86 protein-coding genes and 1 tRNA gene are annotated in these 100,396 nt (G+C 28.0%); 30 read left to right on the top strand and 57 right to left on the bottom strand.

The genetic code is table 11. From position 1 onward, the window contains the following. Positions 1-936: 936 nt before the first annotated feature. The 8 genes from C4S76_RS05075 to C4S76_RS05040 form a co-directional block, all read right to left on the bottom strand. The gene (locus tag C4S76_RS05075) at positions 937-2,460 is read right to left on the bottom strand and encodes an OprD family outer membrane porin (protein WP_105193297.1); all 1,524 of its coding nucleotides are present in this window, start codon (positions 2,458-2,460) and stop codon (positions 937-939) included. A 387-nt stretch (positions 2,461-2,847) separates the two neighbouring features. After that, positions 2,848-3,696: an ROK family protein gene (locus tag C4S76_RS05070; RefSeq protein WP_105193295.1), complete on the bottom strand. Its 849-nt coding sequence runs from the start codon at positions 3,694-3,696 to the stop codon at positions 2,848-2,850. A 317-nt stretch (positions 3,697-4,013) separates the two neighbouring features. Further along, positions 4,014-5,189, bottom strand: a complete 1,176-nt coding sequence (locus tag C4S76_RS05065; RefSeq protein ID WP_245915796.1) for a C1 family peptidase — start codon at positions 5,187-5,189, stop codon at positions 4,014-4,016. Positions 5,190-5,201: 12 nt separating this feature from the next. Then, positions 5,202-6,812 carry a signal peptidase I gene (lepB, locus tag C4S76_RS05060; RefSeq protein ID WP_105193291.1) on the bottom strand — a complete coding sequence of 537 codons (1,611 nt, stop codon included), beginning with the start codon at positions 6,810-6,812 and terminating at the stop codon, positions 5,202-5,204. A gap of 60 nt (positions 6,813-6,872) precedes the next feature. Next, positions 6,873-7,577, bottom strand: a complete 705-nt coding sequence (gene dapB / locus C4S76_RS05055; protein ID WP_105193289.1) for a 4-hydroxy-tetrahydrodipicolinate reductase — start codon at positions 7,575-7,577, stop codon at positions 6,873-6,875. Positions 7,578-7,601: 24 nt separating this feature from the next. Beyond that, positions 7,602-8,201 (bottom strand): DUF5683 domain-containing protein, encoded by a 600-nt coding sequence (locus C4S76_RS05050; RefSeq protein ID WP_105193287.1) that lies wholly within the window; start codon positions 8,199-8,201, stop codon positions 7,602-7,604. Next, positions 8,198-9,082: a ParB/RepB/Spo0J family partition protein gene (locus C4S76_RS05045; RefSeq protein ID WP_105193285.1), complete on the bottom strand. Its 885-nt coding sequence runs from the start codon at positions 9,080-9,082 to the stop codon at positions 8,198-8,200. The genes C4S76_RS05050 and C4S76_RS05045 overlap by 4 nt, the downstream gene beginning before the upstream one ends. Before the next feature lie 3 nt (positions 9,083-9,085). Beyond that, the gene (locus C4S76_RS05040; protein ID WP_105193283.1) at positions 9,086-9,862 is read right to left on the bottom strand and encodes a ParA family protein; all 777 of its coding nucleotides are present in this window, start codon (positions 9,860-9,862) and stop codon (positions 9,086-9,088) included. 131 nt (positions 9,863-9,993) lie between these two features. Here C4S76_RS05040 and C4S76_RS05035 point away from each other — a divergent pair, with 131 nt between their 5' ends. The 3 genes from C4S76_RS05035 to C4S76_RS05025 all read left to right on the top strand — a co-directional run bounded on the left by C4S76_RS05035 (position 9,994) and on the right by C4S76_RS05025 (position 12,731). Next, the gene (locus C4S76_RS05035) at positions 9,994-11,553 is read left to right on the top strand and encodes a sodium:solute symporter (RefSeq protein ID WP_105193281.1); all 1,560 of its coding nucleotides are present in this window, start codon (positions 9,994-9,996) and stop codon (positions 11,551-11,553) included. A 58-nt stretch (positions 11,554-11,611) separates the two neighbouring features. Continuing rightward, the gene (locus C4S76_RS05030; RefSeq protein ID WP_105193279.1) at positions 11,612-12,259 is read left to right on the top strand and encodes a YiiX/YebB-like N1pC/P60 family cysteine hydrolase; all 648 of its coding nucleotides are present in this window, start codon (positions 11,612-11,614) and stop codon (positions 12,257-12,259) included. A 70-nt stretch (positions 12,260-12,329) separates the two neighbouring features. After that, entirely contained in the window at positions 12,330-12,731 is a 402-nt protein-coding gene (locus C4S76_RS05025) for a hypothetical protein (protein WP_105193277.1), read from the top strand. 76 nt (positions 12,732-12,807) lie between these two features. Here the strand turns inward: C4S76_RS05025 and C4S76_RS05020 are convergent, their stop codons facing one another. Next, positions 12,808-14,649 carry an ABC transporter ATP-binding protein gene (locus tag C4S76_RS05020; protein ID WP_105193276.1) on the bottom strand — a complete coding sequence of 614 codons (1,842 nt, stop codon included), beginning with the start codon at positions 14,647-14,649 and terminating at the stop codon, positions 12,808-12,810. Positions 14,650-14,781: 132 nt separating this feature from the next. Beyond that, the gene (locus C4S76_RS05015; protein ID WP_181044063.1) at positions 14,782-15,369 is read right to left on the bottom strand and encodes a DUF4294 domain-containing protein; all 588 of its coding nucleotides are present in this window, start codon (positions 15,367-15,369) and stop codon (positions 14,782-14,784) included. Between the two features lie 154 nt (positions 15,370-15,523). Between C4S76_RS05015 and C4S76_RS05010 the strand changes: the two genes are divergently transcribed. Beyond that, positions 15,524-16,612 (top strand): M42 family metallopeptidase, encoded by a 1,089-nt coding sequence (locus C4S76_RS05010; protein WP_105193272.1) that lies wholly within the window; start codon positions 15,524-15,526, stop codon positions 16,610-16,612. A 40-nt stretch (positions 16,613-16,652) separates the two neighbouring features. Here the strand turns inward: C4S76_RS05010 and C4S76_RS05005 are convergent, their stop codons facing one another. Next, complete coding sequence (locus tag C4S76_RS05005) at positions 16,653-17,759, bottom strand: DNA/RNA non-specific endonuclease (protein ID WP_105193270.1); 1,107 nt, start codon at positions 17,757-17,759, stop codon at positions 16,653-16,655. A gap of 365 nt (positions 17,760-18,124) precedes the next feature. Continuing rightward, positions 18,125-18,676, bottom strand: a complete 552-nt coding sequence (locus C4S76_RS05000) for a YqgE/AlgH family protein (protein WP_105193268.1) — start codon at positions 18,674-18,676, stop codon at positions 18,125-18,127. A 50-nt stretch (positions 18,677-18,726) separates the two neighbouring features. Between C4S76_RS05000 and pdxH the strand changes: the two genes are divergently transcribed. From pdxH to C4S76_RS04985, 3 genes are read left to right on the top strand one after another with little or no spacing between them, the layout of a single operon-like run. Next, entirely contained in the window at positions 18,727-19,374 is a 648-nt protein-coding gene (gene pdxH / locus C4S76_RS04995; RefSeq protein WP_105193266.1) for a pyridoxamine 5'-phosphate oxidase, read from the top strand. A 20-nt stretch (positions 19,375-19,394) separates the two neighbouring features. Then, entirely contained in the window at positions 19,395-20,387 is a 993-nt protein-coding gene (locus tag C4S76_RS04990) for a hypothetical protein (RefSeq protein WP_105193264.1), read from the top strand. After that, positions 20,384-22,879, top strand: coding sequence for a hypothetical protein (locus C4S76_RS04985; protein ID WP_105193262.1), 2,496 nt, complete (start codon positions 20,384-20,386; stop codon positions 22,877-22,879). Before C4S76_RS04990 ends, C4S76_RS04985 begins: the two co-directional genes overlap by 4 nt. A 340-nt stretch (positions 22,880-23,219) precedes the next feature. On the opposite strand, the gene C4S76_RS04980 is transcribed toward C4S76_RS04985, so the two are convergent. The 12 genes from C4S76_RS04980 to priA all read right to left on the bottom strand — a co-directional run bounded on the left by C4S76_RS04980 (position 23,220) and on the right by priA (position 31,643). Continuing rightward, positions 23,220-23,948: a hypothetical protein gene (locus C4S76_RS04980; protein WP_146105686.1), complete on the bottom strand. Its 729-nt coding sequence runs from the start codon at positions 23,946-23,948 to the stop codon at positions 23,220-23,222. Continuing rightward, on the bottom strand, positions 23,932-24,243 hold the full coding sequence (locus C4S76_RS04975) for a hypothetical protein (RefSeq protein WP_105193259.1): 312 nt from the start codon (positions 24,241-24,243) through the stop codon (positions 23,932-23,934). The genes C4S76_RS04980 and C4S76_RS04975 overlap by 17 nt, the downstream gene beginning before the upstream one ends. Before the next feature lie 28 nt (positions 24,244-24,271). Beyond that, positions 24,272-24,982: a hypothetical protein gene (locus C4S76_RS04970; RefSeq protein WP_105193257.1), complete on the bottom strand. Its 711-nt coding sequence runs from the start codon at positions 24,980-24,982 to the stop codon at positions 24,272-24,274. Continuing rightward, positions 24,979-25,170 (bottom strand): hypothetical protein, encoded by a 192-nt coding sequence (locus tag C4S76_RS04965; protein WP_105193256.1) that lies wholly within the window; start codon positions 25,168-25,170, stop codon positions 24,979-24,981. The genes C4S76_RS04970 and C4S76_RS04965 overlap by 4 nt, the downstream gene beginning before the upstream one ends. A 5-nt stretch (positions 25,171-25,175) precedes the next feature. Continuing rightward, positions 25,176-25,910, bottom strand: coding sequence for a hypothetical protein (locus C4S76_RS04960; protein ID WP_105193255.1), 735 nt, complete (start codon positions 25,908-25,910; stop codon positions 25,176-25,178). Beyond that, positions 25,885-26,115, bottom strand: coding sequence for a hypothetical protein (locus tag C4S76_RS04955; RefSeq protein WP_105193254.1), 231 nt, complete (start codon positions 26,113-26,115; stop codon positions 25,885-25,887). The genes C4S76_RS04960 and C4S76_RS04955 overlap by 26 nt, the downstream gene beginning before the upstream one ends. 251 nt (positions 26,116-26,366) lie before the next feature. Further along, positions 26,367-26,519, bottom strand: coding sequence for a hypothetical protein (locus C4S76_RS11755; protein ID WP_181044062.1), 153 nt, complete (start codon positions 26,517-26,519; stop codon positions 26,367-26,369). Next, complete coding sequence (locus C4S76_RS04950) at positions 26,506-27,054, bottom strand: hypothetical protein (RefSeq protein ID WP_105193253.1); 549 nt, start codon at positions 27,052-27,054, stop codon at positions 26,506-26,508. Before C4S76_RS04950 ends, C4S76_RS11755 begins: the two co-directional genes overlap by 14 nt. Next, on the bottom strand, positions 27,047-27,217 hold the full coding sequence (locus C4S76_RS11750) for a hypothetical protein (protein WP_181044061.1): 171 nt from the start codon (positions 27,215-27,217) through the stop codon (positions 27,047-27,049). Before C4S76_RS11750 ends, C4S76_RS04950 begins: the two co-directional genes overlap by 8 nt. A gap of 56 nt (positions 27,218-27,273) precedes the next feature. Next, positions 27,274-27,936, bottom strand: coding sequence for a hypothetical protein (locus C4S76_RS04945; RefSeq protein WP_146105685.1), 663 nt, complete (start codon positions 27,934-27,936; stop codon positions 27,274-27,276). Further along, positions 27,929-29,107 (bottom strand): M91 family zinc metallopeptidase, encoded by a 1,179-nt coding sequence (locus C4S76_RS04940; protein ID WP_105193251.1) that lies wholly within the window; start codon positions 29,105-29,107, stop codon positions 27,929-27,931. Before C4S76_RS04940 ends, C4S76_RS04945 begins: the two co-directional genes overlap by 8 nt. A gap of 112 nt (positions 29,108-29,219) precedes the next feature. Further along, the gene (gene priA, locus C4S76_RS04935) at positions 29,220-31,643 is read right to left on the bottom strand and encodes a replication restart helicase PriA (RefSeq protein WP_105193250.1); all 2,424 of its coding nucleotides are present in this window, start codon (positions 31,641-31,643) and stop codon (positions 29,220-29,222) included. 150 nt (positions 31,644-31,793) lie between these two features. On the opposite strand from priA, the gene C4S76_RS04930 reads away from it, so the two are divergent. After that, positions 31,794-32,150: a hypothetical protein gene (locus tag C4S76_RS04930; RefSeq protein ID WP_146105684.1), complete on the top strand. Its 357-nt coding sequence runs from the start codon at positions 31,794-31,796 to the stop codon at positions 32,148-32,150. A 226-nt stretch (positions 32,151-32,376) separates the two neighbouring features. On the opposite strand, the gene queG is transcribed toward C4S76_RS04930, so the two are convergent. Next, positions 32,377-33,294, bottom strand: coding sequence for a tRNA epoxyqueuosine(34) reductase QueG (gene queG / locus C4S76_RS04925; RefSeq protein ID WP_105193247.1), 918 nt, complete (start codon positions 33,292-33,294; stop codon positions 32,377-32,379). A 103-nt stretch (positions 33,295-33,397) separates the two neighbouring features. Then, complete coding sequence (locus C4S76_RS04920; protein WP_105193245.1) at positions 33,398-39,283, bottom strand: alpha-2-macroglobulin family protein; 5,886 nt, start codon at positions 39,281-39,283, stop codon at positions 33,398-33,400. A gap of 467 nt (positions 39,284-39,750) precedes the next feature. Between C4S76_RS04920 and C4S76_RS04915 the strand changes: the two genes are divergently transcribed. Beyond that, on the top strand, positions 39,751-42,369 hold the full coding sequence (locus C4S76_RS04915) for a valine--tRNA ligase (RefSeq protein WP_105193243.1): 2,619 nt from the start codon (positions 39,751-39,753) through the stop codon (positions 42,367-42,369). A gap of 346 nt (positions 42,370-42,715) precedes the next feature. Beyond that, on the top strand, positions 42,716-43,627 hold the full coding sequence (locus tag C4S76_RS04910; RefSeq protein WP_105193241.1) for a hypothetical protein: 912 nt from the start codon (positions 42,716-42,718) through the stop codon (positions 43,625-43,627). 29 nt (positions 43,628-43,656) lie between these two features. On the opposite strand, the gene C4S76_RS04905 is transcribed toward C4S76_RS04910, so the two are convergent. The 12 genes from C4S76_RS04905 to C4S76_RS04850 all read right to left on the bottom strand — a co-directional run bounded on the left by C4S76_RS04905 (position 43,657) and on the right by C4S76_RS04850 (position 57,284). After that, complete coding sequence (locus C4S76_RS04905; protein WP_105193239.1) at positions 43,657-44,595, bottom strand: lipid A deacylase LpxR family protein; 939 nt, start codon at positions 44,593-44,595, stop codon at positions 43,657-43,659. A gap of 12 nt (positions 44,596-44,607) precedes the next feature. Further along, positions 44,608-45,477, bottom strand: a complete 870-nt coding sequence (prmC, locus tag C4S76_RS04900) for a peptide chain release factor N(5)-glutamine methyltransferase (RefSeq protein ID WP_105193237.1) — start codon at positions 45,475-45,477, stop codon at positions 44,608-44,610. An 85-nt stretch (positions 45,478-45,562) separates the two neighbouring features. Beyond that, positions 45,563-48,886 carry a preprotein translocase subunit SecA gene (gene secA / locus C4S76_RS04895; protein ID WP_105193235.1) on the bottom strand — a complete coding sequence of 1,108 codons (3,324 nt, stop codon included), beginning with the start codon at positions 48,884-48,886 and terminating at the stop codon, positions 45,563-45,565. 117 nt (positions 48,887-49,003) lie between these two features. After that, positions 49,004-49,225 (bottom strand): DUF2795 domain-containing protein, encoded by a 222-nt coding sequence (locus C4S76_RS04890; protein ID WP_105193301.1) that lies wholly within the window; start codon positions 49,223-49,225, stop codon positions 49,004-49,006. A 496-nt stretch (positions 49,226-49,721) separates the two neighbouring features. After that, positions 49,722-50,303: a porin family protein gene (locus C4S76_RS04885; RefSeq protein WP_105193233.1), complete on the bottom strand. Its 582-nt coding sequence runs from the start codon at positions 50,301-50,303 to the stop codon at positions 49,722-49,724. Between the two features lie 20 nt (positions 50,304-50,323). Further along, the gene (gene sucD / locus C4S76_RS04880; RefSeq protein WP_105193231.1) at positions 50,324-51,196 is read right to left on the bottom strand and encodes a succinate--CoA ligase subunit alpha; all 873 of its coding nucleotides are present in this window, start codon (positions 51,194-51,196) and stop codon (positions 50,324-50,326) included. A gap of 51 nt (positions 51,197-51,247) precedes the next feature. Continuing rightward, complete coding sequence (locus C4S76_RS04875) at positions 51,248-52,159, bottom strand: UDP-3-O-(3-hydroxymyristoyl)glucosamine N-acyltransferase (protein WP_105193229.1); 912 nt, start codon at positions 52,157-52,159, stop codon at positions 51,248-51,250. 31 nt (positions 52,160-52,190) lie between these two features. Continuing rightward, positions 52,191-52,754 carry an elongation factor P gene (gene efp / locus C4S76_RS04870; RefSeq protein WP_105193227.1) on the bottom strand — a complete coding sequence of 188 codons (564 nt, stop codon included), beginning with the start codon at positions 52,752-52,754 and terminating at the stop codon, positions 52,191-52,193. A gap of 20 nt (positions 52,755-52,774) precedes the next feature. Then, positions 52,775-53,563, bottom strand: a complete 789-nt coding sequence (lpxA, locus tag C4S76_RS04865) for an acyl-ACP--UDP-N-acetylglucosamine O-acyltransferase (RefSeq protein ID WP_105193225.1) — start codon at positions 53,561-53,563, stop codon at positions 52,775-52,777. Between the two features lie 3 nt (positions 53,564-53,566). Then, positions 53,567-54,961: a bifunctional UDP-3-O-[3-hydroxymyristoyl] N-acetylglucosamine deacetylase/3-hydroxyacyl-ACP dehydratase gene (locus tag C4S76_RS04860; protein WP_105193223.1), complete on the bottom strand. Its 1,395-nt coding sequence runs from the start codon at positions 54,959-54,961 to the stop codon at positions 53,567-53,569. Then, positions 54,961-55,995, bottom strand: a complete 1,035-nt coding sequence (lpxD, locus tag C4S76_RS04855) for a UDP-3-O-(3-hydroxymyristoyl)glucosamine N-acyltransferase (RefSeq protein WP_105193221.1) — start codon at positions 55,993-55,995, stop codon at positions 54,961-54,963. Before lpxD ends, C4S76_RS04860 begins: the two co-directional genes overlap by 1 nt. A gap of 29 nt (positions 55,996-56,024) precedes the next feature. Then, on the bottom strand, positions 56,025-57,284 hold the full coding sequence (locus tag C4S76_RS04850; RefSeq protein ID WP_105193299.1) for an HD domain-containing protein: 1,260 nt from the start codon (positions 57,282-57,284) through the stop codon (positions 56,025-56,027). Positions 57,285-57,330: 46 nt separating this feature from the next. Here C4S76_RS04850 and porX point away from each other — a divergent pair, with 46 nt between their 5' ends. The 3 genes from porX to C4S76_RS04835 all read left to right on the top strand — a co-directional run bounded on the left by porX (position 57,331) and on the right by C4S76_RS04835 (position 60,378). Next, complete coding sequence (porX, locus tag C4S76_RS04845) at positions 57,331-58,872, top strand: T9SS response regulator signal transducer PorX (protein WP_105193219.1); 1,542 nt, start codon at positions 57,331-57,333, stop codon at positions 58,870-58,872. Positions 58,873-59,154: 282 nt separating this feature from the next. Beyond that, positions 59,155-59,679 carry a thioredoxin family protein gene (locus tag C4S76_RS04840; RefSeq protein ID WP_105193217.1) on the top strand — a complete coding sequence of 175 codons (525 nt, stop codon included), beginning with the start codon at positions 59,155-59,157 and terminating at the stop codon, positions 59,677-59,679. Between the two features lie 81 nt (positions 59,680-59,760). Further along, complete coding sequence (locus tag C4S76_RS04835; RefSeq protein WP_105193215.1) at positions 59,761-60,378, top strand: DUF4230 domain-containing protein; 618 nt, start codon at positions 59,761-59,763, stop codon at positions 60,376-60,378. 26 nt (positions 60,379-60,404) lie between these two features. On the opposite strand, the gene C4S76_RS04830 is transcribed toward C4S76_RS04835, so the two are convergent. From C4S76_RS04830 to C4S76_RS04815, 4 genes are read right to left on the bottom strand one after another with little or no spacing between them, the layout of a single operon-like run. Next, positions 60,405-61,655 (bottom strand): DUF1015 domain-containing protein, encoded by a 1,251-nt coding sequence (locus C4S76_RS04830; protein ID WP_105193213.1) that lies wholly within the window; start codon positions 61,653-61,655, stop codon positions 60,405-60,407. A gap of 9 nt (positions 61,656-61,664) precedes the next feature. Then, positions 61,665-62,639: a D-2-hydroxyacid dehydrogenase gene (locus C4S76_RS04825; protein WP_105193211.1), complete on the bottom strand. Its 975-nt coding sequence runs from the start codon at positions 62,637-62,639 to the stop codon at positions 61,665-61,667. 24 nt (positions 62,640-62,663) lie between these two features. Further along, on the bottom strand, positions 62,664-63,734 hold the full coding sequence (gene serC, locus C4S76_RS04820; protein ID WP_105193209.1) for a 3-phosphoserine/phosphohydroxythreonine transaminase: 1,071 nt from the start codon (positions 63,732-63,734) through the stop codon (positions 62,664-62,666). Positions 63,735-63,773: 39 nt separating this feature from the next. After that, entirely contained in the window at positions 63,774-64,127 is a 354-nt protein-coding gene (locus C4S76_RS04815) for a 4Fe-4S dicluster domain-containing protein (protein WP_105193207.1), read from the bottom strand. 66 nt (positions 64,128-64,193) lie between these two features. On the opposite strand from C4S76_RS04815, the gene C4S76_RS04810 reads away from it, so the two are divergent. The 7 genes from C4S76_RS04810 (at position 64,194) to recN (ending at position 71,352) form a co-directional block, all read left to right on the top strand. After that, the gene (locus C4S76_RS04810; RefSeq protein WP_105193205.1) at positions 64,194-65,237 is read left to right on the top strand and encodes an acyl-CoA reductase; all 1,044 of its coding nucleotides are present in this window, start codon (positions 64,194-64,196) and stop codon (positions 65,235-65,237) included. Between the two features lie 83 nt (positions 65,238-65,320). Next, positions 65,321-66,205, top strand: coding sequence for a 4-hydroxy-tetrahydrodipicolinate synthase (gene dapA, locus C4S76_RS04805; protein ID WP_105193203.1), 885 nt, complete (start codon positions 65,321-65,323; stop codon positions 66,203-66,205). A gap of 105 nt (positions 66,206-66,310) precedes the next feature. Next, on the top strand, positions 66,311-67,189 hold the full coding sequence (locus C4S76_RS04800) for an outer membrane protein assembly factor BamD (protein ID WP_105193201.1): 879 nt from the start codon (positions 66,311-66,313) through the stop codon (positions 67,187-67,189). A gap of 37 nt (positions 67,190-67,226) precedes the next feature. Continuing rightward, positions 67,227-67,553: a DNA-directed RNA polymerase subunit omega gene (locus C4S76_RS04795; protein ID WP_105193199.1), complete on the top strand. Its 327-nt coding sequence runs from the start codon at positions 67,227-67,229 to the stop codon at positions 67,551-67,553. 9 nt (positions 67,554-67,562) lie between these two features. Next, positions 67,563-68,777: a bifunctional phosphopantothenoylcysteine decarboxylase/phosphopantothenate--cysteine ligase CoaBC gene (gene coaBC, locus C4S76_RS04790; RefSeq protein ID WP_105193197.1), complete on the top strand. Its 1,215-nt coding sequence runs from the start codon at positions 67,563-67,565 to the stop codon at positions 68,775-68,777. Between the two features lie 11 nt (positions 68,778-68,788). After that, positions 68,789-69,694: a type IX secretion system protein PorD gene (gene porD, locus C4S76_RS04785; RefSeq protein WP_105193195.1), complete on the top strand. Its 906-nt coding sequence runs from the start codon at positions 68,789-68,791 to the stop codon at positions 69,692-69,694. Between the two features lie 5 nt (positions 69,695-69,699). Next, positions 69,700-71,352: a DNA repair protein RecN gene (gene recN / locus C4S76_RS04780; RefSeq protein WP_105193193.1), complete on the top strand. Its 1,653-nt coding sequence runs from the start codon at positions 69,700-69,702 to the stop codon at positions 71,350-71,352. Between the two features lie 60 nt (positions 71,353-71,412). Here the strand turns inward: recN and C4S76_RS04775 are convergent, their stop codons facing one another. Continuing rightward, positions 71,413-72,699 carry an adenylosuccinate synthase gene (locus C4S76_RS04775; protein ID WP_105193191.1) on the bottom strand — a complete coding sequence of 429 codons (1,287 nt, stop codon included), beginning with the start codon at positions 72,697-72,699 and terminating at the stop codon, positions 71,413-71,415. Positions 72,700-73,433: 734 nt separating this feature from the next. Beyond that, positions 73,434-74,894 (bottom strand): aminoacyl-histidine dipeptidase, encoded by a 1,461-nt coding sequence (locus C4S76_RS04770; RefSeq protein ID WP_105193189.1) that lies wholly within the window; start codon positions 74,892-74,894, stop codon positions 73,434-73,436. 156 nt (positions 74,895-75,050) lie between these two features. Here C4S76_RS04770 and C4S76_RS04765 point away from each other — a divergent pair, with 156 nt between their 5' ends. After that, positions 75,051-75,512, top strand: a complete 462-nt coding sequence (locus C4S76_RS04765) for a hypothetical protein (protein WP_105193187.1) — start codon at positions 75,051-75,053, stop codon at positions 75,510-75,512. An 80-nt stretch (positions 75,513-75,592) separates the two neighbouring features. Here C4S76_RS04765 and C4S76_RS04760 read toward each other — a convergent pair whose 3' ends face one another. Next, complete coding sequence (locus tag C4S76_RS04760; protein ID WP_105193185.1) at positions 75,593-76,459, bottom strand: BadF/BadG/BcrA/BcrD ATPase family protein; 867 nt, start codon at positions 76,457-76,459, stop codon at positions 75,593-75,595. Between the two features lie 264 nt (positions 76,460-76,723). Here C4S76_RS04760 and C4S76_RS04755 point away from each other — a divergent pair, with 264 nt between their 5' ends. From C4S76_RS04755 to C4S76_RS04745, 3 genes are all read left to right on the top strand, one after another. Next, on the top strand, positions 76,724-78,031 hold the full coding sequence (locus C4S76_RS04755) for an aminopeptidase P family protein (protein WP_105193183.1): 1,308 nt from the start codon (positions 76,724-76,726) through the stop codon (positions 78,029-78,031). A gap of 28 nt (positions 78,032-78,059) precedes the next feature. Next, positions 78,060-78,926 (top strand): cupin-like domain-containing protein, encoded by an 867-nt coding sequence (locus C4S76_RS04750; RefSeq protein ID WP_105193181.1) that lies wholly within the window; start codon positions 78,060-78,062, stop codon positions 78,924-78,926. A gap of 353 nt (positions 78,927-79,279) precedes the next feature. Further along, on the top strand, positions 79,280-79,522 hold the full coding sequence (locus C4S76_RS04745; RefSeq protein WP_105247141.1) for a hypothetical protein: 243 nt from the start codon (positions 79,280-79,282) through the stop codon (positions 79,520-79,522). A 107-nt stretch (positions 79,523-79,629) separates the two neighbouring features. Here the strand turns inward: C4S76_RS04745 and C4S76_RS04740 are convergent, their stop codons facing one another. Together C4S76_RS04740 and ahcY are read right to left on the bottom strand one after the other, a co-directional pair. Next, positions 79,630-80,838, bottom strand: coding sequence for an acetate/propionate family kinase (locus C4S76_RS04740; RefSeq protein WP_105193177.1), 1,209 nt, complete (start codon positions 80,836-80,838; stop codon positions 79,630-79,632). A gap of 209 nt (positions 80,839-81,047) precedes the next feature. Continuing rightward, entirely contained in the window at positions 81,048-82,361 is a 1,314-nt protein-coding gene (ahcY, locus tag C4S76_RS04735; RefSeq protein WP_105193175.1) for an adenosylhomocysteinase, read from the bottom strand. 250 nt (positions 82,362-82,611) lie between these two features. On the opposite strand from ahcY, the gene C4S76_RS04730 reads away from it, so the two are divergent. Then, complete coding sequence (locus C4S76_RS04730) at positions 82,612-83,640, top strand: LLM class flavin-dependent oxidoreductase (protein ID WP_105193174.1); 1,029 nt, start codon at positions 82,612-82,614, stop codon at positions 83,638-83,640. 2 nt (positions 83,641-83,642) lie between these two features. Further along, positions 83,643-84,422, top strand: a complete 780-nt coding sequence (locus tag C4S76_RS04725; RefSeq protein ID WP_105193172.1) for a nitrilase-related carbon-nitrogen hydrolase — start codon at positions 83,643-83,645, stop codon at positions 84,420-84,422. A 17-nt stretch (positions 84,423-84,439) separates the two neighbouring features. On the opposite strand, the gene pdxY is transcribed toward C4S76_RS04725, so the two are convergent. Beyond that, complete coding sequence (pdxY, locus tag C4S76_RS04720) at positions 84,440-85,300, bottom strand: pyridoxal kinase PdxY (protein ID WP_105193170.1); 861 nt, start codon at positions 85,298-85,300, stop codon at positions 84,440-84,442. A 231-nt stretch (positions 85,301-85,531) separates the two neighbouring features. Here pdxY and C4S76_RS04715 point away from each other — a divergent pair, with 231 nt between their 5' ends. After that, complete coding sequence (locus tag C4S76_RS04715; protein ID WP_105193168.1) at positions 85,532-87,076, top strand: Do family serine endopeptidase; 1,545 nt, start codon at positions 85,532-85,534, stop codon at positions 87,074-87,076. Positions 87,077-87,348: 272 nt separating this feature from the next. Here C4S76_RS04715 and obgE read toward each other — a convergent pair whose 3' ends face one another. From obgE to C4S76_RS04695, 4 genes are all read right to left on the bottom strand, one after another. Continuing rightward, positions 87,349-88,332, bottom strand: a complete 984-nt coding sequence (gene obgE / locus C4S76_RS04710; protein WP_105193166.1) for a GTPase ObgE — start codon at positions 88,330-88,332, stop codon at positions 87,349-87,351. A 114-nt stretch (positions 88,333-88,446) separates the two neighbouring features. Further along, positions 88,447-89,037: an adenylate kinase gene (locus tag C4S76_RS04705; RefSeq protein WP_105193164.1), complete on the bottom strand. Its 591-nt coding sequence runs from the start codon at positions 89,035-89,037 to the stop codon at positions 88,447-88,449. A 19-nt stretch (positions 89,038-89,056) separates the two neighbouring features. Then, positions 89,057-89,596, bottom strand: a complete 540-nt coding sequence (gene hpt / locus C4S76_RS04700; protein ID WP_105193162.1) for a hypoxanthine phosphoribosyltransferase — start codon at positions 89,594-89,596, stop codon at positions 89,057-89,059. Between the two features lie 82 nt (positions 89,597-89,678). Next, positions 89,679-90,131 carry a universal stress protein gene (locus tag C4S76_RS04695; protein WP_105193160.1) on the bottom strand — a complete coding sequence of 151 codons (453 nt, stop codon included), beginning with the start codon at positions 90,129-90,131 and terminating at the stop codon, positions 89,679-89,681. Between the two features lie 124 nt (positions 90,132-90,255). Between C4S76_RS04695 and rseP the strand changes: the two genes are divergently transcribed. From rseP to C4S76_RS04680, 3 genes are all read left to right on the top strand, one after another. After that, positions 90,256-91,587, top strand: a complete 1,332-nt coding sequence (gene rseP, locus C4S76_RS04690; RefSeq protein ID WP_105193158.1) for an RIP metalloprotease RseP — start codon at positions 90,256-90,258, stop codon at positions 91,585-91,587. A gap of 56 nt (positions 91,588-91,643) precedes the next feature. Further along, positions 91,644-91,717, top strand: a tRNA-Asn gene (locus C4S76_RS04685). Between the two features lie 494 nt (positions 91,718-92,211). Next, positions 92,212-93,942 (top strand): S41 family peptidase, encoded by a 1,731-nt coding sequence (locus C4S76_RS04680; RefSeq protein WP_105193156.1) that lies wholly within the window; start codon positions 92,212-92,214, stop codon positions 93,940-93,942. Between the two features lie 320 nt (positions 93,943-94,262). Here the strand turns inward: C4S76_RS04680 and C4S76_RS04675 are convergent, their stop codons facing one another. The 5 genes from C4S76_RS04675 to C4S76_RS04655 form a co-directional block, all read right to left on the bottom strand. After that, positions 94,263-94,616 carry a DUF4280 domain-containing protein gene (locus C4S76_RS04675; RefSeq protein WP_105193154.1) on the bottom strand — a complete coding sequence of 118 codons (354 nt, stop codon included), beginning with the start codon at positions 94,614-94,616 and terminating at the stop codon, positions 94,263-94,265. A 22-nt stretch (positions 94,617-94,638) separates the two neighbouring features. Continuing rightward, positions 94,639-95,493, bottom strand: a complete 855-nt coding sequence (locus C4S76_RS04670) for a hypothetical protein (RefSeq protein ID WP_181044060.1) — start codon at positions 95,491-95,493, stop codon at positions 94,639-94,641. Between the two features lie 57 nt (positions 95,494-95,550). Next, on the bottom strand, positions 95,551-96,396 hold the full coding sequence (locus tag C4S76_RS04665; protein WP_146105683.1) for a hypothetical protein: 846 nt from the start codon (positions 96,394-96,396) through the stop codon (positions 95,551-95,553). Positions 96,397-96,445: 49 nt separating this feature from the next. Further along, the gene (locus tag C4S76_RS04660) at positions 96,446-97,303 is read right to left on the bottom strand and encodes a hypothetical protein (RefSeq protein ID WP_105193148.1); all 858 of its coding nucleotides are present in this window, start codon (positions 97,301-97,303) and stop codon (positions 96,446-96,448) included. 3 nt (positions 97,304-97,306) lie between these two features. Continuing rightward, a partial coding sequence (locus C4S76_RS04655; protein ID WP_105193146.1) for a type VI secretion system Vgr family protein occupies positions 97,307-100,396 on the bottom strand: 3,090 nt, incomplete at its 5' end.

The raw sequence follows: 100,396 nt of genomic DNA, 5'->3' as shown, positions 1-100,396 counted from the left end.
TATTTTTTTTGAACTAAATGTACTGGAGTCTATTCTTAAATGAAAGTAAAATATTATGTGCAAAATTTTAGTTCTAAATAAAATAGAAATTATGACAAAAATAGTTATATATAAATAAATATATATTTCATAATTTATATTTGAGTGATATAATATAGAATAAGCAGTGGATATAATTGTTGGTATAACATTACAGATGCCAAAATATAGAAATAAGGAAAATTGAAATCCCATTATTATAGGAACGAAAATCTCCCATAAATTAAATGATAAATCCATTGGATATTTAATTATTCTATATATTTTACTAAAAATCTTGTTATTATATTTGTAGTTTATTTCTTCTAATATTAAAAAAATAATGAAGTAAGAAAAGTAAAATATAGCAGTATAAATAATTATATTCAATAATTTATTTTCTGGTATTATACTCAATAAAAAAATAATTAAAAATAAAGGTAAATTTATAATAAACAATAAGATTAAAATAAATATATATTTTTTTTTTAACATATCTAAACCCTTGATTAGATGCATTACAAATTTATTTATATTATCTGAATGAATAAAAAATAATTGCAGATTAAGCATAGTTTTATGATTTACAAATAAGATTTGGATGATAAATATTATGTTAAATAGAAAAGAGAAAAAAATTATTGAGAAAAGTAAAGAAGTTTTTAATATTCTTTTGTCTTGAAACAAAAGAAACAAAAATTCAAGAAAAATAAAAACTCGCTATCGCTCAAACATTTATTTTTCATCATGTTTACAAATACTCAAAGCCATTAAAACATAAAAATATACAAATGGTAAATTTATATGAAAATGTGTAAATATTGCCTTAATTTTGAAATGAATTATTTTCCTATAATTTATATTATGTTAAATAGAATAATTCAAACATTACATCCCTGTATAATTTCGCAAATGCAGTTACTTTTTTGGAGTTAATAGATTAAATGGAAATGTAACCGTAATTTTAAGATCATGTTCGTCTTGGAAAATATTTGCATATCCTCCTGACCAAGTTTTATGTTTAGAATTATTATTATAGCTGGTATAATGTAACTGAAATAATGTTCCTTTAAAATATCCTTTGGATACCGAGTAACTAAAATCTAAATTCCATGATCTTTCCCATATTTTCTGACTTTGATCATATATAGGATCACTACTAGGTTTTGCATCCCATCCATAAGCATAGGAAGTGGCAATTACAAATCCTTTCAGAAATGCAGCTATATCTTTTAATTGATAACTGATTTCGGCAAAAATAGCTTTTTCATCACGTGCATTAAAATCTGATCGTGAATTCCAAGAAATATCTAATCTGCCTTGTGTTGAGGCATAAGCAGAAGTCATTCTTTGTAAGAAATATCCCTGTTTACCGTTTGCTTTAACAGCCGTTCCTTCTAATCTTATACCCACTGGTCCTATGGGATAATTGAAAGTTATTCCTTGTAAGAAAGCAAGTCCGTCATAAACTTTAATTCCGGAATTTCCCTGATTTTGAGAGCCATAGAATTGATAGCTCATACTAAGTGGTGAGTTAAAAAGATTAATTTTATATGAAATTTTACTGAAATATTGGTTTAAATAATGTTCACTTTGTCCAAATGCAGCTTCTAATACCAAGTTATTTTTCATATCATATTTTAAGCCTAAAGAATGTAAGTAATGTACTCTTTTTGAATCTGGCCCCATTCTATAAAACTTATCCAATTTTCTATACCAAGGAGTTTTATAACGGTCTGTCCACATATAGGATGCCGATAATATTCCGGATTTACCAAAATCTAATACAGTACCCACTTCAATTCCTTCGTATGTACCAGGGAGCATACTCCAATGAGTAGCTAATAAAGTTTGCCCCGAAGGTTGTAAGTAACCTATTTTGGCCCAAAGATAGTTTTTAAATTTAAAATCCATCAAGGCTTTATAAAAACTAAATCCTCCTGTATCATCATCCCAGGTTTCTCTCCATCTTGATTTATGTTTACTGAAAGCCATTTCACTGGGGTGATTATTTCCTCGGCTATTGGGTTGCCAAATACCATATCCTCCTAATTCGAGAGAAAACATTTGGGCTATATATGCCGATTTAAAATTTAATTCTGCAAAAAAAGTGGTTTGTATAATGTCGTTTACATATTGTTGGGTAATTCTGTTTTTGCGTTCCCGATTCCGATCCCAGAAATATAAAGTACCCCCTAAAGTTGATTTTTTAAAAAAATTTTTAATACACGTAGATTTTTTTGCAGTGTCTTCTGAAGATAAATTTAAAGATAAAGAGTCCGGAGGTAAATTTTGAGATTGTTTTAATTTTGTACTATCGGGTTCATTTTTTAACTGATCAATTAAAAAATTACCTGATAATTTTTTGAAAGATTGGTTCGTTTTGGCTGAATAAAAAATAGAAAATAATAAAATGAATATTAAACTTAGTTTTTTTCTCATATTTTATGCGATTATTTTTATATAATATTAATTTCATTTTATTTATTTCTACATTAAATAATTTAATATATAAATAATTAAAATAATAATATGTTGCTATTATATCTTTTTGGTATAAATTTAGTAAAAATAATATTAGTTCATATTATTATTATTATTATTTCTTTTTAATTAAAAATTGCTTGGAGATTTAAAAGAACAAGATGATTAGATGAGATTACTGAAAAAATGAACTTTATTCCCCTATCCTACACCTAGTTAACTAATAAATAAATATAGATTTATTTTTTAAGATATTACTTATTCATAATTTTGGCAATTATCTTAAGAAATAGTTTTATAAATTATTATATTTATAAAAGTTCATCCATTCTCTTTTCTTATAAATTATTTATTTTTTACTAATGAAGAAGCTCCTAAAACGCTTATATTTTTTATTTCAGATAATTGAATAACTAATTTTTCAATATTTTTAGGAAATAAAAAATTTTTTAAGTATCTATTCATTGCCGGAGAAAATAACTTAAATGATTTGGATACACTTCCTCCAAAAATAATTATTTGAGGATCATAGGTAAATAATACAAATGATAGTAAAGCTCCTACATGCTTTCCAAAATCATCCCAAATGTTTAAGGCTTCTTTATCATTATTTTGAGCTTTGTTAAATAGCTCAAGGCTGGTAGTATTTTTATGAAAACGTTTAAAATAATGACTACTGCAGTATCCTTCATATGTAGAATCTAAATATGGTACACAGCCTATTTCTCCCGCACATGTATTAGCCCCCATATATAGTTCATTATTTAAAATAAGTCCTGCGCCTAAACCAGTTCCCATTGCTATACAAACACTATTACTGTAAGATTTAGCCATTCCATAATATTTATGTCCCAGAGCAAAACAATTGGCATCGTTATTTATATAGGTGGGTAATGAGAATTCTTTTTCTAATTTTTCTTTAAGATGAACTTCTTTCCAAGAAGGTATATTATTTAAATTATAAACGATTCCTTTCTCAATATCTACTGCAGAAGGTACTCCTATTCCTATGCCAACCACCTCAGGAGTAATAATTTCTTTAATCATACTTTTAATATGATCAATTACTACGTTTTCAGGTTGATCGGCTTTGCAAGGTTCTTTTAAAATCTTAAGTATTCCTGTTTCGTCAACTAAAGCAACACGCACATTTGTACCACCAATATCTATTCCTATTTTTACAGAATTGTTCATAAGTTAATTAATTATTAATAAATATTTATATATAAAAACAGCTATAAATATAAATCAGATACTTTAAAACCACACAAATTTATAAATAAAACTTATAATTTCTATGAAATATAAATATTTATCATAAAAAATTATATAATTGTATTATTGTAATATGTAAATACCAAAAATAAAATAAATTTATAATATTGGGTTTCAATATTAAATACTAATTTTTATTGAATTTTTTTTAATGAAAATATTAAATAAAATAATAAAGATAATACTTGTAGTGTTAAATATAAATTATAAATACACTACAAGTATATTTAATAAGTTTAAAGAGAAAGTTTTTTTCTTATATTTTTAGGAAGTGCTTTTTTATTGACTAATAAAGCGGTAGTTTTATATTGAACATAGGGTTTAGTGACATATAAATATCCTTGAAAATCATTAGATATTCCCCAAGAATTTTTTACAATATAATATTCTTTTCCAGTTTGATCTTTAGCTAAACCCACAATATGCATTCCGTGATCATCAGTAGTCGTTAAGTTATTTAATGCATCTTGACGCATTTGTTCTGTAATTTTTTTATCTGCTTTTGGTTCTGTAAATAATTGGGCTTTTTGTTCTGCTGTTAAATTATAAAGATCCAGATCGGGTACATAAGCTATTCCGTTTTTCCAACTAAAATAAGGTTCGCTGACATCTGTAGCCCAACCTACGGTATATCCATTTTTTAAAGCATTATCTATTACTTCGGTTAGTTCTGCCATTGGTATATTATAAGATGAATCTGAACTCCAATTATCAGGAATAGGAACAACAAACGGTTGATAATATGGATAATCTTTATAAGAAGATATCTCTATATAATCTGTGGGATCTAATTTTACTATTTCTTTGGCAAAGGTTTCTGGCGTGTAAGTTTTATTTTCATACACAAAAGTTTTAGGAACCTCTCCTAAATATTTATCTAAGATTTGTGAAAACTTTATATGCCAATTTAAGTCTATTGGAGCTTTTTGCGAATTTATATTTTCCAGATATGATTTTAATTCGTCCTGCATCATATTAAAATTATTACGATCTGCTCCGTTTATTAACCCTGTATAGGCTTCTTGAGGTACAATACCATATTTTTTATAGATATTTATAACATCATGAAGTTCTCCCCCATCTCCATAGTTAACATAGCCCCCCATTAGGATATATTTTTTTGCTTTATCTTCATAGGTTTTACGAGCTGTATATATTTCTGCTATATCTATGGCTTTTTTGTGTTTTTTATACACTTCGGATTCTATAAATGAATTTCCTGAATAGCTCCAACAAGTACCGGAAGAGCCCTGATTTTTTATAGATGTGTTATCTAATTGCTTAATTACCGTAAATTGAAAGTTAGTTTTTTCTGATTTATTATCTTTTATTTTGTTAATTAAATCATCTTGAGCAAAAATTCCTGAGGTTATACAACATAACATTATGGCTGATAAAACAATTCTTTTCATGAGTCTCTTAATTTATTTATTTACATCTTTCTTCTTTTTCTTTGTTCTATAATAATCATACACAAAATATCCTCCTAACAAGATTATAAAATAAGGTAAGTAATTTGTCTTTTTTTCTAAAGGAATATCTGTATTAGGAATTTTAAACATTCGATCCCATCTTATTTTAAATTTTGCTGGATGACCAAATTGATCATTTTCAAAAAGCCCTTGAATACTAAGCCATGTAAAAATTGGTGTTCCTATAATGTGATCTTCAGGTACATATCCAAAATATCTGCTGTCTAAGGAATTATCTCTATTATCCCCCATCATCCAATAATAATTTTGTTGAATCGTATAGGTATTGGTTTTTCTTCCATTAATATAAAAAAGACCATTTTCTTCTTTTAATTCATTGTGCTCATAGTTTTTTATAATCCTTCTATATTGATCGATGTTGTTTTTAGTAAGTGTTATAATATCTCCTTTTTTAGGTATGAGTAAAGGTCCGTATTGCGATCCATTCCAACCTGAGTGTAAAGGAAATATTGAGTTAGTTGTATCTATTTTTGTTTTATTGATATCTTTATAAAAAATGCCATCTTCTCCTTTTTTCTGATAAACTATTGAAATAGAATCAACAGTATCTAATCCTTTTAACTTTTCTGCATTTGTATTTGTTAAGCCTCTGAAAAAATATATCTTTTTTCCTGTTTCATCTTGTATTTCCTGATAGTTTGCATATCCTAAAATCTCTTCTATTTTTCTAGAGCTAATTCCTGCTTCAGTGGCGTATATATAATAATTCCTCTGTTGTTCTTCGTCTTTTTTAATTAACTCCGGTTTTCCATTAATAAAAAGATTATCATTTATTAATTGTATTTTATCACCTGGTAAGCCTACACATCGTTTTACGTAAGGATCTTTTCTATCTATAGCTGTGTGAAGAGAGTCTGTAGGATAATTAAATACAACAATATCATAGCGTTTTACCTCTGTCCATCCTGGTATTCTCATATAGGGTAATCGAATTTGATCTACATACGAATTTATTTGTTTTTGAGGTTGTTGGTTGTCTCCTAAAGGAATTTTATTTTGTAAAAAAGGTAACGCTACCGGTGTCATAGGAATACGTATTCCATAATTCATTTTACTTACAAATAGAAAATCTCCTACCAATAAAGTTCTCTCCATAGATGCTGTAGGAATAGTAAAAGGTTGTAAAATAAAAGAATGAATAATTGTGGCAAATATTACAGCAAATAAAATAGCTGATATAAAAGTTTCTTTTCTTTCTTGTTTTCCTGTATACTGTGTTTGAGGTGAATAGTTTAGGTATGCTAAAAATATAAATGAAAGAAATATGACTAATAGTGCATCGATCAAAGATCTATGATTAAAATGACGAATAAAATCTACCAATATTATTATTCCCATTATCGGACCAACGATAGGAATAAATATAATAAGTATCCACCACCAAGGTCTGTGGATTATTTTTAATGTAATTAAGATATTATAAAAAGGAATTAAAGATTCCCAAGGTTTTCTTCCTGCTTTTCTAAATAATTTCCAAGTGGTAATAAAATATAATATATTTGAAACTATTGCAAACAGTAAATAATATTGTAATATATGCATTTGAAGTTCTTTCTTTAATTATTTTAATAGGTAATAATAATATCTTGATTGTTACATAATTTATTTAAAACCTAATACATCTTTCATCGTGAACACCCCTTTTTTACCAATTAACCACTGCGCAGCTATTAATGCACCAGAGGCAAATCCTTTACGAGAATGTGCTATATGTTTTATTTCTATTTTATCTACATCCGAGTCATAAGAAACTTTATGGGTTCCGGGAACATTGGGAACTCGTTTTGCTTCTATTCCTAACTTGTTATTTTCTGTTTTATATGATAATTTCCAACCATCAAATTTATAAATAGGAATTATTTCTTCTGCTAAAGTAATTGCCGTACCACTAGGAGCATCTTTTTTTTCAGTATGATGTATTTCTTCCATATGGATTAAATATTCAGGATATTTTTGCATAATTTCAGCAACTCTTTTATTTATTTCAAAAAATAAGTTTACCCCTAAACTATAATTTGATGCATAAATAAAAGCACCATTTTCTTTTTTACATAATTTTTTTATGTCTTCTAACTTATCTAGCCAGGCTGTGGTACCACAAACCACAGGAATGCCAATTTCAATACATGCTTTAACATTTTCATATGCTGAATTTGGGGTTGAAAATTCAATGGCAACTTCTGCATCTTTAATATTTTCTTTGGTGGGCTTTTCTTCTAATTTAGCTACAATATTATGTCCTTGAGAGATAGCTATTCCTTCAATCTCCTTCCCCATTTTCCCATAACCTACTAATGCTATTTTCATGATAGATATTTTTATTTTTTTATTTTAAAATGTTAAACTGAATGAGAGACCTAATTTTTGATTGGATACTACAGAATTAAGGTCTTCTATAATAACAGGTTTAACAGCTAAGTCTTTATCCTTGTCAAATATAGATAAATGTGCATCTACTGTTGCGTCGACAATGTTTAAAAGATAAGCTAGTGCGGTTAGCACAATAGCATAGTCTCTATTACGCCTTTCAGAATCTTCGGCATTTGCTAAAACTTTAGGGGTCATACCTGAAATTCCTGAAAATTCATGAGGTTGTCCACTTAATTCTGCTAAATAAGCCTTATGATAACGATTATATCTATTATCATAATATTTTATAAATCCAATACCTGTACCTATGACAGCTAAAACAATAGGGGCTTTTATGTATTTTCTGTTGTATAATTGACCCAGACCGGGTAATATAGCAGAGTAAAGCGATGCTTTTAATGGACTTCGTAAATAGTTTTTTGAAATAGTATCAATTTTCCTGTTATTAACCATAACCAATTCATTATAAGCACTTAATGTACTATCTGTTTTACTGTTTTGGGCAGAAAGAGAATAATTGATAAAGATTGTGAAGATAATGAGTACTAATTTTTTTATCATTCTAATAATTTCTGAATTCTTTCAAACTCTTCCGAGGATTCAAAATTAAGAATTATTTTTCCTTTTCCCTTACCATTTGTTTTAATTTCTACTGCTGTTTCAAAATAATCTTCAAAACTTTTTAATCCTTTTTTTATATAGTTAGGAAGTTCTCTTTCTTTTTTTTCCTTTTTTTCTTTTGGATTTTTAATAGTACGAATAATTTCTTCTGTTTGTCTTACAGATAATTTTTCTTTTATAATTTTTTCGTAAATTGCTAATTGTTGTTGGGAATCTTCTAAAGAAATAAGTGCTCTCCCGTGCCCCATAGTAATTATATTATCTCGAATACCAGTTTGAATAATGGGAGATAGTTTTAATAATCGTAGATAGTTAGTAATAGTACTACGGTCTTTTCCTACTCTATTACTTAAATTTTCTTGAGTTATATGAATTTCTTCAATTAATTTTTCAAAAGATAAAGCAATCTCAATAGGGTCTAAATCTCTTCTTTGAATATTTTCAACCAGAGCCATTTCCAATAATTCCTGATCATTAGCTAACCGTACAAAAGCAGGCAATTTTTTTAATCCTGCAAGTTTAGAAGCTCTAAATCTTCTTTCTCCAGAAATGAGGTCATATTTTTCACCGTTTTTTCTTACAGTTATGGGTTGTATTAACCCTAACTGCTTAATTGAAACAGAAAGTTCTTCAAGAGCTTTTGAATCAAAATTTGTTCTGGGCTGATTGGGATTAGTAATAATATCATCTAAAGAGATTTCAATAATATTTCCTACCAATTCTTCTGCTCCTTTTTCTTGGGCAGAATTAATATTTTTGGAACTTTCACTTAATATTGCTGAAAGTCCTCTTCCCATTGCTCGTTTTTTATCTAAAGCCATAATTTATTTAACTGATACTTTATTCTTTTTTAATACTTCTTCCGCTAATAAAATATAATTTATTGCTCCTTTACTTTCTGCATCATATTTTAAAATAGACTCTCCAAAGCTTGGAGCTTCGCTTAACCTGATGTTTCTTTGTATCAAAGTATCAAAAACCATATCCGGAAAATGAGTCCGCACCTCTTCTACCACCTGGTTAGATAACCTTAATCTTGAATCATACATAGTAAGCAATAACCCTTCAATGGATAAATTAGGATTATGGAGTTTTTGTACACTTTGTATAGTATTAAGTAATTTACCTAAACCTTCAAGAGCAAAATATTCGCATTGGATAGGGATAATAACTGAATCGGCAGCTGTAAGTGCATTTAAAGTAATTAAACCTAAAGAAGGAGCACAGTCTATAATAATAAAATCATACTCATCTTTAATTTCTGCCAATGCTTTTTTTAGCATTTGTTCTCTTTCATCTTTATCTACTAATTCAATTTCAGCAGCTACCAAATCAATATGTGCAGGAATAAGGCTTACGTTAGGGGACGTAGTAGGTTGAATGGTCTCTTTAGCTATTTTACTATGTTCTAAAACCTCATAAGTACCGGCTTCAATATTTTCTATGTCAACCCCTAAACCAGAACTTGCATTGGCTTGAGGATCTGCATCAATTATTAATACCTTTTTCTCTAATACACCAATGGCTGCAGCTAAGTTTACTGCTGTAGTAGTTTTTCCTACTCCCCCTTTTTGATTAGCAATTGCAATAATTTTTCCCATTAATACCTAAAATTTCAAGTTGTAAAAATACGATTTAAATATTTTATATGGATAAAAAATTATTAACAAAGGTAGATTAAGACATTTATAAGCTTCTATTTTTATTACATTTGAACAAATTTATTTTCTGTATGAATATTACTGTTCTATTAAGTATTATTTTTATCTATTTTTTTATTCTTTTAGGAGTAGCATTTTACACATCTAAAAACTCTGATAATCAATCTTTTTTTATAGGCAACAGAAAAAGTAAATGGTGGTTAGTTGCTTTTGGAATGATAGGCACAAGTCTAAGTGGTGTAACATTTATCTCTGTCCCGGGAACTGTTGGAGCTACAGGTGGTTCTTATCTTTTTGGAGGATTTGAATATTTTCAGTTTATAATTGGAAATTTTATTGGCTATTTTATTATAGCTTTTTTATTACTTCCTCTGTATTATAAAATGAATTTAACTTCTATTTATACCTATTTAAATAAAAGATTTAATACTGAAGCTCATAAAACAGGTTCTACATTTTTTATAATTTCCAGAGCAATCGGAGCCACAGCAAGATTATATCTTGTTATTAATGTATTGGATATATTTCTATTAAATAAGTTAGGTGTTCCTTTCTGGTTAACAACCCTAGTTATACTACTGATGATTTTGCTATATACTTTTGAAGGTGGAGTAAAAACTATAGTATTTACAGATACGTTGCAAACCTCATTTATGCTTATTAGTATGATAGCTTGCATCTTATTCATCATGAAAAATTTAAATTTAAATATAAGAGAATCCATTGATACTTTAAATATAAATGGGTATTTACATATCTTTAATTGTGACCCACACTCAAAAACTTTCTTTTTGAAACATATCTTGGGTGGAATGTTTATTACTATTGCTATGACCGGATTAGATCAAGAAATGATGCAAAAAAATATTTCGGTTAAAAATCTTAAAGATAGTAAAAAAAATATGCTGACTTTTGCGACAATTTTAATTCTGGTTAATTTGTTATTTTTATTTATGGGTGGACTTTTGTATTTATATGCAATAAATCATGGTGCCGAATATCAATCTGTGTCTCATATGATAAATCACAGTCAAATAACACAAAATATATTTGGATTTAAAGATACTTCGGGAAAAATACAAAATATCATGGGAGATAATTTATTCCCTACTTTATCTTTAGCTGGTTATTTCCCACAGTATTTGGCTATTATTTTTATTATAGGTTTGGTTTCAGCTTTATTTCCTTCTGCTGATGGGGCTCTTACTTCATTAACATCTTCTTTTTGTGTAGATATTTTAGGACTGCCTCAAAAAAACAATTTAACTGAAAAACAAAAAAAGTCTTTAAGAGTTAAAATACATTTAACATTTACTTTTATTTTTTTAGTTTTAATTTTAATTTTTAAAAAAATAAATAATGATTCGATTGTCTATACCATAATGGATCTGGCTGGATTTACTTATGGACCTCTTTTGGGACTATTTTCTTTTGGCATTTTTACCAAGAGAATTCTCCCTCAAAATGGTAAGATTTTTATAATTTGTATTATCGCTCCTATATTAAGTTATTTATTTAGAATTTTAGTTTTAAAATTAGGTTATGGTATAGGCTTAGAATTGATTATAATTAACAGCGGAATTACATTTTTAGGATTATTATTAATATCAAAAAAATTTGATTTACAATAATTTATTTAATTAACTTAAATAATTACTTTAAATATATTAAAGATTAACATTTATTACTATGTCAGTATTTTTTATTTTTCTTTTGTCTCTAATTAATCCATTATCAGTTTCTAAGGAAGACCCCAAAATAAAAAATGGAGATTTAATCTTTCAAGAATCCTGTTCAGGAGAATTTGGAAATGCTGTTAAAGAAGTTACTTATAGCGCAAAAGGTTATAATTTCACTCATGTAGGCATTGTTTGGATTAATCCCGATAATGATAGTATATATGTAATAGAAGCAACTCATCCGAAAGTATGTATTACTCCTTTGAAAAAATTTTTAATTCCTGATGGCGGAAAATGTAAGCCTACATCAGTTTTAGGGAGAGTTAAAGAAAAATATCATCCATTAATATTACCTGCAATAGAAGAAGCAAAAAAGTTAGTGGGTTATGAATATGACGATGCCTTTGATATCTGTAATAATAAATATTATTGTTCAGAACTGATTTATAATATTTTTTTAAAAGCAAATCATAATACACCTGTATTTGAATTAAATACTATGACATTTAAAAGAAAAGGGACAAATAAATATTTCCAAAATTGGATTGAACACTTTCGTAAATTAAACATTCCTATTCCTGAGGGTGAATTAGGGATAAATCCCGGGGCTATGTCTAAACAAAAAAATGTGATAGATATACTATACGAAATTCCTTAGTTTTAGAAAATTTTTTTTATTTTTTAAACTTTTTTATAATTACTCTGTCAAATAATAAAAGAGAGAAAATATGAAAAAAGTATTAATTATAAGCGTATTAGTTTTATGTTCCGGTTTAGCTTTTTCACAAGATAAAAATAAAGATTCTTTACTTTCTGACTCATCAAAAAATGAATCATTTAAAGAAAATAAAGAAAAGACAAAATGTATGAAAGATAAGATGGTCAAAGAACTTAATCTTAATGAAAACCAAATTAAACAAATTAATGCAATTGATGATAAATATAAAGCTCAAGAAGAATCTTTACGAAAACAAGCTGAGGCGATTAAAGAGCAAAAACATCAATTAAAGGAAAAGAAAAGAACCGAAGTGGAAAAGGTTTTAAACGATGATCAAAAACAAAAGCTAGAAGAAATGAAAAATCAGTTTCATGATAAAAAGAAAAACGATTTTTATAAAAAGAAAAAATAGTTTGTTTTTTTCTCTTTAATTTAAAAAAGGATCTTTCAATTTTGGAAGATCCTTTTTTAAATTAAATATATATACTTTAAGCAAACTTTTGCATATCAATTAATTTTTTGTACATCCCGTTTTTTTCAATCAATTCTGTATGGTTTCCTTGTTCTATAACTTTACCCTTATCCATTACAATAATCATATCTGCATTAACAATTGTTGATAATCTGTGTGCAATTACTAAAGAAGTCCGGTTAGACATTAAGTTATCTAAAGCTTCTTGTACTAATCTTTCACTTTGAGTGTCCAGAGCTGAAGTAGCTTCATCTAAAATCATTACAGGAGGATTTTTTAAAATAGCCCTAGCAATAGCTATTCTCTGTTTTTGCCCTCCGGAAAGTTTTCCTCCTCCTTCTCCAATAATTGTATTAAAACCTTCAGGAAGCTGTTCTATAAACTCTAATGCATTTGCTACTTTTGCAGCGTTTACAATTTCATCCATAGAAGCATTAGGGTTACTTAATTTTATATTATTAGCTACCGTGTCATTAAATAAAATAGATTCCTGCGTAACCATTCCTAATAATTTTCTATAGCTTTTAATATTTAAGTCTCTAAGATCATGTCCATCCACTAAAATTTCTCCTCCATCAATATCATAAAAACGTGCAAGCAAATTAGCTAGGGTAGTTTTCCCACTACCGCTTTGACCTACAATAGCTATAGTTTTGCCTTTAGGTATATTAATAGTTACATTTTGTAATATGGGATGTCCTTCTTCATACTGAAAATCTATATTTTTAAATTGAAAACCTATTTTCAATTCATTTAAAACTAAAGCATTTTCTGATTCATAAATTTGAATATTACTTTCTAAGGTTTCTATAATTCTATCTGTAGAAGCAGTTCCTTTATGCAAATTGGTTAATGATGTAGATAACGTTTTAGCAGGTTCAAGTAATTGAAAAAACAAAGCTATGTAAATTAAAAAAGATGAAAGATCTAAACCTTTTCCATCTAAAATGAGTGAACCTCCATACCAAGTAATAAAAATCATGGCCACTGAGCCCAAAAATTCAGAAGAAGGCGAGGCTAACTCATATTTTTTCATCATATTAATAGATAATTTCCGTAAATATAAAACACTGGTAATAAACCTGTTTTTCATGGTTTCTTCCGCATTAAATATTTTAATTACTTTTGCTCCATTTAAAGTTTCATCAATTATAGATAATACGTTTCCAGACTCAATAAGTCCTCTGCGTGCATCTTTCTTAAGACTTTTTCCTATAGAAGATATAATCCAAGCCATAAACGGGAGAACTACCAATGCTATTAAAGTTAAAGATGGACTTATTAAAAGTAAAGATACTAATGTAAAAATAATTGAGAATGGAGTACGCCAAAGTTCTAAAATAGCGTTTAATAGATTTCCTTCTACTTCACCTACATCTCCGGATAATCTTATCATAATATCTCCTTTTTTTCTTTCAGTAAAATAAGATACAGGGAGAGAGATGATTTTATTATACATAGCCAAACGAAGGTCTTTAGAAACCCCACTTCTCAATAATACTATAAAATACTGGGCTAAATACCTAAAAATATTTCGTAATAAAAAAAGAATAATAACAGTGAAGCATAGATAAGCTAAGAATTTTTTAGCACCTATATCTATTATATTTTCTTGTAAAAAAAGATAAAATTTATATTTTATTTCTGAAAAAAAACCCTCTGAAGCTTTTTCTTGTACATGTTTTAGGGTTTCTTGTTGTTTTACACTTCCTCCTAACAGCATATCTAAAATAGGCATGATAGATAACACCGAAACAATAGAAAATAAGGAATATAAAACATTGAAAAAAATTCCTAAGAAAAATTCTTTTTTATAAGGATAAGCGAATTGTTTAAGTACCTTTTTTAATGAATTCATACATATTTTATAAGGTTACAAAGATAATACTTTTCCCATTATTAATGAGTAAAGGAAAATAATGATAATTTGACAATTTATTTAAAATCGTAAAATTTGAGAGTTGGAACAATAATATTTTACATTCTAAAATTAATTATTGTTAGCATCAAATCTGGGAATAGGTTGTAAATCTCCAAATTCATATGCCTGCATGAGAATATTTTCTACGTAAGAATCATCTCTTATATTATAAGGATCATAAGGTTCTTTTAAATCTATATCAAAAGCTTTGGCTTTAGTATTCCACCAAAAAGCAGACCAGCCGCTTCTTAATTCTTTTATAATATCAAATACGGTTTTCCCCGTAGCTCTATACATTAACTTTGAAAAAATCTTTCCTTCTGTTTTAGTAAGTGCTTTTAGTTTTTTTTCGTATTCGGCAGAAAGTTGTTTTTGCCTGTTTTGAATATACTTTTTAAAGTGACTATCGTTTTTATTTATCTCTAATGAATCATGAATGTTATTATATTGCTTTACAGCAATTAATAAATAGGGATATAATCTATAAACTTTAGTTTTCAGCCAAAAGTATTGATACTTATCTAAATCATTATTAAATTTAGGAAGACCATATATATTTACATGTTTCAGGTCAACAATAATACTATCTTCATCATTTATAACAAAATCTGCTTCATTTCTAATAATAGAATCAGAATTAAAAAATGTATTTTTCATATTTTTATTATCATTCTCAGGTTCTTGAGCGCTATAATAATAAAATATAAAAAATGACAGCAATATATAGATTTTCTTAGTTTTCATTTATCCTAAAATATCAAAAACTATTCCTAAAATTTTTATATTTGTATAAATTATTGCAATTCTTAAAATGAAACCTAGTATTAATAAAAGCTCTATGAAATTTTTAGAAAAGTATTTAAATACTCCTTCTCCTACAGGTGCAGAAATTAATGGGCAAAAAGTTTGGATAGATTATATTAATTCCTTTGTTGATAAAATACATATTGATAACTATGGAACAGCTTATGCTATTATAAATCCTTCTGCTAAATACAAAGTAGTTATTGAAGCACATGCAGATGAAATTTCATGGTTTGTAAATTATATAACCGAGGATGGTTTATTATATGTAATAAGAAATGGAGGTTCGGATCATATGATTGCCCCCTCTAAAAAAGTTCATATACATACAAAAAAAGGAGTGGTTAGTGGAGTATTCGGTTGGCCGGCAATTCATACGAGAAATTATACGGGAGCTGAAGAAGCTCCTAAAGTCGAAACTATTTGGGTTGATTGTGGAGCACAATCTAAAGAAGAGGTAGAAAAATTAGGGATTCATGTAGGTTGTATAATTACTTATCCGGATGAGTTTTTTATATTGAATGACACCTATTTTGTATGTAGGGCTTTAGATAATCGTATTGGAGGATTTATGATTGCAGAAGTAGCCCGTCTCTTAAAAGAAAATAATGATACATTTGATTTTGGATTATATATAACTAATTCTGTACAAGAGGAAGTAGGACTAAGAGGGGCAGAAATGATTACTGATACTATAAAACCAGATGTAGCTATAGTTACAGATGTTACCCATGATACTACAACTCCTATGATCGATATGAAAAAACATGGGGAAATAAAATGCGGTAAAGGGCCGGTGATTACTTATGCTCCGGCAGTTCAAAACAATTTAAGAGAACTCATTATAAATGCTTCTGAAGAAAATAAAATTCCGTTTCAAAGACATGCTTCAAGTCGGGTAACAGGTACAGATACAGATGCTTTTGCCTATTCAAACGGTGGTGTACCTTCTGCTCTTATTTCATTACCCTTAAAATATATGCATACAACAGTAGAAATGGTTCACATAAAAGATGTAGAAAATACGATAAAGATGATTTATCATAGTTTAAAATCAATTAAAAACAACCAGGATTTTAAATATTTGAAAGTATAAATAAAAAAGGGACTGTTTTAATCAGTCCCTTTTTATTATTTTACTTCCATTGAGAAGGATTTATTTCATTTTTTATAGCTTCGGAAATTTTTGGAAAAAAAGTAAACCCTGTTTCTTTTTCCAATTCACTTACTGTCATTTTATATAAATCAATATTTGTATTTGTTACCGGTTTTTCATTGTTCATCTTATAAGCTATAGAATAAAAAGAATTCTTATTTCTTTTTAATAATGCTTTGTAATAATATTTAGGTACTGCAATTTTATTTTTATTGTTATCATATGCATAATTAATAGTAGGATCTGTAGCTGTTGTAATTATAGCACCGGTAACCACATATAATGTATCACATTGATAAGACCAGGTTCTAACTTTTTTTTCTAAATTAGCCCATAAATTTTGATTTAATATGCTATTTTGCGGAGTCATATTAGAAAAATAAAAAGTAGTTTTATTATTGTTTTTAGAGTTGGTTCTATCTGCGCTAGGTATTTGGTGTCCTCTATCAAATCCAGGAATTCCTTTAAATAAAGAAGATTGTTTCTCTTGAAGAATTTGTGGATCAAAATTCCAAGCATCAGTCCTACCGGATTTACCTATATAATACTTGTGTAGTGGGTAAGCTACCCAATAGGCGATTTTATTTTGCGTATCATATAACATAGAGTAATTTCTCTGCGAAGGATTATCTGGTAATTTATGCGAAATAAAAAGTGTGTTTTGCATATTTTTTTGTTTAGGTAATTCTAACCAACCTAATTTACCAAGTGGTACACCTTCTTTAAATCCTTCTTGTATTAATCTTACAGTCTTAATTTCTAATCCGTTAGAAACAGATATATCAACTATACGTGTTTTTTCATTTTTATTGGGTTCTATTATTATTGAAACAGTAGAAGAGGATACTCCTTCGTTAGATGAAAAAGAAACCCAGGATTTGTTTTTATCTTCAATAGATATAGTCCATTTTCTTGTAGTCGTTATTTTAAGTTCAGAAGTAGTAGTTTCTGCCGATATCTTTTCCGGTGAAAGATTTATTATAAAATTATCTTCTTCATATTCATTATCATTATCACTACTACAATTCATATTAAACAAAAATGTACTAAATAATAATGAAATTAATAAAAAAGAAAGTTTTTTCATAAGATTTTTTTTTAATTATTTAATAAAATTAATTTTTATTTGCTAAATTATTAAATAATTAATAAACAAAATAGAAGTATAATTTATTGAATATTATAAATTATAATATATATATATTATATAGGTAAAATTATAAAATAGTATGTCAAAAATTGACATATATTACAAAATAAATAACAAATAATAGAGAATAATATATTTTATATGATATATGGTGAGAATTATGTATTATTAGTTTGTGTAAATAAGTTCAATTTTAACTACAGGCAGAAAAGATCACTACCCTTCATATCTTAGAAACAGCATTAAACCCAATATTCGACAATAAACTGAAAATAGTTTATAAATACATTATCAACTATTATTCAATTAAGTTGTGGATTACTTGGAGAATTAACCCAAATTATATTTGTTTTATCCATCTTTATCAGCTCATTTTTCCATAAATTTTTATCCCATTCTAATATATTAAGTTGAGGGTCATCATATATAAGCCAATCTTCTCTTTTCATTTCATTTTCTAGCTGCCCTTCTCTCCAACCTGAATAACCAATAAAAAATCTAATTTCATTTTTTCCAATTAAATTTTTATTTATAGATAATTTTATTTGATCATAATCTCCAGACCAAAAATAATTATCAGAGATCTTAACACCTCCTTTTATTATGTCTGGACGTGAATGAATAACGAATAAATGATCTTGGTTTACTGGTCCCCCCATATACACAGCAGTATCGGCTTCTATTCCTGGCATAAGGTCTGATAATTTTTTAGTGTATATTTTATTTAATATAAAACCTACAGTTCCTTTTTCTTTATTATAATCTGTAATATAAATTACACTTTTAGAAAAAAAGGGATCTTCAAGAATAGGTTTTGTAATTAATAATTTACCTTTGTAATCCATATCATTCATATACCTAACATTATTCTTTACTAAAATATAAAATTACACATTTTTTTATTATGGAAGATTTATCTGATAAGAGAAAAGTATATAATTCAGGTTATTTAATTGAATCTGAATTAAAAGATAATCCTATGGAATTATTCAGAGATTGGTATATATTTGCAGAGCAAAGCAATTTAATTGTTGAAACCAATGCCATGTCAATTTCAACAATAGAAGATGACAAAATTCCCAGAACACGCATAGTACTATTAAAGCAATATACTTGGGAAGGCTTTATTTTCTATACTAATTATGAAGGCAGGAAAGGTCAAGCAATTGCAAAAAACCCTAATGTTTGTTTAAATTTTTATTGGGACAAGATTGAAAAACAGATAATTATAAATGGTATTGCAGAAAAGATTGCTAGTAATTTATCTGATGGGTATTTTCACTCCAGACCAAGGGGAAGTCAACTAGGAGCTATAGTTTCCCCTCAAAGCCAAATTATTCCCAATAGAGAATTTTTGGATAACAGATTAAAAGATATGGAAGAAGCTACTAGAAATATAGAAGAAATAGAACGTCCAAAAAATTGGGGCGGATTTATTGTAAAACCTTTTCAAATAGAATTTTGGCAAGGAAGGCCCAATCGACTACATGACAGAATTATATATACTTTAGATGAAAATCAAAACTGGAACATTAACCGGTTGGCTCCTTAATCATAACTATAAATACTACTATGAAAATAAAAGCATTTTTTCTATTTATAATATTAAATTTGCTCTTTTCTTGTCATAAGGAAAAACTACATTCTATTAATTTTTATTACTGGAAAACTACTGTAGATATTAGTAAAATAGAAGAAGAGTATTTCAATACTCTTCATTGTAATAAATTATATGTACGTTTTTTTGATGTAGATAAATATGAAAATCAGTTTCCAATACCTAAAGCGGTTATTAAAGATTTTACTCAATTAAATCTAAAAGCAGAATATGTTCCTGTAATTTTTATAACTAACCGAAGCCTACAAAATTTATCTCAAAATAATATTTCGGAACTGGCTAAAAAAATTAATTCCTTGATTAGTTATATTTATAAGACTAACCATTTTCAAGAATATACAGAAATTCAATTAGATTGCGACTGGACATCTTCAACTAGAGATAATTATTTTTATTTACTTAAAGAATTAAAATCTATTTCCCATAAAAATATTAGTTGTACTATTCGACTTCATCAGGTTAAATACAAGAAAAAAACAGGAATACCGCCGGTGGATAAAGGATATTTAATGTGCTATGCAACATCTAATCCTACGGAAGAATCCAAAAAAAATTCTATTTTAGATATTGATTTGCTTAAAAACTATCTCTCTACTATACGTACATACCCGTTAGAGTTTGATATTGCTCTCCCACTCTTTTCCTGGGGAATAGTTAAAAATCATATGGGAAAAATAAAAATAATTAATGGATTAACTGCTGAAGAGTTAGAAAATAAAAAATTTACTAAAATTTCTGAAAATAGATATAAGGTTACGGAAGATCAATTTCTCCATGGTTTATATCTTAATAAAGATTTTATTATAACTATAGAAAATATCTCACCAAAACTATTAAATGAAACGAAAATGTACTTATCAAAAAAAATAGATAAACCATATAATATTATTTATTTTCATTTAGATAGTATATTTGTTAAAAGATTTAAAACAGAGGAATTATTATGAAAAAAATCATTGCATCTTTCGCCTTATTAGCTTCTTCCTTGGCCTACCCTTGTGCAGACTATAATCCTGAATATTATTATTATAACCTGTTTATGCAGGAAACTATCAATTCTCCTCAATATTTTCCCTTTCTATTAGATTTATCTTCAACTTATTACTTTTCTACTAATAAAATATTTACTTTTAAAAATGAAAATATTGAAGAATGGCAAAAATATTTACATGTAGAGTATAATCAGGCTTATTATCTGGTTTTTAAATCTAAAGAAACAGATATACGGACCCTAATTAAAGGACAAAAAATTAATAATGATACTTTGTCTTTTATCACACCGGATTTCGTAACAAAAAACATACAAGCTTTAAAATACATTGCCTATTCCAAATACCTGGAACCTTATATGAGTGTTTCTTTTTCAGGAACTAATTATTGGATGGATACTCCTTCTTTATCTGTAAATGATTTGAATTATGAAAAAGTAATCAATGTATTAAAAAGAAGTTGGAATGCAGAAACCGACAAGGAGCTAAAACTCCGATATGGTTATCAGTTAGTACGTTTGGCTCATTACAAAAAGGATTTTGAACAAGCTATTGAATATTTTAATCAATATGTAGCCTCCTTAAAATACTATCCTGTAATGTATTATTATGCATTAGACCAAAAAGCTGGAGCTGAAAGGGGATTAGGAAATTTAATTCAGGCAAATTATGATTTTTTTACTGTCTTCAACCATACTAAAAATATAAAAAGTAAAGTATATTCCTCATTAATATTGTCTCAACCCAAACAAGATGAATACGGGTATAATTTTTCCATTTCTGATAATTTTTTAGAAAATTTACTAAAAAATGCAAAAACTGAAAAAGAAAAGAATGATGCATATCTTTTATTAGGATATCAGGATTTTAATAATCCACTAAGCTCTCTGAAAAAAATAATACAAAATTCACTGGATGCCGTACAAGCTAAAGTTTTAATGGCTAGAGCTGTAAATCAGCTGGAAAGAAACTATTTACACATATCCTTCCGTTGTGGAAATCCTGAACATTGTGCAAAAGATAATACAGATAAAAGGCTACCTATAATTACAGACAATTCAACAATTCCTTTTTTCCAACAAACGTTAGATATTTCCCTGAAACAGTCATTAGATAGAAAAGTAAAGGATACAGATTTTTGGAATTTAACTACTTCTTATTTATATTTTTTACAAAAAAATTATAAAAAATCCCGTGAGTTTTTATCTAAGGTCCATACTGAACAAAAAATTCACAAAGAACAAAAAATCAGACTGGAGATGTTATTGGATATTTGTGAGCAGCCTATTATTACTCCTGAATTTGAAAAAATATTATTTTCAAAATATAAAAATATATTTCATGATAATTTAAAAAATAATGACTATACTTCTACCCAATCTTTTATTATAGATATTTTAGCTAATCGTTATTTTTTACAAAAACAATACGCCCAATCCTTTTTATTGCATAATCAAATTACAGATCTGGAATATAATCCTAATTTATCCTTACTAGAGGATATAGTTGCTCTATATCATAAGAAAAATAAATCTCCTATGGATACATATTTGGTTGAAAATATATCACCATACGGCTATCATGGAAATGTACAAAAAAAACAAACCGATTTTAATTTTGATGAATATGTAGCCCAGATGAAAGGAAATGTTTATTTGTCTCAGGGCGAATTACAAAAAGCACTTGCTGAGTTCCAAAAAGTAAGTAATAATTTTACACTTTTTAGCCTCAATCATAGATATGGAGAAGAACAAACTTTGAAACCCAATGAATATAACGGCTATAGCAACATTCCCTATTATATTTTCGGATATAATAAGATTGAATCTTTTCAATCTCCTGAATCAGAAGTTATGGGCGTAGATTATCTGAAAGATTTTAAGTTTATCAAATCTACTATGAATAAACGGGAATTAACTGAAGCTCTAATTTCCTTGCAAAAAATAGCACAGAAGGAAAACGAACAATCTGCAAAAGCTAATTATCTTTTAGGAAACTTTTTTTATAATACTTCCAGTACCGGATATTACCGACATATCTTACGATTTGATAAAAACAACCAGAATGGAACTAAATTTTACGATAATAATACTCATTTAGATATTTTTGCTAAGGTGTATTTTAAAGATTATCCTTATACTGCTTATTTTTTGGATTATACTAAAATTCCTACTCAATATTTGGAAAAAGCGCTCAGTTTGGCAAAAGACAGAGAACTTAAAGCCCGAATTGTTTTTGCTCTTTCTAAATTAGAACAGGAAGATTTTTACTTGGGGAATAACTTATTGGGATATTATTGGTACTACAGAGATAAATTACCGGAAGGAGATGGCATTTTAATTAAAAACCGAAGATATTTTGCTTCTCTTAGCGATTTAAAAGATACTCAATTTTATAAGGAAGTAAAAAGTAACTGTTTATACTTTGAATATTATGTTACTCATTATTAGAATATTTTTACATTTTTAAAGATAATAGGTTGGTTTCTCTGTTTTATAATCAAATATAATAGTCTTTAATTTTTTGTAAAGACTACTTACTTGACCTATTGTCTTTTTTTTTGTAAATAATGGGTGTCCAATGAAAAATTGGTCTAATTTTACTGTTACATAATGTAAATATTATTAAGGAACAAAGTATATCATTTTTTAATTGAGACGTTTTTATTGATAAGGATGGAATTTTATATTTTACTATAAATAAATATTGTATTCCTCTTAATTAAATCCATATTATTTCGATACTCATAATTTACTACTTTTATAACTTGAGTATTAGTTTATTATAATTTCACTCTCCTTGTTTTATTATTTTACAGTTGAAGAAATATCCTAAACTATCTATATCACACTTTTCAATGGACCCATTATTACAATGAAATATACCATTTTTTTCTTTGCATATTTTTCCTGAATCATAAGTATAAATAGAAGTATCTAAATCTATCATTATTTTATTCTTTTTCTTTTGGTAAATTACACTATCTTTTTTCATTAATAATTTTAATTTTCCATTTCTATAAAAAGAGGTATAAGATGGAAAAATATTTTCTTTTAAACAGGAATTTTTTTCTTTTGGAAAATCGTAAAGGGTATGTCTATTTATGATTAGAGAATCTTTTTGGAAAGAAAAATATAAGCAATTTGAGTTTTCAGATTTCAAACTTCTACTACTTTTAATTGAAGAAAAGCCAAAAAAATAGATTGAATCAGGTGTATATATATGTAAACTATAATCATCTTCTGAAAAAAGATGTTGAAAGAAAAAGTTATCTTGTATAATAAAATCTTTCAGTCTTTTTTTAGCTAAAAACGAATCTATTTGTTTTTGTCTATATTGATAAAATTCTTTATGCAAACTATCATTAAAGAACCTTTTTCTTTTATTATAGTTTATTGCTTTGCTTATATATTCTTTTTCTTGCAAAGTTTTTATAATTTTATCTGTTTTATGTATATCATTAGAGCTACATCCAATTAAGAATAATAAACAGATACAGTAATTATTTATCTTTTTCAATAATATCATAATTAAAAGCTTCATTATAATCTATCTCTTTGATAGTTTGAGTTATAGGATTAAAAATAGGATAATTATTTTCATATTTATTAATATATAGATTTTTATGATTATTGTCTATTAAACGCGTTTTTGAACCTATTTTATCACGATCGTAATAATCTCTTAAAGGAATTCTCGCAGCCATACTTATTTTATTTTCTATATGGGAAGCATAGATTTCATCTACCATAATTGTTCCTTCCCAATAACTTAAATCTTGCTGTTTTAAGTGAAATGATTTTACATGTCCCATTTTATGCCCTAAAACAATATAGGAAGGATTATTTTATAGTATCACAATAAATGTACTCTCCCTTTTCGTTTTTCATACATTTTTTACTAATATTTCTACATTCCATAATATTATTTTTAGTCATACAAATACCATTTGAAGTAAACCATTTTGTTGTATTTAAATCTATCAAAGTTTTGCTATTATTGCGTTTTAATAAAATGGAGTCTTTATTATGATTTATTTTAGATAAATAATCTAACCTATTATTTATATAACTTGAAATATAATAGCTATCAAAACTGTTTTTATTATCTGACAATGATTTATTTACATAATATAAATTATTGTCAGAAGTATAAAAAAATGGATTACCTAAACTAAATGTTTTTATATCTTTTCTTCTAATAGTTTTACTTTCTTTTGAAATTGAATAATTGTAAATAAGTACAGAATCTTTATATATAATAAATGCATTATAAAGCGGAATTCCTGATGCATCATTTATATTAAAGCTTTCTTGAATTATAAAATTTCTTATCTTTTTCTGTTTAATATATTTATTTATAAATTTTCTATCTTTAAAAAAGTCTTGATACAATTTATTATAAAATCCCTTATTTTGTGGAGAAAAAGTCATATAGGTCTGTTCTATATTTTTAGTTTCAATATTCTGAATTATTTTTGCAGACTTATTGACACCTGTAATATTACAAGATATAATCAATAAAATAAATAGCGTATATATTAATTTATTCATTTTTTTATATGATAATAATTAAATGCTACTGATTTGTCTAATTTATGTAATGGTTTTGCAAAATAATCTTCTGATTGGTTAATATAAAATGAGAATCCCTCTTTATCCATAATATCTCCATATCCAGAACCATCGTATTTATCCCTTAGGTTTGCTGCTCTATATCTTATTCTCAATATGAGAAGCATAGAGCTCACTTTATAGTATCACAATGATATAAAAAACCAGTATCATGCATTCTTTTACATTTCATATTTACATTATTACAGCTAAGAATATTGTCCTTTTCTGTACAGTATCCATTCGGTGTAAAAAATTTTTGACTATTTAGATCTATATTTACATTACTATTTTTTCTAAATATTATTGAATCGAATTCCATGACTAGATTTAATTTTCCATTTTTATAACTAGATAAATAATTTTGATTATTTGTAGAAAAATCAGAAAATAATTCTTTTTTAGTTTTTTTATAACATATATTGTTACTGAAAACCTTGTCAATACCTCTGTTTATTTCTATAGATTTATTTTTGAATGTATATATTAAACATCCATTATCTGCGACATTATTCATTACTATATCATAAGAAATACCTTTTTTGGAATGAAAGTAGTAAATAGAATCTTTTGTAGTTATAATCGCTAAATAAAATGGATTTTGAGATGATAAAAATTCTGTACCAAACTTTTCTTCTAAAAGAAAAATATCGAATTTATGTTTTTGTAAAAAAAATTTCACCTGATTATCCCTAAAAAGGAATAAGTCTTGATAAATAGTATCTAATTTTCCCCCATTTATATATTTTTCTTTCTGTATTTTTTCGACTATTATTGGAGGGGTATATAAATTTTGATTACAAGAACATAATAAAAGAAGTGTTAATGTCTTTAAATATGCTTTATTGATCTTTTTGAATAATATCATAATTATATGCTATATTTTTATCTAATTTTTTAGGTTTTAAATTTGGATAATTACTTTCTTCTTTATTAATATACAAACTAAAATGTTCTATATCAACTAATCTTGTTCCTCCAAATTTATCTCTTTCATAAAAATCTCTCAGAGGAATACCTGCTGCTTTTCGTATTTTGTTTTCTATATGGGAAGCATAAATTTCATCTATCACTATACCTTCATCTTCCCATTTTGTGTATTTTGTTGATTTTTATAATATGACATGACGTGTCCCATTTATGCCCTAAAACTATATAGGAAAAAACTTTTTCTTACGTTCAAAATATCCTTCAATAAATAATTCTTCCAGTTCTCCCATATAAGTAATTTGATTTTCATCAGCATGATTTATTCTTTTTAATTTATTATAATTTCACTCTCCTTGTTTTATTATTTTACAGTTGAAGAAATATCCTAAACTATCTATATCACACTTTTCAATGGACCCAATATTACAATGAAATATACCATTTTTTCTTTGCATATTTTTCCTGAGGCATAAGTATAAATAGAAGTATCTAAATCTATCATTATTTTATTCTTTTTCTTTTGGTAAATTACACTATCTTTTTTCATTAATAATTTTTAATTTTCCATTTCTATAAAAAGAGGTATAAGATGGAAAAATATTTTTCTTTAAGCAATTATTCCCTTCTTCAGGAAAAAGAAATACAGGGTGCTTATTTATAATAATAGAATCTTTAGTAAAAGTTATATATATACATTTATTTGAATTTACAGATAATAAATTTTCTTTTTCAATTTTATGACGAAACCTAAAAGTATAAACAGAATCTTTAGTAAATATAGAAGATATGTAATCATAGCCTCCCATCGTAGAATTAAAATAAAAAGATTCTTCAAAAAGAAAATTTTTAATTTTTTCTTTTTTTAAAAATGTATTAATTTGTGCTTTGCTATTATAAAACTCTTTATATAAACTATCTATAAAAAGTTTGCTTCTTTCCGTATTATTTCGATAGTTATATCTATAGCTATTTGTTTCTAATTTGTTTACAATTTTTTCTGATTCATATAAAATTGTTGATTTACAGGATAATAAGACAACCATGATTGTAAATCCTAATATATTATTTAATGACTTACACATCTTTCTTTATAGAGTTATAATTAAAAGCATTTTTTGTTTCTATCTTTTGAGGTGGATTATCAGGATAATTATCTTCATTTTTATTAAAGTATAAGCTATTCCTTTCTTTATCTATGATATAAGCTTCTTTTCTTAACTTATCATTACTATAACTATCCCGCAAGTTTATCCCTGCAGCTGCTCATATTTTATTCTCAATATAAGAAGCATAGAACTCATCTACTTATACTCTATCATTTTTTTTTGCTTTTCGTTTACATAAAAACCTTTGAGTCTTTTCAAATCCACTACCATTTTGCTTTCTCTCTTCTTATAAATAATAGAATCTCCATAAGTAAGTTGATCTAATTTTCCATTTACATAATTTGAATAATAGGAAGGTGAATATATATAATCCTTAAAATAAGCGTTTCTATAAATAAAAATAGAATCCTTTTTTTTTGTATAGTAAATAGAACCTTGGGCAAAAACTTTAGTTGTATTATCAACTATCCCATACTCATATTTTTTTAAATGCTTTAATCCGTAATTATATGTAAAATAATATACTGAATCTTGAGTAAATATTCCTACAACATAAATAAGAACATTACTATGTCCTATAAAATAACTTTCATCCATTACAAAATTATTAAATCCATGTTTTTCTATAAATTTATTGACTTTATTTCTTCTGTATTTAAAATATACCGAATATAAACTATCGGAAGTTCTTCTAACCCATTCGTTTTTTTTCCAATGATTTCTTTGATAAAATTGCTCTTGTTTCTCTATTTCAATTTTCTCTACCACTTGAGTAGAGTAATTCAGGTCTCTAATTTGACAAGCATATACACCTGCCAGAATAAAGATTATAAATATGAGTTTTGTTACCTTATTCATCTTTTTTAATGCTGTTATAGTTAAAAGCATTTTTAGTTTCAATTTTTTGTGGGGGATTTTTAGGATAATTATCCTCATTTTTAGTGAAATAAAAACTATGATGTTCCTTATCAATAACAAAAGTCTCTCCCGAACCATCGTATTTATCACGTAGTTTTATCCCTGCGGCTGCTCGTATTTTATTCTCAATATGAGTAGCATAGAGCTCATCAATCATTATTCCATGCCAATAACTTAAATCTTGCTGTTTTAAGTGAAATGATTTTACATGTCCCATTTCATGCCCTAAAACTATATAGGAAGAAACTTTCTTACGTTCAAAATATCCTTCCATGGGTAATTCTTCCAGTTCTCCCATATAAGTAATTTGATTTTCATCAGCATGATTTATTCTTTTTCCTTTTGTTTGTTCTGGAATTGGTATTATAATAGAGATTTCGTGTTTTCCGTTTTCAAAAAATTCCATTAATTTCTTGCCCTCTGAATTTGCCCAAAGCAGGTTTAAGTCCTCATATATCTTTTGTACATCTGATTTTAGCTTCTCTGTATATTTTTCCCTTTCAAAGAGATTATCCCAAGGATTTATGCCTTTGCATTGTGCATATATTTCCCCTTCTAAAAATCTATATTTTTCAGGCTGTCCATACTTTCCTATCGTAGAAATAATAATATATCCCGGCTCTCCGGTTTTTAAACTTACTTCTATACTTGCTTCTTGTATGGGGTTCTCAAAATAAGCATAAATAGTAATCTTTTCTGAAGGTTCTGACTCAGAAATACTTAAAGTTACTTCTTGCTTTCCTCTAGCTTGAGATGCAAAAATAAGATTGTCGTCATTATGCTGCATCGCCCATTTTATTTGTTTAATTTCTAATGATGACTTCAATTCCCGATTAAATTCTGTGGCTTTATAGATATAAGATTTTCCTTTCTCTATTACAGTAATTTTGTCTCCCTGTTCATTAAAAGGCCCTTCTATCTTTACCACTTGTAAAGGTATAGGTGGTTTATAATTATTAAGATATTGTACACCTCCTTGTTTCCCGGTCATCATCACTTTTGTAGCTGAATTAAAAGTTAAATCGCCCTCCGTAGCAGTAAGAGTTATAGATTTTTTTGCGATTTTTACACTTTCTCCCCCTATGGTTCGTATAATTTTTCCTCCTTCCACTTTTTGTTATTGTATGAGTTTATACAAAAATAGTATAAATTTTTAGAGTATTTATTATAACAACTTTATTTATACAACGAAAAAAGTCAAAATATACTATAATTTTGAAAATTTATAATGGGTCTACATCTATCTCAATTTTTACCGAACGGTAGGCTTGAATTTGTCTTATTCTTTCTAAAGCCGATTTAATATAAGATTTTATATTTCGAGTAGATTTGGAGGAAGGCTGTTTGATAAGAATTTTATAAATAAATTGGTTGTTTATACGAGGGATCATCCCTTCTTCAGGGCCTAATAATAAAGGAGATTGTATATAATGTTTTAAATAATCACCTATATAATCGGCTACCTTTTTAGCCTTTCCTTGATTTTTATGTTTAAAAGTAAGTTCTATCAAACGATAATAAGGCGGGTATAAAAATTCTTTCCTTTCATTTAAAATAGCCTCCTTAGCCAGATCATAATTATTTTTTCTAACAAAAACATACAGGGGGGTATCCGGATCAAAAGTCTGTATGTATACATTTCCCTGTTTTCTTCTTCCTGCTCTCCCACTAACTTGGGTCAGTAATTGTATCGCTCTTTCTTCTGCCCTGAAATTTGGTAAGTTCATCAATGAATCTGCACGGATTACTCCAACCAGCTGTACCTTATCAAAATCTAATCCCTTAGTAACCATTTGAGTTCCAATTAAAATATCGATTTCATGCAAAGACATCTTTTCAAATAAAATTTCATAGGCATGTTTTTTTCTCATAGTATCTACATCCATCCGAGCTACACGTACCTCAGGAAATAAATGATTAATTTCTTCTTCTATTTGCTGGGTCCCTATTCCTTTGGTTTCTAAAGCATGAGAATGACAACGAGGGCAAACTTCGGGAAGTGCCCTAACATACCCGCAATAATGACATTTAAGTGTAGAAGTTACTTTATGATAGGTAAGCGAAACATCGCAGTTGGGACAACCGGGAGAATGACCGCATTCATTACACTCAACAATAGGCGCAAATCCTCTCCTGTTATGAAATAAAATTACCTGATTTTTATTTTCTAAACATTGGCTGATTTTTTCTTTTAATTCATATGATATATTGGGTGTAGCTAATGGTTTTTTTAAATCTATCATTTCTGTTTCCGGAAGATGAATATTTCCAAACCTTTCATTAAGCTCTACCCAACCAATTTTTCCCTGTTCATGATTATAATAACTTTCCATAGAGGGAGTGGCCGATCCCAGTAACACTTTAGAATTGAAAAATGTTGACAGAATTTGCACACAATCGCGGGCATGGTAAAATGGACGAGTATCATTTTGTTTATAAGAACTGTCATGTTCTTCATCTACAATAATAAAACCTAAATTCTGAAAAGGTAAAAATATAGATGAACGAGCTCCTATAATAATTTTATGCCGATTAAGTAACGTGTTTTTCCATACTTCTACCCTTTCATTCGGGTTAAGTTTAGAATGATATATACCAACTTCATCCCCAAACCGTTTTTGTATTTTTCCCACTAATTGAGTAGTAATAGAAATTTCCGGAAGCAGTAATAAAGAATTTACCTTTTGGCTTAAAAATTTATCTATCAATTGAAAATAAATTTCAGTTTTTCCCGAACCGGTTACTCCATGTAATAAAACTGTTTCAAACTTTATGAAATTATTTTCAATATCTTTTAACGCCTTTTGCTGTTTTTCAGACAAAAGATAAGAATCTTCAATATCATCATCATATTCTTCTCTCCTATCCACTTCTAATTGGAATTCGAACAAATATTTTTTTTCTATTAATGCTTTTACTACAGATTGAGAAGATTTTTCTACTAATTCTCCTTTTTCAATATAAGTGGTTCTTTGTTGTTGTAGCTGTATAAATGTTAAGAGTGCTTCTCTCTGTTTATGAGCTTTACCAATTTCCGTTAATGCTTTTTTGAAAATTTCAGAATTATCAAAATCAGGATTTAATCTAAGGTAAGTTATTTTCTTAGGTTTATATTTTTCAATAATTTGTTCATCAGTTTCAATTAATCCTTTTTCAAACAAAGATTTAATTACAGGAATAATATTTTTTTTAGCAAGAAAAGCTTCTATTTCTTTTAAATTTACCGATGTTTTTACTTCCAGGCTTTGCATAACGAAAGTTTCCTTATCATTTAGATCTTCCCAAGGAATATTTTTCAAACTTTTTCGTATGAACGTTTCACTTTCTAATTTTAAAGCAGAAGGAAACGCATTTCTGTAAACATCTCCTAAAGAACACATATAATAGTCTGCAATCCAATTCCAAAATTTTAATTGATTTTGTGTTATCATTGGAAAATCTTCCAACAAAGAATAAATTTCTTTAGTAGTATATAATTCAGGCTTTTTATTATGTATTTCTGCCACAATTGCCGTGTATAGTTTTTTTCCTCCAAAAGGAACTACTACTCTTTGCCCGACTTTAATTTGATTTTGTAATTCTTCAGGAACTTTATAAGTAAAAGTTCCTTCTAATGATAAAGGTAATATTACATTTACAAAATTCAAACCGTCTTATTTTTACTTTTCAAAGGTAAGGTTTTTTAGATTTATTAAGGCAAATAGTAAAAATATGACTTCACAAAAAAATAATATAAATTAGAAGATATTAATATATTTTTACGTTAAAGTTTTTATCTTTGGGCAAAAGACTTTGGTATGAAAAAATTTTCACTAGTCCTATGTGTATTTTTAGGCTCTCTATATATGATAAAAGCCCAATCTATAAATGATATTCCTATAAAAAATATAAATACTCAATACATACAAATAGTGGGTACTTCTAAAGCATTTAGTGATAAAGTAAATGTAGAAATAGATTTTGGCCAAATTTTTAAAAATTTAACTCATAAAAATACTTCTATAATAAAAAATTCTAAAGGGGAAGAAATTACTTTTGATTCTATGATTGATGCATTAAATTTTATGTACGAAAATGGTTTTGAATTTATAGATTCATTTATTACCGTAGGAAGCCAAAATATTTATCATTATATTCTAAAAAGAAAAGAATAAAATTTAAATTATTAGAAAGTACATAGATATTTTATTAATATCTCCCTAACTAATTGTTAATTTTAGTCAAATAGAAGGTTACATACAATAACGAACTTATATTCGAATTAAATTATTTTTTTTAATAATAATTTAAAAAATAGTTTTAATTTATTAGATTTTTATTAATTTAAAATCCAATTTTCATAATTATAAATAATATTTTGTATTAAAAATATGGGTTTAATCAGCTCATAAAAATATTTCTTTTCAATCCTGAAAATTTAGTTCTTTTAATAGCCGATTTTTTAAATAGTTTGTTAAAAGTAGTTTCTTCTAAATGTATCCAGTCCTTTTTAGTGAAATTAAGTAAATGCGGTGCAGGTTGAAATTTTTCCTCTGAATTGGGAGTTGAAAAACGGTTCCATGGACAAACATCCTGACATATATCACAACCAAAGATCCAATCATTCATTTTCCCATTAAATTCTATACCTATTTCATCTTTTAACTCAATAGTTAGATATGAAATACATTTTTTAGAATCTATTACCCTTGGTTCAGTTATAGCTTGGGTAGGGCAAGCATCTATACATCGGGTACAACTTCCACAATGGTCAGTTTTGAAAGAGGAGTCATATTCCAGTTCTAAGTCACAAATAATTTCAGCTAAAAAAAAGAAAGATCCTTTTTTCTTAGATAATAAAAGTGAATTTTTTCCAACCCATCCTATTCCTGATTTTTGAGCCCATGCACGTTCCATTACAGGAGCCGAGTCGGTAAATACACGATAAGCAAAATCGCCAACTTTTTCTTTAATTTCTTCAACCAATTTCAGCAATTTTTCACGAATTACAACATGATAATCTTCTCCATAGGCATATTTGGCTATTTGGTATGTTTCCGGATTTTGCAATTTTTTAGGAAAATAATTATAAGAAAATGTAAGAACGGATTTTGCCTCCTCTACTAATAAAGAAGGATTTAATCTTTTATCAAAATGATTTTCCATGTATTTCATTTTTCCATGGTACTCATTTTTAAGCCATCTTTCTAAATTAGGAGCTTCTTCTTCTAAAAACCCGGATGGAGAAATTCCACAATCCAAAAAAGATAGTTCGTAGGCTCTTTTTTTTATAAAATAGGTTAATTGTTCTTTATTCAATAGAAAAAATTATTGACAAAAATACTAAAGGATCCTAAATTAAACAATGTAAGATCCTTTATATAATTATAAAAATATCAATTATTTACAATTCTTAAAATTACTATCTAATATTTATTCGTTTTCCTTCGCTATATGCAGACATTTCCGGTGCATACATATTTTGTAATTGGGTAATGCCATTAGAAAACTCTCCTTTATTGTTGGCACGTAAATCATACTCAAAATTATAGATTCCTTTAGGTAAAAATTCAAAAAAGAAATTAGTGGCTGCATCTCTTGTACTTTCGTAATATCCTACTCTATTTTGAAATTTATATCCAGATAAAACATTTACAGGTTCGAACCCAGAAGCACGCATATCTTTTATATGTATATACTGCATATCTCTATCTACTTTTATGATTAATTTAACGGTTACCAAATCTCCAACTTTAATGGAATTTTTATTGGTGATAAGCTGTAACTGTTGCCCTTGATCTGTATTTATTTTAAGAAATAATTGTTTTTGTATTTTTATGTTAGTATCTGTTTGAGTAATTTTATCTAAATCTTCAAAATATTGCCAGTATATTCCTCCCCATGCTACTCCAGGTGAGTTTTTTTCTACTTTCACCACACCCATTTCAGGTTTTATCTGTTCTGCATTCCAAGATTGTTTAATATATCCGGAAGCTGTTTCAATAGTTGAATTTACACTAGGAAACAGTTGAGTATTTCCAACCCAAGCATTTACCCCTTTTTCCGAATCAGTCCAATCTTTACCAAAATTCATAAGCGCATATACAGCATTGGTAGTTGCTTTAGATGAATTCCAAGCATTTGTTTGCCGATTTTTTAACAACCATACTTTCATCTCTTCTACAGAATGAACATCAGAAGGTGTAATTTCAGAAAATGCTTCAATTAAGCGGGCTTGTGTATCTATAGGAGCCTGGTACCAATACCATCCTGGTTGATTATCCTTCCAATACATACCCATTTCATCACTTTCCACAGAGGTTTCCTTTATATTTTGTATTATTTTTTTTGCAGATTCTGAATATCCATATCGATTTAATACTAAGGCGGTCATAGCTTTAGATTGCAAATCATAATTTTTGAAAAATACAGAAATATCTTTAGTAATATCCTTCAGATATTTAGTAATCTGTGTAGGAATCTTATATTCATCTTTCCAAAAACTTCTTACATAGTAATATTGGATTAAACTTTTTCCATCTATTTTTTGTTTTTGTTTTGATTGTGAGTTAATATATTTTATAGTTTCTTGATCTGAGTAATCAATTGCTGATTTTATTACATTTTTTAATGAAGGAAGTAAATAGCTATTTGCTTTTTCTTTTAACATAAACTTCAATTGCCCAAAACCTAAAATTATATGTTCGGTAATATTTGAACTGGACGAACCGCCTTCAAACCAGGCAAATCCTCCATTTTCATTTTGTCTTTTTATAAGCTTATTCTGAGCCTGTTGAGTTTCATTTTTCATTTGATTCAGATCAAAAAATAATGCTATACGTTTTTTTTGCTCATTTTCATTCTCTGCATTTTTTATCCAAGGAGTTTCTTCTAACAAAATATTTTTAAGCTCTTGATTTTTCTCTAATTTGGAAATGTTAATACCAAGAGTATTCCAATTATCAAACACTTTTTTAATTTTTGGAGAAGAATTAATAATATAACTGGATAGTATATTTCCATACAAACGGCTAAATAATTGTTCAGAACATTCATATGGATATTCCCTTAAATAGGGTAAAGACATAACTGCCAACCAGATTGGATTTGTAGTAAGTTCTACTGAAAGGTTAAAATTCTGTAAAGATTTAGATTGATTCATAATTAATTTATCTATACGGAATTCTTTGACCTGATTTTCTTTAACACTTATAGGAAGTGTTTCTGTAACCAGCATTCGGTTAGTTAACACCGGGAGTATATTTTCTTCTCCGTCAGAAAATCCACCAGCCTTTGCAACAATTCTGTAAGTAACAGCCTGTATATTTTTAGGAACTTTAATATTCCAGCTTATTTCTGTATTTTGTGACGTATCTGCTTGAAATGTCTGTGTAGAATTTGAATTTAAAAACTCAGCGTCTACCGAATTATTATTAAGAGCATCCCACAAAAGAAGTTGAGCCTGACCGGCAAGTTTTTTAGAAGACAGATTCGTGATTTTTGTACTGATTGTAATTTCATCTCCTTCACGCAAAAAACGTGGTACATTAGGAACCACCATCAGTTCTTTTTGAGTTTGCGTATAAAATTCTGCCGTTCCTGATTTTAAATCCTGCGTATGTGCCAGAATTAATAATTTCCATTTGGTTAGCGCTTCAGGAGAAGTAAATGATAATTTTACATTTCCATTTTTATCTGTATACAAATTAGGGTAAAAAAAGGCTGTTTCCTGTAAATTTGTTCTAATTTGAATTTCGGAAATTTGTGGAGAGGGTTTAACAGGAATTGGCGGATTAACTTTTGTCTTTCTTTCTTCTAAACTAGACAATTCTATCTTGTCTACTCTCTCCTCTGTCATATCTTGAGTCTCATCCATCATTGGCCGCGATACCGCCAACTGAGCTACATCACCCCAACGGGAAAAATAAATGGGAAAGTCTTTTATATTTACTTCTTGAGGAATTCGATGTGAGTAAGATTTATAATTAGTATTTAACGTTAGAGATTTACTTTTATATCCAAAAATTAAATGATTATATAAGATACCATAAGGAGAATATCCCCATGGAGAGAAAGAAAAGGTATTAGATTGAAACTGATCTAGGGAAGCATCATACATGGTAGCCAACACTTCGGCGGTTACTTTATCTTTATCAGCACCGCTTACTGTTAATTCCCACTTTTCTTCTGCTCCCGGAGTTATTTTATCTCTAAATACTTTAGTAGTGATTTTCAAATCCTTTGGCTGATTTAGAATTTGAACAGCTAATGTTTGATTTCTATAACCATTTTCTTTTATTACATATGCGGTAACAAATAACCCGTCTTTTACATATTCCTGATTAGCCTGTAAACTAAAAAAACCTTTACCCCCTTTTAATAATATATCTTTATGTATTATCCATTTTCCTCCTGATTCTATGTGTAAAATACCTGTAGCTCCTTCTAAATCTGATAATAAATTTAATGTAATGGTTTCTCCTACTTTATAAGATTTTTTATCAGTATGAATTGAAAAAAACAGATTATCTGTAGATTTTAAAGTTTGATTATCTAATATTTCAATCACTTTTTGGGTTTGTATACTATCTTCTCCATATAAAGTGGTTGCCTGTATTAAGTAATATCCGCGAGATAATGACTCGGTTATTGCTACAGTATCAGATTTTTCGGTATTAAAAAAATAAGAAATTTCTTTTCCCTTTTTCCACAGCGCAGGAGTTTGTTCCTCTTTAGAATAAGGTAAATGAGGAAAATATTGATTGAAAGTTTTTTCATCATATAATTGATATTCAGGAATATCATCTATTTTATTGGGTAAAATAATCTTTTTTGGAGCTATTAATTCAATAATATTTATATTCCCTTGAGAAGGCAATTTTACATCGTTCAAACTAGTTGAACTAATAATTATTTGCTTAAATTCTTTCTGAGAGGCTTTTTCTGGTATTTGTAAGTTCAGTTTTTTTGGCAGATCTCCGATTGTAATTTGAGTTTCTGTGGTATGAGTTTCTCCGTTTATATCTGTAACATCTGCATATATAGTATAAATATAAGTACGATAGTCTTTCTTCTCTAATGCTTTTTTAGATTTTGCTGTAAAGAGTATATTAAACTTACCTTCTCCATCGGTAATAGTTTCTCCTTGTTGTATTGTTTCTACAATGGAAGGTATAGAATAATACCACCAGTAATAAGGGAATATTTCTTGTCGTTCTACTCTATATACTACTTTAGCATCTGATATGTAAGTCCCTGAAAAAGATAGAGCTTTACCTGAAGCTTTTACTTCTTTATCTAAAATATATTCACCTTGTGGCTTTTCAAGTATAACTTCAAATTTTGGGCGTTTATACTCTTCTACAGAGAAAGAATGATTTGAATATGCATAATCTGAATCTAGAAAATAATTTCCTGTTAAACCTCCTTGAGGAAGAATAAATTCTCCAAAAACACTTCCATATTCATTAGATACTAAATCTAAGGTAGACACAACTTCATTATTGGGATTATATAGTCTAAAAGTAACTTTTTGATTTTTTGTGATTAAAGATTTTTCTTTATCAACGGTGAATAAAATTGCTTTGAAATTGACCTTTTGACCTGGCCTGTATATAACTCGATCTGTAAAAATTGAAATATTATTATTCTTTGAAAAACTATTATAATCTCTTCCATAATAATAATTACTGGATGTGAGAGGAATATAAGAACTAGATTCCGAATTATAAATATAAAAAGTACTATTTTGATAATATCCAGTATCTTTCTTTAAATTCGGAAGTTGTATAAATCCATTTTTATCTGTTTTTAAATTAATAGGGTCTGATAATATACGGGGTTTTTTGTCTGTATAGTTTAATTTCTCAAAAAGTTTTATAGAAATATTGGATAAAATTGTACCCGTTTTTCTGTTAACCAGCTGAAAAGTAGAATTATCTTCTGATGCTGTTCTGATTAAAGACCAATTGTTTACCATAAAATAAGATGTTCCCAATAGATTACTATTTTTATCATTTTGAGGTATAAAATTTACAGTATTAGCAAATTCAATTTTATAATTTCCCTGAGGTAAACCATCTAATCGTACTATGGTAGAATGATCTGAAAAATCATCAAAATGTTTTAAATCTATATTCCCTTTTTTTATTATATTTTTAGTATTAGCAGAGAATATTCCCGTATCAATAACACTATTTTTTCTTGTTATCAAAGAAAATTCCGTGGGATTTACTTCATAGATTCTGTAATATATTTTATCGAGATTTCGAGCGGTCACCGTAACAGGAATATTTTCATTGGGTAATAAAGTCTGATCGAAATTTACAGAGAATGTGGGCAATTGCAAAGAATGTTGCAAATTCACACAATTGGTAGACCATTGGTTATTTTTTTGATAAGCAACATGATTACATATTTCAAATGCCTTTACTTTATCAGTATTTAAAATATTATTTGCTGCAGCGTAATATATATATGCGGAAAAGTCATTTTTAGGATATTTTTTTGCTAACCTGAGAAATTCTTCAGTTTTTTCTTCTGTTGGAATATCTTTTTCTATAACTTCTTTAAGTTCTGAATTAAGATACGCAGATTTTTCAACATCATTTTGGTGATATTTAATTATATCTTGGAAAAGAGAATTTTTATTTTTTTTATTTTGCTCATTAAATTCAGTATTATTATCTATGTAGGCATTTTTAGATAAAAAATCTATGTATCTAAATACTAACACATCATACATTGTCGGATAAAGAATAATATCATCATAAGTAGTCAGGATTTTTTTCCAATTATCTGTTTTCTCATTTTGTAATAATTCTTTATTATTGATAGACTCTTTATATAATTCAGAGCTTTTTTGCAATAATTGCTTGGTTGTCCAGGTTCCAATGTCATCGGAATTATTTTGAGATTCTGTAATATTCATCCGAGACCAACGCGATTGATCTGCATATTCACTATAAAGTTTAGCCAACATAGATTGCAATATAGCTTTGGTAACTCCTTTACTAGATGAAATTTCTTTTTCAACATCTAAAATAATAAGTTTAAAAGAATCATTTTCATTATCTTCAGTAGTTTCAGATATTATTTTAGATTTATAAATATAAGATTGAATAATTTCTATAGTGTTATTTTCTTTTTTTGCATGATTATAAATTTTATCAATTTCTGGTAATAATGATTTTACCTCTCCTTTTTGAGCTAGAGATTCTATCTCTTTCCATTTCTGTTGATAATTAAAATCTTGTGCCATAATCATATATGGAATTGAAATTAGTAATAAAAAAAATAGCTTTTTCATACTTTTTTTGTTAGGTTATTAAATGTACTGATTTATGTCTAAATATTATAATAATAGATACATTAAACATTAAAATTACATAAAATTTTATATAAAAATTAATTTATAAAAAATGGAAATCAGATCATGAGTTAATTTATTAATTAAAAATATATTTAAAATATTAACATAAATAGATTATTTATTTTATATTATTAAATGTAATCAATTATTTCTATATATAAATAATTATTTCTCTTTGAAAATAAATTATTTAAAATTATATTATTTTACTATCATTTAAAGTATAAGTTTTTTTATATTACTATTATTTTAAAATAAAGATTATAACAAAAAAATAAGCAAAATACCAATACTAAAAAAATAAAACAGATTTCTTAAACTAAAAAAGTGGATGTGACTATAATTTTTTTAAAAAACGACCTAAAATATTACCTTTGTAAGGTCTTTAATTAAAATATAAGTATATGTCAGAAATTGCTGCAAAATATTCCCCTGTTGATGTAGAATCTAAATGGTATAACTATTGGTTGGAAAATAGATTTTTTCATTCCGAACCTAATGAAAAAAAATCTTATACTATTGTAATTCCTCCTCCTAATGTTACCGGTATATTACATATGGGACATATGCTTAATAACACTATTCAGGATGTGTTAATAAGACGTGCTAGAATGTTGGGTTATAATGCTTGTTGGATTCCGGGAACAGATCACGCTTCGATTGCTACTGAAGCCAAAGTTGTAAATAAGTTAAAAGAAGAAGGAATAAGCAAATTTGACATTGGTCGAGAAAAATTTTTAGAACATGCCTGGGAATGGACCCGTAAACATGGGGGTATTATATTAGAACAATTGAAAAAATTAGGTTGTTCCTGCGATTGGGACAGAACTAAATTTACTTTAGATGATGATTTATACAATTCGGTAATTAAATGCTTTGTAGACCTTTATAATAGAGGATATATATATAAAGGTTATAAAATGATTAACTGGGATCCTGAAGCTAAAACAAATATTTCAGATGAAGAAGTTATTCACAAAGAACAAAATGGAAAATTATATTATTTAAAATACCACATAGTGGGTGATAATTCATACATAGTAGTAGCTACAACCCGACCTGAAACTATTTTTGGAGATACTGCCGTATGTATAAATCCGCAAGATGAAAGGTATACTTTTTTGAAAGGAAAAAAAGTTATAGTTCCTTTGGTAGGAAGAGAAGTTACCGTTATTGAAGATGAGTATGTAGACATGGAGTTCGGAACAGGATGCCTGAAAATAACTCCCGCACATGATGTAAATGACTATAAATTAGGTAAAAAGCATAATCTGGAGAGTATAGATATATTTAATGATGATGCTACATTAAATAAAAACGGGAAACAATATGAAGGAAAGAATCGTTTTATTGTAAGAAAAGAAATAGTAGAAGAATTAAAACATCTTAATCTTTTAGAAAAAGAAGAAGATCATATAAATAAAGTAGGAACTTCTGAAAGAACCGGTGCTGTAATTGAACCTAAGATTTCAGTTCAGTGGTTTATGAAAATGAAAGATTTTGCAACCCCAGCATTAGAAGTGGTAATGAATAATGAACTTAAGCTATATCCTGAAAGATATAAAAACACTTATAAACACTGGTTAGAAGATGTACACGACTGGAATATATCTCGACAACTTTGGTGGGGACATCGTATTCCAGCATATTATTATGGAGAAGGAAAAGATGAATTTGTAGTAGCCGAAACCCGTGAAGAAGCATTAATAATAGCTCAGAAAAAAAATCCTTGTTTAACTTTAGAAAATTTAAAACAAGAAGAAGATGTTTTAGATACCTGGTTTTCCTCATGGTTATGGCCTATTTCTGTATTCAATGGAATTAATGAACCCGATAATGAAGAAATAAAATATTACTATCCTACACAAGATTTAGTAACAGGACCAGACATTATTTTCTTTTGGATAGCAAGAATGGTTATGGCTGGATATGCCTTTAGAAATGAAAAACCTTTTTCTAATGTTTATTTCACTGGTATTGTAAGAGATAAACAAAGAAGAAAAATGTCTAAGCAATTAGGAAATTCTCCGGATCCTTTGGAATTAATAAATAAATATGGTGCAGATGGTGTACGTGTAGGGGTTTTATTAAGTTCTTCGGCCGGGAATGACCTTATGTTTGATGAAGATTTATGTTTACAAGGTCGAAACTTTGCTAATAAAATATGGAATTCATTTCGGTTAATAAAGTCTTGGAATGTAGACACAACTAAAAAAATTCCTGCAGAAAATAAAGGAGCCATAAAATGGATAAAAAATAAAATAGCACAAACAATTACTTTGGTAAATACTGATTTTAAGAAATTCAGAATATCAGATTCTTTAATGAACATTTATAAATTAATATGGGATGATTATTGTTCATGGTATTTAGAAAGTGTAAAACCTCCATTTGGAGAAAAAATAGATTCTGTAACATATAATGACACACTTTTTATTTTAGAAGATTTATTAAAATTATTACATCCTTATATGCCATTTATATCTGAAGAAATCTGGCAAAATATAAAAGAAAGGGAAACTCATAATAGTTTGATTGTTGCAACTTATCCCTCTGCCAGTATATTTGAGGAAAATATCATTTCTGAATTTGAAAAAACTAAAGAAATAATAACCGGAGTACGTAATTTTAGGTCTGAAAAAAGTATTTCCCCTAAAGAGTCTTTAGAACTCATCATAAAATCTAAAGATGCTTTAAATAATGTTGAAATTATTAAAAAATTAGCTAATATATCCGGAGTACAACATAATTTAGAATCTCAACAACCAGTTTACACATTTCTTGTAGGTAAAACAGAATTTGCTATTCCTTTTTCACAAGCTATAGATATAGAAGCTGAAAAAAATAAAATACAAGAAGAAATTAATTATCTACAAGGTTTCTTAAAAAGTGTAAATGCCAAATTGTCTAATGATAAATTTATAAATGGAGCACCAGAAAAAGTAGTAGAAATTGAAAAGAAAAAACAATCTGATACTTTAGAAAAATTAGCAATACTTGAAGAAAATTTAAAAAACTTATAAAAAATATCTCTAATAAGTCAGATAAAAGGAATTGTTGTAACCGAAAATAATATATTTATCAAAGGATAAAAAATGAAATTTATAATAATTACATCGACACTCTATAAACTAAATAGATAATAATTATAATTGTATTTTAAAATTATATAATAAGTTATTTATTTTATACGAAATTGTAGTAGTTTTGTTAAAGTTAATTGCGTCTTATGAATTTAAGTGTTCTTTAAAATTATAAATCATTTAGGATAACCAACTTATTTAAAATTGAATATAGTGAAGTTATCCTATTTTTTTAAATTTATTATTTCATTTCAATTTTTTTTAGAGTATTAAAAAAAAACTTTTTATGAAAACTTTAATAATGAAAATATATTCTTTATTTTTCTTATTTTTTACAACCTTTTTAATTGCTCAAAATAAAACAGATACTTTGAATTTATCTGAAATACCTACACAGTTTACATTATCAAAAAAAATACATGAAACCTCAGGTGTGGAATTTTATAATGATTTTCTTTATACATTAAATGATAGCGGTAATCAACCTGAAATCTACAAATTAAATTCTCAAAATGGAGAAATAATACAAACCATTAAAATTAAGGATGCTACAAATGTAGATTGGGAAGAAATTGCCCGAAAAGGAGATACTCTATTTATAGGTGATTTTGGGAATAATTTAGGAAATAGAAAGGACCTTACTATTTATTCAATAATTATACCTCAAGGGACTTTATCAAAAAATATTGAAATCAATATATTACATACTTATTACTTTAATTTTGAAGATCAAATAAATTTTAACAATAAGGAATATCTAGTAACTAATTTTGATTGTGAGGCTTTTGTATACTATGATAAAAAACTTCATATTTTTACTAAACGATGGGGTGATTACCAGACAACACACTATGAACTTAATCTTAATACTACTAAAAAAACTCTTACTGCAAAAAAGATAGAAACTTTCAATACCGAATGTGTTATAACAGGTGCGGATATATATAATAAAGAATTATATCTTATAGGATATACTAAGGATGGACTTGCTTATACATGGAAATTTATAAATTTTTCTGATGGAAAATTTTTTAATGGAGAGGCTCAAAAAACTTTTATTGGTTTAACTCCTATGATTAGTCAGACAGAGGGTATAGCAATATCAAAAGATAAAATTTATATTACCGGTGAAGAAATGAATTATTCTTTATTTAAGGTACAGCCTACTTTATATATTATAGATAAAAATAAATTATAATTAATTTATTTACAATAAACTAAATATTTTTATTTAAATAAATACTTTAATTCTATAGTTCCATACCATTGAGTTTTTTCTTGTAAAGAAGTTTCTTTTGTTTGATAATTAATTGCAAGATTTAAAGCATAACGATTCCATGTTTTCATTATTCCTACAATTTGATGGTACAATAATGGATTTAATTTACCTGTAACAGGACCTTTATCTTTTCTAAAAGCACCACCTTCGATAGTTGCATTATAAGCATATACTAAAAGTGACGGTTGATAATAAAAGAAAAATTCCTTATGGGAATTTTTATCTTTTGCATTTAATCTCGTATTCCAATATGAAGTAGATAAATTATTATTAAACTTTCCCCATCTAATTAAACTACCCAATTTAATATTATCAAAAAATAAACCTGCTCTTGCTTCTGCAATAGCCTGAATTTCAAAATTATCTTTAATAGGAATTTCTTTAATCCATGTTAATTCTCCATTTATTCCTATGGAGTTTTTTAATTGAAAATCCCATTGTTTTTTTGGGTCGTACATATCAAATAAATGATGTATAAATACCTGTGTTTCTTTCCCTAAAGATATAGGTCCAATAGAAGCTATAGAAACTCCCCATTTTATCATTTCTTTATTTTTTGTAAACTGAGTTTGTTTATAAGATATATATAAATAGGCTGTTACTGGTCGATCTATATTTATTAGTTTAGAATAGTTTCCATTCTGTGCATTATAAATATTTTGTCCTAAAGAAAAAGTAGCTATTTTTAATGAATCTTTATTTTTTTTCGATTTCCAATTTACATAAAATTCTAGACCGTTGGTATAATATCCATCATCACCTAATAACATGTATGCATCATTTTCAGAAATAATACCAAATTCTTTTGTATAAAAATATTTATTATTTTGAGAAAATATATTTATATATATAAGAAATATTAATATAGATATATAAGATTTTTTCAAAATAATTAAATTTTATTTTATTGCAGCTTCAGCTTTTATCATTCTATAATTACCAGATAAATCTTTCTTTAACTCAACAAAAGTAAAATATTTCAAAAATAATTCCTGAGTTTCTTCACTTAAATTCTGATTAATTTCTATATATATTTTACCTTTTTCATTTAAATTCATCATAGAAAATTTGATAATTTCCTTATAAAAAATCAATGGATTTTCATCCGTCACAAATAGTGCTTCATTAGGTTCAAATTTATAAACTCTTTCATCCATATCTCTTTTTTCGGATTTTTTTATGTAAGGCGGATTAGATACAATAATATCATATTTTTTATTTGTATTTATTTTTTCAGAATCCAATAAATTTGTTTGAATATAATTTACGGAGACTTTATTAAGTACAGAATTTTTTTGAGATAGTTCTAAAGCTTTTTCACTCACATCAATACCATCTATTTGAGATTTAGGTAAATTTTTTGCTAAAGCTATGCTGATACATCCACTACCCGAACATAAGTCCATAATTTGTAATTTTTGATTTTTATTATTAATATCTTTTAAAATCCACTCGACCAACTCTTCCGTTTCCGGTCTGGGAATAAGAACATTTTTATTAACAAGGATTTCACAACCAAAAAATATTGTACTTCCTAATACATATTGATAAGGTATACCTTCTTTTAATTGAAATAATGCATTTAGAAAAAGAATATATTTTAAATCATTTTCATCTTTTAATTCATTTAAAGATAATTTTAAAATAGATTTATTTATATGAAGATAATTTTCAGCCAGAGCATAAAATATGATATCTATTTCTTGTGGAGAATATTGTTCAGATAATTGTTTAATATATTGCTGTCTGATTTCTGATAAAGATTTCATTTTAAAAATTTCTCTAAATTAATAAAAAACCGGAATAATTTTTTATTTATTCCGGTTAAGTATAAGTTATATTATACTATAATTTTTATTCTTCCTCTACTAAAACCCAACCTTCTTCAATTAGATTTTGCGCTTGTTTAAATTTTAATTCTTTAACTTCTCCGGTTCTTAAATTTCTTATATTAACCATTTCATTACGTCCTATTTTATTAACCCGTAACGGTTCTGAAACTTCTTTTGCTTGAGGAATATTCTTTTTATTTTCTTCAAAATCTCTACTTTCTATCGTTTTCTGTTTAACTTCTTTAGCTTGTCGTATTGAAGTTTCTTCAGGTTCTGAAGGAAGTCCTCCTTTAAATAAAAAAGAAATAATTTCTTTATTTGTCTTATCTAGCATTTCACTAAATAAAGAAAAAGATTCTTGTTTATAAATTACCAAAGGGTCTTTTTGCTCATAAACTGCAGATTGAACTGATTTTCTTAATTCATCCATTTCTCTAAGATGTTCTTTCCAGTTTTCATCAATTAATGCCAAAGTAATCCCTTTTTCAAAATCTTGTAAAAGTGCTTTTCCTTCAGAGTTATATGCTTCTTCTAAATCAGTAGTAACATTCAACACTTTTGTTCCGTCTGTAAATGGAACAGATATATTTTTATATTGATTTCCTTGTGCTAAAAATACATTGGAAATAACAGGGAATATTTGTTTAGCTGTATTATTTAATTTTTCTTTGTAATTTGATTCAGCTTGTTCAAAAATTTTGTCCGTAAGTTCCTTTTCAGTAAGTTTATTAAACTCATCTTCATTTACAGGTGTATCCATCGCAAAGATAGTAGCCAACTCAAATTCAAAATTTTTAAAATTTTTAGAATATTTATTATCTTTAGTAATAAGAGCTGCTGTATCAAAAATCATATTGGCAATATCGATACTTAGTTTATCTCCAAAAAGTGCATTTCTACGTCTTTTATAAATCACTTCTCTTTGCTTATTCATCACATCATCATATTCCAATAATCTTTTACGTATTCCAAAATTATTTTCTTCAACTTTTTTTTGAGCTCTTTCTATAGAATTAGTAATCATAGAATGCTGTATGACATCTCCTTCTTTATGTCCTAACCTGTCCATCATTTTAGCTATTCTATCAGAACCAAATAAACGCATTAAATTATCCTCCAAAGAAACATAAAACTGAGAGGATCCAGGATCTCCTTGACGTCCGGAACGCCCTCTCAACTGTCTATCTACTCGTCTGGAATCATGTCTTTCTGTACCTATAATAGCTAATCCTCCAGCTTGTTTTACTTCGTCAGTAAGTTTAATATCTGTACCCCTACCTGCCATATTGGTAGCAATAGTAACTACTCCAGAATTTCCTGCTTTTGCTACAATTTCTGCTTCTTTCTTATGTAATTTCGCATTTAATACATTATGAGGAATTTTCCTCATTTTTAATGCCTTACTTAACAATTCTGAAATTTCAACTGAAGTAGTCCCTACTAATACAGGTCTTTTATCTTCTTGAGATAAACGTATCACTTCATTTAAAACAGCATTGAATTTTTCTCTGTTTGTTTTAAAAACCAAGTCTTGTTGGTCTTTTCTTATGATTGGTTTATTAGTAGGAATTACAACGACATCCAGTTTATAAATTTCCCAAAATTCACCAGCTTCAGTCTCTGCCGTACCAGTCATTCCTGCTAATTTGTTATACATTCTAAAATAATTTTGCAGGGTAACTGTAGCAAAAGTTTGAGTAGCTGCCTCTATTTTTACATTTTCTTTAGCTTCTAATGCTTGATGTAAACCATCGGAATATCGACGGCCTTCCATAATACGTCCTGTTTGTTCATCAACAATTTTCACTTGACCATCTATTACTACATATTCAATATCTTTTTCAAATAAAGTATAAGCTTTAAGTAACTGGCTTAAGGAATGTATTCTTTCTGATTTTATAGCAAAATAACGCAAAAAATCTTCTTTTTCTTTATGTTCGTCTTCTTTAGAGAGATTTTTATTTTCAATATCTGCAAACACAGTTCCTAAATCTTCTAAAACAAAAAAGTTAGGATCTTCATTGCCTTTAGATAAAAATTCAATTCCTTTATCGGTTAATTCTACCTGATTGTTTTTTTCATCAATCGAGAAGTATAAATCTTTATCTGCTTCTGGCATCATGCGATTATTATCTGAGATAAAATAAGCTTCAGCCTTTAATAAAGTAGTTTTATTTCCTTCTTCAGATAAAAATTTTATTAAGGGTTTATATTTAGGCAACCCTCTGTATACTTGATAAAGTTTATGCCCACCTTCTTTTTTATCTCCTGAAGCTAATAGTTGTTTGGCCTCTTGAAATAATTTAGAGATTTCATTCTTTTGAGCACTAAATATATTTTCTACAATTGGTTTTAATTCTTGATATTCTTGTTTATCACCTTGAGGTATAGGACCTGAAATAATTAAAGGGGTACGAGCATCGTCTATTAAAACAGAATCCACTTCATCCACAATCGCATAGTTTAATTCTCTTTGTACTAAATCGGCAGGTGAATTTGCCATATTATCACGTAAATAATCAAAACCAAACTCATTATTAGTTCCATAAGTAATATCTGCCCAATAGGCTTGTCTACGAGATTCTGAATTAGGCTGATGTTTATCTATACAATCAATACTTAAACCATGAAATTCAAAAATAGGTCCCATCCATGCAGAGTCACGTTTAGCTAAATAATCATTTACTGTAACGACATGAACTCCTCTTCCTGGAAGAGCATTTAAATAAATTGGCAAAGTTCCAACTAAAGTTTTCCCTTCTCCTGTAGCCATTTCTGCAATTTTTCCTTCATGCAATACAGTTCCTCCTATATACTGAACATCATAATGCACCATATCCCATTTTACTTCTTTACCTGCGGCATCCCAACTATTATTCCATACAGCATTATCTCCTTCAATATTTACATAGTTTGTAGTTTCTGATAATTTCCGATCAAAATCTGTAGCCTTTACCACTAATTTCTCATTTTCTGCAAATCTTTTTGCAGTTTCCTTAATTACAGCAAAAGCTTGCGGAAGTAATTCCAATAAAACCTTTTCTTCTATATCATAAACTTCTTTTTCAAGTTTATCTATTTGAGCATATAAATTTTCTTTCTCATCAACATCATCAGTTTGTTGAGTTTTACTTTTTAAATCTGAAATTTGTGCTTTTAATTCTGAGTTAGCTTGGGCTATTTTTTCTTTGAATTCAATGGTTTTATTTCTTAATTCATCTGTTGATAATGAGGAAATACCAGACTCCTCCTTTTTGATTTTATCTAAGTATTTATTAAGTTGTTCAAGATCTTTTTTATGTTTATCTCCAATAAATAATTTTAGGACAGAATTTAATATATTCATTATCTAATTAATTTTTTTAGCATACAAATGTAAGAAAAATACTTTATCTACATGGTAGTATAAAGAAATAATAGGCACTAATTTAAGCAATTATAGACTAAATTTATTTTCGCCTAATTAATACTCATCCTCGTTCCACAGAAAATCATCATCTGTAGGATAATCAGCCCAAATTTCTTCTATATTATCATAAATTTCACCCTCATCTTCAATTGCTTGTAAGTTTTCTACTACTTCTAAAGGTGCACCGGTTCTAATTGCATAATCAATTAATTCATCTTTGGTAGCAGGCCATGGTGCATCACTTAAATATGATGCTAATTCTAAAGTCCAATACATTACAATTAAATTTTTTATTATTACAAATAACTTTAATATTTTATTTTTCCATTTTCGACACATCAAACTTCAAGCCAAAATATTTAACTTTTTATTTTGATTATTTAAGTTTAATCTGAATAGTTTTATTTATTACTATTAAAAATTAATATTTAAATACCTTAAAAATTGCTTAGACATATTGACATGAAATTTTATATACTTTCCTTATTCCTTAATTTAAGAATATACATTTTTTCATCATTAGAAAATAAATAAAAAATAATGTAACATTTGTTTAAATGCAACTAAAAACTTAATTAAAGAAATTCATTTTGAATGAATGAAATTAATAAAGTCTTTTACTATTGAAGTATAATTTAGAAACAGTTATTTTTCATAAACAGAAAGCATTAGCTTAAGCAATTATATTTCCACAACTTTGGTTGTGAATAAATAATAAAAGCATCAAAGAACATAATCAGAATAATAAATAATTATTTATTATTCAAAACTATTAATTAAAAATATATGCCAAAGAAGCTCCTAAAACAGACGTTCTTTCCTGTTTAGGATAATCTTTATATATATCAATTAAACCATAATTATAACGTATAGAAAATTCAAAATTTCTTAAAATGCTATAACCTATACCAAAACCTATAGATAAATTAATATTTTTAGGCTTATCATTATAATATAATATATCTAAATCTTTATTTTTTTGTGATACCAAAAATCCTATTTGTGGTCCTATTTCACCAAAAAATTCACTGTCTGCTTCAGAAAAATAAGCCCTTAACATTAAAGGTATATTTAAATAATTTTGAAAATATTTTATAACATGGCTTGTATGTTTATCCTTTTCCCCTTCTAAGGAATAAATAACTTCCGGTTGAAAAAAAAACTGATTATTATTATCTAAAGGAATCTGACAAAATGCTCCAAAAGATCCTGAAATTCTTCCCTCAGATTCTTTATGTATTTCAGATATATTACTTCTGTGCACAGATCCTTTTATACCTAATCTAACTTGTGAGTAAGTGATAACAGGAAATAATAGAGTCAAAAGAACTTCTTTACGAAATAAATTTTTCATAATATATTATGTTTTTATATTTATCCTAAAACAGATGCTACGGTATTTCCGATCTTTGCAGGCGAATTTACTACATGAATTCCACACTCGGACATAATTTTCATTTTAGCTTGAGCGGTGTCATTTTCTCCTCCAACTATAGCTCCTGCATGTCCCATAGTTCTCCCTTTAGGAGCTGTTTGACCTGCAATAAACCCTATAACAGGTTTTGTAGTACCTAGTGATTTATACCAATGAGCAGCATCAGTTTCTAGTTGTCCACCTATTTCTCCAATCATCACAATACAATCTGTTTGAGAATCATTTATTAATAATTCCATAGCTTGTTGTGTAGTTGTACCGATAATAGGGTCTCCTCCTATGCCTATTGCTGTAGAAATTCCATATCCTGCTTTTACGACTTGATCTGCTGCTTCGTAGGTTAATGTTCCTGATTTAGAAACGATACCTACTTTTCCTTTTTTAAATATAAATCCGGGCATGATACCTACTTTGGCTTCATCTGCTGAAATAATTCCCGGACAATTGGGACCAATTAAAATACAATTATAATTTTTGATATAATTTTTAACTTTAACCATATCTTGAATTGGAATACCTTCTGTAATACAAACCACTACTTTGATTCCAGCTTCGGCAGCTTCCATTATAGAATCAGCAGCAAATGCCGGAGGAACAAATATAACAGAGGTATCTGCTTTCACCTTTGCTACAGCTTCTTTTACAGTATTAAATACAGGTCTTTTCAAATGAATAGATCCTCCTTTACCTGGGGTAACCCCTCCTACTATCTGCGTTCCAAATTTTATCATTTGTTCAGCATGAAAAGTTCCTTCTTTCCCAGTAAAGCCTTGAACAATTATTTTTGAATTTTTGTTAACTAAAACCGACATAGTTTCTCATTTTGTATAAAACAAATATATCTATTTTTTTTAATTCTTATATCATTTAGTTAACCTTTTCAATTTAGCCAGTTCTTTTAACATCTTTTTTGCTTCATCTGCCGGATAACCAAAGTAGGTTTTTCCTCCTTCTAAACTTTTAGAAACTCCTGATTGTGCAAGAATAACTGCTTTACTACCTATAGTTAAGGATGAGGCAAAACCAGCTTGTCCCCATATAGTCACTTCATCTTCAATAATACAACATCCTGCTATTCCAACCTGAGAAGCTATTAAACATTTTTTTCCTATAATTGTATCATGTCCTATCTGAATTAGATTATCCAGTTTAGATCCTTCCCCAATGATAGTTGAAGATGTTACACCTCTATCAATACAACAGTTTGATCCGATTTCAACATCATTTTCTATTTTTACATTGCCAAAAGATTTTAGCCTATCATAATAATTACCTCTGTTTTTGTAATAAAAAGCATCCCCACCAATCACTGTTCCTGATTGTATAATAACATTATCACCAATTTCAGTATAATCATGAATTGTTACATTTGGAAAAATAATACAATTTTTTCCAATCTTTACTTCTTTACCTATAAATACATTAGGTTGTATAATTGTGTCTCTCCCTATTTCTAAATCATTTGAAATCATTTGATTATATATCTCAAATTTTTTGAAATATGAGTTAATTTTATTAAAATCTCTAAAAGGATCTTCGGAAATAAGCAAAGCTTTTCCTTCGGGACATTCAACTTCTTTATTAATAAGAATTACAGTTGCATTACTTTGTAATGCTTTATCATAATATTTAGGATGATCTACAAAAACAATTTCACCTTTTTGCACTCTATGAATTTCATTAGTACCATATATAGGTAAATCTGCTTCTCCTATATATTTTGAATTAATTATTGAAGCAATGCTCTTAAGTGATTGTATTTTAGGGAATTTCATTTAATTTATAAATAGAAAAATTTATATATTTTTATTTTATTCTTTCTATATAAGAACCGTCTTCTGTATTAATTTTTATTTTTTCCCCTGCTTCTATAAATAAAGGTACTAATACTCTTGCTCCTGTTTCAATAGTTGCATTTTTTAATGCATTTGTAGCTGTATTGCCTTTTACCCCAGGTTCTGCTTCTATAACTTCCATTATTACACTTGGAGGTAGTTCAGCAGATAAAGGAGTATCATCATCTTCTTTTAAAATAATCATAACTTCTTCTCCTGACTTCATAAATTGGGAATTTTCAATCAAATTTTTATCTATATAAATTTGAGAGAAATCATCATTATTCATAAAATGAAATCCGTGATCATCATCATACAAATATTGATATTTTCTAGTTATAACTTTTACTTCTTCTATTTTGCTCCCTGCAGAAAACGTATTATCTACTACTTTACCTGAAGTTAATGATTTTAGCTTTGTTCTTACAAAAGCAGGTCCTTTACCTGGTTTAACATGCAAAAACTCTATTACTTTATAAATGTCATCATTAAAATTGATACAAAGTCCTTTTTTAATGTCTCCCATTCCTGCCATAAATATCTATTTTTTGTTTTTTATAATCCCATTGAGTTAAAGCCTCTCATTACTCCTCTCATACTTGACTGTATAAATTGTATAATTTCATCTCTTTCCGGAGTTGCTTCAAATTCTGCTTCGACCACAGATAGAGCTTGAGTAATGTTCATTTTCTTTTGAAATATAACACGATATATGTTTTGTATTTCTGCAATTTTTTGAGAATTAAATCCTCTCCTTCTTAAACCAACTGAATTAATTCCTACATAGGATAAAGGATCTCTGGCTACCTTCACATAAGGAGGAATATCTTTCCTTACTAAGGAGCCTCCAGTTACAAAAGCATGACTTCCTATGGAACAGAACTGATGCACTGCCGTCATTCCTGCCATTACAACAAAATCTCCTACATTAATATGTCCTGCTAAAGTTGTATTATTTGAAAAAATACAGTTATCTCCTACTACACAATCATGTGCTATATGAGAATAAGCCATGAGTAAACAATTATTACCAATAACTGTTTTCATCTTATCGGAAGTTCCTCTACTAATGGTTACACATTCTCTTATTACAGTATTGTTGCCAATATAGGTTAATGTTCTTTCTCCTTTGTATTTAAGATCTTGAGGTTCTGCAGAAATTACTGCTCCTGGAAATATTTTACAATTTTTACCTATTCTGGCTCCTTCCATAATAGTTACATTGGGTCCTATCCAAGTTCCTTCTCCTATTTCAACATCTTTATATATGGAAGAAAAAGGTTCTATTACTACATTTTTTGCAATTTTTGCATCAGAATGTACAAATGCTAAAGGCTGAATCATGTTTTAGTCTTTTGTTTTTACTACTTGTGCCATCATTTCTGCTTCTACTACCATTTGTCCATTACAATATCCATATCCTTGCATATGTACAATTCCTCTCCTTATTGGCTCTAATAAATCTATTTTAAGTATTAATGTATCTCCTGGTACTACTTTTCTTTTATGTTTCACATTATCTAATTTAATCAAGTAAGTTGAGTAATTTTGAGGATCTTCTACATTTTCCAGAACAAAAATTCCTCCGGTTTGTGCCATGGCTTCTATTTGTAATACTCCAGGCATTACTGGTTCACTAGGAAAATGCCCGACAAAGAACGGTTCATTTATCGTTACGTTTTTCACTCCTATTATGTGTTTGCTATCTACTTCCATAATTTTATCTATTAATAAGAATGGAGGTCGATGAGGGAGCATTCTCATTATATCTTTTATATTATAAACTGGTTCTTTGTGAAAATCAATTTCAGGTATGTTTTTTCGTCTAAATAACTTATATAGTTTATTTAATTTTTTTGCAAATTGTGTATTGCAATGATGTCCTGGTTTGGTTGCTATAATTTTTGCTTTCAATTTTACACCAACAAGCGTTAAATCTCCTACGACATCTAATAGTTTATGACGAGCAGCCTCATTGGGGTAGTATAAATTTACATTATCCAATATTCCATTGGGTCTAACTGTTACTTCCGGTTGTTCAAAAACTAATTTTAATTTTTCTAAAGTTTTTGACGAAAGTTCTTTATCAACATATACTATGGCATTATTTATATCCCCTCCTTTGATTAATCCGGCATCTAACAGCATTTCCAGTTCATGAAGGAAACTAAATGTTCGTGCTTTTGCAAAATCATTTTTAAAATCTTTTATGTCCTTCATTGTTGCATTTTGAGTTCCTAATACTTTGGTTCCAAAATCTACCATAGTCGTGACTTCAAAATGATCTGAAGGAATTGCTGTTATTTCTGATCCTGTTTCCGGATCTGTATAAGATACAATTTCTTTAATGGAAAAATATTCTCTTTCTGCTTCTTGTTCTTCTACTCCAACATTTTCTATTGCTTCAACAAAAAATTTTGATGATCCATCCATAATTGGTGGTTCAGAGCTATTTAGATCAATATATACATTATCTAAGTCCATTCCAGTGAGAGCAGCTAGTATATGTTCGCATGTATGAATTTTAACTCCTTTTTTTTCTAAAACTGTCCCTCTTTCTGTAGAAGTTACATAGGTTGCATCAGCTTCAATTGTAGGCTGACCTTCTAAATCTACTCGCACAAAAACAAAGCCTGTATTAATAGGAGCAGGCTTTATGGTCATAATGACTTCTATTCCTGTATGTAACCCTTTCCCTTTTAAAGTAAAGGGTTGTTTTATTGTCTTTTGTTTATCTGACATTATGATTCACTTTGAGTTTTACTATCTTTTTCTAATTTTTCTATTCGTTTTATAATTTCAGGTAACTGTTTAAAATAAACGAAACTTTTCTGATATTTAATATATTTTATTGCCGGTGAACCAAATAATCTTTCATTATTATCAACATCATTTGTAATTCCGCTCTGGGCTTGTAGTATAACATTATCTCCTACTTTTAAATGTCCGGAAATACCTACTTGTCCTCCTATCATACTCCATTGACCTATTTTTGAAGAACCGGCTACACCTGCCTGAGAAGCTATTACAGTGTGTTGACCAACTTCTACATTATGAGCAATTTGAATTAAATTATCTAATTTAACTCCTTTTTTTATTAAAGTAGATCCTATTGTTGCTCTATCTATTGTACAATTAGCTCCTATTTCTACATCATCTTCAATAATTACATTTCCTAATTGTGGAACTTTTTCATATCCTTCTTTTGACTGACTAAAACCAAAACCATCAGCTCCTATTACAGTTCCTCCATGTATTACACAATTATTTCCAATAATACAGTCATTATAAATTTTTACGCCTGGACCTATTAAGCAATTTTCACCAATAACTACATTATCTCCTAAATAAGCTTGAGGATATATTTTAGTATTATTACCGATTTTAACATTTGAGGCTAAATATGCAAATGCTCCTATAAAAAGATCTTTACCTAATGTCACATTATTAGATATGAAAACAGGTTCTTCTACACCTGTCTTTTTTTCTTTCATTTCATTATAAAATCTTAATAATTGATTAAAAGCTGAATATGCATCTTCTACGGATATAATAGTAGGTAATTCTGAAATATCTTGAGGAATTAATTTTTCAGATATTAATATTATGGAAGCTTTATTACCTTTCAAAAATTCTTGATATTTTTCTCCACCTAAAAAGGTTAAAGTTCCTGGAATACCATCTTCTATTTTTGAAATATAGGAAACCAATTCTTCAGGATTTCCTATTACTTTTCCGTTAACTAAATCAGCTATCTGCTGGGCACTAAATTTCATAATTTGCAAATGTAAACATTTTATTAAAATTACAAAAATCTTTGTATGAATCCACCTATTTCCCTAGGCACACATATATGATATTTTATTATATCTTTACTTAAACCTTTAATAAATACTTGATTATTCATTTTTTCTAAATCAATAACTTTACCACTTTTCAATAATAATTTTATGGGGTCTTTCGTACTATTGTATGGTAATATATTTAATTTATTTTGATGAATGAAATAGTTACCTTTTTTAATATTGTAAATTTTTTCCGTTTCAATTAATAGTTTCTCAATTACGTTATTTGTTAATGGTTTGGGCATTATAAGTGAAACAGGCAATTTTCTTTGAATAATGCTTTTACTTAATATTTGTAATATTTTATCGTCATGATACTGCCAAAGTTGTAACGCGGAAATTATATCTGAATCATCTAAATGAGAAAATTGATATAAATCTTCATTTTTTAAATCACTAAAATCTGTTTTTGTTAAAAAATATTGAAGCGTTGGAGTTGTAGGCAGTTCTTCTCCCTTATAAAATAATTTTTTTGCCCGCTTTAAAGCTTCAATTAAATAAAATTCAGCCGTTACCGAAGTTTTATGAAAATATACCTGCCAGTACATAAATATTCTTGAGGTTAAATATTTTTCAATGGAATATATACCTTTTGCGTCAATAACTAATTCATCATCAATAACATTCATCATTGTAATAATTCTTTCAGAATTTACATTTCCTTCAGAAACTCCTGTAAAAAAACTATCTCTTCTTAAATAATCTAATCGATCTAGATCTATTTGACTTGAAATAAGCTGATGAAAAAATTTTCGAGGATACTTATCTAAAAAAATATCTATTGCTAAAGATAGTTTACCATTAAATTCTTCATTGAGTAATTTCATCAAAGTTAGTGATATTTTTTCATGATGTATACCATTTATAATGGTAGATTCCAATGCATGCGAAAATGGTCCGTGTCCAATATCATGTAATAATATAGCTATTTTTGAAGCTCTTTCTTCATCTTTTGAAATATATACCCCTTTTTCTTTTAATGATCTTAAGGTTATATGCATAAGCTGCATGCAGCCTAAAGCATGTAAAAAACGTGTGTGAGTAGCTCCCGGATATACATAATAACTTAACCCTGTTTGAGAAATTCTTCTTAATCTTTGAAAATAAGGATGTTCTATTAAATCAAAAATTAATTCATCCGAAATACTAATAAATCCAAGTACGGGATCATTAAATATTTTCTTTTTATTTATTCTAGTTTCTTTTTTATACTCTTTCAAAAGGCATATTTTTTGTATTTTTATATGCAAAAATAAAATATTTAAAATGATTGCAAAAATATTATGGATCGATGATGAAATTGAAATGCTTGAGTCTCATTCTATATTTTTAAAAAATAAAGGATATGAAGTAACAGGAATAAATAACGCACCTGATGCTTTAAAATTAATTACCGGAGGGAATTTCCATGCGGTTTTATTAGATGAAAATATGCCGGGAATGGGTGGTTTGGAAGCTTTACAAAAAATTAAAGAAATTGAAAACACTTTACCAGTTATTATGATAACTAAAAATGAAGAGGAAGACATTATGGAGGAAGCTATTGGTGAAAAAATTTCTGACTATATTTTGAAACCCGTTAATCCCAATCAGATATTATTGAGTTTAAAAAAAGTTTTAAAGGGAGATGAAATTATTGAAAAAAAGACGGTTCTAAATTACCAACAAGATTTTCGTAAGATTTCTATGGATTTAATGTATGCAGAAAATTATAATGATTGGGTACAAATATATCTTAAACTAATACAATGGGATCTTAAATTCGATAAATTAGAGGATGCAGAAATGACAAGCATTCTTCAAAACCAGAAAGAAGAAGCTGATAATTTATTTTCCAAGTTTATTGAAAAAAATTATAGAGATTGGCTTCATACTGATGTAAAGCCTAAAATGTCTCATACTGTTTTTAAAGATGTAATAAGACCTACCATTGAAAAAAATGAGAAGGTATTATTGTTAATGATCGATAATTTACGTTATGATCAGTGGAAAGTTATACAACCTTTATTTAGTAAGTATTTTAATAAAGTCACTGAACAATCTTATTTTAGTATTTTACCTTCCTCTACTCAATATGCAAGAAATTCTTTTTTTTCGGGTTTGTTACCTCTCGAAATTGAAAAAAATTTCCCTCAATATTGGGTTGGGGAAAATGATGAGGAACAAAAAAATCAATTTGAAAATGAGCTATTAAATGCTCAATTGCAAAGATTAGGATTAAAAGACCTAAAAACTAAATATTTTAAGGTACTCAATGCTGATTTTGAAAAAAAAATATATGAAGATTTTAAAATTTATAATAATTTAGATCTTATTACTATTGTTTACAATTTTATTGATATACTCTCTCATGCTAAAACAAATAATAATATTGTTAGTGAATTAATAAGAGATGATAAAACTTTTCGTTCATTAACATACACATGGTTTGAAAATTCAAGCATTCTTAAAATTGTGCAACAAGCTGCTGAAGACGGATATAAATTGATTATTACTACTGATCATGGAACTATTTATGTGAAAAAACCTAGCAGAGTTATAGGGGATAAAGAATCTTCTACTAACCTAAGATATAAATTAGGCAAAAATCTTCAATATGAAGCAAAAGATGTATTTGCTGTAAGTGATCCTGAAGATTTCTTTTTGCCAAAAGTAAACGTAAACTCCAAATATATTTTTGCTAAAGAAAATAAATTTTTTGCTTATCCTAAAAATTATAATCATTATGTGAATTATTATAAAGATACCTATCAGCATGGTGGTATATCTCTTGAAGAAATGATTATCCCGATTGTAGTTTTAGAATAATATAATTTTTTAGCATAAATATTTATTGCCTAAGAATTATTATGGATTATCTATTTTTTATTACATATTTATATATTGTATTAAGGTAAGAACTTTATTTTACTTTTTTATTTAAAAACTCTTTTTCTCTTTATTTTTTTTAATATTAATCGATTAAATTTATTATTGGTATTTATTAATTCTAAATATATAATCGAAATTATAATATATATCTAGTTAAATATTAACTGTTATAAAAAATTTACAAGAGTTTTGTATATTTACCAAAATTATTTTTGATATATGAAAATTAATCAATTTATATTATTTATTTGTGTTCTTTGTATGTTTTCAAGTTGTAGATCTGAAAAAATTATAGTTAATAAAAAAATTATAAATACGGAGGGAGAGCCTATGCTTATTGGAAGGATAACAACTGATGCCTTAACGTCTCCAGATTTTAAAGATTGGTATCTTAAAGAATATGACTCCTATATTCCAAAGAAAAAGTTTATAAATACAATAAGAAGGAAAGCTAAATTTTATAGAATAGAAATTTTTTTAGGTACTTGGTGTAGTGATACGCAAGAACAACTTCCTCGATTTTTAAAGATTCTTGATGAATCAAAATTTCCTAAGAAAAAAATTGATCTATATGCTTTAAATAAAAATAAAGAAAGTTTTTATGGAGAACAAAACCAAAAAGGTATTACCAGAATACCTGTTTTTATAATATATAAAGGTGAAAATGAAATAGGAAGAATAACTGAAACCCCCACTCATGAAACTTTAGAAGAAGATCTTTATAACATATTTTTAAGAAAATAATTTAATTTTTAGATATTTTTATGTAATTATATCAATTTTTGCATAGTTTATGCATATATAATTATATATATATTTAAGCATATGTTAGCAAAATTAACTAAAATTATTATTGTAATTGCCTGTTTTATTATTGGAGGTATAATATCTATTTTATTATTTAAAAATTTCTCAACTAAAGAAAATAACATTGTTGATACAAGGATTATAAATCATGAGATACAACGTTTAAATAAAATGATTGTTATAGAGCAAAATTATTCTGCTTTCAGAACTAAAAAATATAATGATTATAATCCTAAATATTTAAATTTTCTTAATAAAAATATTGTTTTATATATTACTGCTAAAGCTCAGGTTACTTATGATATGAAAAAAATGAAAATTAATGTTGATTCTGTTAATAAAAAAATAAAAATAATTTTTTTACCAGAACCAGAACTCAACGTTTATCCTGATGTAGAAATATATAGTATGGAAGAAGGATTGTTTAATAATTTTTCCAAAGCTGATTTAAATTCAGTAATGACAGAAGGAAAAAAAGATATACAAAAAGAAGTGGAAAACTCTAATATAAAATTATTAGCTTACAATCAATTAATTTCTAATTTAAAAGATCTTTATATTATTGCTCGCTTATATAATTGGAAAATAATTGATGAAACTCCTTATGCAAAAGAATTAGAACCTTTAAAAAATTAAAAATGAATCTAATTATTAAAAATACTTTATTTCATATCAAGCATAATCAAACCGGAAAGTAATTCAGGTTCTATATAAGTACTTTTTGCAGGAATTTTTAAATTTAAATCCGAAATTATTTTTAAATCTGAAAAAGGTATTGAATAAAAACCAAATGCGATTTGATAATCACCATAATCCACAACTTGTTTCATATTTATAATCCCTTTTATATCATTTGTTCCTTTAAGATATGAGACTAGTTTTTTTTCTTCATTTTCATCGGAAATATTAAATACAGGACCGAGAATAAATTTATTAAATAGATAAGTGTCTATATTACCTAAATCATCAGGAGTTCCTCTATACTCATGTTTTATATATAAACCATAAAATTTTTTATCAAAATACATACTTATATGATGCTTATGAGAAGGAAAATATGGTTGATCCCCCTTTTCATTTATGGTAAAATATTTTTCTAATTTTGTAAATAATTTATCTTTTGATAAAGAACCTAAAGATTTGATTAATCTATTATATTCATATATCTTTAATGAATGACTTGAAATTAATAAGGACATAACCTGATGGTTCATATCAAATAAAAAATCTTTAGATTTTGCTTTTTCTTTTATTTTATCTGAATGTTCTATTGCTGCAGCCATTCGATAATGTCCATCTGCTAAATATAATGCAGGAAGATTTTCTATAGTTTCTTTAAACTGAGCTAATTTTAACCGATTATCTACTTTCCATATTTTATGCGAAATATCTAATTCATCCTCAATATGAAAAAGGGGTTTACTTTTCATTTCGAGCTCCATCATTACATCTAATTTAGAATTAGAATCATATGTTAATAAAACAGGATTAGTTTGTAAATAAGTAATATCTAAGAATTCGGTAAATATTTTTTGTTTTTGTTCAATTGTTTTTTCAGGTATTTTTACACGATTTTCTTTAAAGTCTTCTACTGAAACCAAACCTATAATCCCTTTAAAAATTTCTCCATTTCTTTTCTTTTGTTCATATATATAAATTGATGCCGGATCATGTTCTAAAAGATTTTCGTTTATATACTCTTCAAATCTTTTTCTAACTTTTTTAAACCTGTTTTTAAGAGGACTTTCTCCTTTAAAAAAAGTAGGTCTTATTATATCTATATAGGAAGGATTTTTATCTTTTAATTTAGCTTTAATTTGCTCTTCTGTATATTTCTCCGGAGTGTATATGGGAAATTTTTCTATATATTCTTCTTTTATATGGATTCCTTTAAACGGTTTAAAACTTAACATAGTCTTCGGTTAGGATGATAAATTTTGATGATTATTCTTATAAAAGCTAATTATTTGTTCTGCTAATTCTATTCCAACTCTTTCCTGTGCCTCAAGTGTATTACCTCCGATATGAGGAGAAAGGGATAATTTTGGATTCATTAATAATGTAATTTCAGGTTTCGGTTCTTTTTCAAAAACATCTAAAGCGGCACCAAATATTTTATCTTCATTAAGCGCATTTATTAAAGCAACTTCATCAATAACTCCTCCGCGAGAAGCATTAACTAAAACAGAAGTTTTTTTCATTAAATTAATTTCTTTTTCACCTATAATATATTTAGGCTGTTTAGGAACGTGAACAGAAATTGCGTCTGAGTTTTTTAAAACTTCTTCCATAGTTGTGGTTGTTAATGTAAAATCAACTTTTTGTCCATCAAAAAAATCTAAAGTTAATGTACGGGTTATTTTTTCGGCATCAGAAACAATAATCTTCATACCTAAAGCCAAACCTATTTTTGCTACTTCCACCCCAATTCTTCCAAAGCCAATAACTCCCAATGTTTTACCTCCAAGTTCCATGGCTTTTCCATAAGATTTTTTTAAAGCAGAAAAATTAGTATCTCCTTCTAATGGCATATTTCTATTTGAGTCTTGTAAAAAACGATATAAAGATAACATATGAGCAAAAACAAGTTCTGCTACAGATCTTGATGAAGCTGCAGGTGTATTTATTACATTAATCCCTTTTTTCTTAGCATAATCCACATCTATATTATCCATGCCTACTCCTCCTCTACCAATAATTTTTAAGGTTGGACATGAATCAATTAAATCTTTTTTTACTTGAGTGGCACTTCTCACCAATAAAACTTCTACTTTGTTTTCATTAATAAAATTTGCTAATTGCTCTTGGGCTACTTTATGATTTATAACTTCTAACCCTTCTTTTTCTAACACTTCTATGGCAGATGATGATATGCCATCATTAGGTAATATTTTCATAATTTAAATATATTAATATAGATTTTAGGCAGTTTTTTCTAACTCTTTCATGACATTTACTAAAGTCTGAACACCCTCTAATGGCATAGCATTATAAATGCTTGCTCTATAACCACCCACAGTACGGTACCCACCAATTCCTACTATATTAGAATCTTTCCACATTTTATCAAACTTTTCTTTTAACTTTTCCTCATCATTAAGAAAAAAACATACATTCATTAAAGAACGATCTACTTTTTCACATACTCCTCTAAATAAAGGATTTCTATCTACTTCTCCATATAAAAGATCTGCTTTAATTTTATTTCTTTCAGCAGCTGCACTAACCCCTCCTTGTTTTTCAAGCCATTTCAAATTTAATAAAGTGGTGTAAATAGCAAAAACAGGGGGAGTATTAGCCATACTTTCTTTGCTTATATGTACTTGATAATCTAGATAAGAAGGAAGATCACGACCTGTTTTTCCTAATAATGTTTTGTTTACTATCACCAATGTAACTCCAGCAGGACCTATATTTTTTTGTGCTCCTGCATAAATAAGAGCAAATTTATTAAAATTTAATTCTTTACTTAATATATCAGAAGACATGTCGCATACTAATGGTACAGAAGTTTCCGGAAAATCGTGCATTTCAGTACCGTAAACTGTATTGTTAGAAGTTAAATGTAAATAATCTACGTCTAAGGGTATTTCATAATTTTTAGGAATATATGTATAATTAGCCTCTTTAGAAGATGCTAAAACATCAATAACCCCTATTTTTTTTGCTTCTTTAATAGATGCTGAAGCAAAATTTCCACTATCTATATAAGCAGCTTTTGAACCTTTTTTTAAAAAATTTAAAGGAGCCATTAAAAATTGAAGGCTAGCTCCACCTTGTAAAAATAAAACTTCATGATCATCATCGAGCTTCATTAATTTTTTAACTAGGGCCCTTGATTCATCCATAATAGCAACAAAATCTTTACTTCTATGTGATATTTCAATTAATGACAATCCACTTTTATTAAGGTCTAATATTGCTTCTGAGGCCTGCTGAAGAACTTCTTCTGGTAGTGTAGAAGGACCAGCACTAAAATTAAATTTTTTCATTAGTTTAAATTTTTAAGGTTGGGTGCATATCGTTAAATATTAAGATGAAGAATGTAAAAAATTCTTTTTAGCTAATAATTCTTCACTTGTTTCTACATGATTATCATCTGGGACACAACAGTCTACAGGACATACTGCTGCACATTGTGGTTCTTCATGAAATCCTTCACATTCTGTACATTTATCTGTAACTATATAATAAATATCATCGGATAAAGGTTTTTGAGGAGCATCAGCATCAATAGAAAGCCCCGTTTTAGTAACAATCATTCCTGTTAATTCAGTTCCTTCTGACATTTTCCAGTCCACAGCTCCTTCATATATAGCATTATTAGGGCATTCAGGCTCACAAGCTCCACAATTTATACATTCATCTGTTATTTTTATGGCCATACCGAATTATTTACTTTATTTTTGTTGCAAAATTATACAATTTTTTTTACATAATTTATATTAGCCATGAGTTTAGAACAGAAAATAAAATCCCTTGTAAAAGTTGGTGAAATTTTATATCAATTCAATCAAAACAAGGGTGAAAATTCTTCTTTTTTTTTAGAATTAGATAATATTGTAAAGTTTGCTGAAATTAAAAACCCCTGGTTTACGCAGAAAAATATTTTTACCGCATTTGATTATTGGGGAAATATTCTTACTTATGAAAACATCTCTAATTGGATTTCCAAATATAAAACAATAAATAATGCTGTATCTAAAAAAACAATAGGATTAATATTAGCTGGAAATATACCAATGGTTGGTTTACATGACTGTATTTGTGTATTAATAACCGGACATAGAGCTCAAATTAAACTATCATCCAAAGACAATATATTAATCCCTTTCATTTTGAATCTATGGAAAAATTTTTATAAAGATTTAGAATTCAAAATTGTTGAAAAATTAGAATTTTATGATGCAGTTATAACAACAGGCAGTAATAATACAGCAAAATATTTTGAATATTATTTTAAAGATATTCCTCACATAATAAGAAAAAACCGAACCTCTTTGGCTATTTTAGAAGGAAATGAATCCGGCAAAGATTTAGATAATTTAGCTAAAGATATATTTACCTACTTTGGCTTAGGATGTAGAAATGTTACACAAATATTTATTCCTGAAAATTATAATCTTGACAATATTTTTAAATCTTTTTTACCCTACCAAGACGTTATAAATCATAATAAATACACTAATAATTATGAGTACAATAAGGCTATATATCTCATGAATGAAGATAAATTTTGGGATAATAATTTTATTATGCTTAAAGAATCTGAAGATTTATACAGTCCTATTGGGGTAATTTTCTATAAGCATTATCATGAAATATCTTCTCTTAATAATTATATTTCACAAAATAAAAATAAAATTCAGTGTGTTGTTTCTAATTCAGAATCAATACGATTTACAAAAATTTCATTTGGTAAAACCCAATACCCTAAACTTAATCAATATGCAGATGGCATTGATACTATAGAATTCTTATTAACTCAAATATAAATTATATAGATTTTTGTATTCCTAAATTTAAAAATAAATATTATTTTTACTTTATAAATTATAAAAAATAAATTATTACTCTTATGAAATTATTACAAGGCTTGGGTGTAGCTTTAATAACACCTTTCAATGAAGATGGGTCAATTGATTTCCCTGCTTTAGAAAAAATAGTACATTATAATATAGAAAATGGAGTGGACTATTTTGTAGTTTTAGGAACAACTGCAGAAAGTGCTACACTAAGTTCTGAAGAGAAAAAAAAAGTAATTGATTGCATAAAAAAGAGTAATAATAAGCGTTTGCCTTTAGTTTTGGGAATAGGAGGAAATAATACAAATGAAGTAATTAGTCAAATACAATTAGCAGATTTAAAAGATTTTGTATCTATATTATCGGTATCTCCATATTATAACAAACCTTCTCAAGAAGGAATTTACCAGCATTACAAAGCCTTGACCCAAGCTAGTACGAAACCTATTATTTTATATAATGTTCCCGGAAGAACAGCCTCTAATATAGAAGCAGCCACAACTTTGCGTTTAGCAAATGAATTTAGTTCTATTATAGCCATCAAAGAAGCTTCTCCTAATTTTTTACAATCAACTTATATAATAAAAGATAAACCTGAAAATTTTATGGTAATTTCCGGAGATGATGAACTTGCTTTGCCAATAACTCTTGCCGGAGGAAGTGGAGTAATTTCTGTTATTGGACAAGCATTACCTAATTTAGTATCTTCTATGATCCATTTGGGATTAGAAAAAAAAGTAGATGAAGCTTATAAAATTCATTATCAAATACAGAATATTTTCAAATTAATTTTTAAAGAAGGAAATCCTGCCGGCATTAAAGCATTACTCGCTATTAATGGTTTATGTAAACCCTATACCCGGCTTCCTTTAGTACATGCATCTGAACAATTAATTCACGATATAAAAATAGAGCTAAATCGTATTTCCATATCATAAGGTATTATACATAAATAAATTTTGACTTTGAAAATCATTTTCTAATTCATAAAACGTTAATTTTTATTTGTTTTAATTATTAAAAAAATGTAATTTTGCAAGCTGATGAAAAAAATAATTCTTACAAGTTTTATATTAATGCTTTTAGTAAGTTGTGAAAGAAGATTGAGTCGAGCATTAAAAAGCACTGACAAAGATTTTATATTAAAAGTAGCTGAAGAATATGAAGCTAGAAAGAAATACACACAAGCTATTAGTCTTTATGAATATGCTACAAAATTTGTAGTAGGTACAGATGAAGCTCCAGAAGTAGCTTATAGGAATGCCAACTTAAACTATCAAGATAAGAATTACCGATTAGCTGCCCATCAATTTAAAAATTTTGTACTCTCTTTTCCAAAAGATCCAAGAGCAAACGAAGCGGCTTATATGGTTGCTTATTGTTACTTTATAGATTCTCCGGATTATAACCTCGATCAAACGAATACTTATGATGCTTTAAAAGAATTACAAAATTATATAAATACCTATCCTAATTCTGATAAAGTTTCTTCATGTAATCAAATGATTGATGAACTTAATAGAAAATTAGAGAAAAAAGCGTTTGAAAATGCAAAAACCCTTTATAAAATTACAGAATATAAAGGAGCTATTATTTCATTAAATAATGTTTTAAATGATTTTCCAGACACAAAATTTAAAGAAGAAATAACTATATATCTTTTAAGAGCAAAAACTGAATTAGCTGTTAATTCTATACACAAGTTACAAAAGGATAGAATTACAGATGCTAGAAAAACTTATGATTATTTTATCGCACAGTATCCAAATTCTGAATATTTTGATGAATCTAAACGTCTAAAAAATAGACTAGATAACGCAGAACTAAGTTATGAAAATACTGAAAAAGCTATACAAGAATCTAAATCAAATTCAGAAGAAAATACCAAAGAGATAGAAAAAGACAGAAGAAAAATCAGCTAATATTAATTATAATAAATATAAACATAGTATCCAAGATATGAATTTAAAAGAATTACGTGCACCCTCTAGTACTATTACTTTTAATAAAGAAGAAATTGAAAGTAAAGTTGGAAATATTTATGAAGCCATAGTAATTATTGGAAAAAGAGCCGAACAAATTAATACTATTATAAAAAATGATCTAAACCAAAAGTTAGATGAATTTGCTTCTAATAGCGACTCTTTAGATGAAGTATTTGAAAACAGAGAGCAAATTGAAGTATCTAAATATTATGAAAAACTTCCGAAACCTACTTTAATAGCTATTCAAGAATGGTTAGATAATGAAGTTTATTTTAGAAAAACAGATACCCCGCAAATCTAATTTTTTTCTATGTCGGTTTTACAAGGGAAAAATATATTATTGATAGTAACTGCAGGAATTGCAGCTTATAAAACAGCTTCCCTTGTGAGACTTTTTATAAAAAAAGGTGCCCAAGTGCAAGTAATTATGACTCCTGAGGCTCATAATTTTATAACCCCGCTTACACTTTCTACTCTTTCTAAAAAACCTGTTTACACCCATTTTATAAAAAATGAAACAGGCGAATGGAATAATCATGTTAATTTTGCTTTAAATTCAGACTTTATTGTCATTGCGCCTGCTACTTCTAATACTATATCTAAAATGGCAAGTGCAGAAGCGGATAATTTAGCATTAACCACTTATCTTTCAGCAAAATCTACTGTTTTTTTTGCTCCTGCAATGGATTTAGATATGTATCAAAATCCTATAAATACGGAAAATATAAAAAAACTACAGTTAAAAGGCGATATATTAATCCCCCCTAATAAAGGAGAATTGGCAAGTGGTTTAGATGGTGAGGGAAGAATGGCTGAACCTGATGAAATAGTTACATATATAGAGCATTTTATAAGAAAAGATTTAGTTTTTTTTGGAAAGAAAATATTAATTACTGCCGGACCAACTTATGAACCAATTGATCCTGTAAGGTTTATAGGAAATCACTCTTCTGGTAAGATGGGATTTGAATTAGCAAAAGCAGCAGAAAAATTTGGGGCAGATGTTACTTTAATTACAGGTCCTACAAATCAAGTACTTTCTTCTTCATCTAACATTAAAAGAATTGATGTCGTTTCTTCGAAAGAAATGTATAAAGCTGTTTTTGACTATTATGCAAATACAGATATAGCCATTATGGCTGCTGCTGTAGCTGATTATCGTCCTGAAACGGTATCAAAAACCAAAATCAAAAAAACTGAAAATACATTTTCTATTTCTTTTGTTAAAAATGAGGATATACTTTATAACATGGGGAAAACTAAAGAAAAACAATTTTTGGTAGGTTTTGCTTTAGAAACCAATAATGAGGAAGAAAATGCTATAAATAAACTACAAAAGAAAAATCTTGACATTATTATTCTCAATTCTCTACAAGATAAAGGAGCCGGTTTTCAATCTGAAACAAATAAAATTACTATTTTTGATAAAAATAGAAAAAAAGACCTCTTTGATTTAAAATTAAAATCGAAAGTTGCAGAAGATATTTTACAATATATAGAATCCAAATTATTAGAATCTTCATAATTTCCTAAGGTATGAAACATTTTATATTGCTCTTGTTATTCTTATCTTTTCCTACTTATAATTTTTCGCAGGAACTGTTAGCTAATGTAATTATAAATTACAGTAAAGTACAGGGGTCTAATAATCAGGTATTTATAACTTTAGAAAAAAGTTTAAAAGATTTTATCAATAATACAAGTTGGACAAACCAACATTTATCTTTACAAGAAAGAATCAAATGTTCTTTCAGTATAATTATAGAAGAAAGAAAGTCTACAGATCAATTTAAAGGTTCTATTCTCGTACAATCCAGTCGTCCCGTTTTTAACAGTACCTATCAAACTCCCGTTTTAAATTATCAGGATAAAGATTTTACTTTTAATTATATTGAATCTGAAAATCTTACATTTAATGGGCGCAGATTTAGTGGAAAAAATTTAGTTGATGTTATTTCTTTCTATGTTTTTATGATCTTAGGATATGATGCAGATACTTTTACCCCTATGGGAGGAACAGAATACTTTAATACTGCTCAAAAAATATCAGATAATGCTATAAATCAAGGATATAATGGTTGGAATTCTTTTGACGGTCCAAGAACTCGCGGTGGAATTATTGCTGATATTATAAATGATAAGTCTTCGGTTCTAAGAAATATTTCTTATCAATATCATCGATTAGGATTGGACAATATGGCAACTGAAGAACAAAAGGCTAAAACAACTATTGCTAATAGTTTATTAGCATTAAAAACATATTCAGAAAATTATCAATTTTATCCATTAGACATATTCCTATCTTCTAAAAAAGAAGAAATTAAAAATATTTTCTCCGGTGGGCAAACTGTGACAGCTGTTAATATAAATGATTTAAAAACTTTACTTCAAAATCTATCCCCAATAAACAGCAGTGATTATTGGAATAAAATTAAAAACTAAAAAACATGTTGACTCATTTATCAATTCGTAATTATGCATTGATAGATAATCTTACTATTGATTTTCCTAACGGACTGATTACAATTACCGGAGAAACCGGTGCGGGTAAGTCTATTATATTAGGTGCTTTAAAATTAGTATTAGGTGAAAGAGCTGAAATTAAATCAATTAAAAATTCTGAAAAAAAATGTTTTATTGAAGCTGATTTTCAATTATCTTCTAGTCAATTTTCTAATTTTTTTATACAAAACGATTTAGATTTTGAAGAAAATACAGTAATACGTAGGGAAATTCTTCCTTCTGGAAAATCTCGTGCATTTATTAATGACACTCCTGTTACTTTAGATACTTTACACGAATTAACATATCAACTTATAGATATTCACTCTCAATTTGAAACTTCTGATTTGTATAATGAAAACTATCAGATGGGATTATTGGATAAATTCTCAGGTCTTGAAATTCAATTTTCTGAATATATTTCTATATATAATCAATATATATTGGAAAAAAAGAAACTTGAGGAGTTATTAAAGCAATTTGATTCAAATAATAATGATTCTGAATATAATAAATATTTATGGGAAGAATTAGAAAATGCTGAACTAGAATCTCTTTCATTTTCTGATTTGGAAAACGAACTGAATATGATGAAAAATTCCGAATTCATTGCTCATATTATTTCTGAATCTCAACAATTATTACAAAATGAGGAAATAGGTACTTTAAACCAATTGCAAGAAATTTCTTCACGTATGGATAAAGGAGCTGTTTTGTTTCCTGATCTTGAAAAACTTGCCGAAAGGATAAACAGTGTAAAACTAGAATTGCAAGATATCACTTCAGAATATGATCTTTTACTAGAAAAATTAGAATTTAATCCTATACGATTTGAAGAACTTAATCAAAAATTTAATGAAATTAATACCTTATTGCAAAAACATAAAGTAAATTCTGTTGATGAGTTGCTTGAAATTAAAAACCATTTATTAAAAAAAACTACGAATTCTGAAAATTTAGAAAAAGAAATTTCTATTAGTCAGAAACAGATACAAAAATATATAAATGAACTCAATTTACATGCAACGGAATTACATAATAAAAGATTAGAAAATATTCCATTTCTTGAAAAAAGAATATTAGAAATTCTTACAAAATTAGGAATGGATAAGTCTAAAATAAATATAAAATTAGAAACTATCAATCATTTTAATGGATTAGGTTCAGATAAGATTTCATTTTTATTTTCTGCTAATATGGGGAAAAAGTTATTACCTATTGAAAAATCAATATCTGGAGGAGAACGCTCTAGGGTTATGCTTGCTATCAAAAAAATCATGGCTGAAAATGATAATCTTCCTACTTTGATATTAGACGAGATAGACACAGGAGTTTCAGGAAGAATTGCTAATGAAATAGGCATACTGATGCAAGAAATGTCAAAGACTATGCAACTTATTGTTATAACCCATTTACCTCAAGTTGCTGCAAAAGGAAATTATCAATTTAAGGTTGAAAAAAATGAGGTTGAGAACAAAACTCAAACCCAGATACGTTTACTTACTCCAAAGGAAAGAATAGAGGAAATTGCTCAGCTGATTAGTGGATCAGATGTTACAGATATTGCAAGAGCACAAGCTCAATCACTTCTTAATTAAACTAATAAAACTTTATTTACTTTAATGCACTATTGTAAGTTTATATTATTATTTGTTAATTTAAAATAAATTAGTTCTTATAATATTTTGAGATCGTTCTGGTCCTACTGATACTAAATATACTTCTACATCCAAATAACTTTCAATGAAATGTAAATAATCTTGAGCATTTTTTGGTAGTTCATTAAAAGATTTTATGTGAGAAATATCAGACTTCCACCCGTTTAACTCTTTATATACAGCAGTATATCCAGCTAATTCTTCTGTTGTTGCAGGAAAAGAATCAATAATTTTTCCCTCTTTCGTTTTATATGCTGTACATACTTTTATTTTATCAAACTCTGATAAAACATCAAGTTTGGTTATAACTAAATGAGTTATTCCATTAATCATACAAGAATACCGAAGAGCAACCAAATCTAACCAACCACAACGACGAGGTCTTCCTGTAGAAGCTCCATATTCGTTTCCTATTTCTCGAATATGTTCGCCAATATTATCTTCTAATTCTGTAGGGAAAGGACCATTCCCAACTCGCGTACAATAGGCTTTAGATACCCCGATTAAATATTGTAAACTGGTTGGTGGTATTCCCGCACCTACAGAAACTCCTCCTGTAGTAGGTGAAGATGAAGTTACATAAGGGTAGGTTCCAAAATCTATATCTAACATTAACGCTTGTGCTCCTTCAAATAATATTGTACGATCTTGCTGGATGGCATAATTAAGTTCAAATTCACTTTCAATAATCCGATGTTTTAATTTTTGACCAAAGGCTAAATATTTTTGGTATATTTCTTCAAATTTTAAAGGTTTTTTATTAAAGAGCTTTTCAAATAATGCATTTTTTACTAAGAGATTCTCTTTAATTTTAGCTTCTAATATTTCGGGATTAAGCAAATCAATAGCTCTAATTCCTACTCTAGCCACTTTATCTTCATAGCATGGTCCTATTCCTCTTTTTGTTGTACCAATTTGTCCTTTTCCTGCAAATTCTTCTCTATAAGTATCTAATAAAATATGATAAGGCATAATAATATGTGCTCTGCTGCTTATAAAAACATGATCTGTAGCCAAACCTCTTTTTTCAATCTGTTCTATTTCATCAAAAAATGCTTCAGGATTTACTACAACTCCATTTCCTATAATGCATTTTCCTTTACATTGAAGCACTCCTGAAGGTAAAAGATGTAATACAAATTTATCTTCTTTTACATATACCGTATGTCCTGCATTATTTCCTCCTTGATAACGGACTACATAATCAGATTTTTCTGCTAAAACGTCTGTTATTTTTCCTTTTCCTTCGTCGCCCCATTGAAGACCGACCACAACATATGTTGACATATTTTATTTTATTATAGTTGATTATTTTTTATTAGGAAAGAAACAAAGTGTAGATTCTTTCTTTACAAAATTAAATTAATCATGAGAAAAAACCTTACTTTCAAATAAAAGTCAGCTGTTTTTTTATTAACAAAAAAAATATTTTTTGTTAAAAACTTTTTAGTTTTTAGTTTTTATTTAATTTTTTCACCTTTTCATAAAGCTCTTAGATATGGAAGATATTTTGAGCTTATTGAATTTTTTTTACAACTTGAATATTTTATACGAACATAAAGTTTTGTGTAAAAAAATAAAATTTTATGATTTTCTATATTTTTTTTAACCTCCATAACCAAACTAACACAGCTAAAATATTTTTCTTATATTAATACATATGCTTTTGAATTTTAATTCTTGATTTAAAAGATAAAGTTTCTGTATAATTAAATTCTTAAATATATATTTTTGAAATTCTGATTAGAAACAATCGTGAGATTTTTTTATTCCGGAATATTTATTTCCTCCTAATAATTTTATATCCATCTTTACATCCTTTTTATTTATATTTATTACAGCTGCATATAAACCTGTGTTGCTAAACTTGATATAGATTAAATTTAGGAAACTTTCATATTAGAAAACAGAATTTTTCGCATTTAGAGTTTTTCATCTATTTTTTATTATCAGATTAAAAATAAATAAAAAAGAGATTAATTTAAATTATTAATCTCTATTATGTTTGATTATATATATTCTTATTTTGTCGGAATATTCTTTAAGATTTCTAATAGGTATTCCCAAAATTTTTGCACAGATGATATACTTACTTTTTCTTTGGGAGAATGTGCTCCTTTAATAGTAGGACCAAAAGAGATCATATCCATGCCCGGATATTTTTCCCCGATAATTCCACATTCTAAACCGGCATGACAAGCCATAACAAGAGGCTTTTCTTTGTTTTGTTTTTCATAAATATTTTCAGCCAGCTTTAATATTTCTGAATCTGGATTAGGTTTCCATCCTGGATAAGAACCTGTAAATTCTACTTTCATATCTGCTAATTCAAATGCCGCTTTTAAAGAAGTAGCTACCCAATATTTTGAACTATTTACAGATGAACGTGTTAAACAAAGAATTTGGATTTCTCCATTTTTCAATTCTACTCTTGCAATATTATTAGAGGCTTCCACTAAATCTTTTATATCAGGACTCATTCTATATACCCCATTATGTGCTGCTTGTATTGCCGATATAATTTTTTTACTATCTTCAAAGTTTAAAGAGGAGGTCTCTCCTTCTATTTTAGTTAATTCTATTTCTAAATTCTCTTCTATAGTGGAAAATTCTGTTATTATTTCTTCTCTTAATTTTTCAAATTGCTGTATTAGTTTGTTTTTTTGATTATCCATTAAACAAAAAACAGCTTCTGCTTCTCTGGGGATAGCATTTCTTAAACCGCCTCCATCAAATGAAATTAAATGTATCTGTAAATCAAGGAAATCATATAAAAAACGATTTAAAAGTTTATTGGAATTGCCTAATCCTTTATGTATTTCCATTCCCGAATGACCTCCATGCAATCCTTTTAATACCAATTTATAAATACTATAATCATAAGGTATTTCAATTTCGGTATATTTGCCTTTTGCAGTTACATCAATTCCTCCGGCACATCCTATATCTATTTCATCATCTTCTTCTGTATCTAAATTTAATAAGATTTCACCAGATAATAATCCTGACTTTAAACCAAAAGCTCCAGTCATTCCGGTTTCTTCATCTACAGTAAACAAAGCTTCAATTGCTGGATGTTGTATTTCTTCAGAAGATAAAATACTCATAATAGTAGCTACTCCTACCCCATTATCAGCTCCTAAGGTAGTACCTTTAGCTTGTACCCAATCTCCATTTATTTCCATTTTAATACCTTCAATGTCAAAATCAAAATTAATATCATTATTTTTTTGACAAACCATATCTAAATGTGATTGTAAAACAACTTTTTTATGTTTTTCAAACCCCGGGCTTGCTGCTTTTTTTATAACAATATTTCCTACTTCATCTTCTAAAGTTTCTAAATGCAGAGTGTTTCCAAAATTTTTAATAAATTGTCTTACCTTTTCTTCTTTTTTAGAAGGACGTGGTACAGCATTCAAATCTGCAAAATAATTCCATAATTTTTTTGGTTCCAAATTTCTGATCTCTTGATTATCCATAATTTTCTTCTGTATTTTTTATTGATCAAAGTTCGGAATTTTCTACTTATGAAAGACTATATTTCATAGAACTTGATTTTTTTATGTCTAATTATAATTTTAATTTTAGCCTTAAAATAATTTATGAAGCTAGTCAATAATCCATTAAAATTAATTATGAAAAAGAAAAATTATGTAATTAAAATTGTATTTCCATTGTTACTGATAAATTTTATTTACGGACAAAATGAATATGGTTTTTATTCCAATAAATTATACAAAATAGAAACTCAAAATAATAAAGAATTATCATTCGATCACAAATATGCTAATTCATTTAAAATATGTAGATATTGCGAAAGTAAAGAAGAAGAGGCTCGTCAAAATGAAATTAGCTTTTACCCAAGAGAAATTTTTAAAGTTACAGCTAAGCGTGCATATTTTTATTCTTCGCCAGATGTTAATTGCCTAATTAGCCCAAGTCTATTTATTGTTCACAATGATAGGGTAATTGTTTATTCTGAATACGAGGAATTTTATTTTGTAATGTATTTAAAAAAAAATGGAGGAGATATTAGTGGATGGATGCCTAAAAAACAACTTATATCTACTGGTAAAAATATAGGTTCTAATAATTAAATATAAATATTTAATAAAGTTAATTTTATACTAACTATTTAAACAATTAATTTAAGCTTTTTTATGTATGTATATATTATTTAATATTGCAATTGGGGTATAATATATAATAAGTGATAATTAACTAAATTATTAATAGGTTTTTTTACAATTTCCCCTATTGTTAAATGATACTTTAATGCTACTGCTCTTAAAATATCTTCATAATAATGCGCTATAGAACCTATAAAATTAATTTCTAAATTTTTTGCATCTGTAAAAGCCATCACTTGGTTTTCAAAAAAAGTTTTCATTGCATCGTAAACCAAATTTTGAAAAAAAGGTTCCCTTTTATTTTCTACTATAAATCGATTAAAACTAGCAACAAAAGAATTGGCCCTTGGTTTTTGGTATACATTTTCTAATAATTCATCAATAGTTAATTTATATCTTTCCTTAAATTTTATTGATAAATATTCAGGTAATTTTTTATTAAAATAAGCATTTAATAATTTTTTACCTAAAAAGCTACCACTTCCCTCATCTCCAATAATCCAACCTAAAGAATGGATTTCTTTTTTGATTTCATTTCCATCAAAATAACAAATATTAGAACCTGTACCTAAAATACATATTAAAGCAGGTTTACCAAAGTAAGCTGAATAGGCTGCTCCTTTTAAATCATCTGTAATATTTATAACAGCATAAGGAAATAATTTTCTTAATATCTTTTCAATTATTGAATCAACAGATTTAGAAGAGCATCCGGCTCCATAAAAATAAAGATGTTTTATTTTTTGTGAAACACTATATATCTTTTTATTATTATGAATTTCTTTATCCATTTCTTCAGGTAGAGTAAATCTGGGATTAAAGCCTATTGTCTCTTCCCTTAATACTTCTTTTCCATTTTTCTCAATAATTACCCAATCAGTCTTAGTTGATCCACTATCTATAATTGCTATCATAATTATTCATATTTTATGTTTAAATTCATTTATTATATACTAAAATATAATCTAAAAAAAATTCAAAATAATGAAATTAATCATTATCTATTATTAAAATTATTATTTTATATAAAAAATACAATTAATTTTTAAATTTATAAAAATATAAAAGATAAGTTAAAATAGATATTTCATAAATCACTGTTCAATAAATATTTATTTTTTATTCTAAAAATTTATTGTAATTTAATTATCTTTGAAAAGTCAAATATTATTATTTATATGAAAACTAAGTATAAACCTATTGGAAAAAATTTATTTATAAAAAATAGACAAAAATTTGTTCAAAGAATGGAGCCTAAATCAATTGCTATTTTTAATAGTAATGATATATACCCCATAAGTGCAGATAGCACACTTCCATTTCAACAACATCGTGATATTTTTTACCTTTCAGGTATCGATCAAGAAGAATCTATACTGGTTATATGTCCTTATGCTTATCTTGAAGAGCATAGAGAAATGCTTTTTGTGCGTGAAACTAATGAACACATAGCTATATGGGAAGGAGAAAAATATACTAAGGAACAAGCTACAGAAGTATCAGGAATTAAAAATGTCTATTGGCTTCAAGATTTTGATAAAATACTAGATATTGTTATTCCACAAATGAATAATATTTATATAAATATTAATGAACATTACCGAGCTGAAAAAGTAGTAGAAACTAGAGAAGATCGATTCATAAAAAAACTTCAAAATAAATACCGAGCACATAATTACCTTAGAAGTAATCCTATTTTACAACATTTAAGATCTATAAAAGAACCTGAAGAACTTGAAATTATACAAAAAGCTTGTGATATAACAGAGAAAGGATTCCGAAGAATATTAAATTTTGTAAAACCAGGTGTATGGGAATATGAAATAGAAGCAGAATTATTACATGAATTTATACGTAACAGATCTAATGGTTGGGCCTATACTCCAATAATTGCATCAGGAAAAAACAGCAATGTATTACATTATATTTTAAATAACAAAGAATGTAAAGACGGTGATGTTATTTTATTAGATGTAGGGGCTGAATATGCGAACTATTCTTCTGATATGAGTAGAACCATTCCGGTAAATGGGAAATTTACAGATCGACAAAAAGAAGTATACAATTCCGTAATGAATGTTAAAAATGAATCTACAAAACTCTTAATTACTGGTAATAACTGGTATAGCTATCATGAAGAAGTAGGTAAAATTATGACTGAAGAATTATTAAAATTAGGATTACTTACCAAAGAAAACGTTAAAAATCAAGATCCTAAATGGCCGGCATATAAAAAATATTTTATGCATGGTAATTCTCATCATATGGGATTAGATACTCATGATTATGGTATATTAACTGAATATTTTGTTCCCAATATGGTATTTACAGTTGAACCGGGCATTTATATTCCTGAAGAGGGTTTTGGTATTAGAATTGAAGACAATGTGGTAATTCAATCTAATGGAGAGCCTTATAATTTAATGAGAAATATTCCTATAGAAGCAGATGAAATAGAAGATCTTATGAATTCTACTCCTACATAAAAATAATATAATTTCTAAACTTTTACATATGTTCAAATATAAAGATGTACAAAGAGTTGAGCGGATATCAAAAGATGATTTCTACCATAACTTTTACAAGACACAAACTCCGGTAGTAGTAGAAAAACTTACCGAAGACTGGCCTGCATATAAAAAATGGAATTTCGATTATATAAAAGAAATTGCCGGAGATAAAATTGTTCCTTTATATAATAATGATCCTGTTAGTGCAGATAAAAAAGTTAATGAGCCGGATGCCCGGATGAAAATGTCTGAGTATATAGACTTACTTTTAAAAGGTCCTACAGATCTAAGAATTTTTTTATTTAACCTTCTAAAACAGGCTCCTTCTCTCCAAAATGATTTTTCATTTCCTGACTTAGGACTAAATTTATTTAAAAGTTTACCTATGTTATTTTTTGGCGGAGCAGGATCTAATGTTTTTATGCATTTTGATATTGATTTGGCTAATATTTTACATTTTCATTTCGCCGGAGAAAAACAATGCATTTTAGTACCTCCAAGTGATACAAAATATATGTATAAGTTACCCTATGCTAATATATGTAGAGAGGATATAGACTTTGATAATCCTGATTTTGAAAAATGGCCGGCACTAAAATATGTCAATACATATAAGGTTCATTTATCTCACGGAGAAATGCTTTATATGCCAGAAGGATGGTGGCATTATATGCAATATCTAACCCCTGGTTTTTCAATGAGTTTACGTTCATTAGCTAAAAGACCTGCCAATTTTACAAATGCCGTACTAAACCTTTTTGTTAAAAGAAATTATGATAATTACATGAGAAAGAAACATGGTAAAAAATGGTTAGATAGTAAAAATGAGAAAGCTATAATAAACACTAATAAAGTTTTACAATCTTTATAAAATATAAAATGTAATTTTTAAAAGGAGATTAATTTATAATTAATCTCCTTTTTATTTTATACTTTGTAAAAATTATATTTTTTAATTCATACAATTATTTATTAGTTCTATTCAATATAAATAATTATCTATATATTAAACAACTATTTATTCATTATACAGTTTATTCATTTTTTGATAATTATGATGAAAATTAGAATCTATATTTTATTATAATATACTCAGCTTTGAATCTTAACTATAATACGGATAGTGAATGGACTGAATTATAAAGATATTTTCTTGATTATATAAATTATTAATTTTTGTTTAAAATAAAATATTTTATTACATTTGAAAAAAAGGAAAATATAATGATAACATTACTTTATACAGGAGTTTGGCCATTTGCTAAATTTATAGGTTTTCTATTATTTTTAATTATTGCTACAATGGGTTTTTGGTGTTTAATGTTTTTAGTGAGTATTCTTCCGTATTGGCTTACATATGGTATTGCAGAAAACAAAGGTAAAATAAATGCTGATGTTGAACCTGACTCTGTAAGAAGAAAAACCTTAGCAGAACAAGAAGGTGTTGAGGTTGTATTCAAAAAATAAAATCAAGACTTCAATAAAAATAAAAGAGCCGCTATAAAGCGGCTTTTATTTTTTATTAATTAATTTAAATTCAGTTATATTTATTTACAAAAACGCAAAAAAATAATTTAGTGTTTAGCTATAATCTTTAATGTTTCTTGAGCTATGGCCAGTTCTTCATTGGTAGGAATTATTAGTATTTTAATTTTAGAATCTTCTGACTGAATTTCGACTACTCTGTCAGGAGAATTAAATTTTTCATTTTTTTCTTTATCCAATTTAATGCCTAAAAAATCAAGATCTTTACATATTAAATAACGAAGATTACAATCATTTTCACCAATTCCTGCAGTAAAAATAATAGCTTCAGCACCGTTTAAAGCCGCCATATAAGCTCCTATGTATTTTTTTACCCGATAAGAATATAAATCCAAACACAAAACAGCATTTTTATCTCCCTCATAACTTAATTGTTCAACATCTCTTGCATCGCTTTTTCCCGTCATTCCAAGCATTCCTGATTTTTTATTTAGTAAATCATCTAATTCTTCGAAATTCACTCCACATTCTCTCACCATATAAAATAAAGCAGAAGGATCTATATCTCCACTTCGGGTTCCCATTACCAATCCGTTAAGTGGAGTAAATCCCATAGAAGTATCTATACTCTCTCCTTTTTGATTAATTGCAGTAATACTTGCACCATTTCCTAAATGCAAGCTAATCGTTTTAACATTTTTATTTCCTAAATAATTGGCTGCCTGTTCTCTAACATATTTATGACTGGTACCATGGGCTCCATAAACTCTGATTTTATGATTTATATAAAATTCATTAGGAATAGCATATCTAAAAGCTTTAGCAGGCATAGATTGATGAAATGAAGTATCAAAAACTGCTACCTGAGGTACGTTCTTAAATAATTGTTCGGCAACTTCTATTCCTAAAAGATTTGCAGGATTATGTAGAGGAGCGAGTGGACTAATTTTTCTTATAAATTCTTTTATTTCTTTTGTTATAAGAACCGGATGGGATACGCTTTCTCCTTGTACTACCCTATGTCCAATAGCATCAACTTCTGATACATCTTTTATTACTCCTATTTTACTATCTGTGAGTAAGTTAACTATTACTCTCATTCCTTCTATATGTGAAAGGAAATTCTGATTAATTTCTACTTTTTCTAAATTATTATTTTTAAAATATTTATGAATAACTTTCCCACCTTCAATACCAATTCTTTCAATTAATCCTTTAGCTATTAATGCATTAGAATTCATATTCAGTAATTGATATTTTATAGACGAACTTCCTGCGTTGATAATTAATATTAGCATTCTTAAATTTTTTTACAAAAATAATGCTTTTCAAACTATAAGTAAAAATAGAACTTATAAATTTAATATTAGATTATGATTAATATATTTAATAACTACTTTTTTATTTGTACAATAAAAAAAGTTTATTATATATCTAAATTTTTTCATAGAATATATAATAAACTTAAAATTTTTATATATAAAATTAAATCCTAGCGAGAAGTAGACTAGTATCTATACTGGTCTGATTTAAATGGTCCTTCTACAGTAACTCCAATATATTGAGCTTGTTTTTCTGTTAAAATATCTAATTCCACTCCTATCTTAGGTAAGTGTAAAAGTGCAACTTTTTCATCCAAATGTTTAGGCAAAGTATATACTTTATTTTCATATTTTCCAGGATTTTGCCATAATTCAATTTGTGCTAAGGTTTGGTTACAAAAAGAGTTACTCATTACAAAACTAGGATGTCCGGTTGCGCAACCTAAGTTCACCAAACGACCTTCAGCTAAAACAATAATATCTTTTCCTTTAATGGTATATTTATCCACTTGAGGTTTGATGGTTACTTTTGTATTTCCATAGTTATGATTTAGCCAAGCCATATCTATTTCATCATCAAAGTGACCAATATTACAAACTATTGTCTTATCTTTCATAGATTCAAAATGTTTCCCTTGTATTATATCACAATTTCCTGTACAAGTGATTACTATATCGGCTTTTTTTATAGCGTTGTCCATTTTTTTAACTTCAAAACCATCCATAGCTGCTTGTAAAGCACATATAGGGTCAATTTCTGTAACAATAACACGAGCTCCTGCCCCCCTAAATGAGGCAGCACTTCCTTTACCTACATCTCCATAACCTGCAACTACTACTACCTTACCGGCCATCATTACATCTGTGGCTCTCCTTACAGCATCAACAGCAGATTCTTTACACCCGTATTTATTATCAAATTTAGATTTAGTTACAGAATCATTAACATTTATAGCAGGTATTAACAAAGTACCGTTTTTAACTCTTTCATATAATCTATGTACTCCGGTAGTGGTTTCTTCTGAAAGTCCTTTAATACCTTTTATTAATTCCGGATATTTATCTAATACCATATTAGTTAAATCACCACCGTCATCTAAAATCATATTCAACGGTTTTCTTTCTTCTCCAAAAAATAAAGTTTGTTCTATACACCAATTAAATTCATCTTCATTTAAACCTTTCCATGCATAAACAGAAGTTCCCTTAGCTGCTATAGCTGCTGCTGCATGATCTTGAGTGGAAAAAATATTACACGAACTCCAGCTAACCTCAGCTCCCAAAGCTTGTAAGGTTTCTATTAAAACTGCAGTTTGAATTGTCATATGTAAACAACCGGCAATTCTTGCCCCTTTCAACGGTTGCTCATTTTTATATTCTTTACGTAGTGCCATTAATCCTGGCATTTCAGCTTCTGCTAATTCAATTTCCAATCTCCCCCATTTAGCTAAAGAAATATCTTTGACTTTATATGGAATATATTCTGTTTTAATACTCATAATACAAATTTAACATTTTTGCAAAGTTATTAATTTTAATCTGAGCAACAAAAATCTCTTTTACATCCATTTGTTATTTATTTTATTATAAATTTATTTAATTTTTATATTTTAATAAAAGAATATACATAATTCCGAATAATAGTTAAATTTAACATAATAAAAAAATATTAATTTATCCTTTGAGATTTATAATTAAATGTCTAATAAAAATTAAATAAAGAAATATCAAAAAATTGTAGATTTATATATGAACAATTCACAATTAAAATTAAGTATATTAGATCAGGTATATATAAGAAAAAACAGTACCGCTACAGAGGCTTTAAAAGAAACTACAGATCTTGCTATTTTTGCCGATCAATTAGGATACACTCGGTTTTGGGTATCTGAACATCATAATTTTCCTTCTTTAGCAAGTCCTGCTCCTGAAATACTAATTGCACATTTAGCAGATCATACACAAAATATCCGAGTGGGTTCCGGTGGAATTATGTTGCCTAATCATAGTACTTTAAAAATGGCAGAGAATTTTAAATTATTAGTGTCTCTTTTTCCGGGAAGGATCGATATGGGAATAGGTAGAGCACCCGGAACAGATAGATTTACCGCTTCTCTATTGAATCCTTCTAATACATTCAGCGAACAAAACTTTATTGAACAATTATATCATCTGGAAGCATTTTTTCAAAATATAAAAAAAGAAGGTACATTATTTGAAAAAGTACAAGCCATCCCCATTACTCATAACATACCCGAATTGTGGTTGCTAAGTTCAAGTGGAGAAAGTGCTATGTTTGCTGCACATTTTGGTATGAAATTATCTTTTGCTCATTTTATTAATGGCAATGGTGGCGAGAAAGCTATACAATCTTATAAAGAGCAATTTCGCCCGTCTCAAAACCTAAGTAATGCTAAAGCTAATGTAGCTATATTTGCTTTTTGTAGTGAAGATGAAAAAGCTATTCATAGAAATGAAGCTATTATGGACTTTCGTTTTATTCAACTGGAAAGAAAAAACGGAAATTTTAATGCAGTAACATACAATGATATAAAAAATGAAATATATTCTTCATATGAAAAAGAAAGAATAATGGCTAATCGTAAAAGAATGATTTTCGGTACTCCTAAAAAAATAAAAAATGATATAGAAAAATTGGCTTCAGATTATGGTTTAGAGGAAATAATGCTAATTACATATGCTGAAAATAAAGAAGAGCGTTTTAATTCTTACAAACTATTGGCTGATATTTTTTTTAATAATAAAAGAAATTGGTAAATATGCAATTGCATGAAAATCTCATAATACAATATGTGGAGTTTAATCCAAAATGGGAAAATATAGACAATAATCTTCAATATCTAACTTCAATCCTACAAGGCAACAAAGCTATAGATCTTATTATATTTCCAGAAATGTTTAATTCCGGATTTAGTATGAACACTACTAAAATAGCCGAAACAATGGAAGGAACAACTATAAATTGGATGAAAAAACTATCTCTTGAAAAGAATTCAGGAATATGTGGAAGTTTAGCTATCAATGAAAATAACAAATATTATAATCGTTTTATCTTTATTAATCAGGGAAAAATAATTGCCCAATACGATAAACACCATCTTTTTAATTATAGCGGTGAATATATGGTTTATACTCCTGGAAATGAAAAAGTGATTTTCGAATATAAAGGTTGGAAAATTTGTCCTATGATTTGCTTTGATCTTAGATTTCCCGTTTGGAATAGAAATATGGAAGATTATGACTTAATGATTAATGTTGCCTCTTGGCCAGATACACGTCTTGATGCTTGGAAAAGCCTACTTAAAGCACGTGCCATAGAAAATATTTCATATGTATGTGGAATAAACAGGATTGGAATAGATGGAAATCATTTATATTATTCAGGACATTCTACAATTTTATCTCCTTTAGGAAAAAAAGTTAAAACAAAAAAAATTCATAAATCCTTATATCAATGCACTCTTTTTAAAACTGAAATACATAAATGGAGGAAAAAATATAAGTTTTTAGAACAAAGAGATCCATTTCAATGGATATAAATTCCATGTATTATTTTTTATATTTTTACTGCTTCAAAAATTAATGAAGGATTTACAATTTGATTTTGAGAAGCGACCAATTGCAACTCATATTCACCAAGTTTATGAGTTTCCAACATTACAGCATACACCGCTGAAGTAGTATGTTCCAATGCTTCTTTGTGAGATTTACCTAATAGTAAATTAGCCAATAATAACCCGGAAGTTAAATCGCCTACACCAACTGGTTGCCGAACACCAAAATCTATTAAAGGACGAGAAATATGCCATATTTCAGATGTAGAAACCAAAAGCATTTCAAATTTATCTGTTCTATATCCGGCTCTGCTTAAATGTTTTATTAATACTAATTTTACTCCGTTTTCAAGCAAAATTTTGGCTGCTTTTATACATTCTTCTACAGAATTTATACTTTTACCTGTCAATATTTCTAACTCCAATAAATTAGGAGCCATAATGTCACTAACCTTAACCGCTTCGTGGGTAAAAAATTCAGAAACTCCTGGTGCTACTACACAACCTTTTTCGGGATGCCCCATAACCGGATCACAAAAGTAAATTGCTTCTGGATTTTCCGATTTTACTTTTTTTACAATTTCTAAAATAGATTTTCCTTGTTCCGGCGAACCTATATATCCATTTAAAACAGCATCGCATTTTTTTAGCTGATGTATATGATCTATACCTTTTACTATATCTGTTAAATGATTGGCAGACATTACCTCGCCTGTCCATTGTCCATATTGTGTATGATTCGAAAACTGCACAGTATTAAGCGACCATACCCCAACCCCGCAACGTTGTATTGGAAATTCTGCTGCACTATTTCCCGCATGTCCGTAAACAACATGGGATTGAATTGATAATATATTTTTCATATTATAAATAAGGTTTTTTAAATAAAGTGCTAATTTAAAAACTTTAAATATTTAATTACTTTATTTTAGTTAAACATTTTTACAATAAAAAAAATATTAAATTTTATTCTACTAATAAGAAAATATTAAGGTCGTGTTAAAAATCGTTAAAGATACAAATCGCCTTCATTTTTGGTATCACTTTTGAAAGTAAGTAGAGCAGTATAATAATGAATAAAAATATTTTGTACTATGAAAAAAAATAAATTTGAACTTAAAAAAATTGCTTCTTACCTTTTAGTTGGAATTTTAAGTGCTTCTATTTCCATAGGTGTATCTTCAATGACTAAAAATACAAGTTTAGGCGATTTTGAATTATTTAAACAAAATAAAAAATCTGATGCATATTTTACATCTGCTACTAATGCGGCTAATTTTAATCCGCCAGATTTAACTGTTGCAGCAGAAAAAACTATAAATGCAGTTGTGAGTGTGAAAAATTATTCCTCTTTCACACAACAAAGACAACAACGTCAAATGATTGATCCGTTTGATTTCTTTTTTGGAGATCCTTTCGATTCAGCTCCACAAAAACCCAGACAACAACAAGCTCCTAAAGATGTACCTAATGGAATTGGTTCCGGTGTAATTATTTCCCAAGATGGCTATATTGTTACCAATAATCATGTGATTGATGGAGCTGATAAAATTGAAATCACTTTAAACAATCAGAAAACTTACATGGCTACATTAGTAGGTACTGATCCTAATTCTGATATTGCTTTATTAAAAATAGATGAAAAAGGGCTTCCTTTTCTTAATTTCTATAATTCTGATGATGTAAAAGTAGGAGAATGGGTATTAGCTGTTGGTAATCCTTTTGGGTTAACTTCTACAGTTACTGCCGGAATAATTTCTGCAAAAGGTCGTAGTTTAGATATATTAAAATCTAATTCCCTATCCCCTATTGAATCATTTATTCAGACAGATGCTGCCGTAAATCCAGGAAATAGTGGGGGTGCGTTAGTAAATACTAATGGTGATTTGATAGGAATTAATACAGCAATATCTTCGCATTCAGGAACCGGAACCTATGAAGGTTACAGTTTTGCTGTACCTTCCAATTTAGCCAAAAAAGTAGTAGAAGATATTAAAAAATATGGTTTAGTACAAAGAGGATATCTAGGAATCGGTGCTTTGGACATGAGTGATGATGCTGCTGTAAAACAATATAATACTCAAAACAAAACTTCTTATAAATCTCAGCAGGGAGTATTGGTTACAGAAATTCAGAATGATGGAGGTGCAAAAGATGCCGGTATGAAAAAAGGAGATATTATTACTCAGATTGATGGGGTAACTATCCGAAATTTCCCTACTCTTTCAGGTATTATAGGTGAAAAAAGACCGGGAGATGTAGTAAAAGTTATTGTTTTAAGAGATGGCACTAATAAAACATTTACTGTTAAATTAAAAGATGCTAAAGGGGGAACTTCCGTAAAAACAAAAGATGATTTGAGTGTAGCTGAAAAATTAGGAGCGAGTTTCCAAGAATTATCCGATCAACAAAAAGTAAATTACGGTTTGGAATCTGGAGTGGTTATTTCAAGTATCGATGGAAATGGAAAATTGAGAGCTGCAGGTATTAATGAAGGCTATATTTTAATGGAAGTTAATGATAAACCTGTAAACAGTGAAAAAGATATTGAAAAAATATTAAAAAATTATAAAGGAACTGTATCTGTAAGATATGTAGATATTTATGGACGAATCTATAGGAGAGGCTTTAAATTGTAAAATACAGCTTAATCATATATTTAATTAGTAGTTTTTAATGCAGTTTTTATTAAAATAAAAACTGCATTTTTTATGCATTGATTTTTTAGAATTTATATAAATTTTATAAGCCTATAATTTCTACTAATTTATATTGCTTATATCAAAACTTCTAAATTGAACAAATTATATATTGTTAAATTTTTTAATGTAATTAATAATTTCTAACACTATTTATATTTTTTCATTTAAATTCCACTAATGTATTATTTAAAAACGAAAAAAATTTTATATTAATGTAAAATTTTCCAAAGCTCGTCTTTCAATTCTACTAAATTTTTTCCGGTAACTGCTGATATAAATATTAACTTAAAATTTTCAGGAAAAGTCTTTCTTATTTCTTCTTCTAATTCTTTATCCAATAAATCAGACTTTGAAATTGCAATTAATCGTTCCTTATCTGCCAACTCAGGATTATATTTAGCTAATTCATTTAATAATATTTGATATTCTTTATAATAATCTTCTGCATCTGCCGGAATTAAAAATAATAAAATTGAATTTCGTTCAATATGTCTTAGAAATCTATACCCTAAGCCTTTACCTTCAGAAGCTCCTTCTATAATTCCAGGAATATCTGCCACTACAAAAGATTGAAAATCCCTAGATTCAACAATTCCTAAATTTGGAACTAAAGTAGTAAAAGCATAATTGGCTATTTTAGGTTTTGCAGAAGTTATCGCTGATAATAATGTAGATTTTCCTGCATTAGGAAATCCTACTAATCCTACATCTGCTAATAATTTTAATTCTAAAGTAACAACAGCCTCTTCTCCTTCCAATCCAGGTTGTGCATAACGAGGAGTTTGGTTAGTTGAAGATTTAAAATGAGAATTCCCCAAACCTCCTTTTCCTCCTTTTAAAAGTATTATTTCCTGTTTATCTTCCGTTATTTCTCCAAGAATATTTCCCTTTTCATCTTTAGCTATTGTTCCTATAGGTACATCTAAATAAACGTCAGCCCCATTTGCTCCGGTTAATTCCTGTTTACCTCCTGGTTTACCATTTTCAGCTTTTATATGTCGTAAATATTTTAGTGCCAATAAAGTCCATAATTGGTTGTTTCCTCTTAATACAACGTGTCCTCCTCGTCCTCCATCTCCCCCATCAGGACCTCCTTTAGGAATATATTTAGCTCGATGTAAATGGGCTGAACCCGCACCTCCATGTCCACTTTTACAATTAACTTTTACATAGTCTACAAAATTAGATTGCATTTCCTTTTTAGTATTAGAATTTATAAAAAAGGGATTATCATGTATATTTCATAACAACCCCTTAATTTATTATATTTTTAAATTTATTTTATTATACAATACCGGACTTTCTTTTTAATCCTTGGATTGCAAAATTTCTTCCAATTCATGAGATAAAGCCTGAGTGATTTCTTCTATATTTCCTTCTCCTTTTACTTCAACTAATTTATTTTGGTTTTTATAATATTCTGAAACTATTTCTGTTTTTTCATAATATTCTTTAATTCTATTTCTTATTATATTTTCATCTCCATCATCAGATCTTCCACTATCTATACTTCGTTTTAGTATTCTTTTTACTAATGCCTCATCTTCTACATGTAAGGCTAAAGTTTTATCTACATCTGAGTTATATAATTCTTGCAATAAATGATCTAAAGCTTCAGCTTGACTGGTTGTCCTTGGATATCCGTCTAAAATAAATCCTTTTTGATCTGAATTTCTTTGCAATTCATCTTTTAGCATTTCTGTAGTTAACTCATCAGGTACTAATTTTCCTTTTTCTATATAAGATTTTGCCTCTAATCCCAATGGAGTATTGTTTTTCATGTTATACCTGAACAAATCCCCTGTGGATATGTGCATCAAGTGAAATCTTTGTGCTAAAATTTGAGCTTGTGTTCCTTTACCGCTCCCCGGAGGGCCAAATAATACAATAATAATCATTTATTTTAGTTTTGTTCATTTATTCTTGTAATTGGTAGAGACCTTCTAAATTCCTACCTAGTCCTTCATAATCTAAACCGTATCCTACTACAAACTTACTGGGTATATTCATACCAATCAAATCAATATTTAATTCTTTCTTATATTCTTCCGGTTTAAAAAATAAAGTAGCAATTTTAATACTTTTTACTGGTTTGGTTTCCAATAATTTATATAAATATTCTAAAGTGTTTCCTGTATCTATAATATCTTCTAATATAATTACATGCCTATTAGTTATATTAATGCCAATATCTGTAACTAAATCTACTCTACCAGAACTCTTAACACCACCATGGTATGAAGATAATTGAAGAAAACCTATTTCACAATTTCCTTTATAATGTCTCAACAAATCACTAAAAAACATAATTACCCCATTAAGTACTCCAACAAAAACAGGGGTTTCTTCTTTATATTCTTCATAAAGTGTGTTACTCATTCTTTGAATTGCATGATTTATTTCTTCAGAAGTTACAAACGGAGTAAATGTTTTATCAAGTATTTTAATTTCGTTCATATGTTATTTCTAAGGGGCAAATATAACCATATTGAATCAATTTTAAAACTGATATTTTAGGAATTAATATTATTTGTAACATTTATTTGTGATTTACATATTTTTTAGGTGGAATTATTAATACCGGAACTTTTGCCTTTTTTATTACATCTTTAGATACACTTCCTAATATAGCTTCCATAAAAACTCCCCTGCCATGAGATCCCATTATAATCAGATCTGTTTCCTTTGCTTTTGCCTCTTTTAAAATAATTTCGGACGGAGCCCCTTGTTTTACAATAATTTCAACTTCTACACCTGCCTCTTTTACTTTTTTTTCATATTTAAGTAATTCATCTGTTTCTTCTTTCATTCCTGCTTCTTCCAATTCTGGTAAGTACTGAAATCCAATATCTCCTATTACAAACCCTAAATCTAAACTTGCAACATGCAATAAATATACTTTACTATGAACTGCTTTTGCATAGTAAATAGCTTCTTCTATAATATATGCGGTAGATTCAGAAAAATCAACCGGAACAACTATTGATCTCATAGGTTTAATGAATTTTAATATATCTTGTTAAAGATAAAAAAAATTTTATTTCAATGAATAAAAAATCCTTTTAATAAAATTTGTTATTTTTGCAGCTTACATGTTTACTTAATAACAATAAAATATGCATTTATTTATTCAGATTGCTCAACTATTATTATGTCTTTCTATACTTATTGTATTCCATGAAGCCGGGCATTTTTTTGCAGCAAAATTTTTTAAAACCAAAGTTGAAAAGTTTTATCTATTTTTTGATCCTTGGTTTTCTCTTTATAAAAAGAAAATTGGTGATACCGAGTATGGTATAGGATGGCTTCCGTTGGGAGGCTATGTTAAAATTGCTGGAATGATTGATGAGAGTATGGATACTGAACAAATGAAAAAACCACCTCAACCCTGGGAATTCAGGTCTAAACCTGCCTGGCAAAGACTTATTATTATGCTTGCTGGAATTATTGTTAATATCATTTTAGCTATTATTATATATGCCGGTATCTTAATGACTGTTGGTGAAAGTACTGTTGATACACAAAAATTACCCAATGGATATTCGTTTTCAGAGGTAGGTAAAAAATTGGGTTTTAAAGATGGAGATAACATATTAAAAGTTGATGGTAAAACAATATCTTCTTTTAATTATCTTCCTATATATATTTTATTTGGAGATAATGTTACAGTGCAACGAGACGGAAAGATATTGAATTTTAATCTTTTGCCGGAAGAAAAAAAACATGTACTTACTAGTGAAGGTAAAGGATTTATTTCTCCAAGAATCATTACCCGTGTAGACTCTGTATTACCTAATAGTGTTGCTTATAAAATTCTTCAAAAAGGAGATATAATCACAGGTATAAATAATAAACCTACTCCATTTTTTGATGAATTTAAAAATGAACTTCCTAAATATAAAAAAGATACTATTACAATTAATTTGAAACGAAACAGCCATGCTATAACTCAAAAAATTTATGTTCCTGATAGTGCTATATTAGGATTTTCTACAGATATAATAACGTCTCTTAAAAATGCGACTACCTATAAGAAATATGGATTTTTTGATGCTTTAAAAAGAGCTCCTGCCTTGTCCTGGGAAATGTTGGTTATTCAAATAAAGCAATTTAAATTAATTATTAACCCTAAGACAGAAGCTTATAAACAAGTAAGCGGTCCGTTACGATTATACCAGGCTTTTTCTCCTGAATGGGATTGGGTGAAATTCTGGAACTTTACCGCTATGTTTTCTGTTTGGCTGGCTTTTTTAAACCTTTTACCTATTCCCGGGTTAGATGGCGGACATGCTTTGTTTACGATTGTGGAAATGATAACCGGACAAAAGTTAAGTGATAAAGCTATGGAAAAAGTTCAAATGGTAGGGATCTTTATACTCCTAGCAATCATGATATTAGTCTTTGGAAATGATATTTGGAATATTATACAGAGTATGATAAATAAATAAATTTCATTAAAAATTTTGTGATATAAAAAAAATCTTATAGATTTGCACTCGCAAAATCCTCCTTAGCTCAGTTGGTTAGAGCATCTGACTGTTAATCAGAGGGTCGCTGGTTCGAGCCCAGCAGGAGGAGCTAAATTGAAAAAAGGTTATAGATTTAAAAGTCTATGACCTTTTTTTGTTTTCCTAAAAATATGAGATAGAATTATTAACTTCAATTTTTATAAAAATATATAAAATTTGTGGTTATTTTATCTCAAAACTTTTTTATATTAATACTATAGATAAATAAAGTTCAAATATTTTATCTTTGATTGAAATAAATTTTGTTCTTCTATGTTTATCAAATTGAGTTAAAAAATTATCGTCGTTAACATCTCTATCCAATCATATGAGAATACAAGCTATTATAATAATATTTAAAGGTAATTTTAGGATAATAATTTCTTTGAATAACTTATAACCCTATATATGGAGATAGTTTTATGTAATCAAGGATAATAATTAAACATAAAAATAAGTTAATTTAATTTCCTTATTTTTATGTTTAAATAATTATTATATCAACAATTAAAAATAATAACATTCTGTTAAGAAACAATTTTTATCCTATTATCCATATCTATAATGATGAAAAATACATATTTATTTATATTTTTCCTATTATTTAGCCTATTTTCCTATTCGCAAACCTCTTTTGAATTGCAAAAATTAAAAGACTTTGCTAAATTATATGGAATAGTTCGGTATTTTCATCCCTCTGATGAAGCTGCTGAATTGGATTGGAATGCTTTTGGTGCTTATGGAGTAGAAGAAATATTAAAAACAAAAAATCAACAAGAATTTGAAAAGAAACTCAAAGAACTCTTTATACCTATTGCTCCTTCCCTTTCCTTTAAAGGAAAAAAATATCATTGGAATACTTTACATTTATATCCTGTATATTGGATACATAACGGATTAGGATTAGGAAGTATTCCTTACAAAGGAATAAAAACCTACTTCAGTAGTCGATTTAATAAAGATACGCTAAATTCTTTAAAAAGAGGACCAGTTAATATGAATCCATATTATACATTAAATCTATCTAATAATATAACACTTACCATTCCTATTATAGTTTATACTAATGGAAATCACACACTGCCTGTCAAAGATAGTCAACATTTTAATCAGATGGTTAAAAAAATAAATAAAGTATACTTAACAGATTTTGATAGGAATATCAGTTTAGTCAATATTATTATTATCTGGAATATTTTTCGTCATTTTTATCCTTATCAAAAAGAAATAGAAATAAATTGGAATAAAATTTTAGAGAGCGGATTAAAGGAGGCATATTCAAATAAAACAGAAAATGATCATTTATTAACTTTGAAAAAATTTACCGCAGTTTTTCAGGATGGACATATTAAAATTTCAAATTCTAAAATAAAAGATTTAGATGATTATGCTTTACCAGTTTCATGGAAGTGGATTGAGAACCAATTAGTTGTAAATAAAATAATGAATAGTGTAACAGGTATAGAAAAAGGAGATATTATACAAAAGATAAATGGGCAAACTGTTAAAAACTATATGGATAGTACAGGCCAATACATTTCAGGCTCAAAACAATGGAGGCAATGGGCTGCTTTACAAGAGGGACTTAAAGGATCTAAAGGATCTAAAATAACATTATTATTCAACGATGGAAAAAAGATTGAACTTTCCAGGGAGTACTTATATCAAAAAAATCAGAATTTTTATTCTAGAGAAGATACTATAATGTTTAAGGAACTAAACAGTAATATACTATATCTTAATTTAGATAAAATAACTAAATATCAATTCTATCAACAATACGATAAAATAAAATCCTTTCATAAAATTATTTTAGATCTAAGAGGATACCCTAATAAAGGAGTACGTGAAATGCTCACTAATTTTTTTCCTAATAAATTTTTTAATGATGTATTTTTCAAACCACTTATTAAAGAACCAGAACTTAGAGGGGTAGAATGGAAAGGAGGAAGATGGCTCTATAAATTGACCGATAGTTTGCTAGCTAAAATAGTTTTATTAGTTGATGAAAGGTGTATTAGCTATGCAGAATCCGTGACATCCTATTTAAAGGAAAATAAGTTTGTTACTATTTTGGGACATTCCACAGCAGGAGCTAATGGTAACGTTAATAGAATTAAATTAGCAGATAATTTTTTTATGACCTTTACAGGAATGAAAGTAAAAAATCCTGATGGTTCCCAATTTTTCACCAAAGGAGTACAACCAGATATTTACATAGATTATACAATTGAAGGGATCAAACAAGGAAAAGACCCTTTTATTGAAAAGGCTGTTGAGGTTTTAAATAAATGAAGATCCTAACTAATTAAAATTAACATTTTTATTTAAATTAAAATAGTATAGTATTAGATAATATGTTTTCAAAAAAAGTAGATCTTTATTATATAAAAAAAACTTTGTAGAAGAATAATCCAGAAAAATGAGTTAATAGAAAAACTCTAAAAATGTAGATAACTAGAATTTTCTCTATTACCGCTTCCTCTAATAATTAAATTCAATAGGATCTAAATATCTTGTGAGGCATTCTCCGGTTGATGTTTTTCACCCTATTAAATGAGCTGTTTTAGATGATACTTGAATATAATTGTAATCATATTATATTCATAAACTATCTATTCTTCTTCATGATTTTCCGAATGACCTTTATCTATAACTTTAATAGTTCCCCCAATAGCACAATGACAAATTGAGGTATCTAATAATATTTTATAGTCATTTAGTTTGTCTTTTTTTGTTGTTTGTTTCCAAGAAATAGGCGAAGGTACACAGGGAAGAAATCCACCGGGTATCGGTTTTAGTTTACACAAACCAAAAGCCTTTATATTAATATTACCTTGTTTATCTTTTTCGGTAGCAATAGGTTTATTTTCAATAAAGAAAAAATTCTGGCTGGTTACTTTCAATTGAGTTAGTGCAGTTCCTTGATTGCATTGTAATTTGGCTTTTTCTGTAATTTTTTGTGGCATTTTTATAATGTATTTATTCCTCTCATATAAAACGGGAAGTAAACCCATGGGTATCTTTCTTATCATTTTTGGCTATGGAAATATTATGTTTACGGGCATAGGTTTCAAATTGTTTTTGCTCAAACTCTTCCCATTCTTCTCGGGTATAATCCTTCCCTTCATAGGTTTTGTAAACACCGGAGGTCTTTTTATCCTTTGCTCCATCTATTTTTACTTTTCCGGTTTCTCCATCCATTACATAGTTTAACGGTATAAAAGCAGGAGGTTCTCCAAATTCCGGAAAGTTTTTTGGGTCGGTATTGGGAATTCCTTTAACTATGGATATGATCCAGTATTTTTCTTTATTTTGCTCTCCAAAATATAATTTAAAAACGGCTCGTCCATCTTCATCTACTCTACCTTTTCCGGTTTTTAGGTTAATATAGCCTTTTTCCTGTAAAAATTCCAGTACCTGTTGGGGCTTTATTTTTCCGAATTTCTTATCTTCATTTACCTCTTTAATTAAATTTCCTTTTTCATCGTAATATTGGGAAATGCCTACTTTTACATGTTCTCCTATATAGGTCTCTTTTAACTTTAAATTTCCATTAGCATAAAATTCTTTATATATAATATAAAAATTAGGCAAAGGAGGTGTTTCATATTTTACAAAACCATTTTCATAAATACTCCCCGTAATTTTATATGAAGACCCATTTTCAAAATTTTTTTTTAATTCATAAGAATATTCTGTATTTGTAATTGGATATTTTAAAGCTTCTTTTTCAAACTCTTTAATATTTAAAGTTTCTATTATAACATTATTTTTGGAATTTACAGTTGTTTTTCTTTCCTGTCCTTGACAGGAAAAAATAACCCCGCTAATAGAAAAAAACACTAACAGCTTATAGATATTTTTTTTGTTTAGAATATTATTCATATATATAAAATAATCTTATTCATCTAGTAAAAAACGGGAAGTAAACCCATGGGTATCTTTCTTATCATTTTTGGCTATAGAAATATTATGTTTACGGGCATAGGCTTCAAATTGTTTTTGCTCAAACTCTTCCCATTCTTCTCGGGTATAATCCTTCCCTTCATAGGTTTTGTAAACACCGGAGGTCTTTTTATCCTCTGCTCCCTCTATTTTTACTTTTCCAGTTTCTCCATCCATTACATAAATTATAGGAATATAGGCGGAAGGTTCTCCTTTATCTGGAAAATTGGATGGATCATTATTAGGCTTACCTTTTCTTATAGTGATATACCAAATTTTCCTACCTTTTTCTTCATAAAAATCTAATTCAAAAACAGGTAGGCCATCTTCATCAACTCTACCTTTTCCGGTTTTTAGGTTAATATAGCCTTTTTCCTGTAAGAATTCCAGTACTTGTTGGGGCTTTATTTTTCCGAATTTCTTATCTTCATTTACCTCTTTAATTAAATTTCCTTTTTCATCGTAATACTGTGAAATTCCTATTTTTACGTTTTCTCCTATATAGGTCTCTTTTAACTTTAAATTTCCATTAGCATAGTATTTTTTATAAACAGTTAAAAAAGAAGGAGTTGGTAAATATTCATATAAAGATGGTTCTCCAACTATCCCATTTATAAACACTTTAGTACCGTCTTTTTTTAAATATGAATTACCTAATGGATTATCTTTCATCCTTTTATTATAATCATCGAAATCAAATTTTTCTATCATGGGGGGGACTTTTTTATTGGGTTTACTTTTTTTTATTTCCTGTCCTTGACAAGAATAGAGACCCCCACTAATAGAAAAAAATACTAACAACTTATAGATATTTTTTTTGTTTAGAATATTATTCATATATAAAATATTCTTATTCATCTAGTAAAAAACGGGAAGTAAACCCTTTGGTATCTTTCTTATCATTTTTGGCTATGGAAATATTATGTTTACGTGCATAGGCTTCAAATTGTTTTTGCTCAAACTCTTCCCATTCTTCTCGGGTATAATCCTTCCCTTCATAGGTTTTGTAAACTCCGGATGTCTTTTTATCTTCTTTCTTATCCAAATCGTTTTTATATTCTTCCGGTATATATTCCCCAAAGGTATGGGTAGTTTCTTTAAGTAACTTTCCAGTTCTTCCATCCAGCTCTATATCTTGTATTATTTGATTTCCATATTTATCAAATTCTTTAGTATCCCAACTCAAATACCAAATAGGATGGTTATTTTCATTTTCTCTCCATACCCGTGTAAAAGGATCCAATAAATTTACTTTTCGGTTTTCCAACCAAAGCTTTACTTTTTCCCAAGGAAAATCTTTATAGGGAGCATCGTAATCAGTCTGTTTAATTATATTTCCTCGTTCATCATAATCAACTACAATTCCTTTAGTAAAGGCATTACCATGAAATATTAGACCTCTTATCTTTATATTCCCATTTAAATAATAATTACATTTTAAAATGAAAGGATTATCTTTTCTTGAAATTTCCATCCAATACTCATCTTTTACTTTTCTCACAAAATATTCTTGATTATTCTTTGTAAATAACCAACTTCCATTTTTTTGATGTTTATTAAATTCATCTATATTAAATCTTTCCATAATGGTGTCTTTTTTAGGTATTGGTTGTTTTGCTGTAGTTTCTAACAATCTATTCTTTCTTTCCTGTCCTTGACAGGAACTTATAAGTAAGGAGGCTGAAAACAATAATAGTATTTTATTCATGGATTATTCTTTTTTCATTAATGAATTTTTTCTTATAATATCCCACTGCCATTTCCAGGTAGCATAGCGGGTAGCGGTATAATCTTCAATATTTTCCGTAATATTCCTTGGAAAAGTAAACGTGCTATCATTATCAAAAGTATGATATAATCCCATACCATGTAAAAATTCATGTACCAAACAAGTTGATTTACGTCTCTTATAATCGAAAACCAGGGCATTGTTGGAAGGGATATCAAATGCTTCTCCTCCAGTTCCCGGGCAAGGCAGGTCAAAAATATAGATAATAAAGGCTCCAGAATATTTTGCCATCAGACTGTAATTACTGATCATATAGCTATGCAGTTTTCCCCTACCTTTTATATCTCTTGTATAAACAATATTTCCTCCCTTTATAAAATTTTTTATAAAAAAAGTATCTGTAGAGAGATCAATACTATTATCTACTATCACATTAGGCATAATCAAGGCCTGGCTTAAATATTTTTTTAGTTTAGCTTCTTCTCCTGTAATATTACCTTCTTCTCCCATACTCGTTACTTTTGTTTTAACCGGAGCCAAAACAATATCAACCTTTTTTCTGTCTAACTTTCCATTTTTATGCACTTTTAACCTTCCTGCAAGTTTCTCATCAGCATATACATCAATAAACTGATCGACATTAAATGTTTTTATACATTTTATTGTTAAATAATCTGGCAATGTATGTTTACCTCTAGTTTTAGTTACTATTTCGGTTTTATTTAACTGAAACAGCCTTTTATCGTATTTAAAATCTAATTTTTTAGGTGGTTCTTCTATATGAAGTTTTAAACTTAATTTTGCTGTTTTATCCTTAAACAAAGAAAGCCAAGGAACTATATAAAAATCTTTAGTGAAAGGCACAGCCAATACTTTGTATTGCTTTAATAATTTGGTATATTCATTTGCATCAGCAACTATATTATTTCCATAATTATTATTGGAAATATTACCTGAGGCATCTTTATTTTTTCCTATTATATCTTTATATGCTTTAGTATCTCCAGGGTTTCTACCTGTATCTCCTGTTCTGACCCAATCAAAACCAAATTCTCCACTCCAATTATTATGAGGACGAAACTGTACTATACATTTAGCTTCAATTTTAAATTGTTTTGGTTCATAGTCATTACTTATATTACTCAAGGAATTTTTAGTTTCACCTTTTAATTCGGCAATACCTCGGGAATTCAACGTAGCCAACTCGTCTGAATGGAGCATTAATCGTTGACCTCCTTGTACAAAGGTCTCAGGACTTTCAATTTTAATCTGGTTTTCAGAGTTTATTAATGCTTTTCCTGCCTGGGTATGATAATAATTACTTACCAGTTGCTGCATAAACGGAGTGTTTACCAGCATCTTTTGCATTATATCCAAAGTAGCCTGGTTTCCTACCGTGAAATGCAGGTTATTCCCTACATGTATATTCAAATTTTCTCCGGTGGTTATTTCCATGTCTTTAGGTGCATAGGTTTTTATATTACCCTGTCCGTCCATAAACATTTTATTTCCGCTGGGGTCTTCTATAAGTATAGAACCCTGTTCCTGTGCATCATTAAAAACAATCTTGGTCCCACTACGGGTCTGTATGACTTTAATATCGTTTCCCTGGGTGTAATATTCTGCAATCTCTCCACCATTATAAGCCGTTCCCAACACAATAGGAGCTTCGGCATTTCCTCCCTGAAACGCACACAATACGGTTTCTCCGATCTCAGGGTTGAAATAAGTCCCTTTGCCTCCTCCGGAATGGGGCTGTATTACCTGTACCCAAGGAGTCTGGCTGTTAGCCCTCCTTTGCCAGGCAAACTGCACCCTTACCCTTCCCATTTTCAGGGGGTCTCGGTTGTCCTTTACAGTGGCATGTTGTATCTGGGCTTTGGGAGCTTCAACCTCGTTATAGTATGGAGGAACCGGTAAGTCTTTAGGTACTCCGACAAAGGTATTGGTATACCCTTCTCCGTCTGCAAAGGTGTGGACGATCTCGGTAATCTTATACGATTCTATGGGTACCCGTCCGTTTTTGAATATTTCATGCCCCGGAATCCAAGCCATCATCTTAACCACATCACCGACACGTAAGCAAGGATTATTACTGGTAGCTTCCACATAGACTAAATTCTGCCTTTTCTTCATATCTCTTTCCAATGATCGTTGCATATCCAACGAGCCGTTAAGCAATAAGCTCTGATCGTAATGGGCCGTAGGAGATACATTATATAGGTTTTTGGATGCATTGTAGGCAAATTGCTGAAAAGGGTTGTTAGAGGATTGTATGCTTTGGGTTTTGGAATCTAGCAAATAGTCTGTTCCTTGTTTGGCATCATAGACCGTATAGGAAAAATTCTGGGGCTGCACTTCCATCTTAATTTCATAATCGTAAACATCTTCTCCTTCCATTAACTCAATAATTTTACCTCCCCAGGCAGAGAAACAAAACTGTTCTCCATTGTAGTAAAAATATTCTCCAAACCTTTTACTTAGCTGCTGTAAAAACTGAAAATCGGTGCTGTTGTATTGTACTATATAATTCAGCCTTTCATTGTAATTAGGATTAATATGAAAGCTTATAACATTTTGCGGATAGTCTTTAATTACTTCTTTAATAATTTCCTCAAAGGTCTGGTTTTCAAAACTGCGGCAATGGAGCCCGTTTTCCATAAGAATGGAAGGAGAAGTCCCCCGAAAAACAATCTGGCGAATTCCTTCTTTTTTAGGCATGGAAAGTTGGGTAATGATTCCGGTAAAAATAGAGGTGGTTTTCCCGAACTGTCGGAATTGGAAACTAATCCTTTTTCCTAAATATTCTCTGGAGTTTTGTAAAAGGTAAGTGGTATGATTCTCTCCGAATTCGTCGGGGTCACAAATAAGGGTAAATTCGTGCAGGTCATTGATTTTTTGCCTGATTTCTAATTGGATATTTGTTTGAGTGAAAAAATCAACTCCATTGATCTTTATTTGAACTGATACTAAGTGGGAATCTCCGTATAAGTCTTCTTTTGTTCCTCCGTATTTTGCAAAATAAGAGGATTTATTTTGGGGTGGATTAATTTGAAAAAGAGGGTTTTTCTC

The sequence above is a fragment of the Apibacter adventoris genome (assembly GCF_002964965.1).
In the GTDB taxonomy this organism is placed as follows: Bacteria; Bacteroidota; Bacteroidia; order Flavobacteriales; family Weeksellaceae; genus Apibacter; species Apibacter adventoris.
The sequence above is the reverse complement of the archived record's forward strand: the minus strand, read 5'-3'. Positions and strand labels throughout refer to the sequence as shown.

Excerpts from the sequence above, each read along its gene's own strand:
- C4S76_RS04675 (WP_105193154.1), bottom strand. The coding sequence starts at position 94,616 with ATGCCACAAAAAATTACAGAAAAAGCCAAATTACAATGCAATCAAGGA.
- C4S76_RS04715 (WP_105193168.1), top strand. The coding sequence starts at position 85,532 with ATGAAAAAAAATAAATTTGAACTTAAAAAAATTGCTTCTTACCTTTTA.
- C4S76_RS05075 (WP_105193297.1), bottom strand. The coding sequence starts at position 2,460 with ATGAGAAAAAAACTAAGTTTAATATTCATTTTATTATTTTCTATTTTT.
- C4S76_RS04960 (WP_105193255.1), bottom strand. The coding sequence starts at position 25,910 with ATGATATTATTCAAAAAGATCAATAAAGCATATTTAAAGACATTAACA.
- dapA (WP_105193203.1), top strand. The coding sequence starts at position 65,321 with ATGAAATTATTACAAGGCTTGGGTGTAGCTTTAATAACACCTTTCAAT.
- C4S76_RS04975 (WP_105193259.1), bottom strand. The coding sequence starts at position 24,243 with ATGGGACATGTAAAATCATTTCACTTAAAACAGCAAGATTTAAGTTAT.
- C4S76_RS05030 (WP_105193279.1), top strand. The coding sequence starts at position 11,612 with ATGTCAGTATTTTTTATTTTTCTTTTGTCTCTAATTAATCCATTATCA.
- C4S76_RS05015 (WP_181044063.1), bottom strand. The coding sequence starts at position 15,369 with ATGAAAAATACATTTTTTAATTCTGATTCTATTATTAGAAATGAAGCA.
- C4S76_RS04985 (WP_105193262.1), top strand. The coding sequence starts at position 20,384 with ATGAAAAAAATCATTGCATCTTTCGCCTTATTAGCTTCTTCCTTGGCC.
- serC (WP_105193209.1), bottom strand. The coding sequence starts at position 63,734 with ATGAAAAAATTTAATTTTAGTGCTGGTCCTTCTACACTACCAGAAGAA.
- C4S76_RS04910 (WP_105193241.1), top strand. The coding sequence starts at position 42,716 with ATGAAAACTTTAATAATGAAAATATATTCTTTATTTTTCTTATTTTTT.
- C4S76_RS04840 (WP_105193217.1), top strand. The coding sequence starts at position 59,155 with ATGAAAATTAATCAATTTATATTATTTATTTGTGTTCTTTGTATGTTT.
- C4S76_RS04765 (WP_105193187.1), top strand. The coding sequence starts at position 75,051 with ATGAAAAAGAAAAATTATGTAATTAAAATTGTATTTCCATTGTTACTG.
- dapB (WP_105193289.1), bottom strand. The coding sequence starts at position 7,577 with ATGAAAATAGCATTAGTAGGTTATGGGAAAATGGGGAAGGAGATTGAA.
- C4S76_RS04825 (WP_105193211.1), bottom strand. The coding sequence starts at position 62,639 with ATGAAAATATTACCTAATGATGGCATATCATCATCTGCCATAGAAGTG.
- C4S76_RS05000 (WP_105193268.1), bottom strand. The coding sequence starts at position 18,676 with ATGAATGATATGGATTACAAAGGTAAATTATTAATTACAAAACCTATT.
- C4S76_RS04875 (WP_105193229.1), bottom strand. The coding sequence starts at position 52,159 with ATGAAATTCCCTAAAATACAATCACTTAAGAGCATTGCTTCAATAATT.
- C4S76_RS05050 (WP_105193287.1), bottom strand. The coding sequence starts at position 8,201 with ATGATAAAAAAATTAGTACTCATTATCTTCACAATCTTTATCAATTAT.
- C4S76_RS04695 (WP_105193160.1), bottom strand. The coding sequence starts at position 90,131 with ATGAGATCAATAGTTGTTCCGGTTGATTTTTCTGAATCTACCGCATAT.
- C4S76_RS04970 (WP_105193257.1), bottom strand. The coding sequence starts at position 24,982 with ATGAATAAATTAATATATACGCTATTTATTTTATTGATTATATCTTGT.
- C4S76_RS05040 (WP_105193283.1), bottom strand. The coding sequence starts at position 9,862 with ATGGGAAAAATTATTGCAATTGCTAATCAAAAAGGGGGAGTAGGAAAA.
- coaBC (WP_105193197.1), top strand. The coding sequence starts at position 67,563 with ATGTCGGTTTTACAAGGGAAAAATATATTATTGATAGTAACTGCAGGA.
- pdxY (WP_105193170.1), bottom strand. The coding sequence starts at position 85,300 with ATGAAAAATATATTATCAATTCAATCCCATGTTGTTTACGGACATGCG.
- C4S76_RS04750 (WP_105193181.1), top strand. The coding sequence starts at position 78,060 with ATGTTCAAATATAAAGATGTACAAAGAGTTGAGCGGATATCAAAAGAT.
- C4S76_RS05020 (WP_105193276.1), bottom strand. The coding sequence starts at position 14,649 with ATGAATTCATTAAAAAAGGTACTTAAACAATTCGCTTATCCTTATAAA.
- C4S76_RS04945 (WP_146105685.1), bottom strand. The coding sequence starts at position 27,936 with ATGAATAAGGTAACAAAACTCATATTTATAATCTTTATTCTGGCAGGT.
- C4S76_RS04890 (WP_105193301.1), bottom strand. The coding sequence starts at position 49,225 with ATGTATTGGACTTTAGAATTAGCATCATATTTAAGTGATGCACCATGG.
- C4S76_RS04745 (WP_105247141.1), top strand. The coding sequence starts at position 79,280 with ATGATAACATTACTTTATACAGGAGTTTGGCCATTTGCTAAATTTATA.
- C4S76_RS04835 (WP_105193215.1), top strand. The coding sequence starts at position 59,761 with ATGTTAGCAAAATTAACTAAAATTATTATTGTAATTGCCTGTTTTATT.
- pdxH (WP_105193266.1), top strand. The coding sequence starts at position 18,727 with ATGGAAGATTTATCTGATAAGAGAAAAGTATATAATTCAGGTTATTTA.
- C4S76_RS05035 (WP_105193281.1), top strand. The coding sequence starts at position 9,994 with ATGAATATTACTGTTCTATTAAGTATTATTTTTATCTATTTTTTTATT.
- prmC (WP_105193237.1), bottom strand. The coding sequence starts at position 45,477 with ATGAAATCTTTATCAGAAATCAGACAGCAATATATTAAACAATTATCT.
- C4S76_RS04800 (WP_105193201.1), top strand. The coding sequence starts at position 66,311 with ATGAAAAAAATAATTCTTACAAGTTTTATATTAATGCTTTTAGTAAGT.
- C4S76_RS04930 (WP_146105684.1), top strand. The coding sequence starts at position 31,794 with ATGAAAAAATTTTCACTAGTCCTATGTGTATTTTTAGGCTCTCTATAT.
- C4S76_RS05010 (WP_105193272.1), top strand. The coding sequence starts at position 15,524 with ATGAAACCTAGTATTAATAAAAGCTCTATGAAATTTTTAGAAAAGTAT.
- C4S76_RS04795 (WP_105193199.1), top strand. The coding sequence starts at position 67,227 with ATGAATTTAAAAGAATTACGTGCACCCTCTAGTACTATTACTTTTAAT.
- C4S76_RS05070 (WP_105193295.1), bottom strand. The coding sequence starts at position 3,696 with ATGAACAATTCTGTAAAAATAGGAATAGATATTGGTGGTACAAATGTG.
- ahcY (WP_105193175.1), bottom strand. The coding sequence starts at position 82,361 with ATGAGTATTAAAACAGAATATATTCCATATAAAGTCAAAGATATTTCT.
- obgE (WP_105193166.1), bottom strand. The coding sequence starts at position 88,332 with ATGCAATCTAATTTTGTAGACTATGTAAAAGTTAATTGTAAAAGTGGA.
- C4S76_RS05005 (WP_105193270.1), bottom strand. The coding sequence starts at position 17,759 with ATGAAAAAACTTTCTTTTTTATTAATTTCATTATTATTTAGTACATTT.
- recN (WP_105193193.1), top strand. The coding sequence starts at position 69,700 with ATGTTGACTCATTTATCAATTCGTAATTATGCATTGATAGATAATCTT.
- C4S76_RS05065 (WP_245915796.1), bottom strand. The coding sequence starts at position 5,189 with ATGAAAAGAATTGTTTTATCAGCCATAATGTTATGTTGTATAACCTCA.
- C4S76_RS04730 (WP_105193174.1), top strand. The coding sequence starts at position 82,612 with ATGAACAATTCACAATTAAAATTAAGTATATTAGATCAGGTATATATA.
- C4S76_RS04810 (WP_105193205.1), top strand. The coding sequence starts at position 64,194 with ATGAGTTTAGAACAGAAAATAAAATCCCTTGTAAAAGTTGGTGAAATT.
- C4S76_RS04760 (WP_105193185.1), bottom strand. The coding sequence starts at position 76,459 with ATGATAGCAATTATAGATAGTGGATCAACTAAGACTGATTGGGTAATT.
- C4S76_RS04990 (WP_105193264.1), top strand. The coding sequence starts at position 19,395 with ATGAAAATAAAAGCATTTTTTCTATTTATAATATTAAATTTGCTCTTT.
- C4S76_RS05045 (WP_105193285.1), bottom strand. The coding sequence starts at position 9,082 with ATGGCTTTAGATAAAAAACGAGCAATGGGAAGAGGACTTTCAGCAATA.
- C4S76_RS04740 (WP_105193177.1), bottom strand. The coding sequence starts at position 80,838 with ATGCTAATATTAATTATCAACGCAGGAAGTTCGTCTATAAAATATCAA.
- C4S76_RS04830 (WP_105193213.1), bottom strand. The coding sequence starts at position 61,655 with ATGTTAAGTTTTAAACCGTTTAAAGGAATCCATATAAAAGAAGAATAT.
- porD (WP_105193195.1), top strand. The coding sequence starts at position 68,789 with ATGAAACATTTTATATTGCTCTTGTTATTCTTATCTTTTCCTACTTAT.
- C4S76_RS04920 (WP_105193245.1), bottom strand. The coding sequence starts at position 39,283 with ATGAAAAAGCTATTTTTTTTATTACTAATTTCAATTCCATATATGATT.
- C4S76_RS04755 (WP_105193183.1), top strand. The coding sequence starts at position 76,724 with ATGAAAACTAAGTATAAACCTATTGGAAAAAATTTATTTATAAAAAAT.
- secA (WP_105193235.1), bottom strand. The coding sequence starts at position 48,886 with ATGAATATATTAAATTCTGTCCTAAAATTATTTATTGGAGATAAACAT.
- C4S76_RS04860 (WP_105193223.1), bottom strand. The coding sequence starts at position 54,961 with ATGTCAGATAAACAAAAGACAATAAAACAACCCTTTACTTTAAAAGGG.
- C4S76_RS11755 (WP_181044062.1), bottom strand. The coding sequence starts at position 26,519 with ATGAAAAAAGATAGTGTAATTTACCAAAAGAAAAAGAATAAAATAATG.
- C4S76_RS04680 (WP_105193156.1), top strand. The coding sequence starts at position 92,212 with ATGATGAAAAATACATATTTATTTATATTTTTCCTATTATTTAGCCTA.
- lpxD (WP_105193221.1), bottom strand. The coding sequence starts at position 55,995 with ATGAAATTTAGTGCCCAGCAGATAGCTGATTTAGTTAACGGAAAAGTA.
- C4S76_RS04775 (WP_105193191.1), bottom strand. The coding sequence starts at position 72,699 with ATGTCAACATATGTTGTGGTCGGTCTTCAATGGGGCGACGAAGGAAAA.
- C4S76_RS04965 (WP_105193256.1), bottom strand. The coding sequence starts at position 25,170 with ATGCTTCTCATATTGAGAATAAGATATAGAGCAGCAAACCTAAGGGAT.
- C4S76_RS04815 (WP_105193207.1), bottom strand. The coding sequence starts at position 64,127 with ATGGCCATAAAAATAACAGATGAATGTATAAATTGTGGAGCTTGTGAG.
- C4S76_RS04770 (WP_105193189.1), bottom strand. The coding sequence starts at position 74,894 with ATGGATAATCAAGAGATCAGAAATTTGGAACCAAAAAAATTATGGAAT.
- C4S76_RS04950 (WP_105193253.1), bottom strand. The coding sequence starts at position 27,054 with ATGTGTAAGTCATTAAATAATATATTAGGATTTACAATCATGGTTGTC.
- efp (WP_105193227.1), bottom strand. The coding sequence starts at position 52,754 with ATGGCAGGAATGGGAGACATTAAAAAAGGACTTTGTATCAATTTTAAT.
- lpxA (WP_105193225.1), bottom strand. The coding sequence starts at position 53,563 with ATGATTCAGCCTTTAGCATTTGTACATTCTGATGCAAAAATTGCAAAA.
- C4S76_RS05025 (WP_105193277.1), top strand. The coding sequence starts at position 12,330 with ATGAAAAAAGTATTAATTATAAGCGTATTAGTTTTATGTTCCGGTTTA.
- C4S76_RS04725 (WP_105193172.1), top strand. The coding sequence starts at position 83,643 with ATGCAATTGCATGAAAATCTCATAATACAATATGTGGAGTTTAATCCA.
- C4S76_RS04660 (WP_105193148.1), bottom strand. The coding sequence starts at position 97,303 with ATGAATAAAATACTATTATTGTTTTCAGCCTCCTTACTTATAAGTTCC.
- sucD (WP_105193231.1), bottom strand. The coding sequence starts at position 51,196 with ATGTCGGTTTTAGTTAACAAAAATTCAAAAATAATTGTTCAAGGCTTT.
- porX (WP_105193219.1), top strand. The coding sequence starts at position 57,331 with ATGATTGCAAAAATATTATGGATCGATGATGAAATTGAAATGCTTGAG.
- C4S76_RS04885 (WP_105193233.1), bottom strand. The coding sequence starts at position 50,303 with ATGAAAAATTTATTTCGTAAAGAAGTTCTTTTGACTCTATTATTTCCT.
- C4S76_RS04915 (WP_105193243.1), top strand. The coding sequence starts at position 39,751 with ATGTCAGAAATTGCTGCAAAATATTCCCCTGTTGATGTAGAATCTAAA.
- C4S76_RS04705 (WP_105193164.1), bottom strand. The coding sequence starts at position 89,037 with ATGATTATTATTGTATTATTTGGCCCTCCGGGGAGCGGTAAAGGAACA.
- rseP (WP_105193158.1), top strand. The coding sequence starts at position 90,256 with ATGCATTTATTTATTCAGATTGCTCAACTATTATTATGTCTTTCTATA.
- lepB (WP_105193291.1), bottom strand. The coding sequence starts at position 6,812 with ATGCATATATTACAATATTATTTACTGTTTGCAATAGTTTCAAATATA.
- hpt (WP_105193162.1), bottom strand. The coding sequence starts at position 89,596 with ATGAACGAAATTAAAATACTTGATAAAACATTTACTCCGTTTGTAACT.